The organism is Flagellimonas hadalis (genome assembly GCF_007785775.2).
GTDB classification, from domain to species: domain Bacteria; phylum Bacteroidota; class Bacteroidia; order Flavobacteriales; family Flavobacteriaceae; genus Flagellimonas; species Flagellimonas hadalis.
Genome location: NZ_VNIK02000014.1, coordinates 1 through 89,517, shown reverse-complemented (window position 1 = coordinate 89,517; position 89,517 = coordinate 1). Strand labels below are relative to the sequence as shown.

Here is an 89,517-nt window from a genome sequence, read left to right as displayed (position 1 = left end):
GTTGCTACCGGAAACCCCATACAAATGCCCATAGGCGAGGCGGTATATGGAAGGCTTTTCAACGTAATCGGTGATGCCATCGATGGTTTGGAAGAATTGCCAAAAACTGGAGACAATGGACTTCCCATTCACAGGGAGGCCCCAAAATTTGAAGACCTTTCCACTTCAACAGAGGTCCTTTTCACAGGGATCAAGGTCATCGACCTTATCGAGCCTTATGCAAAAGGAGGTAAAATTGGATTGTTCGGTGGTGCCGGAGTAGGTAAGACCGTATTGATCCAGGAGTTGATCAACAACATCGCCAAGGGACACGGAGGTCTATCCGTATTTGCCGGTGTTGGGGAACGTACCCGTGAAGGAAACGATTTGCTTCGCGAGATGTTGGAGTCCGGAATTATAAAATATGGTGATGAATTCTTGCACTCCATGGAAGAAGGAGGATGGGATTTGTCCAAAGTAGATAAGAAAGTGATGAAGGAGTCCAAGGCGACCTTCGTGTTCGGACAGATGAACGAACCTCCAGGTGCCCGTGCCCGAGTGGCATTGTCCGGATTGACCATTGCCGAGTATTTCCGTGATGGAGCAGGGGACGGACAAGGAAAGGATGTACTTTTCTTCGTGGACAACATTTTCCGTTTCACCCAAGCAGGTTCCGAGGTATCCGCACTATTGGGACGTATGCCTTCCGCGGTAGGTTACCAGCCAACCTTGGCCACTGAAATGGGAGCCATGCAGGAACGGATCACATCAACAAAAAGAGGTTCCATTACCTCTGTACAGGCGGTTTACGTACCTGCGGATGACTTGACGGATCCAGCGCCGGCGACTACGTTTGCCCACTTGGATGCCACCACCGTACTTTCCCGTAAAATTGCCGAGTTGGGTATCTACCCCGCCGTTGACCCACTGGATTCCACGTCAAGGATCTTGACCCCGGACATTTTGGGCAAAGAGCACTACGGTTGCGCACAACGTGTAAAAGAGTTGTTGCAACGATATAAAGAGCTACAGGACATCATCGCCATCTTGGGTATGGAAGAACTTTCCGAAGAAGATAAGTTGGCCGTAGGTAGGGCAAGACGTGTGCAACGTTTCTTGTCGCAACCATTCCACGTAGCGGAGCAGTTTACCGGTATCCCAGGGGTTTTGGTGGATATCAAGGACACCATCAAAGGATTCAACATGATCATGGATGGTGAATTGGACCACTTGCCAGAATCTGCTTTCAACCTTAAGGGGACCATTGAGGAAGCCATTGAGGCCGGGGAGAAAATGTTGGCAGAAGCATAAAATAGTTATGAGTTAAGAGTTATGAGTTAAGAGTTTTCACTCTCACTTCTAACTTTAAACTTTGTACTTCTAACGTATAAAAGATGTATTTAGAAATCGTATCACCTGAAGCCACATTGTTCGCTGGAGAAGTGACCTCGGTCACCGTTCCAGGAGTAAATGGTGAGTTCCAGATGTTGGAAAACCACGCACCCATTGTCTCCCTGTTGCAAGAAGGCAAGGTGAAGGTGAAAGGCAACATTGTCGTTGACGAAACTTTTCAGGACAAATTTTCCAAAGGAAGCAACGGAGAAACTGTTTTGCACATCACCAGCGGAACGGTTGAAATGAAGGACAACAAAGTGATTGTACTTGCAGATTAACTAGTGCAACCATGTACATAAAAAAAGGCCGTCTATTTGGACGGCCTTTTTTATTTTAAACCGATCAAATACCATTCCCTTCCGCCCGACCAATACACTTTCAAAGTCTCAAAACCTATGGCCGAGTGTGCGGCCAGCGACCTTTTGTTCTGTCCATCCACCTCGGTGATGATGGTGTCAAAACCTGTCGGCAGTTTTTCTTTCATGGTAAGGTACAGGTTTCGGAACAGTCCCTTTCCACGATGGCTTTTGGCCACACAGATCTGTCCCATGGCCATGTAATCCATCCGGTTTCCCCGGATTTTTTCGATTTCGGTGAACATGGGTCGCAACACCTCGACGGTATCACCAAATTTAGGGTGCATGCACAGTGCATAAGCGACAACGGTATCATTTTCCACGGCAATGATATGGCCACATTCATCGTTCATGGCCTTTAGCTGTTCCAAGGTATGTTCCACAGTGACAAAACCCTCTTTTGCACTTTCCTCAGTGGAAATGTTTTTGGGCAGATTTTCTTGCTGGAGGGCCAGGATCTGTTCCAACTCCTCCAAGGTCGAGGCCTGTTTATAGAAAACCATCACTCCACCTTAAGCCAATCCTTTCGTTGTTTCAGCATCTTGGGAGATGGGGATTGCTCCTTGTCCTCCATCAAACTGAACGAATAATCTGGACTGGGGGACAATGTCATGGTCGTGGTCCTAGGCTCCCCAAATCTCGTGTAGTTCACTTGGAGGGTTGTCCCCATTTGGAATTGCTTCAGGTAGTCCTCAAACTTTTGTCCCTCGGAAAAAGGAACGTCATTGATGTTCAGGATAATGTCACCATTGTCCAGACCCGCTGTGTAGGTGGGGCTTCCCATTTGGGTATTCCTCAATAGGCTTGCCCCCAGACCGTCGGCATTCATGGACACATAGGTGCCCAAATAGGGTGTATCCTTAGGCTGCTCCAACAAAACGCCCACAGATGTCAACAAGGAAGCATAATCGGGCATTTTGCTTTGATAGATGTACTGATTAAAAAAGGAATCCCCAAAGTCCTTTCCTGCATAGTCATTTAAGGCATTATGAAGGTTTTCAATGGTATAGGGCACTTCGGGTTTGCCATAGGTTTCCCATACCGATTTCATAAAATCATCCAGATTCAACCCTTTTTCCCTTAGGGAAAGGTCCAATGCCAGACCCAGGACACTGCCGTAGGAATAATAGGAAATAAAGGTGTTTTCACGGTTCACGGGCTCCACCGAGGTAGCAGCGTCCACAAACGGGGCCTGATAGCTCATTTCAATCGGATTGAAAAATTGCAGCGCAGGGGAATTCCAAACATAATTGAAGGTGCCCGCCAAGCCCTCCACATATTCTTTTGGAGAGATCAATCCTGCACGGCAGAGGATGAGATTGGTATAATAACTGGTAAATCCTTCGGCGAACCAAAGTTCCCCACTCATATCCGCTGCCTCAAAATCAAAAGGTTCCAAAGATTTAGGGCGGATGCGCTCCACGTTCCAAGCGTGGAAAAACTCATGGGAAATGGTACCGATGTTTCGCTCCATGCCCCCATTGCCCAAACTACGGGTGCTGGTCACAATGGTCGAATTTCTGTGCTCCATTCCGTCCCCGGATGCATTCGGGATGTAACAGGCCAGAAAAGTATAGGAGCCATAGTCAAAATCGGGGAGTTCCCCATAAACTTCTTTTTCGGCGAGGACCACCTTTTTGACCTTTTCAAAATAGGTGTCTGCTTCGGCTTCCGTGCCGTTATGGTGCAGGGCTAGGTTGATGGTCTGTCCATCCACCTCAAAAGAGCGTAGCATAAAATTGCTGATCTCTGTGGGACTGTCCATAAAATAATACAGATTGGGTGCGGAATAGGTAGTGCCAGAGACCAAGGACAATTGGGTGGCCACCTTCCAATTGAGGTCTTCCCTCGCATCAAAGGTCACCTCTATCTTGCGCTCGCTCAGTTCCGAAGAGAACATAAAGGTAGCGGGAATGTTCAGGTGGGCATGGGTCTCATCGACTTGGGAGTAGGTCCCATCTCCCCTATTGGCAAACAGTATATATTCGATTTTTATGGTGCCGTCATGTCCGGATACTTCCCATTCATAAGGATTGGGACGGTGCACCTTCAACAGTTTTCCCTTGCTGTCCATGGCCTTGAATCCGTACACGTTCTTGGCAAACTCGTGCAGGGCATATCTCCCCGGCGAGGTCCTGCTCATCCGAAAATAAACCTTGTCCGTCTTCAGTTCGGGAAAAGTGGCCTGTACCACAGCTTCGTGGTGTGCTGCATTCTCAAAGGAAATGGTGTACGAATTGGTCTGTGCCATCCCTAAAAAACAGGAAAACAGCACCAAAAAATAAAAGGAAATCTTCATTCTCAAAAAGGTTTATGAAGGACTAAGATACTGTTTAAAAACAGGAAGTACTACATTTGCCCCATGGAGAAATTGCCCAAAAAATTGCAGTCCAAACTTTCGGCACGTAAGGAAAATGGTTCCTTGCGCCATTTGCCATGGCAGGGCAACTCCATTGACTTTTCATCAAATGATTATCTGGGACTGGCCAAGAGTGAAAAAATTGCCCAAATGGCCCTTGATTTTTTGAGAGAGGGTCCCCAAAAGAACGGTTCCTCAGGGTCCCGATTGCTCTCGGGCAACCATCAGCTTTATGTAAGATTGGAAGATTTTTTGGCCAGCCATCACAACTCTGGGGCCGCTTTGGTGTTCAACTCGGGCTATGATGCCAATATTGGCTTTTTTTCATCCGTTCCGCAACGGGGCGATATGGTCTTGTATGATGAATTGGTCCATGCCAGTATCCGGGACGGAATCCAGATGGGAAATGCCAAAAGCTACAAATTTGCCCATAATGATATTGATGATTTGGCCCGTCATGTTGAACGCAGTCGAAATAGGGACAGCTTGGCAGAAATCTATATCGTGACCGAATCCGTTTTTTCCATGGACGGGGATTCCCCAGATCTAAAGAGATTGGCGAATTTTAGTAGGGATGACGGCTGTTTTTTGGTGGTGGATGAGGCGCATGCCACGGGAATGTATGGAAATGGCCGGGATCTGGTTGCGGAACAGGGATTGGAACAGGAAGTATTTGCCCGTATCATCACTTTTGGTAAGGCCCTGGGCTGCCATGGCGCGGCCATCCTTGGAAGCGAATCCTTGAAGGAATATCTGGTGAATTTTTCGCGGAGTTTTATCTACACCACGGCACTTCCACCACATACCGTGGCCACCATTTTGGCAGCGTATCAATATCTTGGGGACGAAGGAAAAGCTGTTTCGGGACAACTTCGTGCCAACATCGGGCATTTCAAGCAGGAAATGGAACGACTGCAAATGACGGATAGGTTCATCAAAAGCGATTCGGCCATACAGTGTGCCCTGGTTCCCGGAAATGACAAGGTAAAGGCCATTGCCAAACAACTGCAGACAGCAGGATTTGACGTAAAACCCATTCTTTCCCCTACGGTGAAGGAAGGAGAGGAACGCCTGCGATTTTGCTTGCACGCATTCAATACAAAAGAAGAAATAACGAAAGTTTTGGTATTGTTGAACAATCTCATCAACCCATGAAAACGGAATTCTACACTTTGGGAACCTTTGAGTTCCCAGCCGATGCGGTCATCATCAAAGGAAAACTGGAAGCAGAGGGCATTGCTGTTTTCTTGAAAGATGAGAACACCATAAATTCTTATTCAATGGTCAGTAATGCAATGGGCGGTGTCAGGCTTCAGGTGTATTCTAGAGATATGGAGAGAGCCAAACAGATTTTTGATGAGATCAGAAACTATGCCACTGATGATCAGGGCAACCCTATCGTCTGCCCCAATTGCAAGGCCGCCAAATCTGAAATTTATTATTCGCGAAGAAATCTTTTTTTTAAGCTGTTCCCATTTTTTGAATCAAAAAAATACAGGTGCATGCAGTGCAATTTTGTTACAAGACCTGCCAAATGAAGCTATTTATAACCGGAATTTCGACCGAAGTGGGAAAAACTGTTGCATCTGCCATTGTGGTGGAAGCTCTACAGGCCGATTACTGGAAACCCATTCAGGCGGGGGACTTGGACAACTCGGACAGCCATAAAGTGGAATCGCTTATTTCCAATGACAAGACTGTTATCCACCCCAACAGTTATGCCCTTAACACCCCGATGAGTCCACATGCCGCTGCGGAAATAGATGGTGTCACCATAGATTTGGATGCCATTGTACCGCCTATCACCGAAAATCATTTGGTGATTGAGGGGGCGGGTGGTTTGTTGGTGCCCTTGAACGATTCAGATACTATTTTTGACCTGATCCAGCCCGATCACAAAGTAATCGTGGTGTCCCGACACTACTTGGGCAGCATCAACCATACCCTGCTGACCATCGAAAAATTGCAGCAAAAAGAAGTTCAGATTGGAATCATTTTCAGTGGGGACGAGCATCCCACCACCGAAGCGATCATCTTGAAGAAAACAGGGGCCGTTTTTTTGGGGCGGATCAACGAGGAAACAAAATTTGATCAAAAGACAGTGAAAAAATACGCGGATAAGTTCCGTGCGGTCCTGCTATCATTCTAGGCGTTGGTAAATAAGCCCTCGCCCAACGGTCGCCGTGAGTCGGTAATGTTCCTCAAGGTAGGCATCGATATAGGTGTTGTAGCTCACCAGCTTTTTATCGAAGATGGTCTTTCCCTTTCGGGCCACTACGATGTTGGGCCGAATCGTTTCCATGATATACCGGAGTTCTTCCATGCCACTGTTCCTCGGATTGTCCAGATCGGAGAAAAGTTCGTCCCGGGTAATGTTGCTCGGATGGATGGACACTTTTGTCGGGGGTGTTTCACCCAGCACCCAATAGCCGATATGGTACTCGGTAAAAAAGATGTTCTTCGTGTCCAATTGGTGCTTTAAAATATAGTTGGGGACATCAATCCCCTCACCATTGTATAAGGATCCTTTTTTTATTTTGTTGGAAACGATGTTCACATACTCCAGATACGATTCCATCGGGATCAGGAAGAGCAGTGCAATGACCAAGGGGCGGTACGATTTTTTCAATTTTGGAAGTTTGCCAAAGGCCACGCCCAAAGGGATAAGGATAAACGGATAGAGCTGGATGAGGTAATGGCCGTTTACCTTTCCCGTTTGCATGAAGGAAAGCAGGATCCCGATGATCACCACCGTCAGCAATTGGGCTTCCCGCGTCTTAAAATCAATGATTTTATATGCAAACCCGGTGATCAATAGTCCAAGCACAATGAACACGAACGGCAGTGTTTTCACGGGGGAATGGTATTTTCCGCCCGAATAGGCCAAAGGAGCCTCAAAAATGGACTCCCACCAAACATACAGGTTGTCCTGTAGGTAATAGGGCAGGGCAGTGATGGATACCATAAGCATGACCCCGATTCCCATAAAGAATAAATTTCGGATACTACGGGACAAGGTGTTCTTGGCAAACCCTTCGGACAAGAAATAGATGCCCAAGGTGAGTACGGGATAGGCCATGTTCAATTTGGACATAATGGCGCACCCAAAAAGAAGCCCGGCCAACAAATACCAGCCCCATTGCCTCTTGTACACAACCAGATATATGCCGATCACAAAGAAAAAAGTGCAGATATGTTCGGACATCACGCCCTGCAGGCTCCCGAACAGGCTTTGAAAAAGCACACAGAAAACCGCTACCCAAAAAGCAATTTTTTTGGAGGCGATCTTTCGGGTGATGCCATAAGTGAACAGGGCGGTCACGGCGACCATGATGGTCCCAAAAAAACGAATGGCGAAGAAACTCTTCCCAAATAGCTTGATGATGATGGCAAAATACAGAAAAGTGATCGGGGGTTTTAGGTCCCAAAGTTGGGTGTAGGGCAGATGCCCATCGACCCAAGATTGCCCCATAAGGATGAACGTGCTCTCGTCCCGATCCACATAGTCCCTAAAGAAAAAGGGAAAACGGATAAAAAGGGCCACTATGATCAATAGGGTCAGGACCTTCTTCCAATCGAGGTCGTTGTAGTCACGAAGCTGGAATGTATTAAGCACGGTCGGCGTCGGGTTTATTGGCTATTAATTATCATCTTTGCAATATAGATAAATTGAATGTTTTGAGAGATCCTGTAGCACTGGAAAAATTATCGGACAGGGACAAAAAACACCTGTGGCACCCCCTCACCCAGCACAAGGTAAGTCCTGACGTGTTGGCCATATCCAGGGCAAGTGGCGCACTGCTCTATGATGAGGACGGCAAGGAGTATGTGGACGGCATCGCTTCGTGGTACACCTGTATGTATGGGCATTGCAACCCCTTTATTTTGGACAAGGTCATGGATCAGATGCAGCGTCTGGACCAAGTGGTCTTTAGTGGGTTCACCCACGAACCTGCGGTACGGTTGTCCGAAGAACTCGTCAAAATATTGCCCGAAGGCCAACAAAAGCTTTTTTTTTCGGACAATGGCTCCACGGCGACGGAGATCGGGATCAAAATGGCGTTGCAATACCATTTCAACCAAGGGCAAAAACGTAATGTGCTTTTGGCTTTTGAAGAAGGCTTTCATGGCGACACCTTCGGGGCCATGTCGGTCTCCGGGCTCTCGGTTTACAACGGGCCTTTTGAAGACTTCTTCATTGAGGTGGAACGAATCCCTGTACCCACCAAAGAAAATATCGGTTCCGTTTTAACACAATTGGAACACCGGTTGAAAAACAACAATCTTGCAGGGTTTATCTACGAACCTTTGGTTCAAGGGGCGGCGGCCATGAAGATGCACGATGCCGAAGGTCTGGACAAGATCCTTGCTCTTTTGAAAGAATGTGGAGTTCTATTGATTGCGGATGAGGTGATGACGGGTTTTGGCAAAACGGGACTACCATTTGCTTCGGATTACCTACAAACCAAGCCAGATATTGTTTGCCTGTCCAAGGCATTGACGGCTGGCTTGATACCGATGGGACTGACCACTTGTACCGAAGAGGTGTATATGGCCTTTTATAGCGATGATATTGCCAAAGGGCTCTTCCATGGGCACACTTATTCGGCGAATCCTTTGGCCTGCACAACGGCCTTGGCCGCTTTGGAACTTCTCCAGAGCGAGGAAATCCAACAATCCATCAAGGCCATTTCGCAATGGCACCAACAGTTTGGCGAAGAGATCAAGGACCATCCCAAAGTGGGAAGTATTCGTCAGCTCGGTGTCATCTTTGCCCTCGACCTGAACGTGAAAATGGAGCGTTATGGCAATTTGCGCAATAAGCTCTTCACCCATTTTATGGACCAAGGGGTGTTTTTAAGACCCTTGGGAAGCACCATCTATATCTTGGCCCCCTACGTGACCACAAAAGACCAAATGGAGCGGATCTATTCCGCCATCCGGTCGGCTCTTGAATTGGTATAAGCTATTGCTATGTTAAAGGAACCCATTTCCATAACGGCCCTATCCTCCATTTCTGCCTTGGGGGAATCCCTTGCAGAGGTTTGGCAATCCTATAATCAAAACGACCATTTTCTCTCCGAGGCACTTATTGGGGAGGAAAAGGTGTGGGTATCGCAATTGCCAGAAACCATCAAACTAAAGATTAAGGATCTACGCCATTCCGATGCCAAGTACAAGCATTTGGACGATTCTGTGCTGTTTGCCATCCATGCAGCCCGAAAGGCCATAGAAAGTGCTGGATGGGAGAAAGGGGCCAATTTTGGGATCAACATAGGGTCTTCACGTGGGGCCACTTCCCTTTTTGAAAAATACCACGAAGAATTTTTGAGGGACGGCAAATCTGCAACCCTATCCTCGCCTACGACCACGTTGGGGAACATTTCCTCTTGGGTGGCCCACGACCTCAAAAGCAAAGGCCCGGAAATTTCACATTCCATCACCTGTTCCACCGCCTTGCATGCGGTGTTGAATGCCGTAGCTTGGATCCAGAGTGGAATGACGGACCAATTTTTGGTTGGGGGGAGCGAAGCGCCATTGACCCCATTTACCATTGCACAGATGCAGGCCCTCAAAGTCTATTCCAGAGAAAAAGGTAATTATCCTTGTTTGGCCATGGATTTGGACAAGAACCAGAACACCATGGTGTTGGGTGAAGCGGCAGGACTCGCCTGTTTGGAAAAAGGGGTCAAGAAAAATGCCTTGGCGTTGATTGAAGGCATTGGATACGCCACCGAACCCTTGGAACATAGCGTTTCCATCAGCACGGATGCCCAATGTTTTCAAGACTCTATGAAAATGGCCTTGGGGAATTTGGAACCATCCGAGGTGGATGCTGTGGTGATGCATGCTCCGGGCACCATCAAAGGGGACCAGACCGAGTTCAATGCCATCCAAAAAGTGTTTGGGCATACAGTACCTTTTTTGACGACGAATAAATGGAAATTGGGGCACACCTTTGGTGCTTCAGGATTGTTGAGTTTGGAAATGGCAGTGCTCATGATGCAAAACCAGGAGTATATAGCCAGTCCATTTTATGGCAATGAAAAACAATCAAGACCAATAAAAAAAGTATTGGTGAATGCCGTTGGTTTTGGTGGCAACGCCGTCAGTATTTTACTGAAGCGACCCGATGATCAATAAACAGGCTAGTCCTAAAAACACAGACTTTGGCAGTTCTTTTTGGAAGAATGACTTATTTTTGAACTAGACATCCTAGAAATATGACTACAAGACACGATTGGACCAAGGAAGAAATCCTCAAAATATATAACAAGCCTTTTATGGAACTGCTGTATGAAGCGGCAACCGTTCATAGGCAATACCACGACCCAAACACTGTACAGGTCTCTACCCTGCTTTCCATCAAAACTGGCGGGTGCCCGGAAGATTGTGGCTACTGTCCACAGGCGGCCCGTTACCACACCAATGTGGAGGGCAACGATCTCATGTCCGTACATCAAGTAAAGGCACAGGCATTGCGTGCGAAGGCTTCAGGTAGTTCCCGTGTCTGTATGGGCGCCGCATGGCGAAACGTAAAAGACGGTCCCGAATTTGACCAAGTGTTGGAGATGGTCCGCACCATCAACAAGTTGGACATGGAAGTCTGTTGTACCTTGGGCATGGTGACCGAAAACCAGGCCAAACGCTTGGCAGAGGCAGGGCTGTATGCCTACAACCACAACCTCGATACTTCGGAGGAATATTATAAGGAAGTCATTTCCACACGTGGGTATGAAGATCGTTTGCAGACTATAGAAAATGTACGCAAGACGAACGTTACGGTCTGTAGTGGCGGAATCATAGGCATGGGGGAATCCATAGAGGACAGGGCCGGTATGTTGGTGGCCCTATCCACCTTGAACCCACAACCCGAATCTGTTCCCATCAATGCTCTGGTGGCCGTGGATGGCACCCCGATGGAAGACCAAAAACCTGTGGAGATATGGGAAATGGTCCGTATGGTGGCCACTACCCGAATCGTGATGCCACAGACGCAGGTCAGGTTGTCCGCAGGAAGAACGGGAATGAGCCGTGAAGGACAGGCCATGTGCTTTTTCGCCGGGGCCAATTCCATTTTCGCGGGGGACAAGTTGCTCACCACGCCCAACCCCGATGTGAACGAGGATATGGAAATGTTCAGGCAATTGGGACTGAACCCCCAGAAAGCCTTTGTAAAAGCTCCCCAACCGCAGACCGTGGAAGCCATGGATTCTGAATATGTGGCCATGGGGGAAAAGCCAAAATGGTCCAGACCTGGCCATAAGATTGAGCGGAACGAAGCTGCCAAACACAAAGGAAGTTTGGTTTCCGAAGATTAAGGTTTGGTAACTATTTAAAAACGTTTTAGTAATTTAGTGGTTTCAAACTCCTTGAAATCTTGAAGCTGAACCTTGAACAAATTCCTAGGGAAACAACTCTTTCCAAGAGGGAGTTTATCCAAAACTATTTCAAGCCCCAAAAGCCAGTAGTGATCGAACGCTTTATTGAGGATTGGCCCGCACATTCCAAGTGGAGCTTGGATTATATGAAACAAGTGGCAGGGGAAAAGGAAGTGCCCCTCTATGACGATCGCCCTGTAAAACACGATGAAGGTTTCAACCAGCCGCATGCCAAGATGAAGATGTCGGAATATGTAGATCTGTTGAAAAGCGGTCCTACCAAATACCGTATTTTCCTTTGGAATATTTTGAAAGAAGTTCCCGAGTTGCAAAAGGATTTCACCTATCCCGATTTTGGATTGAAATTGATGAAAGGCCTGCCCATGCTGTTCTTTGGAGGGGAAGATTCCTATACCTTCATGCATTATGATATCGATTTGGCCAACATTTTCCATTTCCATTTTGAAGGGAAAAAGCAGTGCATTCTTTACCCACAATCGGAGACCAAGTTCCTGTACAAGGTCCCACATTCCCTGATTACCCGTGAAGATATCGATTTTGACAATCCTGATTTCGAAAAGTGGCCGGCCCTTGAACATGCCAAGGGACATATCGCCAATTTGGAACATGGAAATGTGCTCTACATTCCTGAAGGATATTGGCACTACATGAAATACGTGACCCCAGGTTTTTCCATGAGTTTACGGTCCATTGCCAAAAAACCCAAAAATTTGAGCCGGGCGGTGTACAACATTTTCGTAATGCGTCATTTTGACAACCTGATGCGCAAGTGGAAAGGGCAAGGTTGGATCGATTGGAAAAACGAGCAGGCGGTGGTGCGCACCCAACGATTGATAGTCCAAAAGTAACCGGCACTATTTGATCAGGTCATTGATTTTATCAAAGACCAAATGGCTTTCCCAGCCTCGGTACAATAGGTAATCGGCCAATTTTTTCTTCCGTTTTTGGATGTTGGTTTCCTTGATTTGTTCCAACCGTTTCTGAGCCAGTTCGTCCAAAGTGTCCAAGTAATCCACTTCTTGGATTTCTTTTAGGGCACTTTTGATGTTGAAAGCAGAGATCTGTCGTAATTGAAGTTCCCGTACAATCCGGTTCCTGCCCCATTTTTTGATGTTGAATTTGCCCCTGGCATAGCTTTTGGCAAATCGCTCCTCGTTCAGATAATTTTCCTGGATGAGGTGCCCCACAATTTGGTCAATGGCTTCGGGGATCATGTTCATCCCTTTGAGTTTTTCCACCACTTCATAATGGCAACGCTCTTGGTAGGCGCAATAATGCTCCATTTTTTTGGTGGCCTCCGTGACCGAGACGAACGATTTTTTGGGAAATGGGTTGGACATTCCTATCGGTTTTTCGTTATCACAAGTGATGTGCCTTTGCCTGTAATCGCGGTGCTTTTTCCTGAAGAGGTAACTTGGGCTTCGCCTTCCATGATTTGATAATCGCCTTGGGGCAAATCGACCACGATGGACCAATCGGATTTGGATTGCTGTACCTTGATTTGAAGTTCCCCATCCTTGTCTTCATACCAAATGGAGATTTCATTGTCCCCGATTTTTACATTTTCCAAAGAAGCATGGTCCCACGAACTTGGCATTTGTGGTCTGATCAAGACCGTCTTTTTGTGTGCCATGGGCTGAATCCCGAAAAATTGCCGAACAATAGGGAAAGCATACGCATAAATGTTCCAGGCTTGGGTTACCATGCCATAATCCGGTGAGACTTCGTAAATGCTCCCGGGCAGTGCATAGCTGAAGGTACGGGTCATCCGCTTCAGATAATCCAAAGCCTCGTCGGGGCGTCCGTAATTGTTCTCGGCCACTGCTTGGACCCCAGTTGGCAACGTCATCACGGCCCCTGTGTACGAAAAGACCTTGCTCCCCTTGAAGGAACCCATATCCTTTCCTGCGGATTCATCCCTATCGATTCCCGTAACGAACATCCCAAAGGGATTTGTAAATTTCTTGGCGTTGTCCAACGCGGTAATCGCTTTTGTTGAATCGGCGATGCCCATTTCCATAGGCGTGTTTACCACCCAGTTGTGATAAAGGACAAAGGGTCTCGGTTGGCTTGATGGATGGTCAAGAATCTGTTGTTTGGTTGTTTTCAGTTCTTCCACGGCCCAAGGTTTGTTCAGGGTATCTGCACGAACAATGGCATCTTCGATCAAATGGATGGCCTGTTCGTCTGTTCCAATAAAATCCGCATAGGAGCCAAATTGTGCTGACCAAAATTGCTCATTGATTTTGTGTTTTAAGGTATCGGCCAGTGCTTGGTATTTTGTAGCCAATTCTGGTTGTTCCAATTCAATTGCCATTAACGCAGCATCTGCAAAGGCTTTTTGGGTATAAGAAGCTACATCGATCATTTCGCTATCAAGGCCATGGATTTCCATCATCCCGAATCCATCAGGAAAAAGATTTTTGTTGCCATCATTTTCGGCCAACAACCAATCCAGTCCTTTTTGAACCGTAGGAAAATATTTTTTCAAAAACGCTTTATCACCATTCCAGTTGTAGATTTCCCAAATCAAAGAGGCAAATTGGGGAGTCTCGTTGATGTTTCCTTCATTGAACACAGCTCCATTGGTGGACATCTCATGAAGGATCCTGCCGTTCCCATTCAGGGACATGGAAACACTGTCCAAAAGGTGGATGGTCTTTTCCACAATAACTTCCTGTCCAATGGCCATATAGCCTTTCAGCGCATATTCGCTATCCACACCAAACCACCAAGGATAATCGGGAAGTCCGGCGCCTATGCCCGTTCCGATTTCGGGCACCGTTCGCACCAACCAATCGCAATTGTACTTGAGCCATCTAAAGGCTTGCTCCAGCTCTTTATCGGGAATGGTAAGTTTGGTTTGGCTTGCTAATTGGATATACCTTTCTTTCTTGGCTTTGGCCAAGGTGTAATGCTGTTCTTGGATGTTATTGTAGTTTTCCAAAGCATCATCCAAAGAAGTGTATGATCCTGCGATGGTAAAATTCAATATGGAACTCGACCCGGCAGGAAGTTCAATATTGTAGGTCAATGTGCTTGATACGCCATGGGTACTTTGTGGATTTTCTGTTGACAAGGTCGATACAGGGGCTTGGTCGGACCCAAAGATGTTGTACCACGAATTGGAGACGTCCTTGACGATCCATTTTTGCCCATCAAAATTGGCTTCATCCCGGCTATCTTCCATTTGGGTGCGTTCGCCTAGCCAAGTGGGTCTAAGGTCGGTATGGCCTATGAATTGGAACTCACCTTTTTTGGTCTCTTTGGAATTATTTTGAATCACAAATTGAACAAAAATGCCCTGTTTGCCATCTGGCACAAACTGATAGCGTTCTACCGTGATCTGTTCTTGTTCGAATTCAAACAGGTGTTTGTTGGCAAAAGGGTAATTGATAAAACCTTTTGCTTTGTTGAGGGGCAAAACCTTTTCGCCCACGATCAGTTCAGCATCAAACCCGTCCATGAGTTTGATGGGGTGGTTCCAGATTCCGCCCATTTCCCCTTTGATGTGCCAGCCCAAAGGTGGGAAACTACCATCTTGGTGGCCGACCATATAAACGCGGTCCCCAGCAGTCACAAAAGGGGATTGCAGATAGGAGGGTTTTCCTTGGATGGAATCGGAATCTATTAATAGACTTGATATGGGCTGTGCCGTTTGTTTGGAGCAAGCTGCAAGAAAGAAAATGGATATCAACAGTAAAATGGGTCTCAACGGTGTGTCTTACATTGGTGAATGCATAAAAGTAGCATTTTGTATTGAAACCCCTAAAAACAAAAAAGCGACCCCATTTCTGGAGTCGCTCTTTGATTATTGTATATTGATTGTTTTGCCATCTTTGTCCTTGAACTGGTATTCAAGGTAGGTATAGGCATCCCTAGGCTGGACCTTTATCCATTTTTTATAGGCTTTGAACCATTTGGAACGGATGGATGGGAATCCTTTGGTAAGGTAGGCCGCAATGAACGGGTGTATGTTGAGTACAATCCCATTGTTCTTTTGGTCACTTTTGATGATTCGCTCCAGATCTGATTGGATCTTATCGATCAATACAATGGGGGCCTCCACCTCGGCACCTGTGCCGTTGGGGTTTTCCTCACTGGTCTTGATGTTCATTTCGGGACGTACCCGTTGTCTGGTAATCTGTACCAGTCCAAACTTACTGGGGGGCAAAATCTTGTGTTTTGCACGATCGTCCTTCATTTCGTTCCTAAGGTGATCAAACAGTTTTCTTCTGTGATCGCCCCGGGTCATATCTATAAAATCCACCACGATGATGCCGCCCATGTCGCGCAAACGCAATTGTCTTGCAATTTCGGATGCGGCCAACATGTTGACTTCCAAAGCGGTGTCTTCTTGGTTTTTGGCCTTGTTGGAGCGGTTCCCGCTGTTCACGTCGATGACGTGGAGTGCTTCGGTATGCTCAATGACAAGGTAAGCGCCCCTGCTCATGGAAGCAGTTTTGCCAAATGAGGTCTTGATCTGACGCTCAATCCCAAATTTCTCAAAAATGGGGGCTGGGCCTGAATATAGCTTTACAATGGATTCTTTTTCGGGTGCAATTTCATGCACGTAGTCCTTGATCTGATTGTAAAGCGTTTCATCATCAACATGGATTCCGGAAAAGGAATCGTTGAAAACATCCCGAAGGATGGACGAGGCCCTGTTGAGTTCCACCAATACTTTGGATGGATGGGAGGCTCTCTGCAATTTCTTGCTCATGGCTATCCATTTGGATAGCAGGTTCTGAAGATCTTTGTCAAGTTCTGCAACTTTTTTGCCTTCTGCAACGGTACGGATAATGACTCCAAATCCTTTGGGCTTGATGCTCTTCACAAGTCTGATGAGCCTGTCCTTTTCCTCCTTGCTCGCTATCTTTTGGGATACCGAGACCCGATCGGAAAACGGGACCATGACCAAGTAGCGTCCGGCAATGGAAAGCTCGGAGCTGATCCTTGGGCCCTTGGTGGAGATGGGTTCTTTTACAATTTGTACCAATAATGACTGATTGGCTTTGATCACATCGGCGATGCTGCCATTCTTGTCAATGTCTTTTTCAAATGGAAAATCCTTCAGGGTATAGTCTTTCAACTTCCCTGTTCTAGCTTTTTTGATGAATTTAAGCATGGAGGACAATTGCGGACCAAGGTCATGGTAATGCAGGAACGCATCTTTTTCATAACCGACGTTCACAAAGGCCGCATTTAGGCCTGTAACGGGTTTTCTGATCTTGGCCAGGAAGACATCCCCTACGGAAAAGTTGTTGTTGTCCTCCTCTTTGTGTAATTCGATGAGTTTTCCATCCTTTAACAAGGCAAAATCGACTGCTTCGGGACTAGATCTAACGATTAATTCTCTATTCACCTGAATCGATTTATATTCATCCCAAAGAATAGGTTTTGGGACAAATGATTAAACAATATATGGAATCGGTCATTTTTCGAACCGATTGAAATTCGCTTCTTGAATCTCTATGTCAAAGAACGTATATGTGTAAAATGAAAAAGTAGTCTCTACAACTACTTCTTCTTGTGTCGGTTAGCTCTTCTGCGCTTTTTACGCTTGTGGGTGGCTACCTTATGTCTTTTTCTTTTCTTTCCACTCGGCATATGGCTCTTCCTTTAAGTGTTGTTAATTATATTATTTTACTTGTACGTTGCTCTTTACGCCTTCCACGAATACTTTGGCGGGCTTGAAGGCAGGGATATTGTGTGCGGGGATTTTGATGGTAGTGTTCTTTGAAATGTTCCTACCTGTCTTTTCGGCACGGGTCTTTATGATAAAGCTCCCAAAACCTCTTAAATAAACATTATCTCCATTTTCCAAGGAAGATTTTACCTCTTCCATAAAAGATTCTACTGTTGCTTGTACGTCACCTTTCTCAATTCCTAGCTTTTCTGAGATTTTAGTTACAATATCTGCTTTCGTCATTTCTCTTGATTATTTTTCTTATTTTTTTAGGCTTGCAAATATAAACATTAAAATTAATCTTTCGTTTAAAGCCTTTAATTTTAAGTATATAAACTGATACATTTGGCCCATAGTATTTTTGAGCATGTCTTTTTCCCATAAAATTCTGGCCTGGTATGGCGAGCACCAGCGTGACCTTCCTTGGAGGAAAACACGTGATCCCTATAAAGTTTGGTTGTCCGAGATCATGCTCCAGCAAACCCGCGTGGCGCAGGGGATGCCCTATTACCACAGGTTCTTGGAAGCTTTCCCGACGGTTCGTGACCTCGCCGCGGCGCCCGAGGAAAAGGTGCTGAAGCTCTGGCAAGGCCTGGGATATTATTCCCGTGCGCGCAACCTTCATGCGACGGCAAAAATGGTGGTCAGCGACCATGACGGCAAATTTCCCCGGACCTACGAGGGGCTCAAATCATTGAAAGGAGTGGGCGATTACACTGCCAGTGCCATAGCCTCTTTCTGTTTTGATGTCCCTGAACCCGTAGTGGATGGCAATGTGTACCGGGTGCTGGCCAGGTATTTTGGTGTGGACCTACCTATAAATAGTACCGAAGGCATCAAATATTTCAAGGAATTGGCCCGTGAGGTCATGGACGCTCCCAATATCAGGGATTATAATCAGGGAATTATGGAATTCGGGGCCATACAATGCGCACCAAAGAAGCCCTATTGTTTGTTATGCCCGCTAAATGAAAGCTGTGTTGCCCTCAAAGAGGACAAAGTGGCCCACCTGCCCGTCAAACTGAACAAGACCAAGATCAAGGAACGCCATTTCAATTATTTGGTGTTCTTGGATGATGAAGGCCATACGTTGATGGAACAACGACAGGGAAAGGGAATTTGGCAGAACCTCTATCAATTTCCCTTGGTGGAATCCAACCAAGAGTTGGACCAACAATCCCTTCAACAACAACTGGAGGACAAAAATGGGATTCCCGAAGTGGAGTCCCTTACCTTATATAATTTGGATGGCCCCATAGTCCACAAACTGTCCCATCAACACTTGTACACCAAATTTTGGATGGCAAAAACACAGGACATGCTGGAAGATGGTATCCATTGGGACGAGATAACGGCCTTTCCTGTCCCTGTTTTGATCGCGGATTTCATCAAGACATTTAAAATTTAGTACTTTTGATTAATTAAAGAGTTATGAGCGGAACATTGAACAAAGTAATGCTGATCGGGCATTTGGGAGACGAAGTGAAAATCCACTATTTTGAAGGTGGAAATTGCGTTGCCCGATTCCCCTTGGCCACCAATGAGACCTATACCAACAGGCAAACGGGTGAGAAGGTGACCAACACGGATTGGCACAACATCGTAGTGAGGAACAAGGCCGCCGAAGTCTGTGAAAAATACCTCAGCAAAGGGGACAAGGTGTATGTGGAAGGCAGGTTGAAGAACAGACAGTGGCAAGGTGAGGACGGCAATATGCGGTACACCACCGAAGTGCATGTCCAGGATTTCACCTTTTTGACCACCAAGAACGAAAGTATGGCCAACGCACAGACAACAGCGGCCCCAGAACAAAGAGAACCTATTAGCAACCAAGGTCCGACCGCGCCGATGGACGACACCGAAGAAGATGACGACCTGCCATTTTAAAACCAAAGTCTAAAGCAATACCATTTGGATCCCGAGCCCCATTGTTTGGTCTTTTTCTTTACAGCTTTTAGTGGCATTTTCACTATCAAGGTGATTGTTCTCATATTGCTCTTGGTCTGTTCTGCATTGATCTCTGGAGCGGAAGTGGCGTTGTTCGGGCTTTCACAGACAGAACTGAACGAGATGGAGGAAAGTGGGACCTCCCGTGAAAAATTGATCGTAAAATTGCTGGAAAAGCCCAAAAAGCTATTGGCCACCATCCTCATCACCAACAATGCCATCAATATAGGTATCGTATTGCTGTTCAGTTCCATTGGAGATACCCTTTTTTCAGGTATCGATGGAACCCTTCGCTTTTTATCGGAAGTGGTCGTGGCCACTTTTCTGATCTTGATGTTCGGGGAAATCCTTCCCAAGATATATGCCAACCGAAACCGTGTGCAGTTTTCCAATTTTATGGCCCTGCCGGTCAATGGCCTCAGCTTTCTGTTCACACCACTGAGTTCACCAATGAGGTCGGCCACTCTGTTTTTGGAGGACAAACTGGGGAAACGAAAGTCAAACCTGAGCGTGGACCACTTGTCCCAGGCATTGGAATTGGCTTCAGAAGGCGATACCACAAAGGAAGAACAAAAGATATTGGAAGGCATCGTTACCTTTGGTAACACCGATACCAAACAGGTGATGCGGCCCCGCATCGATATTTTTGCGGTCAACGAGAAAATGAAATTTCCCGAAGTGCTGCAGGAGATCAAAAAGAATGGATATTCCAGGATTCCCGTGTTTTCAGAGAATATGGACAATGTGTTGGGAGTGCTCTATGTGAAGGACCTGTTGCCTTATATAGATAGGAAGACCTTCAATTGGATGTCCCTCATCCGGGAGCCCTATTTTGTGCCGGAAAACAAGAAATTGGATGATCTGTTGCTGGAGTTTCAGGACAAGAAGAACCACTTGGCCGTTGTGGTGGACGAATATGGCGGTACCTCGGGCATCGTGACCCTGGAGGACATCATTGAGGAAATTGTCGGTGACATCAGCGATGAGTTCGACGATGAGGACTTGGTCTTTTCCAAATTGGACGACCACAATTATGTCTTTGATGGCAAAACCACATTAAAGGATTTCTATCGGGTCGTGAAAATTGAGAACGAAGAGGAATTTGAATCCAAGAAAGGGGAATCGGAGACCATAGCCGGGTTTGTGCTGGAAATTTCGGGCAGTTTCCCCAAACAGGGAGAGAAAGTATTGTTCAAGGAATACCAGTTCATTGTGGAAAGCATGGACAAAAAAAGGTTGAAACGCATAAAAGTTACGTTGCCACATGAAGCATAGCAGATTGATTTTCGTATCCATTTCCCTATCGCTTTTGATGATGGGCTGCAAGGAAGATGTGCTGCCCAAGCCCAAGGCCATGTTGCGGTTGGATTATCCTGCCGCCGAATATGTGGAGACCGATGTGGACTGTGCCTATACTTTTGACCGTAACATATCATCCAACATCACGGAAAACAAAGAGTGTTCCCTTGTTTTGGACTATCCCCAAATGAAGGGAGCCATTTTCCTTACGTATAAAAAGGTGGACGGCAATATCAGGGAGTTGATGATCGATGCGGAAAAACTGACCTATGAGCATGTGGTGAAAGCCGACCAGATTGCCCCAGTGGAATACAAGCATCCGGAAGAAAAAGTATATGGAAAGTTTTTTGAGGTGACCGGAAATGCGGCCTCACAGTCGCAGTTCTATGTCACGGACAGTACCGATCATTTTGTGACAGGTTCCCTATATTTCTACGCAAAACCCAATTACGACTCCATTCTGCCGGCGGCGATGTATCTGCAGAACGACATTCGCAATATCATGGAAAGCTTAAAGTGGAAAAAATAATTAGTGCAGGGTGTCTTTTGCAAGAAGCGCTTCGGCCCTTTCAATGCTCCCGTTGATTTCCTCTTTAAGGGCCTTTACCTTTGCCTCTTCCTCATCCAACCATAGTTGTTTTTGTTCGCTGAGTTCCTTCCCGTTCAGGATTTCATCGGAATCAAATCTGTCGCCAAAATCCTTCATCCAGTCCATCATGGACTTGTGGGCCGACTGAAGGTCCCTCATGGCCGATTCATACTCTTGTCCCACGGCGGTAGTGTCCACTTTGGTTTTGAGTTGGCCGACCAGTTTTCCCAGTTCCCCCATCTTGGGCATCACTTCGTCATGGATGGCCATCACCTGCTCCATTTGGGTAGGCCCTTCAGGAGCTTTTTTCGCTTCCTTGCACGAAAAACAGAAGATCAATAGGGTACAGGCAAATGTTGAAAGGATTTTTCTCATGGTAAAGTTTTTTCAAAAATAACACATTGTTTCAAAGCAAATGCAATTTGGTTCGAAGAAGAAATGGAGCAAAAGAAAAAGGGCACTTGGAAAGTGCCCTTTTATATGTGGATTATTTTTGTTCTTATTTGAAATCAGCGGCATCGACCCCTTCGTTCACCTTGAGTTCCTTTACCAAAAACTCAAAACTTTGCGGTCCCATGCTCTGGGTGATCTTGAACGGGAACTTGATGCCGGAAACTTCCTGATAGTCACCAAAGCCCACAGTGTTCGTCATTTGCTGTCCTTGCATCTCTTCCGTGCTCACCTCTTGGACCTTGAGGCCAGTCTCCATGTCGTAAAAAGCGGTTTTCTTTTCACTGATCTTGAGTTTGTAGGCCTTCTTGCCATCAACAGGTTCAATGCCCTCCAAAGTAATGCCGCCCGCGGCCAAATAGTTCAGTTCTGGAAAGGCAGCGGATTCTTCCTTGATCTTATCGATCTCTTCGGGCGATAGGTCCTTGCGCTGTCCTTGGACGACCATATAACCGGAATCACCATCCAATACCTGTTTTTGCATGGAGTTGCCCATTACCTTCACATCCTGTAGAAACTGGTCCTTGGTGGTTTTTTTCATTTCAAGTTCCAGTTTCATGCCCTGCATTTCTGCCTCGGCTACCATGGAATAGGATTCCACGCCTTCCAGTTTGCTTTTTCCGCCCAAGGCCTCGATATATTTTTCCAATACGGTGTTCGCAGTAACGCCTGAAGGAATTTCAGCGGTGTAGTTGGGCTTTTCTGTTTTGGTGGCATATTTGTCGTAGAAAAGGACGGGTACGGTTTTCCCTTTGAAGGAGACTTTTTCCAAGTTTTCCAGTACATCGCTTCCCTTTCCGGTGACCACCACCCTGGCGTTTGAAGTGGAAAAGTGTTTTTGGGCCGCTTTTTGTACATCTGCCACGGTCACTGCATCCAGACGTTCCAAATAAGTTTTATAAAAATCCTTGGGAAGGTCCTCGGTTTCAATGTTCAGGGCATAATTGGCCACAGTCTCCGGTCTTTCCAAGGCCATGACGAAGCTACCGGCATATTTGGCCTTGGCATTGGCCAACTCCTCTTGGGAAACCGGCTCCGAGGTAATCTTGTCTATCTCCTGAAGGATTTGGACCACGGAGCTGTCGGTAACGGCATTTCGTACTTGGGCGTATGCGCTAAAGCGCATGGGGCTGTATTTGTTGTCCAAAATATTGGAATACGAACCGTAGGTATAACCCTTGTCCTCCCTTAGGTTCTTGAACAAACGGGCTTGGGACCCACCGCCTAAGATACGGTTGGCCAAGAGCGCATCCAGATAATCATCATCCTTCATTTTCAGGTTGGTGATGTTCTGAACGGCCACCTCGGATTGTACGGCATTGGGCACATCCACAAAATTGATCTGGGTGTATTGTGCATCCGTGGGATCGGAATAGGCAAAGGATGGTGGCACGGCCTTGGTCCAAGGGGTGAAATATTGGGTCACCAATTCTTTTACATTGTCAAAATCCACATCGCCAATGACCACCAAATAGGCATTGGCCGGTACAAAATAAGATCTGTAGAATTGCTCCACATCTGCCAAGGTCACGTTGTTCACGGTCTCTTCTGATGTGATCTCACCAAAAGGATGGTCTTTTCCGTAGGCCAGTGCCAACTGTACCCTATCGGCAATGGCGGAAACATCTTTTTCTTCGGACTTTAGGCCGGTTAGGAGTTTTTCCTTTTCCTTTTCAAACTCCTCTTGGGTAAAGTTGGGGTTGAGGGATGCGTCGGCCAACAACTCCAAGATCCTGGGGAAGTATTTGGAAAGGGAGCTAGCAAAGGCGCTTTGGTCGCCCACATAGACACTGGCCCCCAAAAAGTCCACTTCCTCGTAAAAATCGTCCTTTGAAATGTTCTTTGATCCCTTGCCGAGCATGCTCGACGTAAGGTCTGAGACCCCTGCTTTGTTCCCTTGCAGAATGGGGGGATTGTCAATGGACAATTGCATGCGTACCCTTGGCAGTTTATGGTTTTCCACCACCAACACCTTAAGGCCATTGTTCAGCTCAAAGCGGGCAGGTTCCTTTAAATTTATCTCTGGAGCGGGCCCCGGTTTGGGTTGTTTGCTCCTGTCTATCTGTGCGTAGGATGCTGTCATCAAAAGGGACAGCACGGTCAATACAATATATCTTTTCATCTTAATTGGCTGCTTTTTGTTCAGGTAGATATTCCAGTTCCACACGTTGGTTCACTTTCAGATATTTTTTGGCCACTTCCATGATCTCTTCACGGGTTATGGAACGATAAATATCGATTTCTGTGTTGATGAGGTTCGTATCGTCCTTCAGCATATAGTTTTCGGCCAGGGAATTGGCAATGCCCTGAACACTACTGTTGGCGTTCACAAATTGGTTCTCGAACTTGTTCTGGAGTTTTTGGTAATCCTTTTCGGAAATCAGTTCCATCTGTAGTTTCAGGATTTCCTCATCGATTTCCTTTTTGATCTCTTGGATGGAGTTTTCGCCTACGGGAAGTCCGCCCACAATGTAGGAACTGTAATCTTCCGCGTCGATGGGCACGGAAAGGATCTGAAGGGCCATTTTCTTCTCGTCGACCAGTTTTTTATAGAGCTTGGAACTTTCCCCGTCGCTCAGATAAGTGGAAATCATATTGATCACATAGGCATCCCGTTGTCCTTGTCCAGGTGTACGGTAGGCCAAAAGAATTGCTGGGATCTGGATGTTCGGATCATGGTATTTGGCATATATGGTCTGGGTAATGGGATCTTCCTTGATGTCCGGTCTTTGGATTTCCGCTCCTCGTGGAATGGGGCCAAAGTAATCGTCGACCATTTTTTTGGTCTTGGCAGAATCAAAATCACCTGCGATCACCAAAACAGCATTATTGGGCACATAATAGGTTTTGTTGAATTTTTTGAAATCATCCAGAGTGGCACTGGCCAAATGGTCCAAGGAACCGATAACGCCCCAACGGTATGGATGCTTGGAGTAAAGGTTTTTGAGGAGCTCTTCAAAAAATGCACCGTAGGGCGAGTTGTCCACTCGCAACCTGCGTTCTTCCTGGACCACCTCTTTTTGGGTATCCACCCCTACCTGTCCGATGATGGGGTGCATCAATCTTTCGGACTCCAGCCATAGACCCACTTCCAAACTGTTGGATGGAAAGGTCTCATAATAATAGGTGCGGTCCAGGAAAGTGTTGGCATTGCCGCTGCCACCATTGGCAGAAACGATCTTGTCCCATTCCCCCCGTTCTATATTTTTGGTGCCCTCGAAGAGCAGGTGTTCAAAGAAATGTGCAAAGCCCGTTTTTTGGGGATCTTCGTCCTTGGACCCCACATGGTACATGACCGAAGTGGTGACCACGGGCGCCGAATTGTCCCGGTGCAGGATCACATGGAGTCCATTGTCCAGGTCATACTCTTCAAAAACCACTTCCTGTGCGAAAAGAAGGGAGCTTGCAAAGAGCATGGAAAATGCTGAGAGCAAATGTTTTTTCATAAAGGTTCAAATTTTATAGTGAAAGATTAGTACTTAGGTTGGTATTGATTTTCTGATGGATGTTACACTAAAATAGCATAAAATTTGGAAGATGGGCAGGAAGCGGTCAAGTCTTTTGGGATAAATAGTGGTATAATTCACAAACATTCTGTAATTTAAACATCACATTCAAAAAAAGCCAAGTGATGAAAAAAATGACCCTCCCCATTCGTTTTGGAATAGTTACCAGTGCTGTATTGATTGCCTATTTCCTTATACTTTCACTCATAGGCAAGCACACCAATGTGTTCTACAGTCTTTTTAACGGGGTCATCACAGGTTTTGGGATCTATGAGACCATAAAATATACCAAGCTCCGACAGGGTAAGGGTTTCAACTATGGGAATGGGTTTACCGCGGGGGTTACCACTGGCTTCATTGCCACACTGTTGTTCACCATTTTTTTTGCACTCTATACCACGGAACTGGACAGTGGTTTTCTGGATGAACTTTCCACGGTATGGTCCAAGGACTATAAAAATTTTGAAGGAATCGTTTTCTTTACCGTGGCCATTATGGGATTTGCCACTTCCCTAGTGCTCACCCTTTCCTTTATGCAGTTGTTCAAAACCTCCAACAACTCCAAAAAATAATGGGCAAATAGGGAAACAATACTTGTGGATTAAGGATTTAGCAGTATATTTGCACCCGCTTATTTTGATAAAGCGAAGTAATTTTAATCTAATCAACGTATTATGTACGCAATTGTAGAGATGGCAGGGCAGCAATTCAAAGTTGCAAAAGACCAGAAAGTGTACGTTCACCGTTTGCAGGAAGAAGAAGGCAAAAAAGTCACTTTTGACAAAGTCCTTCTTTTGGAAGACGGAGGTGACGTGACCATTGGCGCCCCAGTCATAGAAGGAGCGGCCGTAGAGGCCAAAATCGTTAAGCACCTTAAAGGTGACAAGGTAATCGTCTTCAAGAAGAAAAGACGTAAAGGTTACCAAAAGAAAAACGGTCACAGACAATATTTGACCGAAATCGTAGTTGAAGGAATCGTGGCCAAAGGCGCTAAGAAAGCGGCTCCTGCCAAGGCCAAGGCTGATGAAAAACCAGCTGAAGCTCCAAAAGCAGCTGAGAAAAAAGCTGAGGCCCCAAAGAAGGAAGCTCCAAAGGCAACCGAGGACCTAAACTCCAAAACGGTGGCCGAATTGAGGGACATGGCCAAGGCCAAGGACATTACCGGTTACTCTTCCATGAAGAAAGCCGAGTTGATCGAAGCATTAAGCAAATAAGAAAAGAACTAAAATTTATATATCATGGCTCACAAGAAAGGTGTAGGTAGTTCAAAAAACGGTAGGGAATCAGAATCGAAACGCTTGGGCGTCAAGATTTTTGGTGGCCAGGCAGCTGTTGCCGGTAACATCATTGTTAGACAACGTGGTACCAAGCACAATCCTGGAGACAACGTATACGCAGGTAAAGACCACACTTTGCACGCCAAGGTGGACGGTATCGTTAAGTTTGAGAAAAAGGCAAGTGGAAAATCTTTTGTTTCCATTGAGCCATTCCAAGCATAAGGAAAAAAGCCCTATAATTGAAAAGGCCCTCTGCATATGTAGAGGGCCTTTTTTTATGGATATTTTTTTAATGGTTTCATAACCTAAAGATGATGTTCTGGTGAGGATCATTGGCGTTCTTGATAGCTTGTATCAAAACCAGCCAATGAAAAAGGCACTTCGGATTGTTTATGTGGTGGTGCTCGGATGTATTGTGGGTCATTCGGTGGGTCTTGCCCAGCAAACAGATCGTACAGTTTCCAATATGGGGAGGCCTGATTCCACTTTTCATGCCCTTCAGAAGCGATTGGAAGAATCCAAATCTCCTATAAAAATAGCAGAGGCCCATCTGCAATTGGGCGAGTATTATCATTCCTTCGGATTGTATTCAGAAGCGATGGAGGAATACAACCAGGCGTTGGAACAATTGGGAACCGAACTTGACGACCCACTTTTCTTCCTTCTGAACACCCATATTGGCAAGGTGTATCTCTCGCTCAACAATTTTGAATTGGCCGAACAGCATTTTGAAGAAACCCGAAAATCATCGATACAGTTAAAGGATGATAGAGGACTTGCCATCTCCTTGGGACTGCTCGGCGCAAGCCATGAAAAACAAGGGGAGTATGAGGAGGCCTTGAAAGATCAAGAAGTAAGCCTTTCCTTGTTCGAAAAGTTGAGGGATCCACATGGCGTGGCCATGACGAACGAGAACATTGGGAGCATTTATGAGGATTTGGAGCAGTTTGAGCTGGCTTACCAATTTTTCCGTAGGGCCCATGACTACTTGAAAGGTTCCAGATCTGTTGAGGAGGTGAATGTGCTCAACAATTTGGGAGACACATATAGAAAAACAGGCAAATATGTGCCTGCATTGGAGGAAACCTCCAAAGCCTTGAACATTGCCGAGGCGCTGAACGATCTTCATCAAATGGAAAGTGCCCACAAAGACCTATCCAAGACCTACGCTCTCATGGGTGACTATGAAAAGGCACATGCCCATCTCCTTCAGGCGGAGGAATTCAACAGTGCCATGCTCCGATCACAGAACACGGACCAGCTCAATGTGCTGCAGACCATATACGAGACCAATAAAAAAGAAGCGGAGATCCAACTGCTCAAGGAGCAGAACAAGGTCAGTGTCGCCAACCAAAACCTCTTGTGGGTGGCCCTGTTCGCCATTGTGGCCATCCTTACCATTGGGTACAACTATTTGGGAAGAAAAAGAAAGGCCAAGCTGAAGATCCAAGAATATAAACAGCGAATGTTGAAGGCGGAATTGGAGAAAAAGGCCATTGAGGAGAAGAATTTGCAAGATGAGGTCCAGTTGAAAGCTGCCTCCCTGTCCCGATACAGCCTTCACTTGTCCCAGAAGAACAAGATCTTACTAGATCTTGCGAATACCCTCAGGAACATTGCTGCCCGAAAAAACATGGATACCTCGCGCAAGATGAAGGAACTGGTGAAGGAAATCGATTTTAACCTACAGCAGGAACAGGAATGGGACGAGTTTATGGTCTTTTTCAAAGAGATCCATCCAGAGTTCATCAAAAAACTATCCTCCTTATCCGAAAACAGTCTGTCGCCCGCAGAGCTCCGTTTGGGCATGTTGTTGCGGTTGAACCTGTCCTCCAAGGAAATTGCCTCCATTTTGAGGGTCACGCCGGACAGTGTTCGTGTGGCGCGTCACCGGTTGAGAAAAAAGTTGCCCATCGACCAAAAAGAGGAGTTGGTAAATTTTATGATCGATCTCTGACCTGATTTTCCGCCTCTCATTTGGAAAAGGTTAGCCCAATGTAAACTAACTGTAATTGTTGCCCTGTTGTTTCTGCCCTTTTTCACTTTTGTTTCCTTTTTGTTTCCCTTTAATTTAAATCATAATCGACTGATATACATAGTTTTGGAATGCATTCTAATACGAACCAAAATGAAACTGATGAACCTTAAGAAACTAGTTTTTGTAACGCTTATTTTAGTGTTTGGCCTCGCTAATGCACAGGCCCAAACAGGAAATATACAAGGGACCATTACCGATGAAAACGGTATATATGTCCCAGGGGCAAATGTGTATATCAAGTCCATCTCCAAAGGAGGGATTACGGATTTTGACGGACGGTTTACCTTGGTGGGCATTCCTGCTGGGGACCATCACCTGACCATCACCTATATGGGTTATGCGGATGTGGAGCAACAAGTTTCCGTTACGGCCGGACAGACTGCTTCTGTGGGCATCGTGCTCAACCCGACCAATGTGGAGCTCGATGAGGTACAAGTAAGTGCCTATGGGCTCAGTGGCCAGGCAAAGGCACTCAACACACAAAGAACAAACCTGAACATTACCAATGTGGTGTCAACGGACCAAATCGGAAAATTTCCCGATGCGAACATTGGAGATGCCGTCAAGCGTATTCCCGGCATCACCATGCAGGTGGATCAAGGAGAGGCCAGGAACATCATTGTCAGGGGTCTTTCCCCGCAATTGAACTCCGTGACCCTGAACGGGAGCAGGATCCCATCTGCGGAAGCGGACAACAGGAACATCCAGATGGATTTGATCCCTTCGGACATGATCCAGACCATAGAGGTGAACAAAGCCGTTACCCCTGATATGGATGCAGACGCCTTGGGGGGATCTGTGAACTTGGTCACCCGGACTGCACCGCAAGGGTTCAGGCTTTCGGCTACCGCTGGTTCAGGGGTCAACTTTATTACCGATAAAGGTATTTGGAACGGGTCACTCTTGGTAGGAGATCGTACCAACGATGGCAAATTTGGATGGATGGTTTCGGCCACCATCAACGATAATGATTTTGGATCGCACAACATCGAGGCCGAATGGACCGATGAATTTGAATACAACACAGGTGTGGAGGACGAAGAGGGTGAGCCTATTTTGGAAGAAGTGGATGTGGATCCCTATACCAATGTCACCGATCAACGCACCTATTTGGTGCAACGGGTAAGACGTAGCTTTGCGGCCAATTTTGATTACCAGATCAATGCGGACAACAACATTTTCCTCAAGACCATGTACAACTGGAGAGACGACCGTGAAAACCGGTTTGCCTTTACCCAGGAGATATTGGACGGAGAAGATATCGAAGCTGGAGACTTTACCATTGCCAATGGGGTGCCCACGAGGTTTCCGGCCGAGGTGGTCCGGGAAACCAAGGGAGGTATCGCCGGGGGGCGCAACCAAAACCGTAGGTTGGAAGATCAGCGTATGCAGAACTATACCCTTGGCGGTAACCACTTGTTCGGTAGCCTAAAGTTTGATTGGATGGGGTCCTATGCCAAGGCATCCGAGGAGCGTTTGAACGAAAGATATGCGGTCTATGCCACCGAATATATTGTCAACAACGACAACAGCAACCCAAGATACCCGATCATGACTGCTGCCAATGCCAGTGATTTCAACGATTTGGGGGCATTTGAATTTGACGAACTGACCAACGAGAACCAGTACACCGAAGAAGAGGACATGAACTTCTTTGCCAATTTTGAATTGCCAGCAGACCTATTGGGCAATGGAGGTACGATAAAGTTCGGTGCCAGGGGGCGCTTTAAGACCAAGGAAAGAAACAACGATTTCTTCGAATACGATTTTGAGGACCTGTACCCCACCTTGGCCGATTTGCCGGTCAAGGACTACACCAACCCAGATTTCTTGGCAGGGGAAAAGTACCGCGCCGGGACCTTCGCCAGTGAAGAATGGTTGGGTTCTTTGGACCTGAACAGTAGCAATGGGGAGGCCGTTCCGGACGAATACCTGCCCGGTAATTTTGAGGTGAAGGAAAACGTGTGGGCCGCCTATGCCATGATCAACCAAAAAGTAACCGATAAGTTGAGCGTGTTGGCAGGTCTTCGAATGGAAAACACCAAATTGGAGACAGAGGGCAACAGAGTGACCTATATTGAAGAGGACGAAGATGCTGGAATAGAGGAAGGGATTGAAGTGGAACAGGTTTCGGATGAGAACTCCTATACCAATCTATTGCCTGGCATCCATTTTAAGTATGATTTGGATAATAGTACCGTTTTGAGGCTGGCATGGACCAATACCTTGGCTCGTCCCAATTATGTGGACTTGATTCCAAGGGCAGAAATTGTGAATGAGGATAGTGAAGTCATTGTGGGCAACCCAGAGCTTGACCCTACCACTTCCATGAACTTTGACTTCAATGCCGAACACTATTTTGAAAGTGTGGGCATCATCTCCGGCGGTGTTTTTTACAAAAGGATAAACGACTTCATCTACACCTACATCACAGAGGCAGAAGACGACACCTTTGGTGTCGGTACCACGGGATATGATGTGTTCCAACCCTTGAATGGCGACGCTGCTTCCATTTTTGGTGCTGAGGTCTCCTTCCAGCGACAATTGGATTTCTTGCCCGGTTTTGCCAGAAACTTTAGTATCTACCTGAATTACACCTATTTGAGCTCAAGTGCCGATGGTATCCGCAACGAGGATGGTGACGAACGTACCGATCTGGACCTGCCCAACACCGCACCCAATATGTTCAACGGGTCTTTGGGTTATGCCGATAAAAGGTTCAGCGCAAGGTTGTCTGCCAACTTCTCCGATTCCTATATCGATGAAATCGGGGGCAACGCCTTTGAGGACAGGTACTACGACACCCAGTTCTTCCTGGACTTCAATGCAAGCTACGCTATCAACAAGAACCTGAGGCTCTATGCCGATGTCAACAACATCACCAATCAGCCATTGCGTTATTTCCAAGGGGTAAAGGAAAGGACCCAACAGGCCGAGTTCTACGATATCCGCTTTACTTTTGGATTGAAGTATGACCTTTTCAAAAAATAGGAAGGCGCACGCCTAAAATTAAAAAACAAACAAAGTCACATCGGGCAGCGTCAGGAATTCACAAGGGTAAAACCAAAAAGTTCCTGATGCTGATCGAGCTGACAAAAAGCAAATGAATTCATTATGATCAAAAGATATATCCCATTTTGTATGCTATTGGCCATGGTTTCCTGTAAGCAGCAGGGAAGCAAGCTGCCGGCCATCGCCCCGGACATCATTACCGAAAAAACACTCAACGATACCGATGACCCTGCCATTTGGATCCATCCCGAAGATGCCTCAAAGAGTATCATTTTCGGAACAGATAAGGAAACCAACGGTGGGGTCTATGCCTACGACCTGAACGGAAAGATCATCAGGGAAAAATCAATAACGGGTATCCAACGGCCCAACAATGTGGATGTGGAATATGGCTTCCAGTTGAACGATTCCGTTGCGGTGGATGTGATTGCTTTCACGGAACGCGAGAAACAGCAGATCCGATTGTTCTCCGTTCCTGATATGAAACCACTGGACGGTGGCGGTTTCCCTGTTTTTGAAGATGAAGCGGATATGGAACAGCGTCTGGCCATGGGAATCAGCCTGTACAAATCGCCCAAAGATTCATCAATCTATGCCATAGTGGGCCGAAAGATTGGTCCCAGCGGGTCTTACCTCTACCAATATAAATTGGAATCCGACAGCACAGGGGTTTCTACCCGTTTGGTGCGGAAATTCGGAAGCTTTACCGGAGGAAAGGAAATCGAGGCCATTGCCGTGGACAACGAGCTTGGCTTTGTGTACTATTCCGACGAAGGGGAATGTGTGAAAAAGTATTATGCGGAACCCGACATGGGCAACGAAGAACTGGCCTGTTTTGGCGGCGAGTTGTTTTTGGAGGACATTGAAGGGATCGCCATCGCCAAATATCCGGATGGGGAGGGCTATATCATTGTTTCCGATCAGCAAAGGGGGCAATTCAACATTTTTTCCCGAAAGGACAACAGCTTTATCAAAGCGGTGAACCTATCCACGACCGAGACCGATGGTTGCGATGTAGTCACGGTGCCTTTGAACGATACCTTCCCGAACGGTCTCTTTGCCGCTATGAACGACGCAAAGGACTTTTATTTTTATGATTTGGGAAAGGTGTTGGATTTGGATTGACGCCTAAAAACGAAGTTTCCGTTTTCGGGCCGTGATTTCCCAAGTATCGAATTTCCTTCCGTTTTGGATCACCGATACTTCATCATGAAGATTGATGGTGGGGCAAATGTGGTAGGGAACACCGTAGAGCACGTCCCCGACCTTCCATTTGTCCCAGTCCTGAACCTTGATCACCCCGTGTTCTTCACTTTGTGAAACCAGTTCATAGGAGTCAAGGTTCAGGAATTTTATGCGTTTGTCAACAGGGTTTTCGGAAGCCACGGATTTATGGCCCATGTCCACGGTAATGATGCCCTCGGTGGGTTTGGATATGATTCGTGTCACTAAAAGGGCAGCATATTTAAACTCCTGTTCCGTCAATTTTTCGCCATACCCCCAATCCCAGAGCACGCAGGTACCCGGACTGGTGATCCTGTTTTCCTGCAATACATGTGAGGTGAAAGAAGGTGTTCCCCCACAGACGAGCTGGGCTTGTGGATAATCTATTCGGAGGGTCTCAAAGTAGGTTTGCACATCCCTGACACCCGATTCTATCTTTTCCTTCCGGACCGAAAAATCACTGTCCCTCAAATGGCCATCGTAGGCATGTAAACCCCTGAACGATAGATTTTTGCAAATTTTCAAATAATCCAGCAATACATCCAGTTCCGTCCTGATCTTGATTCCGGAACGGTCCATACCATTGTTGATGTCGATATGGATATTGACGATGAGTTCCTGTTCCAAGGCTTTTTGGTTCAACAATTCGGCACTGTCAATATTGTCGATCAAGGTCGAAAATTGCGTATCGGGAAAGTTCTGGACCAATTGGATGAACCTATCCACTTTGGGTCCCACCAATTGATGTGCGATCAGAATGGATGTCGCACCGGCCTCGGCGGCCATTTCCGCTTCGGCTATGGTCGAGGCCTTGAAACTGGTAATGCCCGACTCCACTAAAAATTGCATCACTTTGGGCATTTTGTTGGTCTTGATATGGGGCATCAACCTTTTGGTGTCCCCATCCGCCAAAGAGATCATCTTTTGTATGTTGTAGGCTAAGTGGTCCAGATAGAGCACCACGGAGGGGGAGTCCACAGTTTCCAAATTCTGAATGGGGTACCAGTTGTTTTCCATGCCTTATGCTTTATGGGTAAAGGTAATGATCAATATAGAATCGAAAGGAACTTTTTCAGCACTATGATCGGAAAAGTTATGAATGAGGGATTCAATACGGAATCGTTCCAAAAAGATCTTTTGGCAGATGAATTACAGTGGATCACTTAAAAGGCCATGGTTCTTTCCATGGCTTTTTTTGCCACAAACCTTCAGAATAGTATAGAACTGGTAGTCTTTGCCCAGTAAAAAATGTCTTTATATGTAACAAATCAACTATTTCAGTATCCTATTGTTGTTGAAAATATTTTAATCATATATTAGTCGGCAATATCAAAAAACATTCGGTAAATCATGATAAAAAAAGTAACCTTATATGCATTGGTGCTCGCAACAGTTTTTTCTTGCGGTGTCAAAAATCAAGTCAATGATTTAGCTTCCGATAATCCTATAAGGGCACAATTGGATTTGGTCAATATTCAAGATGACAAAGTGAGTGTGGTCATAGACCCAGGGAGGTTTGTCCAGGATACGGTTACTTACAGATTGCCAAGAGTGGTCCAAGGAACTTATGCCGTATCTGATTTTGGCAAGTATATAGAGAATGTTTCAGCTATTGATTATCAAGGAAATGCGATTCAGGCCACTCAGGTTGACACCAACACTTGGATGTTTGTCAACGCCAAGAATTTGGATAAAATAACGTATGCGGTAAACGATACCTTTGATCAGGAAGTGAATGGAGGAATTGGCGAGGAAGTTCCCTTTTCGCCTTCAGGGACCAATATAGAGCCTAAGCAGGTGATGCTGAACCTGCACGGATTTGTGGGTTATTTTGATTCCCTAAAACGGAATGCTTACCAAATTGACATCAAATCCCCTACAAAATTCAAGTATACCTCTCCCCTTACAGAAATACAATCCACATTGAGTGCGGATGGTGCCATTAAGAATTCAGTGTTCCTTGCCAATCGATATTTTGAGGTAACGGATAATCCCATGATGTATGGGGAGACTGAGGTTGAAGAGTTCATGGTCGGAAACATCAAGATTGTGTTGAGTGTTTTTTCACCCAATGGAGTGCACAAGGCTGCTGAGATCAAAGAAACCATGGCGGAGATGATGCAGGCCCAAAAAAGGTATCTGGGAGATTTGAACAGTACACCCCGATATGACATCCTACTTTATTTGTCCGACACCAAAAAACCAGATTCCCCAAAAGGTTTTGGAGCTTTGGAACACCATACATCCACTGTGGTGGTCTTGCCGGAACAAATGGATGCAGAAGCGTTGAAAGAGTCTATGATCGATGTGGTTGCGCATGAATTCTTTCATATTGTTACTCCGCTTTCAGTACATTCCGAAGATGTACATTATTTTGATTACAACAATCCAACGTTCAGCAAACACCTTTGGCTTTATGAAGGGGTCACCGAATATTTTGCACAGCATTTTCAAGTTTATGAAGGTTTGATCGACCCAGCGGAGTACTACGCTAGAACAACTCAAAAGATAAATACCTCAAGGTCTAATTACGATGATGCCATGAGTTTTACCCAAATGAGTGAGAATATCTTGGAGGACCCTTATAAGAACAACTATGCAAACGTGTATATGAAAGGAGCGTTGATAGGTATGTGCCTCGATATTTTAATGAGGGAAAACAGTGATGGCCAACGTAGCCTGCGTTCGTTGTTGGGAGAGTTGTCCGTAAAATATGGTAAGGACAAACCTTTTGAAGATGATGCCCTTATTGCTGAAATTACGGCTATGACCTATCCCGCTGTTGGAGAATTTTTAAATACCCATGTAGTTGGAAATACACCTATAGATTATGACCAAATACTGGATAAGGTAGGACTTTATTTCACAGAAGCTGAAGTGGAGACCAATTACATCCAGAATGCCGGCGAACTAATCTTATCCGCCGACCCGGAGAGGGGAGGAATCAAGTTCAATGATCTTGTGGCAAATAACAGTTTTTGGAACGATAATGGGGTTAAACCCAATGATTTTATAAAATCCATTAACGGAACAGAAGTCACCTTGGCCAACGCCAATCAAATTTTAGCAGAGGTGTATGCATGGAACCCTGGCAAAGCCATTCAGGTAGCGTTATTACGGGGAGATGAGGAGGTCCTCATTGATACCACTACCACGCCCACATACACCAAAGCCAATACCCTAGTGGAAAAACCAGAGGCCACCGTAGCCCAAAAGGAATTGCGAAAGGCTTGGCTAAAAGGCTAGGTAGATTTTGCAATAAAAAAAGGCCCTGATTGAAATCAGGGCCTTTTTTTATGGTTTGTTCCAGAAGATTAATATCTATAATAATCCGGTTTGAAAGGTCCATCAACGGTCACGCCGATGTATTCGGCCTGATCTTCCTTGAGTTCGGTAAGCTCGGCACCCAAACGGGCCAAATGCAGTTTGGCCACCTTTTCGTCCAAGTGCTTTGGAAGCATGTACACTTCGTTTTCGTACTTGTCGCTGTGGTTCCAAAGCTCTATCTGTGCCAAGGTCTGGTTGGTGAACGAGTTGCTCATCACAAAACTGGGGTGCCCTGTGGCACAGCCCAAGTTGACCAATCGGCCCTCGGCCAAAACAATGATGTCCTTGCCCTCAATGGTATATTTGTCCACCTGTGGTTTTATCTCATCCTTGGTATCGCCATAGGCGCCGTTCAACCAAGCCATGTCGATCTCATTGTCAAAATGTCCAATGTTGCAGACAATGGCCTTATCCTTCATGGCCCTAAAGTGCTCTTCGCGGATAATGTCCTTGTTTCCAGTCGTGGTAATTACGATATCGGCATTGGCGACCACGGTTTCCAATTTTTTCACCTCATAGCCGTCCATGCAGGCCTGTAGGGCACAGATGGGGTCAATTTCGGTAACGGTCACAATGGATCCCGCTCCTCGGAAGGAGGCTGCAGTACCTTTACCCACATCACCATAACCGGCAACCACTATGCGCTTTCCTGCGAGCATGGTATCCGTGGCCCTGCGGATGGCATCCACAGCACTTTCACGGCAACCATATTTGTTGTCGAACTTGGATTTGGTCACGGAGTCGTTCACGTTGATGGCGGGCATGGGCAAAGTGCCCTTCTTCATTCGTTCGTACAAACGGTGCACGCCTGTGGTGGTCTCCTCGGATAGTCCTTTGACGCCGGGGGCCAATTCGGGATATTTGTCCAAGACCATGTTGGTAAGGTCACCACCATCGTCCAAGATCATGTTCAGGGGTTTTCTGTCCTCTCCAAAGAAAAGGGTCTGCTCAATGCACCAATCAAATTCCTGGGCGTTCATTCCTTTCCAGGCATACACGGGAACGCCTGCTGCGGCAATGGCGGCGGCGGCATGGTCCTGTGTGGAGAAGATGTTGCAGGAGCTCCAGGTCACTTCTGCGCCAAGGGCCACCAAGGTCTCAATGAGGACTGCTGTTTGGATGGTCATGTGCAGGCAACCGGCTATTCGGGCACCCTTCAAGGGCTGCTGGTTCCCGTATTCCTCACGTAACGCCATAAGTCCTGGCATTTCCGCTTCGGCAAGCTCAATCTCTTTTCTTCCCCAACTTGCAAGGGAGATATCCTTTACCTTATAGGGTATGTACGGAATTGTCTTTGTGCTCATACTTTATGTATATTTACTTTTGTAGCTTCGCTTTATTAGTGCGACAAAGATACAAATTCGCTTAACTTTTGGTCATGCCCATTTACAAAACCATAACAGTTTCACCCACAACCAAGGTATATATCTGGAAGGTCACCGAACCTGAGTCCCAGCTATCTAGGAATGTGGAGCTCACTTCGCATTGCCAGAACCGGATGGACGGCATGAAATCCGAGGCGCACCGCAGGGCATTTCTGAGCATAAGGCACCTTATGGCAGAGGCCGGATACAAGGACAGCGACCTTTACTACGATGATTTTGGCAAGCCCCATCTCAAAGATGGAAGCTACATTTCGATTACCCATTCCCACAATTTCACGGGGATCATCGTAAGCGAGACCGATGAGGTGGGCATCGACATAGAGATGCAGCGGGACAAGATCCTGAACATTGCCCACAAGTTCACGCCCATTGAAGAGTACAAGACCTTGGCCAATGCAGAGGCGATCATTCGTAAACTGACCATAGTTTGGGGGGCGAAGGAATCCCTCTATAAAATATATGCACAGCAAGGTCTTAGCTTTTTAAGGCACATCAATGTCATGGATTTTACATTTGATGATTCACGCACAGTGGCCGAAATCCTATACAAGGGCAAAAAATCGCAGTATGATGTCGAGTTTTTTGAATTTGAGGGCTTCACCTGCGTATATGCACTCAAAATGATGGGCGGGTGACCATTTCTTTTTAGTAGTTTTGCGCCTGAAAAATGTTCGCCTGAAAATGGTAAAATCCGACAGAAGCGGTTATGAGCCCCATTTTTGATTTTTTCCTAGGGCCGTATGAGGATAGGGAGTTTTCACTCATTATTCTGGAGGCCACAGCTTTTTTCTTCGGGATTGCCAGTGTGGTCTATGCCAAGAAAGAAGACATCATGGTGTATCCCACGGGTTTGGTGGGCACGGCCATCACCACCTATATCTTTTTTGTGGACAGACTTTTTGGAGATATGATGCTGAACTTCTATTTCTCCATTATGAGCATTTATGGCTGGTGGAACTGGGCCCGAAGAAAGGAGAACAGGGACCCCGTGGTGCACATTACCAGGACAAATACCAAGGAAAAATGGGTGGGCCTCGGCCTTTTTGTCCTCACTATGCTGGTCACCTATGGGGTATATGTCGCATTTGGGGCAGAGATAAAAACGAGCAATTACGTGGATATCGTCACCTCGGGAATCTTTTTTACGGCAATGTGGTACATGGCCAATAAAAAACTGGAAAGCTGGACCCTATGGATCATAGGGGATTTAATAACCGTACCTTTGTACGCTCATAGAGGATGGGGCATGTTCTCATTGCAGTACCTCATCTTTACCGTATTGTCCATACAGGGATATCTAACATGGAAGAAACACTTGGGCAAGAGCCCTCAAACCTCATCAAAGTAGTCCTTTTTGGACCCGAATCCACAGGAAAGACCACATTGGCCGAACAACTGGCCGAACATTACCGCACCGAATGGGTGCCCGAATATGCCCGGGAATACCTTCAGGAAAAATGGGACAGGGAACAAAAGACCTGTGAGCCCAAGGACCTATTGCCGATTGCGTATGGACAGATGCGATTGGAAAACCAATTGGCCAAGTCTGCCAACAGGGTGCTGATCTGTGATACCGACCTTTTGGAGACCAAGGTTTATTCCGAGACCTACTACACGGGAACTTGTGACCCCCTTTTGGAAGAATACGCGCTCAAGAACACCTACGACCTTTATTTGTTGACCTACATTGACACCCCTTGGGTGGCCGACGACCTTCGGGATAAACCGGACGAGCGCGAACGAATGTTTTTATATTTCAAGGAAGCATTGGAAAAATATGACCGAAATTTTATTATCTTAAGAGGAGGTAAAGCAACTCGGCTTTCAACGGCCATAGAACACATTGATAAACTTCTCCGAACATGATAGCATTAAGTCAGAAAGACTTGGAACAATTTGATTCCAAAGGAATTTCAAAAGAAAAGGTCATCCGTCAGATCCAAACTTTTGCAGAAGGAATCCCCTTTGTACAACTCAAAAAAGCTGCTGTAGTGGGCCATGGGATCTTGAGGTTTTCTGAAAAGGAGCAAAAAGAACTCATCCAGTATTTTGAAGACCATAGGGGCCATCTGGACCTTTTGAAGTTTGTTCCGGCCTCGGGTGCCGCATCCCGGATGTTCAAGGCCATGTTCAATTTTTTGGAGGCCTACGACCCTTCCAAGGAAAGCCTTTCGGACTATATTGATAGAGCAAAGGACGAGGACGTGCAGGTTTTTGCCGTACAAATGAGCAAGTTTCCTTTCTATGACAAGATCATGGAAAGGATAAAGGGAAATGCAGGCAACAAGGATGAAGAGGTCTATTTTTTTGCCAAGGAAATGCTGGTGGAGGAAGGGCTCAACTACGGATTTTATCCCAAGGGACTTTTGCCTTTCCACAGCTATGCATCCGGTAGCGCCACCCCTTTTGAGGAACACCTGAAGGAAGCGGCCCTTTATGCGAAAACCGATGGAAAGGCCCATCTCCATTTTACGGTCTCGGAACAGCATGACGAAATGTTCAAGGAGGAAGAGGCCAAAGTGGTCCCAAAAATCTCGAAAAGCACGGACACCCATTTTGAAATTTCATACTCCAATCAAAAACCATCAACGGATACCATTGCGGTGGACAAGGAGAACAGGCCCTTCAAAAATGGGGACGGATCTATACTCTTCAGACCAGGGGGACATGGCGCCCTCATCGAGAACCTGAACGACCAGGACGCGGACATCATCTTCATCAAGAACATCGACAATGTGGTGATCGACAAGAATTTGGAGGAGGTGGCCAACAGCAAAAAAATGTTGGCCGGGGCACTCAAAAAGGTCCAGGACAAGGCATTTGCATATGCGGAACTGTTGGACAAGGGAAATGTTCCCATGGAAAAAGCGGACGAAATAAAGGTTTTTCTAGAGAAGAGCCTCAATGTGCGCATGCCCAACAATTATGAGGAACTGGATGTGGATGAGCAGCAAGCGGTACTGAAGGACAGGATAAACAGGCCCATTCGAATATGTGGTATGGTAAAGAATGAAGGGGAACCGGGCGGTGGTCCATTTTGGATACAGGACTCCCAAGGGAACATATCGCTTCAGATCATAGAATCTGCCCAAATAGACCTCGACGACCCCGAACAGGCAGGAATCCTCAAAAACTCGACCCATTTCAATCCTGTGGACCTCGTGTGCGGGGTGCGAAATTACAAAGGGGAAAAATACGACCTTTTGGATTTTGTGGATGAGAAGCAAGGTTTCATCACGGGCAAGACCATGGAAGGAAAAGAACTCAAGGCCTTGGAACTGCCTGGACTTTGGAATGGCGGCATGGCATTCTGGAACACCATCTTCGTTGAGGTGCCGTTGGTGACCTTCAACCCTGTGAAGACCGTGAACGATCTTTTGAAGCCCACGCACCAAGCCTAAGCAACACATAAACAGAACAGTATGTCCGCCATCACTAGTGATGGCGGATTTTTTTTTCCATTCGTGTGACCTGTACTGATAAAAGGTGTCAAAATAAGTGTAAGACCTATTGGGATGACAGTATCCTTATCAAGGTAAAATGATTCTCTGTCCTTTTGGATTGTAAGGATTTAGGTTGGTTGATTTGGTTAGAGGGCCGTGCATTCTGTACGGCTTTCTTTTAACCTTGGTACGGAAACTGTAAATGTGAATGAAAAAAGATGTTTTTAAAAATAGTACTGTTCCTCAACTTGGTATCGCTCGGGATTGCCATGTACATTATATATTCCTATGTGAAGAGCAGAAAAAGGAACAATGAGGAAAAGAACCAGGATGATGCTATGTAAACACTAACCATGTATTGTCCATTTCAGCCAATCTCATTCATAGTCTTTTTCCTTGGGATTATGATTTTGGCGCAATGGAAAGGCTGCTTCGGCAGCCTTTCTTGTGTAAAAACTATACATCTTGCCCCACCTGTTACACAGTTTTACACAATACTTCAAAAATAGCACAAAACATAACTACCTAATAAACAGAAACATAGTTCAAATTCAAGATAACTTCAAGAATTGGCACCAGTTTTTCATATAGATAAGCAAGTTTAATTAATAACATTAAAATCTTATACCATGAAAAAATTAATTTTTGCAACCGCACTATCATTTGTAGGACTTACAGCTATGGCCAATGTTGAAACCCCAGAATTGAATATGGACGAAACAACCGTTGTTGTAGCGCAAGACTTTGAAGAAATCAGTGTTTCTGATGTCCCTGAAGCAGTAACAGCAGCTGTGGCAAAGGATTACCCCACTGCCAAAGTCGCCAAGGCATATAAAAACGACCAGGACCAATACAAGTTGGACCTTACCCTTGAAGATGGTACTTCTGGATCAGTATATGCCGATGCTGAAGGGAATTGGATTGAGATGTAGATCATAGTTTTCGAAACCACGTTAGGTTAGTTGGTTTGATTAGTGAGGGGCCGCGAGAGCGGTCCCTTCTTTTTTGTGATAAATTTATAGGTAGTCCAGCATGTGATCAAACGGTGGTATTGTATCTTAGACAACTGAGATATGCCCAAAATCTTGATCATTGAGGACGACACGGCTTTCTGTCAAATGCTGCAAAAGTTTTTGACAAAGCACGGTTTTGCCGTTTTCATAAGCTACTCCATCAAGGAAGCGGAAGAACAACTCAGCACCTCCACTTTCGATATTATTTTATCGGACGTACGACTTCCCAAAGGGAACGGGGTCACGTTGCTCCCCCAGGTCAAAAAGGAATCGCCTACCACCCAGGTCATTTTGATGACGGGATATGCAGAGGTAAAGACCGCGGTCAATGCCATGAAAAAGGGTGCTTTCGACTATATTTCAAAACCTTTTACCCCTGAGGAAATCCTATCGGTGATCAACAACGCCCTGAATGTGGCGCATACCAAGGAAGAAACCCTTAAGAAACCGGCACCCAGTCCCAAAAAGCAGGAGCAAGGCAGCTTCTTGGTCGGGGAAAGCGAAAGGTCAAAAAAACTCCAACAATACATAGATTTGGTGGCACCCACCAATATGTCGGTCCTGTTGACAGGGGAAAGTGGTACGGGCAAGGAAGTCACAGCCAATGCCATCCATAATGCCAGTAAAAGAAAAGGGCAGCCCTTTGTGGCGGTGGACTGCGGAGCCATTCCAAAGGAAATTGCCACCAGTGAGTTTTTTGGCCACGTCAAGGGAAGTTTCACAGGGGCGATCGAAGACAAAAAAGGGCACTTTGAAGCGGCCAATGGCGGCACCTTGTTTTTGGATGAAGTGGGCAACCTGTCCTACGAACACCAAGTGCAGCTGCTTAGGGCCATTCAGGAACGCAAGATAAAACGGGTGGGCAGTACCAAAGAGATCCAGTTGGATCTTCGGATTATTGCCGCTACCAACGAAAACCTGCTGGAAGCCGTTGAGGAAGGCAGTTTTAGGGAAGACCTTTACCATCGGCTGAACGAATTCTCCATCGAAGTTCCGTCATTGCGCGATAGAAGGGAAGACATTCTTTTGTTCGCCAATTATTTTTTGGATAGGGCCAATGCCGATTTGGAGAAAGAAGTGTTGGAATTTTCAGAGGAAGCCAAACAGCTCTTGATGGACTATCCTTGGCCAGGAAACCTCAGGGAGATGAAGAACATGATCAAGCGGGCCGTTCTGTTTACCGGGGGCAATACCGTGCTGTCCAGTTCCCTTGCAGAAGAGATCGTCAATGGGACCAAGAGCAGCAACACTCCTGTCTTCTCCAAGTCCGAATATGAAAAGGAAAGGATTTTGGACGCTTTGAAACAGACCAATTTCAACAAGAGCAAAGCGGCAAAACTACTTCAGATAACCCGGAAGACACTATACAACAAGATCAATCAATATCAGTTGGAAGTTTGAACAGATAATCCTTGATGGCAACGTTCAGTTGATGGATTATTTTTTGAAGCTCTGTCAATATCCCGAAAACTTTTTTTCCTTTGGCATCATCGGAAAGATGTTCCAGTTCCTCCAATAAAGGGATGGCCTTGCGAACCTCCAACTGCCTGAACATGGGCAACATTTTATGCGAGATGGCTCGGATCTCTGAAAAATCATGGCTGCCAATGTGTGAAAAGAGCAGTTCCATGTTCTTTTCCGTGTTTTCCAAAAACACTTCCAACACTTCCAGCACGGCCTGAGGGCTGTCCAGAAATGGAGCTATATTGTTGACGCTGAAATGTGTCGATTGTGAACCAGGAATGGAAGTGGTAGTTGCCCCTGTCCCGTTGATTGAATGGCCCACCTTGCCCAAAATATCCAAGAACGAGGTATTGGAAAAGGGCTTTTGAAGCACATCGGTAAAGCCTGCCCCAGTGTAGACGGATTTGTCCGTGATTTGTTGTCCCGTCATCGCGATCACCGGATTTTCATAGCCCAACTCCCGCAGTCTTTTCAGGACGGAAAAGCCATCGATTCCGGGCATCTGTATATCGGTCAGTACAACATCACATGAAATGCTCTCCACTTCTTCAATTTCCTTGAAATTGGTATAGGTCTTTATATCGATGGCATGGACCTGACAGATGTCTTCCAAGAGTTTCAGCATATTGGTATCATCGTCGATTGCACAGAGGGTAAGGAATCCCTCAAGTGTTTTTTCTTGCGGGAGGTCTTCCGCAATGGGCATTTCGCCAAACGCCACAGGAATCCGAACTGTAAATATACTTCCTTCATTTTCAACACTTTCCAAATATAGTCTTCCGTTGAGGAGCTCGGTCAGCTTTTTTGAAATGGTCAGTCCCAGCCCATAGCCGCCATATTTTTTTTCGGTGGATTCGTTGGCTTGGGCAAATTCTTGGAATATGAGCTGTTGCTTTTCAGGTTTTATGCCAATACCGGTATCCTTCACCCTGATCCTGACCCATTGTTCATCTCTTTTATCCTCCAATACGGCGCTTATTTTCACATGGCCTTTTTGGGTGAATTTAAAAGCATTGCCCACAAGGTTGGTCAATATCTGCCGTATGCGGAACGGGTCGCTCACAATCGGTTTTTCCAGATTTTCGTCAATCTCCAATTGGAGTTCCACTTCCTTTTTGGAATTCACTTCCCTAAAATGCAACGACGTTTCCCTGATGAGGTTGGAAAGGATGAAAGGCACCCGTTCGAGGTTCACTCTCCCCGCTTCCAATTTTGAATAGTCCAAAAGATCGTTCACCAAGTTTTCTACATACCCCGAAGCGGACCTGACATTTTTCAGATAGTTCAGTTGCTTGCCGCTCAATCCGCTGTGTTCCATCAGCTCGGAATAACCGCTTATGGTGTTCAAAGGGGTTCTCAGATCGTGGCTTACTGTGGAAATCAGTTGCTCCCTGCTCTTCAGAAGAAATTCGGAATATTTTTTCTCTTCCTCCAGTTGCTCCCGATAACGTTGCACCTTCCAATAATCCTTGGAAATCATGAAAGTGAAGAAAATGACGATCAAAAGCCCCAACAATAAGGCCCCACCTGCCAAACGGGTGGTTCTTTGCATGGCAAGCCTTTGGTTGGCATTGTCCAGTTGAACCTTTTGGGCCATCTCACGTTCAAACCCGGCTATAATGCTCCGCATCTTTTGCGAAAGTTCAAGGTCCGTCCTATAGATCTGGAATTCTTTTTGGATCAAGGAACGCTCGTTGGCCGCAGCTTCGGTTATGGCCTTGTTCAAGATGGATCGGGACACCTGCAGGATGGAGTCGATGTTGTTTGCATCCACATTGCCTTTGGCACTTGGAATGTTTTTGTTGAGAAGGGCCACATATTCCCGGATGGATTTTTGGGTCGATGGGGGCAATTGTTGAAAATTGGGGACAAAGCTTTCAGGGGTGATCCGTCCCATCTCCACCTCCATCCGGTGGAAAGCTTCCAACACAGCATCGAAGGAAGTACTGTTCTCGTTCTCCACCATCAATTTACGCAGCTCCGCACTGTTGAACACCTTCTGTTGCAACAATGCCTGAACACTGTCCAGTTGGGGAATCAGGAAATTGGGATTTTTGACAAGCGGTTTAAGGGAATCGATAATAGTGTTGATGGAATCCACTTTTACCGCATAGGCTTTCAGGTCATCCGGTTTTTTGGTCTTGAGTGCCAATTTGGAAAGGTTTTCCGCTTCATACAGATTGGAGAGCAATCTGTTGGTATGTAACAATTTGGCACTATCGCCCTCGCTGTTTTTGCCAGAAACAAAGGTCTTGAACTCATTATAGATAAAAAATGCGGCAAGCACGGCCAAAATACCAAGGGCCACGTAACTGGAAATGATCTTGAATGTAAACCTCTTTTTAGATCTAGGGTACATATCTCTATATACGCTGGGACATAAGGGTCACGGTTGTTAGAAAAAGTTAAATTTTCCTGATGGATTTCTATGAAAAGTGATACCCACGTCCTACATTTGCCCTATCTCAAAGGGGTGCTTTTGCAAAAAGGCTGAGATTATACCCAATGAACCTGGGCGGGTAATGCCGCCAAGGGATTGCGCAAGGCGCATCTTGGAATTTCTATGTTTCTTTTGAAACAAAAATCATTTATCAACAAGAATAATGACCCCTTTTATTCGTAACATTTTTTACGAATGAAACTGCTTTATTCAAACAGTAAGCCCATGACCGCTGGGTTCGCATGCGGTCCGATGCGACCGAAAAAGAACCACGGGAGCAACATCAAAACCTTATTTGCAACATTGGCCCTTTCCGTACTGGCGTCCACCATGAGCGCACAGGAACAGGAAACCGATTCCCTCGAAGGGAAAAAGGTCGTACTGGATGAGGTCTTGGTACAGGCCATTAGGGTGACCAAGGAATTTCCCATCACCTTTACCAACTTGGACCAAGAGGAAATGGCCTCCAGGAACTTGGGGCAGGATGTGCCCATCCTGATGAATTTTATGCCTGCGGTAGTGACCACTTCCGATGCAGGGGCCGGGGTGGGATACACCAGCATCCGCGTTCGGGGTAGTGATGCCACGCGGGTAAACGTGACCATCAACGGGGTGCCTTACAATGATGCCGAATCGCAGGGTACATTTTGGGTGAACATGCCCGATTTTGCCTCTTCCACCCAAAGCCTTCAATTGCAACGAGGTGTGGGGACATCAACCAACGGGGCAGGTGCCTTTGGGGCAAGCCTTAACGTGCTCACCGATGCTTTTTCCGAGGAAGCCTATGCCAAAGTTTCATCTTCGGTGGGAAGTTTCAGCACGCTGCGGAACAATGTGAAGTTCAGCACCGGGCTCCTGAACGATCATTTTGAATTTTCGGGAAGGTTGTCCCGCATCACTTCCGATGGGTACGTGGACAGAGCCGCTTCGGAACTGGATGCCTATTTCCTGCAAGGGGTCTATAAGGACGATAATACCCTGGTAAAAGCTTTGCTCTTTGGAGGGCACGAGATCACTTATCAAGCTTGGGACGGGATCACCGCCCAGCAGTTGGAAGAAGACCGAACGTTCAATCCTGTTGGTGAGTACACCGATGCCAATGGGCAGACGCAGTTCCATGACAACGAAGAGGATAATTACAAGCAGGACCATTTTCAGTTGCATTGGAGCGAGGCTTTGAGTCCTGAGTGGAGCACCAATCTGGCCTTCCACTATACACGTGGGCGAGGTTTTTTTGAACAGTACCGCGATGAGGACGATTTTGCCGATTATGGATTGGAGCCCATCACTGTGGATGGGGAAGAGGTCAACACCACAGATTTGATCCGTAGGCGTTGGTTGGAAAATGATTTTTACGGGACCGTCTTCTCGGCCACTTATACCAAGAATGACCTCCGATTGATTTTGGGAGGAGGATATAATGAGTATAAAGGAGATCATTTCGGGGAGATCATTTGGGCACGCTTTGCCAGCAACAGTGATATTCGGGACCGATATTATGACGACAACTCCACCAAGACCGATCTTAATGTGTATGCCAAGGCTAACTATCAGCTCAACAGCAAATGGTCTGTTTTTGGCGATGTGCAATACCGAGGGGTCGGTTATGAGGCCAATGGGGACGATACCGGACTGGTCGATGATACCTTTGACTTTTTCAATCCCAAGGCCGGGGTCACTTTTGACCTGGACCGGAATAACAATTTCTATCTTTCCTATGCCAGGGCCAGCAGGGAACCCAACCGTAACGATTACGAAAGTGGAAGTCCAAAACCGGAGCACTTGAACGATTTTGAGTTGGGATGGCGCTATGTTTCCCCCAATTTCCAGTTGAACACCAACGTGTACTACATGCGGTACAAGGACCAATTGGTGCTTACCGGGGAGCTCAACGATGTGGGTGCGCCGCTTAGATCCAATGTGGGGGACAGTTATCGCCTGGGTCTGGAAATGGATGCCAATATCAAACTGGGACAAAAGTTCATGCTCAGGCCCAACATCGCCCTTAGCGACAATCGCAACCTCGACTTTTATTTCCAAAGGGATGGCGAACTACAGGACTTGGGGAATACGAATATCGCCTATTCCCCCAAGATTGTGGCAGGCAATATTTTGACTTTCCAGCCCAATCAAAACCTACAGTTGTCCCTGCTGTCCAAGTTTGTGGGCAAGCAGTATATGGGCAACATCGATTCGGAAAATTCCACTTTGGACAGTTATACCCAGACAGATTTCAATGTGCAATATGTCATCAATGCCAATTCCTTTTTTAAGAGTATTGTGCTGTCTGGCCTGGTGAACAACATCTTTGATGCCGACATTGTTTCCAACGGATATTTTTACACCTACGATGATGATTTTTCCAATCCGGGAACCGTCACCACCATCGAGGAAGCCAGATATTATCCGCAGGCAGGAATCAACTTTTTGTTGGGGGCCACCATTGTTTTTTAAACGGTAATGAATGGGATTCTGTACTTTTATAATATGGCAGAGTCCCATTTTCTTTTTCCTGAAAACAGACCCCTTCGCTGGGGAATCATTGGTTGTGGCAGTGTGGCCGAAAAAAAGAGCGTTCCTGCGTATATCAACACTCCTTGTTTTGAAGTACGAATGGTCATGCGCCGCAATGCAGGGAAGGCAAAGGATTATGCTGAAAGGCATAAAATAGCCCAATGGACCACCAATGCAGATGAGGTGATAGACCATCCGGAGATAGATGCCATATACATAGCCACACCACCAGACTCCCATAAATTTTATGCCCTAAAAGTGGCCGCTGCCGGGAAACCATGCTGTGTCGAAAAGCCCATGGCGCCCAATTATGCGGACAGTCTTGCTATTTATGAAGCGTTCCGTGCAAAGGGCATTCCACTATTTGTGGCCTATTACCGCCGTTCCCTACCCAGATTTCTTAAGGTGAAAGAATGGCTGAAGGAAGGCCTGATCGGACAGGTACGTCACATCCATTGGCAAAAGACGAAGCCACCCAGTGACATAGATCTGAGCGGGGAATACAATTGGCGAACGGATAGCAAAGTAGCACCTGGAGGCTATTTTGATGATCTGGCGAGTCACGGACTTGATCTGTTCACTTTTCTTTTGGGGGACATCCAAAGCGTTCACGGGATTGCATTGAACCAACAAGGACTGTACCCTGCCCACGATACGGTTTCTGGAACTTGGTTGCACGAAGGAGGTGTGACAGGCACAGGATTGTGGAATTTTGGCAATTATTTTCGAGAGGACAAAGTCGATATCCTGGGTTCCAAAGGAAAAATCAGTTTTGCTGTTTTGGACGAGACTCCTTTGGTATTGGAAAATGAATCGGGACTACAGCTCATGGAAATCCCCCACCCCGATCACGTGCAGCAATTTCATGTGGAAAACATCAGGGAACACCTTTTGGGAAGAACAATGCACCCATCCACTGGAAAAACAGGGTTGCACACCAGTTGGGTCATGGACCGTATTTTGGGGAATAATTGATCAGTTGGAGATGGTCACCACATTCCCGCTCTGGGTTGCCCTGTAATACAATAGGTCATGGTATCTTTTTCCATCGTTGGGCCTGTCCAATTGCTGCCCTGTAAATAGGCTATACGTGTATCCTTCGCAGCTGCAGACCACATTCTGCCCATCTATGGTCATGGTGGAGCAATCATTAGGGGCATGGTTGGGGCAGCTGGCCTCAAAGGCATAATAGCCCGAACCGATATTCATGACAAAAGCACCTCGGGTGCCCACACCGCTGTTCCCCACATATACGGGATTCCCAACGTTTTTCAGGTTACTGTACAAAGGCAGGTTCAGGTTCAGGTCAAACCGGAAACTCACTTCTTGCAAATAGGGGTTTCTGTTGGTACTGTCTGAACTACAGGCGAATAAGGTCAAAAGAAGGCAAAGGCCCCAGAAATGTTTCATAGCGTATTTTCAATGAGCTGCTTCGGCAAAGTTGAACAAAAATTACCTATATTTGCGTTAAATCCTCGCAAAAACCATGCAGGTCATGGGAATCGTTGAGGATTTTTTGTATTTGTAAAGAAAGAGACCATTGGGGAAATTTTTTTGATTTTCTTCGATGTTCCTTTGCATTAAAACAGCACGATATGAGCAAGATATCTTATTATACAGCGGAAGGATTAAAGAAGTTGAGGGACGAACTGAACCAGCTAAAGGACGTGGAGCGTCCAAAGGCATCCCAGGCCATTGCAGAGGCCAGGGACAAAGGGGATCTGTCTGAGAATGCCGAATATGATGCAGCAAAGGAAGCGCAGGGCCTTTTGGAAATGAAGATCTCCAAGATGGAAGAAACCTTGGCCAATGCCCGATTGATAGATGAATCACAACTGGACAACTCAAAAATTCTGGTGCTGTCGACCGTAAAATTGAAAAACCAGGCCAACGGGATGGTCATGAAATATACCTTGGTGGCCGAAAGCGAGGCCAATCTGAAGACTGGAAAAATATCCGTTACTTCCCCGATAGGAAAAGGCCTGTTGGGAAAATCAGTAGGGGATATGGCAGAGATCAAGGTACCCAATGGAACCCTGAAATTGGAAGTTTTGGAAATCACCAGGGAGTAACAGCGATTAAAATCTGTATATTTAATCCCGTCCCACGACGGGATTTTTAGTTAAAAAGCAACTCAAGATGGCCAGTATTTTTACCAAGATCATGAATGGGGAAATTCCCTGCCATAAAATAGCCGAGGACGAGGACAACTTTGCCTTTTTGGACATCAATCCAAATGCCAAAGGACATACCTTATGTGTCCCCAAAAAGGAAGTGGACAAAATATGGGATTTGGACGAGGAGTCATATAGTAAACTCATGTCGTTTTCACGAAAAGTGGCCATTGCACTGGAAAAAGCCGTTCCCTGCAAGCGGGTCGGCATGACGGTCATCGGTTTGGAAGTGCCCCATGTACACGTGCACCTCATTCCCTTGCAGAGCATGGCGAACGCCACCTTTCAACACAAGGAAAAACTGTCTACAGAAGAGTTTGAGACCGTTGCCGCGGCCATTCGGTCCCACCTCAAATAGCACCTTGCAGGAAAAAATAAATCGCTGCCGCCACCAAGCACAACATCAACGCCAAAATGATAAAGGATAGCATGGTGAATCGGACCGATGCCCTGTCAGGCGCCACCAGCTTGTTGTAATAGTCATAGACCCTTTCGATATCGGGCGTCCAGTTTACCGGATAAATGATGGAATTGCACTTTTTGCACTTGATCTCGTGGGTCACCTCATTGGTCGTTCTGTGGTAGAATGCACCATAGGTGTGTTTTTGGTAGAAGGTAAGCTTCAGTTCCTGGTTGTAGCATTCGGGGCAGTTGTTGGTAATATCAGCTTCCTTTATTACAAGTTTTTTTTCCTTTGCCATGGCTCATTTCATTTTTCATTTGCTCTTAGGGAAATTTGCATGATTGTTCCTTCCTTACTTGACGAAAATACTTTAATTTTTCCTTTATGGTACTCTTCCACGATTCTTTTTACCAGCGAAAGTCCTAATCCCCAGCCTCTTTTCTTGGTGGTCACCCCTGGATTAAAAATGTTCTGGAAGTCACTTTTTGCGATTCCGTGGCCGGTGTCCGATACCAAAATGTTGACCGTTTGTCCTTTTTTCTCGATCTGTATGGCGATGTTCCCTTTGCCCTTCATCGCATCGATCCCGTTTTTAACCAAGTTTTCAATGCTCCAGTTGTACAATGGGGGGTTCAGCAGGACCAAGGCTTCTTCCACATTGCTGCTGAACGAAAAGTGGACCAGTTTGGAGCTCCGTTGTTTCAGATAGTCGTAGGCCTTTTTGGTTTCCTCCACAATATCATGGACGTGCAGTTCCGGGATGGAGCCAATTTTGGAAAAACGCTCCGTAATGGTCTGCAGGCGATCGATGTCCTTCGCAATTTCCTTGGTCACATCCGGATTGATGTCCTCGGTTTTCAACAGTTCGTTCCAGCCCATGAGCGATGTAAGCGGTGTGCCGATCTGGTGGGCGGTCTCCTTGGCCATGCCCGCCCAGAGCTTGTTCTGTTCCGAAGCCTTGTTGGTCTTGAAGAAAAAGAAAATGACCGTCCCGAACAGGCATATGATGAGCAGTAGCGCAAGGGGGTAATACTTCAACTTGTTGAGGACCTCGGAATTTCCGTAGTAGAGCGTTTCCAGCAACTCATCTTCCTGGATGATTTGTATAGGTTCGTTCTCATTTTTGAACTGCTCTATCTTTTGTCGGATATAGGTGCTATCGGCAATCTTGTCCTTGGGAATATTGTGGGTTTTGTAGGACCCTTCCTCATTCACCAAGATCATGGGAGTGGACGTATTGTTGGCCATCACCTTTAAGGTGAGGTTGCCCAGTTCTTGGTCCACCGGGGATTGGATGAGCTCCAACTGGGCCGTGGCCCATATTTCCATTTTCAAACGCTCCTCTTCCTTGAACTTCCTGAAAAAACTGTTGGTGTTCCACAAGATCAAGCTCACAATGATGAATGCAGATATCAACAAGGTAATATTGGAAGCTTTCCTTTGGGGGCTGAAGTTCATTGTTGGTCGGATTGTGTTTTAAAGATAGCGGAAAATGGAAAACATGTTGATAGTTAGTTAGCATAACGGGTTTTCAATAGGATTCATTTTATGTACTTTTGAAATTCAACAAAAATTAACATAATGGAAGTTCAGGGAAAAATCAAAATGATCGATGATACCAAAACCTTCGGAAACAATGGTTTTAGGAAAAGGGAGGTCGTAGTGACCACGGAAGAACAATATCCCCAGCATATTTTGGTGGAATTTGTGCAGGACAAGTGTGATTTGTTGGACAACTATAAAGTGGGCCAGGCCGTGAAGATAAGCATCAACCTAAGAGGCAGGGAATGGGTGAACCCCCAGGGAGAGACCAAATATTTCAACTCCATCCAAGGATGGCGCATAGAGAACCTACAGGCTGAGGCCGGCAACGGCAACATGCCCCCTGTTCCCCCGATGGAGGCTTTTGAGCCCGCCGATGACCTCAATGAGGAGGATCACGACGACCTTCCGTTCTAAAAAGCCAACCATCTTTCCTTTGGGAAAGAAAAATTTATAGGAAAGGCTGTACAAAAAGAAGCTGTTTTCTGTCAGGTTGAGCGCAGTCGAAACCTATTGACTGTAATAATCATCACATTCTCGACTCCGCTCAACCTGACAGAAAACAGCTTCTTTTTGGGCAGCCTATTCAGTTTTGTTCCACATTGCTTATTTTTAGGATAAAACAGCATTTTGGAAAACTACGGGAACAAATTTCCACTCTATTTTTTAGGAAAGCGGTTGGAATTTCCCCCAGTGGAGATGGCCAACGATGACGGTCTTCTTGCTGTGGGCGGTGACCTATCGCCAGAAAGACTTCTTTTGGCCTATAAGAACGGTATTTTCCCTTGGTTCAATGACGATGCCCTGATCCTCTGGTGGAGCCCGGACCCCAGAATGGTGCTTTTTCCCGATAAAGTAAAGATATCCAAGAGCATGCGGAAGGAGTTGCGGAGCGACAAGTTCAGGCTCACCCAAGATACCTGTTTTGAGAAAGTGATGGAACACTGTGCCAAAGTGGAACGGAGTGGACAACAAGGTACATGGATCACCCCGGAGATGAAGATGGCCTACACGGACCTTCATCACAAGAAAATCGCACGCTCCTACGAGGTTTGGGAAGAAGGGCAATTGGTGGGCGGACTTTATGGCGTGGACCTCGGCCATGTGTTCTGCGGGGAAAGCATGTTCAGCTTAAGGCCCAATGCCTCCAAATACGCTTTTATAAAAATGGTGCAGGAACTCCAACAAAAAAGATATCGGCTCATCGATTGCCAAGTCCATACCGATCATTTGGAAAGCCTGGGTGCCGAATTGATCCCCAGAAACAGGTTTATGGAAATTTTACAGGGACAACTGGGCACTGGTGAGTAAGAACACCACATTTTGTGGCAGCCCCGAAGTGTATTCTTCGATACGGTATTCCACCCCTACCTGAATTTTGAGTCCATGCTCCAGTTGCCACCCGACCTGTCCGTTGAGCCTGGTGTCGAATTGGGGCGAGTTGCCTTTGGCAACACTGAGCAGGTTTTCGAAACTACCCACAAAATAAGGTTCCCCCATGTCCAGTTTTTCGCCCTTCAATGGAAAATCCACCGCAAAACGGTAGCGGAACCTGTGCGTGGTCAGTGGTTGGGTGATGCGCTGCTCCGCTCGAAACCGATGCCCGTAGCGCACCGAAAAAGGTTTGCTGGTCACGTTGTACTGTTGTGTGAGCCTAAGTTCGTTCTCCCCGTCATCAAAATTGTTCCTGAACCGATACTGCACCCCAAGGGCAATGCTCTGATTGTCCTTGATGTCCAGTTTTGAAAAATGGACCAGGTCGATCTGTCTCGTTTTCAACAAAACCTCACTGTCCTTGATGATGTAATTTCGATTGGTCACCGAAAAATTGTGCGAATAGGCTTTGTTGACATCATAATTTATGGCGAATTCCGGCTGCCAATAACCGGTAAGGTTGTCTTGGGCATGGAGGTTGCCAAAAAAGAGAAAAATCAAAAGAAAAAAGGGCCATTTATGGGTATAGGACATGGTCGTAACTAAGGGGGGATGATTTACGGATGTTGATCAAAGTGCCTTCTGAATTGAAAAGAGCCTCATAGGTTTGGAACCCCTTGTCCTTTTTGGCGGAAAAGACGAGTTCGTAATTGATATAGGGCAAAATCAGGTTTTGAAAAGCTTCGTGCAGTGTTTTTTTTGGCTCTCGGTCGGCCAAGGGATATTGCTGTTGGATTTTTTTAATGCGAAATTTTGGATAATTTTCTTGGAGGTGCTCTAGTATGGCATTCCAAGAATCTTCGGGAATGTCCCTTTCCTTGATGATGAATTCCACATCTTCCAGTTTTCCAGTCTCGTTGAACTCCACGCTATAGTGGAGCCTACCTTTTTTGAACTTGGCCTCATAACTTTTTTTGGTACTGTCCAGTTCTTGGTAGAATCGTATTCTTTTGGCATCGCCCAAATATTGCTCGATTTGTTCCAGGGCCGCATCGGGAAACTGGCTCTTTTTTATTCGGAACTCCTGTTCATGTTTTTCCTGAGACATACCAAAAAAAGGCATGAAGAGGAGTGCTATGGCAAAAATCTTATACTTCATGGTATCTAAAACAGTGGATTTCGTGATCGTTCACCATGCCAGTGGCCTGCATGTGGGCATAGATCACGGTGCTGCCCACAAACTTGAAGCCCCGCTTTTTCAGGTCCTTGCTGATGGCATCCGAAATAGGGGTGGTTGCAGGGGCGTGCTTGTAGTTTTCCAATTGATTTTTGATCGGACTGCCATTGACGAACCCCCAGATATAGTCACTGAAACTACCAAATTCCTTCTGGATGTCCATGAAAGCGATCGCATTGGAGACGGTGGCGTGTACTTTCAATTTGTTCCGGATGATGCCTGGATCTTCCAACAACGAATCGATCTTATCCTGATCGTAGGCGGCAATTTTTTTATAATCGAATTGATCAAACGCCCTTCGGAAATTATCACGCTTTCGCAATACGGTGATCCAACTCAGCCCCGCCTGAAAGGTTTCCAGGATCAAAAATTCGAAGAGGGTATCATCATCCTTGACGGGAACTCCCCATTCCGTGTCATGATAAGCTTCATACAAGGGGTCACCGATACACCATCCACACCTATGTTTTTCCATATGTTGCAATTTTTTTCAAAAATACGGGAAAATCAGCAATAGTTAATTGAAAGTTAAAGTATCATAATATGATAGTAAAGCTATTATTTTTGCGATTCATAATTTCAAATTGGCCAGCGATGGAACTATTGATGCAGTCCCTTAAAATGGGAATCAATTCAGAGCTCTATATTAAAGACCCGGAATCTTCGGATTTGGGCAAAAAAATTGTGGAGCATAGCATTTCAATGATCGACGAGATGGGTTTTGAGCGGTTTACGTTCAAAAAGCTTGGGCTTCGGATCAAGTCGAACGAAAGCTCCATTTACCGCTATTTTGAAAACAAACACAAGCTATTATTGTACTTGGCCTCTTGGTACTGGGGCTGGCTGGAATATAGGATGGTCTTTGCCACCAATGGTATTTCGGACCCCAGGGAAAAGCTCAAAAAGGCCATTGAGGTATTGACCCAAAATGTTCAGGAGGACTCATCAGTCTCACACATCAATGAGGTAGTGTTGAACAGGATAATCATTGATGAATATTCCAAATCCTTGTTGGTCAAGGAAGTGGGGAAGGAGAAAAAGGATGGTTATTTCATTGTTTACAAAAGATTGGTGGGCAGATTGGGCAAAATGGTGGAGGAGGTCGATAAAGATTATCGCTATCCCAATTCCTTGGCAAGTACGGTTTTGGAAGGGGCGCTCTACCAATATTTTTTAAGGGAACATTTTTCCACGCTTACGGATTGTGATGAAAACATCACCCCGACAGAATATTTCACGGACTTGGTCTTCAGTATCCTAAAAAAGGCATAATGACAAAAAACATTCTTACTGCTTGGCAACGTTTGATGGGGTTATTGGCCCTGGACAAAAAAGATGTCTTTCAAGTTTTTTATTACGCCATTTTTGCTGGACTGGTCAATCTGTCCTTGCCTTTGGGCATACAGGCCATCATCAATTTGATACAAGGGGCAAGGGTAAGTACTTCTTGGGTGGTTTTGGTCGTTCTGGTTACCCTTGGGGTAGCTTTTGTCGGCGCCCTTCAGTTGATGCAGATACGGATCATTGAAAACCTCCAACAGAAAATTTTTACCCGCTCCTCCTTTGAGTTCACCTATCGGTTTCCCAAAATAAAGATGAGCGAACTACGTAATTACTATCCGCCGGAACTGGCCAATCGTTTCTTTGACACCATTACCGTTCAAAAATCACTGTCCAAGATACTCATCGACTTTCCCTCGGCATTGTTGCAAATTATCTTCGGACTGTTGCTCCTGTCCTTTTACCATCCCTTTTTCATTATCTATGGCATAATGTTGCTATTGTTGATCTACTTCGTGTTCAAGTTTACTGCGCAAAAGGGACTGGAAACAAGTTTGGAAGAATCCAATAGCAAATACAAAGTCGCCCATTGGATCCAAGAAATAGCCCGATCCATCATAAGTTTCAAGCTCTCGGGCCGCACCTCGCATGCCATGGACAAGAACGATGCCCTGGTGGCCGAATATCTGGATGCAAGGGAAGGACACTTTCGGATCTTGGTGCTCCAGTTCGTCCAAATGGTCGGGTTCAAGGTATTGGTCACCGCAGGGCTCTTGCTGATCGGAGGGCTTCTCGTGTTGGACCAACAGATGAACATAGGCCAGTTTGTGGCCGCAGAGATCATCATTCTATTGGTGATCAATTCTGTCGAAAAAATGATCTTGGGCCTAGAAGTATTCTACGATCTGCTCACTTCATTGGAAAAACTGGGACAGGTAGTAGATAAGGAACTTGAACCCCTTGAGGGGGAAACACCTTTCGAAGGGAAGCAAGGGCTTGTGGTAGAACTTCAGAACTTGGTGTATAAAGTACCGGGAAGGGACAAAAAGATCATTGACGATGTGTCCTTCACCATAGAGCCTCAAAGCAGGATATTGATCCAAGGTTCCAATGGGTCAGGAAGATCTACCCTGCTCCGGATGATTGCCGGGATCTTGGAACCCAACAAGGGTAAAATCTATGTGAACAATGTATCGCTCCAAGGAATCAACCTTAGGGAATATCGTTCCCAGTTGGGACATTCCCTTACGGAGGAATACCCTTTTGAAGGGACCATTCTGGACAATATCACCTTTGGGAACAAAAAAATCCCCATGGATGACATTTATTGGGCCTTGGAAAAAGTAGGTCTGACGCAGTTCGTCAAGGAACAGCCAAAAGGGCTAAAGACCATACTCTACCCCGAAGGAAAGAAGATACCGGACTTTATCTCCAAAAAGATCGTTCTGGCCCGGAGCATAGTGACCAGACCCAAACTGCTACTGCTCAAGGATCCCTTGGAACTGTTTGGGGAAAGTGAGTCGGAACAGATCATGGACTTTCTTGGCGATCCTTCCAATGGATGGGCCCTGATAGTGGTCAGTGAGAATCCAAGATGGGCCAATCGCTGCAATAGGATAATTACTATGGAAAACGGACGGTTGATCAATGAAAAATTAAGATAATGCTGAATATTTCCTCACATAGCAAGTTGAATGAAAAGGTGGACATTTCCCAGTTTGGTGCTGGAAAGAAAGTATTCCACAAGAGACACTATAAACAGTTTAACCGCTTTTTGGCAGCATTCTCCATCATCGTCTTTTTTATTCTTTTGCTCCCATGGACACAGACCATATCCGGAAGGGGGTACTTGACCACCCTTACGCCGGACCAAAGGCCACAGACCATCCAATCACCCATTCCGGGCCGTATTGAAAAATGGTATGTCCGTGAAGGCGATTATGTGGAAAAGGGGGACACCATCCTGCACATTTCCGAAGTGAAGAGCGAATATTTTGACCCCGATCTTGTACAACGTACAGGTAAACAGATAGAGGCAAAATCCATGGCGGTAACCTCGTACAAAGGCAAAGTGAAGGCCTTGGACCAGCAAATCGATGCTTTGACCAGGGAGCAGGGATTGAAGTTGGAACAGGCCAAAAACAAACTGATCCAATCAAAATTGAAAGTCCAAAGTGACAGTATCGACCTGGAAGCGGCAAAGACCAATATTACCATTGCACAACGCCAATACGACCGTGTAGTGCAGTTGCAGGAAGAAGGGCTGAAGGCAGTCACCGACGTGGAAGAAAAGCGGCTCAAGCTCCAAGAAACCCAGGCAAAACTCATCGGTCAGGAAAACAAACTCCTGGCCAGTAAAAATGAGGTGATCAATGCCCAAGTGGAAATCAATCGGGTGCAGGCAGAGTACACCGATAAAATCTCAAAGGCGCAGAGCGACCTGTACACGGCCCAGTCCAACCAATTTGATTCCGAGGCACAAGTCACCAAATTGGAAAACGAATATACCAACTATGAGATCAGGAACAGCCTGTTGTACATAAAGGCCCCGCAAAGTGGGTTCATCAACAAGGCCATTCAGTCAGGAATAGGGGAAACCTTCAAAGAAGGAGCGCAATTGGTCGGAATCATGCCGTCAGATTACGACATGGCAGTGGAGACTTATGTGGATCCCATAGATTTGCCTCTGGTCCATATCGGGGAAAAAGTACGGATACAGTTTGATGGTTGGCCAGCGATTGTCTTTAGCGGTTGGCCCAACGTGTCCTATGGCACTTTTGGGGGCAAAATAGTCGCCATTGAGACATTTATCAGCCCAAACGGCAAATATCGTTTGCTGTTGGCTCCCGATCCAGACGATGTTCCTTGGCCCAAGGACATACGAGTGGGCTCCGGGGCCAGTACCTTGGCCCTTTTGGAGGATGTTCCCATTTGGTTCGAACTGTGGAGGCAGCTCAATGGATTTCCTCCGGATTATTATCAACCCCAAAACACGAGTGCAGATGCCACCAAAAAATAGGATGCGATCATTTCTTTGGGTGATTGTTTTCTTTGCAACCGGGCAAGTGTATACCCAACAGGATTCATTAGTGCTGGGGTTCAAGGAATATTTGGGCTATGTGAAGAAACACCATCCCGTGGCCAAGCAGGCCCAGTTGAACATACCCGCAGGGCAGGCCAACCTGATGAAGGCCAGGGGCGGTTTTGACCCCAAGGTAGAAGTTGACTATCAGCGGAAAGAGTTCAAGGGCACCGAATATTGGGACCGCTTGAACACCACGTTCAAAATCCCTACGTGGTTCGGGATAGAGCTCAAAGGGAATTTTCAGCAGAGCGAGGGATACTACATCAACCCGGATGAAACCCTGCCAGAGGATGGACTGTATAGCGCGGGGGTCTCCATGTCGTTGGCACAGGGTTTTTGGATCAACGAACGGATGGCCACCTTGCGCAGGGCCAAACTCTTTCGGGAACAGTCCAAGGCGGAGCAAGACCTTCAGGTAAACGAAGTGCTGTATAAGGCATCCTTGGCCTATTTTGATTGGTTAAGGGCATTTCGGGATGCCGAAGTGTACAAAGACTTTTTGGACAATGCCGAAATAAGGTTTGGCGGGGTCCGGGAGAGCGCTCTGGCAGGTGATATCGCCATGATCGATACCGTCGAGGCCAAAATTGCCGTGCGCAACCGGGCACTTGGTTATGAACAGGCCAAGGTGAAGTTGATGAAAACATCTTTGGAACTGTCCAATTTTTTGTGGATAGATGATGTGCCCGTCGAACTGCAACCTGGGGTGAAGCCTGATCTGGGGACGGATATCGCCATTGATTCCACCTTGGAGATCGAAGGGGTGCCTTTGGATAGTTTCAATCTGGACAACCATCCGAAACTGATGTCCCTGGAATATAAAATTGAAGGTCTTGAAGTGGATAAACGGTTAAAGGCCAACAAATTGCTTCCGAAGTTGGACGTGGAATACAATTTTGTCACGGAAACCCCAGAACTGATGAATTCCTTTGTCACTGAAAACTACAAAGGCGGATTTTCCTTTCAACTGCCCTTGTTCCTCCGCAAAGAGCGGGGCGACCTGAAATTGGCCAAATTCAAACTGCGGGATGCCGAGTTTGAGCGGGACAATGCCCAAGTGGAAATACAGAACAAGGTCATCGCCATTTATAATGAGTTGGACTCCTACATACAGCAAAACCAACTCATCCAAGATATTGTAAAGGATTATTCCACCCTCTTGTCCGCGGAAGAACGCAAGTTTAGTTTTGGTGAAAGCTCCCTCTTTTTGATCAATACCAGGGAAAGTAAGCTCATAGATGCCTATCTCAAACAAAATGAAATGGAGAACAAATTCTTCCACACCAAGGCCATGTTGTTCAAGAGTTTGGCCATCAACCCCAAAATGCTCTAAAACATCTCAAGGAATGTAAGTACTTGGATATTCTGCGACAACCTATGACAAAAGTCACCAATTAGGCCATTGTGCCATGGTATTTTTGAAAAAATAAATGAGGTATGGAAGTCATCGAGAAAGATAGGTCGGCATTAGTGGTGGAAGCCCTTTCCAAAGGAAAGGAATACCAAGAGTACCGGGAAATGGTACACCGATTGGCCGAGGAGGGCAAGACCACAGGATTGGACCAATCAGAGGTCCGAATCAATTTTACCCAGCTCAACGACCGCCGCATGCACCGATGGGAGAAAACCTTCAAACTGCCGGAAAATGCAAGGGAACAACTTTCCAAATTGGATTCAAAACTGGTTTTTTTAGTGCTGACCGAGAGTTGGTGCGGGGATGCCGCTGCCAGCTTGCCCATTATGGACAAAATAGCCAAGGAAGCAAAAAGCATTGACCTCAAAATCGTTCTCAGGGATGAAAACTTGGAACTCATGGATGCTTTTTTGACCAATGGGAGCCGTTCCATCCCCAAACTCATTGTTTTGAACAAGAAGAAAGGTCAAATTGTAGGTGAATGGGGTCCAAGGCCCAGTGTCGCCACTGAAATGGTAGAAACATTCAAAAAGGAACATGGCAAACTGACCGATGGGTTCAAACAGGAACTTCAGGTTTGGTACAACAAGGACAAGGGCCAAAATATCCTGGGCGATATGCTACAACTACTTGCTCTGGAATAGATAGGTAATGGTCCCGATCTGTGAATTTTTGGAGTCGGGGCTGAAACGCGCCTTTAGGGCATAGTTTATGGCATTGTCCACCAAGCAGCCATTGCTGGTCGTGGAACTTTTATCGTTAAAACTGGCCTCTGTCACATATCCATTGGAATCCACATTGATGTTGATGACCACCTTTCCACCTTCAATACAGGTATAGATGGGCGGCGGCAAAGAGTAAGCGTTCCTCTCCACCAAGGAGTAGGAAATGGAGGTGCGTTTATCTTTCAAATAGTTGGTGAATTCCTGCTTTTGGGCATCACGTTCGCCCAATTTTTGTTTTTTTTCGTCCCGTTGTTCCCTTAACTGCTTCAACTGGCTTGAAAAGTTGTCGTCCCCGGAATATTCGCCGGTCTCACTGCTCAGGGCCCTTTCTTCCATAAGTTCCTCAAGGGTTTTCAAGGGCTCAGGGCTTCCTACGCTAGGTTTTGCGGTTTCGTTGAATGCCATGTGGCTTTTGATGGGGTCGCTGTTGGCAGCCAATTCCTCCAATCTTTTGTCTTCCTCTTCGAGCAATTTCTCGATGTCCTCATCCGCCAAGCTCATTTCAATGACATATTCATCTTCTTTCATCCCGCCCAAGTGAATGTTGAACAACAACAAAACCACTATGGCCATGGAAAAGAAGGTGATCAAGAGCGATAATTGGCTTCTGTTCAGGTTCATGGTCATACTATAACCGCATTTTTCGAAAAATATTTTACTCCAGACTTTCTTTGAAAACCAAAGGGCTGGTAGCATTATTTACGTTGAAATCCCCTATTTTGGTTCTTCTGAGCGCTGAAAGATGGGCTCCAGAGCCCAGTGCTTTGCCAAAATCGTGGGCCAGGGAGCGGATATAGGTCCCTTTGCTGCACACCACCCTGAAATCGACCTCAGGAAGGGTGACTCGTGTGATTTCAAATTCAAGTATTTCTACTTTTCGGGATTTTATGTCCACTTCTTTTCCTTCCCGTGCGAGCTCATAGAGGCGTTTGCCATCTTTTTTCAATGCGGAGAACACAGGGGGAACTTGATCTATTTCCCCCAAAAATTGTTTTGCCGCCTCTTTTATGGCTGTTTCAGAAATGTGGTCTATGGGAAAAGTTTGGTGCACCTCGGTTTCCAGATCGTATGATGGCGTAGTCGCCCCCAGGGTGAACGTGCCGGTATATTCCTTCACCTGACCTTGTAGCTCTGGGATCTTTTTGGTGAACTTGCCCGTACAGATGACCAACAGGCCAGTGGCCAATGGATCCAGCGTTCCGGCATGGCCAATTTTAATTTTCTTGAGGTTAAATTTTTTACGAATGGCCCACTTTAAGGCATTTACGGCCTGGAACGAACTCCATTCCAAGGGCTTGTCGATCAGAAGGATCTCACCGTTCAAAAAATCTTCTTTGGTCTTCAAAAGCTAAGCTTTGGGTTTTGGACAAAGGTACTGATCTATCCCCAAACGCTCCAAGCCACGGCAATAAGTCCAACAATGAAACAGTAGATGGCAAAATAGGTGAGCTTGCTCTGCCGTACCAACTTGATCATCCACGTGCAGGCGGCCAACCCGGCAATGAAGGCAGCGATGAACCCTGCACCCATGGCCACGGCCTGGTCCCCATGAAAATTGATGTCGCCCCCCATAAGGTCTTTGGCTACTTTGCCCAAGATCAACGGAACTACCATCAAAAATGAAAAACGGGCTGATTTGGTCTTGTCCACACCCAATAGCACGGCTGCGGAAATCGTGGCCCCACTTCGGGAAATACCGGGCAGGATGGCTACGGCCTGAGCCATACCAATCACAAAGGCACTTCGGAAAGAAACGCCCTTATCCGTGGTTTTGGCCATATCCGCCAAATAGAGCAAAATGGCAGTGATGATGAGCATGATGCCTACAATGATGATGGCCCCATCAAAAAACACTTCGATAAAATCATTTAAAAAGAGACCGACCAGTGCCGCGGGGATCATCGAAATAATGATCTTGAGGGAAAATTGGGTCTGTTCGTTCCATTTGAATTGGAGAAGGCCCTTAAAAATTTCGAGAATGTCCTTTCGAAACACCACAATGGTGCTCAATGCGGTGGCAAAGTGCAGTATGACCGTGAACAAAAGGCTTTCTTCGGGAAGGGCATTTGCTCCCAATATGGCTTTTCCCAATTCCAAATGACCGCTGGAAGACACGGGCAGGAATTCTGTCAACCCTTGGATGATCCCAAGGATGATCGCGTCTATCAACTCCAAATCAGTCCTTATTTTTATTGGGGTTCAACAAAATGGCATATATCTGGATGCCGAGGCCGATCAACACCAAGGTGGGGGCCAAACGAATCCTTCTAAAATTGTAGATCTCCGGGTTGAAGACATTAGGGTCGTCGGTCCCGCCGCCACTCATCAAAATAAAACCCAAGGCAATGAAAGCAATGCCTATAAAGAGAAAGAGATAATTTTTCCTTTGGAAAACAAACTCCTTGTTGGGTTTTTGATCGTTGTTTTTCTTGCTCATGGCACAAATTTAATCAAAACTTTCCCAGGTTTGATGGATTATATATGTCGTCCTATGTCTAAAAGCGCAGCGGTCCAGAGTCTTTTGTCTAATAATAAAGATGATCCGTCCTCAAATTGAGGAAACGTTGGGTGGCAAAATGGGTGCTGGCCCATGAGATGACCACTCCCAGACCGAACACGCCCACAAAAAGCAGGATGAGCACCGGATAATCGTCAAAAAGGTTCAGTTCGGGGAAGTTTTTGTTGATGTAGTACAGTAAAATACCCAAGGAAACCAGAGCCACCAAAGCCCCGACCATGCCCAGTTTGATATTGGTCCAGATGAACGGCCTTCGGATGAATTTTTTGGTCGCCCCTACCATTTGCATTGTCTTGATAATGAATCGTTTGGAGTAAATGGACAAGCGAATGGAACTGTTGATGAGCAATACGGCTATGACGGTGAAAATGGCACTGGCCACCAAGATCCAAAGCCCTATTTTTCGGGCGTTGTCATTCAGGAGTTCTATCAAGGGCTTGTCGTAGCTCACTTCGTCCACATAGGTTTTTTCCGCTATTCCTTCGGCAATCTCGGTGATCTGTTCCGGGGACACAAAATCCGCTTTCAAGTGCACATCAATGGAATTTTTAAGGGGATTGTACCCCAAAAACTCCACGAAATTCTCCCCAATGTCCTCGCTGTATTGCTCTGCGGCATCCTCTTTGGAAATATATTCGGCGGATTTGGTGTATTCGGCCAAAGCAAGGCTTTTTTGCAACTGATCGATCTCTACGGGCTTGGCACTATCCTTCAGGAAAACGGAAATGGTGATCTGCTCCTTGAAATGGTCGCCCAGTTTCTTGGTGTTCAGCACCAAAAGACCCAGCGCCCCGAGCAGGAACAACACAAGTCCAATGCTCAGTACCACGGAAAAATAGGAGGAGATCAGTTTTCTTCGCTGATATCTTTCAATATATTGGCTCATATAGTGGAATCAATACGTAAAAATAGAAAAGTAAATTGTATTTAGGGGATTAAACCTATTTTTGCAACTCGAAAATGAAAGCGAATAGCATGAATTACGATTTCCGAAAAATTGAGGCCAAATGGCAGGAATATTGGGCCAAGAACAAAACCTTCAAGGCATCCAACAATTCTGACAAACCCAAATTTTATGCACTTTCCATGTTTCCCTATCCGTCTGGAGCCGGACTGCATGTGGGGCACCCGTTGGGCTACATCGCTACGGACATCTATTCGCGCTACAAAAGACATAAGGGGTTCAATGTATTGCATCCCATGGGGTACGATTCCTTCGGCTTGCCCGCGGAGCAATATGCAATCCAAACCGGGCAGCATCCGGCCATCACCACGGAGAATAACATCAATAGGTATCGCGAGCAGTTAGATCGATTGGGTTTTTCCTTCGATTGGGACCGCGAAGTGCGCACTTCTGACCCAAAATATTACAAATGGACACAATGGATCTTTATCCAACTGTTCAACTCGTGGTACAATAAAAAATCGGACAAGGCGGAGGATATAGAAACCTTGATTTCCACTTTTGAGAAAGAAGGCAATGCGAATGTCGAAGCGGCTTGTGATGATGACACGCCAAGTTTCAGTGCCACAGATTGGAACAATTTTTCAGCAAAGACAAAACAAGAGCTCCTTTTAAAATACAGATTGACCTATTTGGCGGATACCGAAGTGAACTGGTGTCCTGCTTTGGGCACTGTGTTGGCCAATGATGAGATTGTGAACGGTGTTTCAGAGCGCGGGGGATATCCCGTGATCCGTAAAAAAATGACACAATGGAGCATGCGCATCACCGCCTATGCCCAACGGTTGTTGGACGGTCTGGACCACATCGACTGGCCACAACCGCTCAAGGATTCCCAGACCAACTGGATCGGTCGCTCCGAAGGGGCGTCGGTAAAGTTCAGAGTGATGAGTGAAAAGTTAAGAGTTGATAACTCGGAACTCAAAACCCAGAACCCATCACTGGAAATAGAAGTCTTCACCACCCGCCCCGACACCATTTTTGGGGTGAGTTTTATGACTTTGGCACCCGAACATGATTTGGTGGCCAAAATCACCACACCCGAACAAAAAGCTGCCGTGGAAGCCTATGTGGAAGCCACCGCCAAGCGTTCCGAACGGGACCGTATGGCCGATGTGAAAACCGTTTCAGGGGTTTTTACGGGAGCCTATGCCGAGCATCCGTTCACCAAGGAACCCATTCCGATCTGGATCGGGGACTACGTGTTGGCCAGCTATGGAACAGGGGCCGTGATGGCCGTTCCCTGTGGGGACCAGCGCGATTATGATTTTGCGAAACATTACAACATAGACATCCCCAATATTTTTGAGGGCGTGGATATTTCCGAAGAGGCTTTTGCCGACAAGGCCACGACCATTATCGCCAATTCAGACTTTTTGAATGGACTTTCCTATAAGGAAGCCACCAAAAAAGCGATTGCCGAACTGGAAAAAATAGGTCAGGGCAAGGGCAAGGTGAACTATCGCCTTCGGGATGCGGTGTTCAGCCGTCAGCGGTACTGGGGGGAGCCATTCCCTGTGTATTATGTGGACGGGATGCCACAGATGATCGATGTGGAACATTTGCCACTGGAACTCCCCGAAGTGGAAAAATACCTCCCCACCGAAACTGGCGAACCGCCCTTGGGCAACGCTACCCATTGGGCTTGGGATGCGAAGAACAAAAAAGTAGTTTCCAATGACCTTGTCACCCTGAGCGCCCGCCTGCCGGACGGGCAGGCAGTCGAAGGGTCGGACAAGGGGGATGGGATGCTGAATCAAGTTCAGCATGACGGTATCTATCCTTTGGAATTGAACACCATGCCGGGTTGGGCAGGAAGCTCCCAATACTTTAATCGATATATGGATCCCCGAAACAACGAGGCCATTTTCTCCAAGGAAGCGATTGACTATTGGCAAGATGTGGATCTCTATATAGGAGGCAGTGAGCACGCCACGGGTCACTTGTTGTATTCCCGTTTCTGGCAGCACTTTATGTTTGATAGGGGCTATGTGCCCAAAGCGGAGTATGCCCAAAAGTTGATCAACCAAGGGATGATTACGGGAGAAAGTGCTTTTGTCAATAGGATAGGATTCAATATAACTTTCGAAGGCGATGATGTGATTTTTAAAAATAATATACCAGTTACAAGTGGTTTTGGTGCCTTGTCTTTTTTGTCGGAGGATGAAAAACAATCTTTAAGATTGCTTCAAGAAAAGTACAAATTCATAAAAAAACACTTCCTTTCAGAAGGTGTGATTCATCATTTTAAGAAGTCGAATGACGAAAATGAGGTTAGTCTAGAAATCCGTGAGAAGCTTACCAATTTCTTTACGAAGGATTTAGGAAAAGAAATTGAAGAGTTAGGTTTAAAAAATAAGGTTAGGCCGGTATTTGTTCGAATTGGGAATAAGTACAGTTTTTATAAGACTCATGCTCTTGTTGATTTTGTGAATTTGAAGAATGAACTAGATGTTGATGCATTTAAAAATTGGCAGACAGAATATAAGGATGCTGAATTCATCGGTGAAGATGATGGAACATTTAAGGTTTCAAGAGAAATCGAAAAAATGTCCAAATCCAAATACAATGTCGTCAACCCAGATGCCATTTGTGAGGAGTACGGGGCAGATTCCCTTCGTCTGTACGAAATGTTCCTCGGGCCGTTGGAGCAATCCAAGCCTTGGAATACCGCGGGCATCACCGGTGTGTTCTCCTTCCTCAAAAAACTATGGAAGCTCTATGCCCCTTATGTGGACGGGTCGCTGAGCGGAGTCGAAGCGGAACCCACCGCCGAAAACCTAAAAACCCTGCACAAGACCATCAAAAAGGTGGAGGAGGATATCGAGAACTTCTCCTTCAACACTTCGGTGTCCACTTTTATGATCTGTGTGAACGAGCTCACGGCACAGAAATGTACCAGCAAATCCATTTTGGAACCCTTGGCCGTCTTGGTGTCGCCCTATGCGCCGCACATTGCCGAAGAGCTTTGGGAGCGATTGGGCCACTCGGGCTCCATTGCCGAGGTGCCTTTCCCCAAGTTCGAAGGAAAGTACTTGGTGGAGAGCAGTAAGGAATATCCCATTTCCTTTAATGGTAAAATGCGGTTCAAACTGGAATTCCCGACGGACATGGACAGCAAGGCCATTGAAGCTGCCGTGTTGGCCCATGAAAAGACCCAGGAACAGTTGCAGGGTCGAGCTCCCAAAAAGGTGATCGTGGTTCCTGGAAAGATCGTGAATATTGTGGGATAATTTTTGAATTTATGGGCTGAGGCCGATTTTCATTGAAAAATATTTATCAGAAATTAAAAATGCACGCCTTTTGGCGTGCATTTTTGTTTTATGTTCGTTTGACCTATAAAAAACATAGGGTGATGTAATATAAAAACATTAAAAATTATAATTATCCCTATTATAAATAGGGTATAAAGTTAAAAAAACATCATTTTTAAATGTTGACCCCTACTTTTTGTCGATTTTGTTTCTTGGATTCTGTTTTTTGTATCACCTTTGGGGCATTAACTACAAAACATATCAAAATGATAGTAGGGGTACCAAAGGAAATCAAGAACAACGAAAGCCGGGTTGGGATGACACCAGCCGGGGTTTTTGAATTGGTAAAGAACAACCACACCGTATATGTGCAGTCCGGAGCGGGCGAAGGGAGTGGTTTTTTCAATCACGATTACCAGCGGGCCGGGGCCACTATTTTGGATACCATCGGTCAGGTGTATGCCATGAGCGACATGATCGTAAAGGTCAAGGAGCCCATTGCCGAGGAATATGGACTCATCCAAAAGGGCCAGATCGTGTTCACCTACTTTCATTTTGCATCCAGCGAGGCATTGACCAAGGCCATGATCGAGAGCAAATCCATTTGTATTGCCTACGAAACGGTGGAGGATGAGGACGGGACCCTTCCCCTGCTCACCCCCATGTCCGAAGTTGCCGGAAGGATGGCCATTCAGCAAGGGGCCAAATACCTGGAAAAACCTGTAAAGGGGCGCGGCGTGCTCTTGGGCGGTGTGCCCGGTGTGGCACCAGGGCGTGTTTTGGTGCTTGGGGCAGGCGTAGTGGGCATTCAGGCTGCTAAAATGGCAGCGGGACTTGGCGCCCATGTGACCATATTGGATGTCAATATGAAACGCCTCCGCCATGTGAACGACATTATGCCACCGCATGTGGTGACCGAATTTTCGAATGAATTCAATATCAGAAAACATATAAAAACCCACGATCTGATCATAGGCGGGGTCCTCCTGAAAGGGGCCAAAGCACCCAACCTGATCACCAGGGATATGCTCAAGGACATGCGTCCGGGCACGGTGATCGTTGATGTTGCCGTGGACCAAGGGGGTTGCGTGGAGACCACCAGACCCACTACCCACGAGAGCCCTACCTATATCGTTGACGATGTGGTCCATTACTGTGTAGCCAATATGCCAGGGGCAGTGCCTTATACTTCTACAGTTGCCTTGACGAATGTAACACTGCCCTATGTGCTAAAACTGGCCAATACAGGATGGCGAACTGCCTGCAAACTGGACAAGTCCCTGGGCAAGGGATTGAACATTGTGGAGGGCGACATCGTTTACAAAGAGATAGCCAAGGCGTTCCAATTTGAGCCGGTCTTGGCCTGAAAACGTACATTTTGTCAGATAAACGACCCCGTCAAATATTGGCGGGGTTTTTGCTTTATTGTACTATATTTATGATACCAAAATAGAAAAGTTATGATGACATATTATATATTGATAGGTGCCATCGCACTGGTCAGCTGGTTGGTCAGCAATCAATTGAAGAGCAAGTTCAAGAAATATTCCCAAGTGCACCTGCGCAATGGGATGAGCGGTGCTGAAATTGCCCAAAAAATGTTGGACGACCATGGAATCAGTGATGTCAAGGTCATTTCCACTCCAGGAATGTTGACGGACCATTACAACCCAAAGAACAAAACGGTCAACCTGAGCGAAGGGGTCTATAATCAACGAAATGCAGCAGCAGCAGCGGTGGCCGCCCACGAATGCGGACACGCCGTACAGCATGCCCAAGCGTATGAGTGGCTGACCATGCGTTCCAAATTGGTGCCCGTGGTGAGTGTGACCTCCGGGATGTCCACTTGGGTGGTGTTCGGGGGTATTGCCCTGATGGCCGCGACCGGAGTGGCAGGCGGTATTGGATTTTACATTGCCGTGGCCGGATTGATCATGATGGGATTCGCCACATTGTTCAGTTTCATTACCCTTCCCGTGGAGTACGATGCCAGTAAAAGGGCATTGGTGTGGCTGAAGCAGAAGAACATGGTGAGCCAGCAGGAATATGCTGGAGCCGAAGATGCCTTGAAATGGGCGGCACGGACATATTTGGTAGCCGCAATCGGTGCATTGGCTTCCTTGCTGTATTGGGCCCTTCAGGTCTTTGGTGGCAGGGATTAAAAAAAGTATAACAACAAAAAAAGGGGCCTTTAGGCCCCTTTTTTATTTTATAGTTGGATGAAAAATTAATCGATCCATTTGGCAACTTGGTTGTCGATCATTTGAAGACCTACACCTTCCGTGCCTGTGATTTCGATCATATCCAAAATGTCCCTGATAGTGTTTTCTTCTTCGACCTGCTCCATAACGAACCAATCCAAGAACCGCTCCGTGGCAATGTCACCTATCTCCCTCGCTTTTTTCACGATGTTGTGGATGGACTTGGTCACGGCCACCTCATGTTCCAGCGTGCTTTCGAACACATCCACAATGGAGGAATAATCGTGGTTGATGTCCGTCACTTCTGGGGAAACAGGGCTGCCTCCAGTGTCCACCAAAAAGTTGAATATCTTCATCATGTGCGCACGTTCTTCCTCTGTTTGTTTGAAGAAAAACTTGGCACTGGTAAAAAATCCGTTTTGTTCGCACCAAGATGCCATCGCCAAATAGGTGGCGGAGGCATGGGCTTCCATTTTTATCTGGGCATTGAGCATATCCATGGATTCCACTTTGATGCTCATGCTTTGTCTAGCTATATCTTTCATAATTGATTTTTTGAAGTTGTGTATAGTGTAAAAATACTGAATTTTCACGGCATACGAAGGCTAAGTATTTAATTTTAAGCCAATTTAAGACTGAATAAAAATAAGGAAAAAAGGTCGGATCAGGCGCTGACAAGCTCGCCTTCCGCGGATAGGCCCATGGCCACAAAACCCTGCTCTACCATTTTTTTAAGGTCCAAGATCTCAAAAGTGTTCAGGATAAAAAGATGTTCCTTGTTGCAGAGCATCAGTACTTCAAACCCGTGCTTGTTCAGGTCGCTATCGAAATGGCTCTCAATGGAAATGGACATGACCTTCTGCCGGAGCGATAACAACTGGCAAAGGGACATACGGACCATTTTCTGGCCAAAATCGACAAAGAAGCACCGTTGCTGGGTGTCTTGGTATAGGGTGTAATATGTGGATTGAACTATTACATTCATGGTCCAAATGTAATATTTATTTAGATTGAATACAAATATCAGATCTGTATTTGTCGATCAATTTGTTGGTTCAGGGAAATGAAGGTTTCGGTACGGGACACTCCTTCAATTTGTTGGATTTTTTTGTTGAGTACCTGCATAAGGTGTTCGTTGTCCCGGCAAAGCACTTTGATGAGGATGGACCAGTTACCCGTGGTATAATGGCATTCCAGGACTTCAGGAATCTTTTCCAGTTCTTTCACGGCCATGGGGTTGGACATGGCCTTGTCCAGAAAGATGCCGATGTAGGCCATGGTGGTGTAGCCTAAAACCCGTGGATTTATGATGAATTTGGAGCCTGTGAGGAGTCCTGCGCTTTCCAATTTGCGCAATCTTTGGTGTATGGCCGCCCCAGAAATGCCTATGCTGCGGGCTATTTCAAGGATGGGTCTGCGGGCATCCTCCATCAAAAATCTTAAGATTTTCTTGTCTATACCATCAATTTTCACCGAATTGTTATTGTTTTTCACATCAACAGTTTGAAATTGTAGCTAAAGATATTCAAAATCCATCAAAATTTAACTTGCCACCGAATCGGGATTATAGCCCAAATAGGGCACTTCATATTCCTTAAAATGTATCCCATGCGACTTCAACTCTGAAAGTATCGGGGCATATACTTCCTTTTTGATGGGAATCTGTACGCCCGGTGTGTTAATCTTTCCATTCAGGATCTGGAGCGTGGCCATGGCCACAGGTAGCCCCACCGTCTTGGACATGGCCGTGTAGGTGCGGTTCTCCCCAATGACGACCATATTGGCATCAATCTGTTTTTTTTCGCCATTCAGTTCGTAGCCAAATTTGTGGTACATCACGATCATGTCCTTTTCATGCTCCTTCAAGGTCCAATTATCCTCGAGGATGTATTGCAGCACCTGCGCGGGGGAAGCACTTTTCAGGGGAATTTTTTTATGACGATCAAAAAGGTTCAGCTCCAGCAATTTTCCCCACATGATATCGTCCTGGTCTATTTTGAGGTAGTGCCTCAGTTTCAGCTCCACGGAATCGGTGGGCGAATAGGGCAGGAACAGGTTCACAAATTCGCGATAGGACATGCCCTCCGAATTTTCAATGGTGTAGCTGTCATCCGTCATGCCAAGGATCACGAACATTTGCCAAGCCTTCGAAAACCCGACCCTCCGCATGGTACCTCGATAAAGTGTCAGCACATCTTGCAGACCGTAGGCTTCCCGATATTTCAAGGAATCCCGATTGGCGTAGGCCTCAAAGGTGCCATAACCTTCAATGTTCATGAATTCCGTCCTTCTAAAAAGTTTTTGGTAGGGGATATATTTATAGGTGCCCTCCTGAATGAACTTGGCCACTCCGCCCTGCCCGGCCAGGACCACGTTGCGGGGGTTCCACGTAAACTTATAGTTCCAGAGGTTGGAATCGCTCTCCGGCGCCACCAGTCCCCCGGTAAAGGACTCGAAAAGAAGCATTTTACCGCCTTTGTCGCGAATACGGTCTATCACCTCCATGGCACTCATGTGATCTATGCCCGGGTCCAAACCAATTTCGTTCATAAAGACCAGCCCATTTTTCTTGGCCTCGCCATCAAGGGCTTCCAGTTCCTTGCTCACATAGGAGGCCGTGATCAAATGCTTTTTGTACTGGATACAATCCTCTGCGACCTTGATGTGCAGACTGGCGGGCAGCATCGAAATCACAATGGATGCTTCGGAGACCGCCTTTTTGCGTTCCCCATCATTGAAGATATCCAATGTAAATGCAGTGCAATTGGGATGTGAGGTGAATTCTTTGGGAATATGTTCTGGATGAAGATCGCCAATTTTCAGATGAAGGTTTTCTTCTTTGGATTTCTTCAAGATATAATCCAAAAGGTATGAGGTTGACTTTCCAGCGCCAATGACCAAAATAGTACGGACCATAGGTTTTGCTTACTTTTGTTAGAAGGATACTAAGGTATCAAATTGTTATATTTTTAAAAAAAATAGCATATAAAGTTATGAACAGAACAATTGTGTTGATTGGTATCCTATTGGGAGCTTTGGCCATTATTTTGGGTGCTTTTGGGGCACATGGACTGGAGAAGTTGGTGGATGCGTCCTCCATTGAGACCTTTGAGGTGGGCGTCCGCTACCAGATGTACCATGCCCTTTTTCTTCTTTTTTTGGGAATTTGGCCAAACTTGGCAGAGGCCCATAAAAAAAGGGTCTTTACCTTGATTGTTGTGGGAGTGCTGCTGTTCTCGTTCTCCATCTATCTATTGGCCCTGAACAGTTTGACCTCGTTCGACTTTAAAAGCATAGGATTTTTGACACCGATCGGGGGAGTTTTCCTCATTTTGGGATGGGTGTTTTTGGGATATTTTGTGTTGAAAGCGAAAGGAATGAAAGAGGTTGAATAAAAAGGGTCAATTTCTTTTTTTGGAAGTATGATGGCCAAAAACCCAACCTACCTTTCCATTAAAATTGATTTTATACCAACGATCAGTGTTACCGTTGACTTCTTCCAAAGAAGAGCTTTGTTCAATGATGTCACAGATGTCCCCTTTTTCGACTTGAAATAGGACTTCTTCAGAACTTGTGCTAGGCTCATCCACGACGTTAACAGTTTTGGAAGTGATGCCCAGTTTATTGGAAGGTAGATTTTGGAACTGATCCAACTCATCAATATAGAAAGCTTCTTCTGAACCCGGATTCCCATACAATGCCTTACTCACCTCTTCAATGAGCTTGGACTTTTTAAAGTTGGGATTGTCCATGATATTTTCAAGCAGTTCATATTTCTTGTCACCTCCTTCTTCCATGGCACGCCAATATAGTATCCCCAACTTCACATCAAGTTCATTTTGGATGATGTTCGCTTGTCCCTGTATCCAACCTTTTTTCTCTTTCTTTAAACTCACGACTTCATTCCATCCGTCCTGTTCTCCGTCAAAAATGACCACCATGTCCATAGGCTCCAACTTTTCGCCCACGTAGGTCATGATATCCGGCCTTTTATACAATTCCCTTTGCCCGTTCACAATACCCAACTTTCCACCAATGGCAAATAAGTGCTTATAGACCCAGCCTTCGTTTCCATCGGACAGCTTCACTTTTATATATTCCTTGTCATCGTCGGCAATTTGTTTTTCGTCAAGGAACTCTACTTTTTCCCCAAAATAAATGGTAGTGATGTACTTCGCATCTTTTCTGCCTGGGTTGTCACGTAAACCAACCTTTGGCCATAGGCAAGTAGCATATGGCTCCGCGCCGGTTTCTTCCGATGTTTTTGAATCGTCGGACCAAGTTGCTTCTGAATTCAGTTCAGTGTTCTTGTTGGGCGTGGAATTGCAGCCGTACCCCAGTACAAGCAGAAAATAGATGATACATGTTTTTTTTGATGTTTTCATAGATAAAGTTTTAGGGGCAAAATATAGGGATAGCACCGAAATGGCACCGCTGTAAATTGACGGATGATGTGTTTGGGTTGACGGATGGGCAAGATTGGGTCAATAATCGCCTATTGATCAACATCTACAGTTTTGATGGAAAAAATAATTTAACGGTATTTCATCTTAAAGTATTGGAAATACAAAGACAAATAGAAGGTCGAAAAAGTATTATTTTCTAGCTTTGCACTAACATTAAAACAAACAGATGAAGGATTCTGCTTCAACATCGAAAACGATTTCGTTAAGGTCCTACGGAATCAAGCATGACAATTTCCAGTATCAACTTTCACCGGATGAGCTCCACGACATCACCTTGGAAAAAGGGATGGGGAAAGAGGCTTCCTCGGGTGCCTTGGCCGTGAACACGGGAGAGTTTACAGGACGGTCCCCCAAGGATCGTTTTATCGTGAAAGATGCCATTACGGAAGATAAAGTTTGGTGGGGGGATATCAATATTCCTTTTGACAGTGAAAAGTTTGACAGACTCTATGACAAAGTCATCCAGTACCTGAACGAAAAGGAACTGTTCGTCAGGGATTCGTATGCCTGTGCAGACCCAGATTACAAGTTGAACATCAGGGTCATCAACGAATACCCTTGGTCCAATATGTTTGCGTACAACATGTTCTTGCGGCCCACAGAAGCGGAACTGGAAGATTTTGAACCGGAATGGACCGTGGTGAACGCACCGGGATTCAAGGCCGTTCCAGAAGTGGACGGAACACGCCAGCACAACTTTGCCATTCTCAATTTTACGCGAAAAATTGCCCTGATCGGGGGTACTGGATACACAGGGGAGATCAAAAAAGGGATTTTCTCGGCATTGAACTTCATCCTGCCCGTTTATAAGAACACCTTGCCCATGCACTGTTCCGCCAATGTGGGCGAAGAAGGTGACACGGCCATCTTTTTTGGCCTTTCCGGTACAGGGAAGACCACGCTTTCCACCGATCCGGACAGAAAACTGATCGGCGACGACGAGCACGGATGGACCGCGGCAAATACCGTTTTTAATTTTGAGGGAGGCTGCTATGCCAAGGTCATTGACCTTTCCGAAGAAAATGAGCCTGAGATCTACGGAGCTATCAAGAGAGGGGCCATTCTGGAAAATGTGATTATGGACGGAAACGGTGTGGTGGATTTTGCAAATACCTCCATTACCCAGAACACCAGGGTGAGCTATCCTATAGAGCATATTGAAAACATACAGGAGCCCTCCATAGGCAAGAACGTGAAGAACATCTTTTTCCTTACTGCCGATGCCTTTGGGGTACTGCCCCCGATATCAAAATTGACCCCTGCCCAAGCGGCCTATCACTTTATTTCGGGCTATACGGCCAAAGTGGCCGGCACCGAAGCGGGCGTGGTGGAGCCACAACCCTCCTTCTCTGCTTGTTTTGGAGCGCCTTTTATGCCGTTGCATCCTGCCAAGTATGCAGAAATGTTGAGTAAGAAGATGAAGGAATCGGGTGTGGACGTATGGTTGATCAATACCGGGTGGACCGGCGGACCTTATGGGGTCGGGACCCGTATGAAACTAAAATATACCCGTGCCATGATCAGTGCGGCACTTCGGGGGGATCTTGGACTTTACAGCTATGACAGATACCATATCCATTCCGTTTTTGGCGTGGCACAGCCCAGGGAATGTCCGGGCGTTCCGACCGAGGTGTTGAGCCCAAGGGCCACATGGAACAATGATGAGGCCTACTATACCACGGCTTTCAAGTTGACGAATGCCTTCAGGGAAAACTTTAAAAAGTTTGAAGCCTTCGCCAGCGAGGAAATCAGGCGAGGCGGCCCCCAACGGTATGCCTTCTAGAAACAAAAAACGCCCCCAAACGGGGGCGTTGCTTTTTTCCAGTAAGTTTTTTTACTTGTTTACGCTGGTAATGTACTTCTGAAGTGCCATGGTCATGGAGGGAGTCTCCGGCGTGGGCGCTTGGATGTCTATCCTGAGCCCTGCATCTGTGGCTGCTTTTACGGTACTGTTACCAAATACGGCGATACGGGTATTGTTCTGTTCAAAATCAGGGAAGTTCTTCAAAAGGGACTCGATCCCGGAAGGACTGAAGAATACCAGAATGTCGTAGTAAACATCTCTAAGGTCGGACAGGTCACTGATCACTGTCTTGTAGAAAATACCTCGTTTCCAATCTACGCCAAGCTCGTTCAAAGCTTCGGGAACGGAAGGTTTCAGTTGGTCCGATGATGGGAGAAGGAATTTTTCATCCTTGTACTTTTTCATCAATGGGATCAATTCATTGAAAGTCCTTTTGCCCACATAGATCTTACGTTTTCTGTACACTACGTACTTTTGCAGGTAGTAGGCCACTGCCTCCGACTGGCAAAAGTATTTCATGGTGTCCGGAACCTTAAAGCGCATCTCCTCGGCAATCCTGAAAAAATGGTCCACAGAATTTCTGCTGGTCAGGATGATTGCCGTAAAATTGTTCAGATCGATCTTCTGCTGCCTAACATTTTTGGCTTCAACCCCCTCCACGTGTATGAAAGGCCTAAAATCCACTTTAATTTTTTCTTTCTCGATCAAACGGGAGTAGGGGGAATTTTCGACTTTGGGTTCTGGTTGGGAAACCAAAATTGTTTTTACTTTCATAAGTTTTCAACCTTTTAGATAGCTTCCAATTAACACCAAGGGCGCAATTTCGAGTGCGCAAAGGTACAAAATAAAATACATAAAATACGGAAACATAGCTTTTTGATAGTTCTTCAACAGCTTTATGGCACCGATGCCATTTATAAGGAGAATTAAGATAAAAGCACTATAAATTACGGTTTTGGAGTCCTTTAGGATATAGGTCAAAATCACATTGGCAACGAACAGAATGATGCTGCTGTAATTGAGATAGGAGGTTTTGCTGAAAATGAGTCCCACAATGAGTTCCTGGGCATTGAAAACAAATCCCGTGAAGGACTGGAGACCCAATTTGACCAATTGAAAAAGGACCAAGCCGCCCAGTACCATTAAAAAGACCCATAAGGGATCTTCACCGGGCAGTACCCCAAAAGCTTTTAGCACGAAGAAGACGAACAGCGAAAGGTTCACTACTTGGAACAGGGTCAAAAGGATGTGGAACCAGTTCAGGAGTTGCCCTTTTTTGTTGTGGAGCAGTACATATTTGTCATTGAACGGCAAGATGATAAAGTTGAGGAACCTTGAATGGTACATGTACTTTCCCAATGCCATCACCACGAGGCTGGCGAACAGCACAATGGTCATCCAATCCAGGGAGGGCGCAACTTTTTCTATCGGGTTCATTCGTGGATTTTGATAGGTTTCCCGTTGAGGCCCGGGGGCAGGCCGTTCTCCGAAATCCCAATCCTAAAGTACGTCGGATTTTCCATTTTCGGCAACGGTAGCTCAAAAGAATAATACACCGTGTCCTTGGAGTTCAATGTCCTTTGGATGGGGTCCATGTCCACCTTCAATGGGAGCATCTGCTGCACCTGTTTGTGCTCGTTGGAGTAGGAAATGGTATATTTCAAACCTTCCAAGGGAACATCAAAGGGATACGGATTATAGACCTTCAACGCATGCCGGGTACCGGTCTGTGGCTTTTCCACAATGCACTGTAGCGATCGGTACGACTGGAAATCGTCCATAAAAATGCCATAAAAGAGCGTGCTGTCCAAGTGCATATAGTTGATGTCCCCGCTTTTTCGGTATTGGGAAATGTAGAGTACCCTTTTTCCGCGAACCCGTTCCTCGGAGCCATCAATGGAATATTGGTTTTTTCGGTACATGAAATTATTCAGTGAAATGGCGGGCATTCCCGAATAGAACTCGTACATGGGCGCACGCCGGTACGAATTTTCAAAAATGATGGGCACGTCTCCTGCCTTGGAGTGGAGGTCGCTTACCCACTCCTTGTTGCCATGGGTCTCATAGACTTTAGGGAAAAGGGGATAATACACCAACCAGGCTCTCGCATAGAAGAGCAGTACCAAGCTCACGATGCCGATACGGTACATCCATTTCCTGCTCTTGGCGTTTTCCAAAAGATGGTTGAAAGCGATGACAATCAACGGAATGGAGATCACAATGGCCCATTGCGCCTGCACCCTTCTGTTGAAACTGGAAACAAAAAAGAAGATAAGTACACCGTACACCAAATACACCAGTGCCTTGGAGAATTGGTCAGTGGCCCTGAACTTGAAGAGCGAGGCATAGACCCAATAGAACAAAAGCCCGATGATCACAATAAGGTTCAGGAAGTAGCCCAAGGTAAAGCCCTCAAAAGAATAGGCTTGGTTGGGCCTTTCATACAAATGGAAAGTGATGGACACAAAATCATTCTGGTAGAGCCACACAAAGTGTGGAAGATAGCAGACCAATGCGATGGCCACGGCCAGCCAAGCTTTTTTGTTCATGATGAGCTTCACGTTCGAGAGAAAGACAAACAGGATCACCAAGACCGCGTGGTACTTGCTGTACATAAGACAGGCCATCACAATGCCCATAAGCACGGTAGTCCAAGCGGATGGGGCCTTCAAAAAATGTTTGTAGAGCCATAGGAACAGGGCCGTAAAGAACAACAAAGGCGTATCGGGAAGCGTCAAAAAACCATAGGCGTTCATCAACGTAAAGGAGAACACCAACAGAAAAAAGTGCACCACGTAGTCCTTTTTCTTGGGGTTTTCGATGAGCAGCCACAACAGGACATAGGTGCCCGCAGAAAGGACACAGCTCATGAACCTGACCCCCAGTTCCCCATCGAACAGAAAACTACTCAACTTGATAAGAAAGGCCACCATGGGCGGATGGTCAAAATACCCCCACGCCATATTTTGGGCATAGTACCAATAATAGGCCTCATCATAGATGAGCTCCGTGATCGAGGCCTGCACGAGGTTCAGCACAAAAAGAACGGCCAGCAATACAATAAAAAGTCTGGGAAACTTTTGAGACATCAAATAGATTTTAGATGGCGCAAAGGTACAAATATTGGCAAACAGGGTCCACGTAAAGCTCAGGACAACTTGCACAGGCAAGACAGAAAACCGTATTTTTGACACATTCTAATCCAATATGAATGGCGGACGGCTTGGTGATCATACCCACTTTCAATGAAATCGAGAACATCGAGGCCATTGTGAAAACGGTCTTCGACCTGAAGAAGGATTTTCACGTGCTGGTAGTGGATGACAATTCGCCCGATGGAACAGCGGCCTGCGTACAGGAGCTGCAGAAAACATTTCCCGAACAGTTGTTTCTCGAGGTGCGAAAGGAGAAATCAGGATTGGGCACGGCCTACATCCATGGGTTTAAGTGGGCCTTGGCACATGGTTACGAGTACATTTTTGAAATGGATGCCGATTTTTCACATCGCCCTGCCGATCTTTCCCGACTGCACAGGGCCTGTGTGAACGGGGCCGATATGGCCGTGGGATCACGGTACAAAAAAGGGGTGAACGTGGTCAACTGGCCCCTCGCCCGGATCTTGCTTTCCTACGGTGCGTCATTTTATGTGAAGATCATCACCGGGATGAAGGTACACGACCCCACTGCCGGTTTTGTGTGTTACCGCAGAAAGGTGCTGGAAACCATCAATCTGGACAACGTTAGGTTTATTGGCTATGCCTTCCAGATAGAAATGAAATACAGGGCCTATCTGAAAAAATTCAAGATCGAGGAAGTCTCCATCATATTCACGGATAGGGTCAATGGAAAGTCCAAAATGAATTCCGCCATCATCCGAGAAGCCATTTTTGGCGTCATCGCCATGAAATTCAGGAGCATATTCTTTAAAAAGAACTTTTAGTTATGTCGAAAATACTGTTGAAGAATGCCAAAGTTGTCAATGAGAACAGCGTTTTTGAAACGGATGTGCTGCTCGATGGGGATTTCATTGCCCGCATCGACCCCGATATTTCCGATGCCCATGCCAAGGTCATTGACCTTAAAGGGGACCTTTTGTTGCCCGGGGTAATCGATGACCAGGTTCACTTTCGGGAGCCAGGGCTCACCCACAAGGGAAACATTGCCACGGAGAGCCGGGCAGCCATTGCCGGGGGGATCACCACCTATATGGAGCAGCCCAATACCAACCCGCAGACCACAACCATAGAAAAGCTGGAAGAAAAAATGGCCATTGCGGCCAAGGATTCCTTTGCCAACTATTCCTTTCTTTTTGGGGGGACCAACGACAATCTGGAAGAACTGAAACGTTTGGACAAAAATGCCTGTTCCGGGGTGAAACTGTTCCTGGGCTCGTCCACAGGAAATATGCTGGTGGATGACGAAGCGGTACTTGAAAAGATTTTTAGCAATACGGAAATGGTGATTTCGGCACATTGTGAGGACGAAGGCACCATCAGGGCCAACATGGCGAAATATGAAGCCATGTACGGGGAGGACATTCCCATAGGCATGCATCCCATCATCCGGAGCGCGGAGGCCTGCTACCTGTCCTCTTCCAAAGCCATTGCCTTGGCCAAAAGGACCGGGGCCCGCTTGCACGTGTTCCATGTTTCCACGGGAGTGGAGACGGACCTTTTCACCAATGCCATTCCACTGGAGCAGAAAAAAATCACGGCAGAAGTCTGCATCCACCATTTGTGGTTTTCGGATGAGGACTATGCCGAAAAGGGAACGTTCATCAAATGGAACCCGGCCGTGAAGACCAAAACGGATAGGGCGAAACTCTGGGAGGCCCTTTTGGACGATCGCATCGATGTGGTGGCCACGGACCATGCACCCCACACCCTTGAAGAGAAAAACAATCCGTACACCAAGGCACCGTCCGGGGGACCGTTGGTGCAACATGCGCTATTGGCCATGCTCCAAAAGGAATCGGAGGGAATCATTTCCTTGGAAAGAATCGTGGAGAAAATGAGCCACAACCCCGCCAAGCTTTTCGATATTGATCGTCGCGGCTTTGTCCGGGAAGGATATTATGCAGACTTGGTGCAAGTGGACCGCAATTCCCAAAACGAGGTTAAAAGATCTAATATTCTCTACAAATGTGGTTGGTCTCCCTTTGAAGGTGTTACTTTTGGCTCCAAAGTGGTGCGTACTTTTGTGAATGGCCTCCTGGCGTATGACGATGGTGTTTTTGCTGGGGAGAAAAATGCGAAAAGGCTCACCTTTAATCGATAGGAAATGAAAAAGCTGTTGTTCCTTCTTGTTTTTTTGATGGTGGTTTCCTGTGCCGAAAAGGTGGTGGAAGAGCCGGAGAACCTTATCCCGAAGGAAAAAATGGTCGACATTCTCCACGACCTGGCCATCTTGAACGCCACCAAGACCACGATAGGTGCCAAATTGGACGAAACGGGCATTGATATCATGGAGTTTCTCTACAAAAAGTACCAGATTGACAGTACCCAATTTTCGGAGAGCGATCTGTATTACGCATCCCTGCCCTTGGAATACCAAGCCATTTATACCGAGGTCGAGACCAGACTGGACATGCGGCAAAAGGCGATGGAAGAAGCAACCGAGAAAAAAAATGACAGTATACGCAAGGCCAATGAGAAGCGTAGCGATTCGATAAGGTCAGCAAAAACCCCCAAAGACAGCATTATCCCCGAGCCTTAAATTTGGAGCAGCAAAAAAGGATGGCCTGGTCCAGATCGCCAAATGAAAAGTTGAGGGTGTTCTTGATTTTTTCGCTACTGTAATGTTCCTGATGGTACAGCCCTTTCGCAACGGCCTTGGGAAGTTTTCTCCTTTTTCCCAACAGCTTGCTCCGTAACCAATCCAATCGCCAGAACCACTCCAATGCAAAGAAAGATACTTTTTGGGAGGGAGGTGCCACATCCAATCCTTTTGCAATTTTTTGGAAGAGCGCACCGTAGGTCAAATTTTCACCCACAAGGATAAACTGTTCGCCCTTGATATCCGATTCCATTAATTGTACCATGGCATTCACCACATCGTCCACGGTGACAAAACCGGTTCCACCAGGGATAAAGTGTTTTTTTCCTTTTGCGGCATAGGAGAAAAAAGAACCGCTGCCCGACCTCCAGAAACCGGGCCCAATGACCACTCCCGGATTGACTATGGCAATGGAAAGACCTTCTTGCGACCCTCGCCAGACCTCGAGCTCGGCATCACGCTTGGTAAGTCCGTAGACAGATACGTGGGTGTCCGACCATTCGTTCTCCTCTGTGCTTTCCTTTCCCTTGGTAGCTGGGCCGATAGCGGCAATGGAACTGATATAACAGAGTTTTTGGATGCCATGTTTTAGGCAGAGATTGACCACATTGGCTGTTCCTTCGACATTGATTTTTTCCAAGGTCTTGTAATCCTTTGGGTCGAAAGAGATCAATGCCGCGCAGTGGTACACTTTTTTGATGCCCTCAAACTGCCGCTCCATCTGGCCGATATCGGTGATGTCGGCCTGTACCCACTCGATTTTTTCCATCAATTCGGAAGGGTTTTCAGCATAATAGCCAAAGACCTTGGCAACTTTGTCCAAGGATTCCTTTGTTCTGTAACTGGCCCTTGCCCGCTCCCCATTTTTCGCCAAATGAAAAAGTAGGTGCGAACCAATCAACCCTGTGCCTCCGGTAACCAATATCATGCGGTAAAAATACCTATTTGTAACCGATTTATTCAGAGAACTGGGAACATCATTTTATATTTGCACCTATTCAAAAAACAACCATGACGAAGAATTTTGTTCAAGAACTACAGTGGAGGGGAATGGTGCATGATGTCATGCCCGGCGCCGAGGAACATCTTATGGAAGGAATGCGGGCCGCCTATGTGGGTATCGACCCCACGGCAGATTCCCTGCACATCGGCCATTTGGTGAGCGTGATGATGTTGAGGCATTTTCAATTGGCCGGTCACAAACCCTATGCACTCGTTGGTGGTGCCACGGGAATGATCGGAGATCCTTCCGGAAAATCTGCGGAGCGCAATCTTTTGGATGAAGCGACCCTTCGGCACAATCAAGAGGCGATCAAGGGGCAGTTGGCCCGTTTTCTTGATTTTGAGAGCAAGGCACCCAATTCTGCCGTTTTGGTGAACAATTACGATTGGATGAAGGACTTTTCGTTCCTTGGATTTATCAGGGATGTTGGGAAGCACATCACGGTGAACTATATGATGGCCAAGGATTCCGTGAAGAAACGACTTTCTTCGGATGCGAAGGAAGGAATGTCCTTTACCGAATTCACCTATCAATTGGTCCAGGGGTATGATTTTCTCTACCTGTTCCAAAATCATGACTGTACCCTTCAAATGGGGGGAAGCGACCAATGGGGCAACATCACCACGGGAACGGAACTGATCCGCAGAATTGGTGGAGGAAAGGGGTTTGCACTGACCTGTCCATTGATCACCAAGGCGGATGGGACCAAATTTGGTAAGACCGAAGGCGGCAATGTTTGGTTGGATGCAGAAAGGACATCGCCGTACAAATTCTACCAATATTGGCTGAACACTTCGGATGAGGATGCTGAAAAATATATCAAGATATTCACCTTTTTGGATCAAAAGGAAATAGAGGACTTGGTAACGGCCCACACGGAAGCTCCCCATTTGAGGACGCTTCAAAAGAAACTGGCCGAAGAGATCACGACCATGGTGCACTCCAAAGAGGAGCTGGAAAATGCCATCAAGGCAAGTGATATCCTTTTTGGGAAGTCGACCTCCGAAGATTTGAAAAAATTGAACGAGAAGACCTTTTTGGATGTCTTTGAAGGCGTACCCCAGGCACAGATTTCCAAAAGTGAACTTGAGCCTGGGCTGGACATGATCGGTGCCTTGGCCGCCAAGACCAACTTTTTGGGGTCAAACGGGGAGGCCCGAAGGGAACTGAAACAGAAATCCATTTCGGTGAACAAGGAGAAGGTAGATGAGGAATACGTGATCACCCAAGATGACCTGATCAACAATAAGTTTGTGTTGCTCCAACGGGGCAAGAAAAATTATTTTGTACTGGTAGTCGAATAACCAAAAAGCCATCTTTTAGATGGCTTTTTGGTTATTATGCTTGTACCACTTCTTCCTTAATTGCTGTCTCGTGAATGTTCGTGAAGGTATTCTTTACCCTTTCCGAAACCAGAAAATAAGGGATCCATATGGCCGCACTTATAAAGCTTCTCACAATCTGGGTATAAGTTTCTTGGTCATCTGCAGCATCCATCAACTCTTTTGGGAATAGGACGTTGTAGAGGACGAGGTCCAAAATAGGAAAAAGAAAACTTGAGGCATACATGATGATGATCAATTTGGGGAAGCTGGTACGTTTTTTAAAATAAAGGACGATGAGCAAGACGGCAAATACGAATAAAGCGATATTCATGGTCAGTTCAAAACCCAGGAACAATGTCAAGACATTGGCATTCTCGTATCCTGCATTTTTGAAGAGGGACCACACTCCTTTATCAAAATAACCTTGCGAACCAATTTGGAAAAGCAGAAGGAAAGGGGATAGCACCAAACCAATTCCTGGTAGGACAAGCCAGCCGCCAATGTTCAGGTTTTGGTCCGATTGGGGTTTGGGGTTGTAGTTGTCATGGATCTTCTTTGCGCCAAAAATAAAGAGTGCCAGTAGTACAAGCGTTATGACAATAGATGTTGTGCTCAATCCAGATTCATCTGCTAAAGCACCTCCCATGTGCGACAATTGGTATGCAATCTGATCGTTTATTTTTTCATGGTCCTTCAAAAAGGTGGTCACAAGTGAAGGGTCTATGAAATTTTGTTTAAGGTCGTAGTTGTGTTTTACAACAATGGTCCTTCCCACCGCGCGTACATTTTTTGAATAACTATAGCTTTCCTTTTCACTGTAAAATTCACTGTCCAAAATGTTCCAATAATCGGGAAGGGCAATCGAAGTTTCCTGTTCAAATTCGTAGGGTTCACCCAAGTAATAAGGCATGGTCCTCTGTGGTGAATTTGTATAGTTTATAAGATTTTGGAGCACCAAAGGGTGGGTTTCACACGTGAACAGGCCAGTATCTTCATCCTTTATCCAAAAATCGGGAATGTTGTAATACTCCTCGATCACGACCTCATTATGATTGCTGCGGTCATCATCTGAAAAAACTATGGGTTGGGCCGATTGAATGCTTGGGTAAATACTACTATAATAGTTTACAAATTCATTGTTTATGCTTTCTTGGGTATTCGATTTGAAATAGTCCCGCATGTAATCGGCCTTACTACCGGTGTAAGTGGTCTTCACCAAAAAAAGCGCACCGCCCCCGATGGAATCCGTGGTGATGGTCTCCTCCACCTTTACCCTTGGGACAATTGGGTTTTTGGGAATCCTTGTCAGGGCATTGCTATTGGGTTTCAATAGTAAACCTTCACCATATTGTGGCAAAGCCAGGTTGTCAAGGTCCCCTCCTTGGTTGGTCATGGTTGGGTCCACGAAGTATGATTTGTTCCCATGCTCAAAATAGACAATGCAATGATTGAATAGGTTGAGGCCAGGTAGAAGATCACCCAATAATTCACCGGATTCTGTATTTACCAAAAATGGATACGAAGTAACGCCTGCATTCTGCAATAGGTTCACCAACAGGAGGGATTTGTCCTTGCAATCCCCATAGCGTTGTTGCAACACCTTCGATGGTTTATGTGGTTTGTAGGCCCCTATTCCCGATTCAAAACCGAGATACCTTACATCGTCCTGTACAAAGCGTATCAAATCCAAAATGGTCTCTTCTTCGTTGGATCCCTTTTCCCAAGGTCCGGTCAGCTTTTCGGAACTTGTTGTGTAAAGTGGTTGGATCAACTCGGTAAGGGTTTCCCAGTCCTTAAAGGTGGATATGGATGCCCGTTTTTGGTAGTTGGCCCAGTAGGGTACATTGATGTCATATTGGAAATAATCCGTTCCATCCGTATCCCAGACATGAGCTGAATGGGTTGCCGATTCACTTATGGTAGGAGCAGGGGCATTGTTCAACAACTTATAATATATCGGGGTTTTCTTGGGAGATATGACCCGATTGTATATCCTATCTACCGGAGAAGTATATTGTTGGTAAAAAACCGTGGAAAAATTGCCTTGGTTGATAGGGTTGAAGCCCTTGATGGTATAGGAATATTCAATGATGTCATTTTTTCGGACATCGGTTAGGTTGACCACTGCGGTAATGGACCCATCGTATAAAGAGCGCTCCAAGTTGGTTTCTCTCTGGAAGGTATTGATGTTGCTTTCTGTAAGTTTGTCTATTTTTTGTCCATTCCTCACTACATTGATGGAGTTAAAGACCAAGGATTGGTATGTGGGGTCATATGAAATACTGATGTCCGAGAACTCTTGTATTCCTTCACTGTTGAAAACCTGTATGGCATAGTGGTCGAAGGCTTCTTCCGTTTCAATGTTGTATTGGAAATCCAGAAGCAAATACTTAAAGGCTCCATTTTCCGATTTGTTGTCGTGGTTTTCAATCAGTATAGGTTCCACCCATTTAGGAGGTTCCAGCTTTTCAATCTTTTGGGAATATACTTGGGAGAGAATCAAAAAAAAGGCCAGAAGGCATCCGTAATTCTTGGTCATAGGTAGGCTGGTTTTTTATATAAAAATAAATATAGCATAATATTTGGTATTGATCAGAGGACCATCAAATTACAGCCCCGGATATCGGAGCTGTCAAAGCGGCCCAAAATCTCAAAAGAGCCATCAGGGTATGTTTTTCCAAGGTCTTGTGTAGCAATGAAAGAGCAGGAGTAGGCATTGGCAAGATCGATGACATTGATGCCGCCGGTTTTTCCAGTGGGCTGCATGCTCAAGGGATCTTCGGTATCACGTGCCAGTACTTTCATCCATGGGGGTGTGCGGAACAGTCCGTCACCATCGGAATAGGCCTGGGACAAGAGTTCCGTCATCCCATATTCGGAATGTATCTTGGGGACGTCAAAGGCTTTTTTCAAGATGGCGTGCAGCTCTTCCCGGATCAGTTCCTTTCTCCGTCCTTTCATCCCCCCGGTTTCCATGAAGATGGTATGTTTTAACGGTAGAGGATATTGTTCGGCCAGGTCCAAGAGGGCAAAGGAAACCCCGATGAGCAAGGTTTTGGTCCCTTTCTGTTCCAGTTCCGTGAGTTTTTGGTGGAGTTCTTCCAAATTGTTGAGGTAGAACCCGCTATGCGGATGGCCCGAACGCAAAATAAGTTCGTTCACCATATGGATGAGCGATGAGCCTTCCCGTTCCAGATAGGCGGGCAACAAGGCCAAGATGCAGTATTCCTCTGGATTGCCATAGAACGTGGAAAAGCCTTTCAAAAAACTCTGTTCATACATGGTGAGATGAGGTACATAATGTTTGCTGGTCGTACTCTGGGTGGTTCCGCTGCTCTCAAAAATGGTCTCTGGTGCTTTTTTGGTGGACACTACGCGGTGTGTCTTGAAAAAAGAAATGGGCAAAAAGGGAATTTCCGAAAGGCTGGACACAGTTGTGGGGGATTTTCCCAGATGGTCGCAATACTTTCCATAGACCTTATTATTGGCATATTGAAAGCTAAAGATATCCAATGCCATATCTTCAAACCCAGTGGTGTTTGAAATGGAAAAAACCTGCTGAAAATTATTGGTGTCCATGGGCCACAAAAGTACCCAAAAATAAAAAGCCCCTTTTGGAAGAGGCTTCGAAAGAAAGTGTTTTTTATTTGATGACCAATTTTCGGGTCATGGTTTTCTTTTCTTCGGTTACTTGGAGCACGTATACACCGGGAACGAGCCGTGAGATGTCCAAAGTGTTGGTGGTGATCCTGTCGGTGAGCACAACCTCTCCAAAAACATCATAGACCTTGATTTGCTTGGTACCGTTGGATTCCGTGGTAATATACACTTCATCCCCGTACGCTGGGTTGGGATACATTTTAAATCCCTTGAGTTCCTGCACCGGCTCAGTATTTACACTGACCAGTTCTTGACCGTAAGTGAGTAAGGGTAAGGCCATAAGAAAGACAAAGTAGATTTTCTTCATAAATGCTGATTTGGGGTATATGCGCAGGGTAAAAGTAGATAAACACCTATAAAAGGACTACAAAATGTTGTGAAAGCAATAATTGTGTAGGTAAAAGGGTAAAAACTGTGGTCTGGCTGCTGTTAAAGCCGTTCAAATAGGGGTAAACTACTTGACAATGAGCTTTCTGGTGGCTACTTTGTTGTTCTCGAAAACCCTAAGGATATACACCCCTTTGTCCAAATTGGAAAGGTTGAGTTCCTTGCCCAAAAGTGTGGTCTCAATGACCTGGGTGCCCAAAACGTCAAAGACGAGGATTTTTTTTGGGGAATTCAGTTTGGTCTCGATATAGACCTTGCCTTGTGTAACAGGGTTGGGATACAGCTTGAAACCTTCAATATCCGCACTTCCTTGGGCATTTTCTTGTGAAAATCCAAGGGCACAGACAAAAAGAAGGGCAACAAGGTAAAAGTGTTTCATATATTCATTTACGGCAAAGGCTGTGCCACAAATATATAAAAAATGCAATGCGGTTGAGTAACCGTTTGATGAATAAGAGGTTACTTTTCGATAAAATGCAAAAAAGAAGCCCCCGAATGACCGGGGGCTTCGCTAACTTATAAACTGTTTTCGTATTAGAAACCTATGGTCCAATCTGCGGCCCAATCAGGTTGGTCGGCACCATTGCCGGCTCCTGTATTGTCACCTTCAGTGTAGAAGCTAAGGTTCAGACCAGCATAATCAGTGGCCAAAAAGCCCATTGCTGGTGCATCGAACTGAATTGGGTTGATGGACAAATCTCCATTTTCGATACGCGCAGCTGCAGCTGTATCGGTATCGGTCACCATTACACCAAGATCAATACCGCTGGTGTAGAAGTTGGTAATGGTAAAGTTTCCTCCACCTTCCTTGAAGAA

Annotated in this window: 84 protein-coding genes and 1 pseudogene; 47 read left to right on the top strand and 38 right to left on the bottom strand. The window is 46.1% G+C overall.

The genetic code is table 11. From position 1 onward, the window contains the following. The coding region (gene atpD, locus FOT42_RS16140) for a F0F1 ATP synthase subunit beta (protein WP_151891548.1) at positions 1-1,290 on the top strand (1,290 nt) is incomplete at its 5' end. 83 nt (positions 1,291-1,373) lie between these two features. Continuing rightward, complete coding sequence (locus FOT42_RS16135; protein WP_151891547.1) at positions 1,374-1,652, top strand: F0F1 ATP synthase subunit delta/epsilon; 279 nt, start codon at positions 1,374-1,376, stop codon at positions 1,650-1,652. Positions 1,653-1,702: 50 nt separating this feature from the next. Here FOT42_RS16135 and FOT42_RS16130 read toward each other — a convergent pair whose 3' ends face one another. Together FOT42_RS16130 and FOT42_RS16125 are read right to left on the bottom strand one after the other, a co-directional pair. Beyond that, the gene (locus FOT42_RS16130) at positions 1,703-2,233 is read right to left on the bottom strand and encodes a GNAT family N-acetyltransferase (protein WP_151891546.1); all 531 of its coding nucleotides are present in this window, start codon (positions 2,231-2,233) and stop codon (positions 1,703-1,705) included. Beyond that, complete coding sequence (locus FOT42_RS16125; RefSeq protein WP_151891545.1) at positions 2,233-4,029, bottom strand: M61 family metallopeptidase; 1,797 nt, start codon at positions 4,027-4,029, stop codon at positions 2,233-2,235. The genes FOT42_RS16130 and FOT42_RS16125 overlap by 1 nt, the downstream gene beginning before the upstream one ends. Before the next feature lie 63 nt (positions 4,030-4,092). On the opposite strand from FOT42_RS16125, the gene FOT42_RS16120 reads away from it, so the two are divergent. The 3 genes from FOT42_RS16120 to bioD are packed head-to-tail and all read left to right on the top strand — an operon-like array spanning position 4,093 to position 6,238. Beyond that, positions 4,093-5,244, top strand: coding sequence for an aminotransferase class I/II-fold pyridoxal phosphate-dependent enzyme (locus FOT42_RS16120; RefSeq protein WP_151891544.1), 1,152 nt, complete (start codon positions 4,093-4,095; stop codon positions 5,242-5,244). Beyond that, positions 5,241-5,627, top strand: a complete 387-nt coding sequence (locus FOT42_RS16115) for a putative signal transducing protein (protein WP_151891543.1) — start codon at positions 5,241-5,243, stop codon at positions 5,625-5,627. Before FOT42_RS16120 ends, FOT42_RS16115 begins: the two co-directional genes overlap by 4 nt. Next, positions 5,624-6,238: a dethiobiotin synthase gene (bioD, locus tag FOT42_RS16110; protein WP_151891542.1), complete on the top strand. Its 615-nt coding sequence runs from the start codon at positions 5,624-5,626 to the stop codon at positions 6,236-6,238. Before FOT42_RS16115 ends, bioD begins: the two co-directional genes overlap by 4 nt. Here the strand turns inward: bioD and FOT42_RS16105 are convergent. Then, on the bottom strand, positions 6,230-7,705 hold the full coding sequence (locus tag FOT42_RS16105) for an ArnT family glycosyltransferase (RefSeq protein ID WP_226789924.1): 1,476 nt from the start codon (positions 7,703-7,705) through the stop codon (positions 6,230-6,232). The two genes, bioD and FOT42_RS16105, sit on opposite strands and share 9 nt — an antisense overlap. 62 nt (positions 7,706-7,767) lie before the next feature. On the opposite strand from FOT42_RS16105, the gene bioA reads away from it, so the two are divergent. The 4 genes from bioA to FOT42_RS16085 all read left to right on the top strand — a co-directional run bounded on the left by bioA (position 7,768) and on the right by FOT42_RS16085 (position 12,340). Next, positions 7,768-9,054 (top strand): adenosylmethionine--8-amino-7-oxononanoate transaminase, encoded by a 1,287-nt coding sequence (bioA, locus tag FOT42_RS16100; RefSeq protein ID WP_226789923.1) that lies wholly within the window; start codon positions 7,768-7,770, stop codon positions 9,052-9,054. Positions 9,055-9,063: 9 nt separating this feature from the next. Then, positions 9,064-10,233: a beta-ketoacyl synthase N-terminal-like domain-containing protein gene (locus FOT42_RS16095; RefSeq protein WP_151891540.1), complete on the top strand. Its 1,170-nt coding sequence runs from the start codon at positions 9,064-9,066 to the stop codon at positions 10,231-10,233. A gap of 80 nt (positions 10,234-10,313) precedes the next feature. Next, positions 10,314-11,411, top strand: a complete 1,098-nt coding sequence (gene bioB / locus FOT42_RS16090; protein ID WP_151891539.1) for a biotin synthase BioB — start codon at positions 10,314-10,316, stop codon at positions 11,409-11,411. Positions 11,412-11,470: 59 nt separating this feature from the next. After that, positions 11,471-12,340, top strand: coding sequence for a cupin-like domain-containing protein (locus FOT42_RS16085; protein WP_151891538.1), 870 nt, complete (start codon positions 11,471-11,473; stop codon positions 12,338-12,340). A 6-nt stretch (positions 12,341-12,346) separates the two neighbouring features. Here the strand turns inward: FOT42_RS16085 and FOT42_RS16080 are convergent, their stop codons facing one another. The 4 genes from FOT42_RS16080 to FOT42_RS16065 form a co-directional block, all read right to left on the bottom strand. Continuing rightward, a complete protein-coding gene (locus tag FOT42_RS16080) occupies positions 12,347-12,832 on the bottom strand; it encodes a regulatory protein RecX (protein ID WP_151891537.1) in 486 nt (161 codons plus the stop codon). A 2-nt stretch (positions 12,833-12,834) separates the two neighbouring features. Further along, the gene (locus FOT42_RS16075; RefSeq protein ID WP_226789922.1) at positions 12,835-15,207 is read right to left on the bottom strand and encodes an alpha-L-rhamnosidase-related protein; all 2,373 of its coding nucleotides are present in this window, start codon (positions 15,205-15,207) and stop codon (positions 12,835-12,837) included. A gap of 96 nt (positions 15,208-15,303) precedes the next feature. Then, complete coding sequence (locus FOT42_RS16070) at positions 15,304-16,857, bottom strand: Rne/Rng family ribonuclease (RefSeq protein WP_151891536.1); 1,554 nt, start codon at positions 16,855-16,857, stop codon at positions 15,304-15,306. Positions 16,858-17,133: 276 nt separating this feature from the next. Then, positions 17,134-17,424 (bottom strand): HU family DNA-binding protein, encoded by a 291-nt coding sequence (locus tag FOT42_RS16065; RefSeq protein WP_072876044.1) that lies wholly within the window; start codon positions 17,422-17,424, stop codon positions 17,134-17,136. Between the two features lie 124 nt (positions 17,425-17,548). Here FOT42_RS16065 and mutY point away from each other — a divergent pair, with 124 nt between their 5' ends. From mutY to gldD, 4 genes are read left to right on the top strand one after another with little or no spacing between them, the layout of a single operon-like run. Continuing rightward, positions 17,549-18,589 carry an A/G-specific adenine glycosylase gene (gene mutY, locus FOT42_RS16060; protein ID WP_151891535.1) on the top strand — a complete coding sequence of 347 codons (1,041 nt, stop codon included), beginning with the start codon at positions 17,549-17,551 and terminating at the stop codon, positions 18,587-18,589. 23 nt (positions 18,590-18,612) lie between these two features. Next, positions 18,613-19,068, top strand: a complete 456-nt coding sequence (locus FOT42_RS16055) for a single-stranded DNA-binding protein (protein ID WP_151891534.1) — start codon at positions 18,613-18,615, stop codon at positions 19,066-19,068. A gap of 24 nt (positions 19,069-19,092) precedes the next feature. Next, positions 19,093-20,403: a gliding motility-associated protein GldE gene (locus tag FOT42_RS16050; RefSeq protein ID WP_151891533.1), complete on the top strand. Its 1,311-nt coding sequence runs from the start codon at positions 19,093-19,095 to the stop codon at positions 20,401-20,403. Further along, entirely contained in the window at positions 20,393-20,956 is a 564-nt protein-coding gene (gene gldD / locus FOT42_RS16045) for a gliding motility lipoprotein GldD (protein WP_151891532.1), read from the top strand. Before FOT42_RS16050 ends, gldD begins: the two co-directional genes overlap by 11 nt. Here the strand turns inward: gldD and FOT42_RS16040 are convergent, their stop codons facing one another. From FOT42_RS16040 to FOT42_RS16030, 3 genes are all read right to left on the bottom strand, one after another. Next, complete coding sequence (locus tag FOT42_RS16040) at positions 20,957-21,391, bottom strand: hypothetical protein (protein ID WP_151891531.1); 435 nt, start codon at positions 21,389-21,391, stop codon at positions 20,957-20,959. Between the two features lie 124 nt (positions 21,392-21,515). Further along, complete coding sequence (locus tag FOT42_RS16035; protein ID WP_151891530.1) at positions 21,516-23,588, bottom strand: M16 family metallopeptidase; 2,073 nt, start codon at positions 23,586-23,588, stop codon at positions 21,516-21,518. Between the two features lies 1 nt (position 23,589). Further along, positions 23,590-24,912, bottom strand: coding sequence for a M16 family metallopeptidase (locus FOT42_RS16030; protein WP_151891529.1), 1,323 nt, complete (start codon positions 24,910-24,912; stop codon positions 23,590-23,592). A 185-nt stretch (positions 24,913-25,097) separates the two neighbouring features. Here FOT42_RS16030 and FOT42_RS16025 point away from each other — a divergent pair, with 185 nt between their 5' ends. The 6 genes from FOT42_RS16025 to FOT42_RS16000 all read left to right on the top strand — a co-directional run bounded on the left by FOT42_RS16025 (position 25,098) and on the right by FOT42_RS16000 (position 32,424). Continuing rightward, positions 25,098-25,544 (top strand): DUF4199 domain-containing protein, encoded by a 447-nt coding sequence (locus FOT42_RS16025; RefSeq protein WP_151891528.1) that lies wholly within the window; start codon positions 25,098-25,100, stop codon positions 25,542-25,544. Between the two features lie 102 nt (positions 25,545-25,646). After that, the gene (rplU, locus tag FOT42_RS16020) at positions 25,647-26,186 is read left to right on the top strand and encodes a 50S ribosomal protein L21 (RefSeq protein WP_151891527.1); all 540 of its coding nucleotides are present in this window, start codon (positions 25,647-25,649) and stop codon (positions 26,184-26,186) included. A 24-nt stretch (positions 26,187-26,210) separates the two neighbouring features. Beyond that, positions 26,211-26,471, top strand: a complete 261-nt coding sequence (gene rpmA, locus FOT42_RS16015) for a 50S ribosomal protein L27 (protein WP_072876023.1) — start codon at positions 26,211-26,213, stop codon at positions 26,469-26,471. Positions 26,472-26,616: 145 nt separating this feature from the next. Beyond that, entirely contained in the window at positions 26,617-28,206 is a 1,590-nt protein-coding gene (locus tag FOT42_RS16010) for a tetratricopeptide repeat protein (protein WP_151891526.1), read from the top strand. A gap of 171 nt (positions 28,207-28,377) precedes the next feature. After that, positions 28,378-31,278: a TonB-dependent receptor gene (locus tag FOT42_RS16005; protein WP_151891525.1), complete on the top strand. Its 2,901-nt coding sequence runs from the start codon at positions 28,378-28,380 to the stop codon at positions 31,276-31,278. Between the two features lie 150 nt (positions 31,279-31,428). After that, on the top strand, positions 31,429-32,424 hold the full coding sequence (locus FOT42_RS16000) for a phytase (protein ID WP_417938476.1): 996 nt from the start codon (positions 31,429-31,431) through the stop codon (positions 32,422-32,424). A gap of 3 nt (positions 32,425-32,427) precedes the next feature. Here the strand turns inward: FOT42_RS16000 and FOT42_RS15995 are convergent, their stop codons facing one another. After that, complete coding sequence (locus FOT42_RS15995; RefSeq protein ID WP_151891523.1) at positions 32,428-33,540, bottom strand: alanine racemase; 1,113 nt, start codon at positions 33,538-33,540, stop codon at positions 32,428-32,430. A 333-nt stretch (positions 33,541-33,873) separates the two neighbouring features. Here FOT42_RS15995 and FOT42_RS15990 point away from each other — a divergent pair, with 333 nt between their 5' ends. Continuing rightward, complete coding sequence (locus FOT42_RS15990) at positions 33,874-35,769, top strand: M61 family metallopeptidase (RefSeq protein WP_151891522.1); 1,896 nt, start codon at positions 33,874-33,876, stop codon at positions 35,767-35,769. A 68-nt stretch (positions 35,770-35,837) separates the two neighbouring features. On the opposite strand, the gene ahcY is transcribed toward FOT42_RS15990, so the two are convergent. Beyond that, positions 35,838-37,154 carry an adenosylhomocysteinase gene (gene ahcY / locus FOT42_RS15985; RefSeq protein WP_151891521.1) on the bottom strand — a complete coding sequence of 439 codons (1,317 nt, stop codon included), beginning with the start codon at positions 37,152-37,154 and terminating at the stop codon, positions 35,838-35,840. A 74-nt stretch (positions 37,155-37,228) separates the two neighbouring features. Here ahcY and FOT42_RS15980 point away from each other — a divergent pair, with 74 nt between their 5' ends. The 7 genes from FOT42_RS15980 to FOT42_RS15955 all read left to right on the top strand — a co-directional run bounded on the left by FOT42_RS15980 (position 37,229) and on the right by FOT42_RS15955 (position 43,092). Then, a complete protein-coding gene (locus FOT42_RS15980) occupies positions 37,229-37,870 on the top strand; it encodes a 4'-phosphopantetheinyl transferase family protein (RefSeq protein WP_151891520.1) in 642 nt (213 codons plus the stop codon). Positions 37,871-37,941: 71 nt separating this feature from the next. Further along, positions 37,942-38,583: a nicotinamide riboside transporter PnuC gene (pnuC, locus tag FOT42_RS15975; protein ID WP_151891519.1), complete on the top strand. Its 642-nt coding sequence runs from the start codon at positions 37,942-37,944 to the stop codon at positions 38,581-38,583. After that, positions 38,538-39,101 carry an AAA family ATPase gene (locus FOT42_RS15970; RefSeq protein WP_151891518.1) on the top strand — a complete coding sequence of 188 codons (564 nt, stop codon included), beginning with the start codon at positions 38,538-38,540 and terminating at the stop codon, positions 39,099-39,101. The genes pnuC and FOT42_RS15970 overlap by 46 nt, the downstream gene beginning before the upstream one ends. Beyond that, positions 39,098-40,636 (top strand): DUF4301 family protein, encoded by a 1,539-nt coding sequence (locus tag FOT42_RS15965; protein ID WP_151891517.1) that lies wholly within the window; start codon positions 39,098-39,100, stop codon positions 40,634-40,636. Before FOT42_RS15970 ends, FOT42_RS15965 begins: the two co-directional genes overlap by 4 nt. Positions 40,637-40,896: 260 nt before the next feature. Continuing rightward, positions 40,897-41,022 (top strand): hypothetical protein, encoded by a 126-nt coding sequence (locus FOT42_RS18435; RefSeq protein ID WP_262884017.1) that lies wholly within the window; start codon positions 40,897-40,899, stop codon positions 41,020-41,022. 285 nt (positions 41,023-41,307) lie between these two features. Beyond that, positions 41,308-41,610, top strand: a complete 303-nt coding sequence (locus FOT42_RS15960; RefSeq protein ID WP_151891516.1) for a hypothetical protein — start codon at positions 41,308-41,310, stop codon at positions 41,608-41,610. Positions 41,611-41,751: 141 nt separating this feature from the next. Further along, positions 41,752-43,092, top strand: a complete 1,341-nt coding sequence (locus tag FOT42_RS15955) for a sigma-54-dependent transcriptional regulator (RefSeq protein WP_151891515.1) — start codon at positions 41,752-41,754, stop codon at positions 43,090-43,092. Here the strand turns inward: FOT42_RS15955 and FOT42_RS15950 are convergent. Further along, complete coding sequence (locus FOT42_RS15950) at positions 43,067-45,514, bottom strand: hybrid sensor histidine kinase/response regulator (RefSeq protein WP_151891514.1); 2,448 nt, start codon at positions 45,512-45,514, stop codon at positions 43,067-43,069. The two genes, FOT42_RS15955 and FOT42_RS15950, sit on opposite strands and share 26 nt — an antisense overlap. Before the next feature lie 411 nt (positions 45,515-45,925). Between FOT42_RS15950 and FOT42_RS15945 the strand changes: the two genes are divergently transcribed. Further along, positions 45,926-48,049: a TonB-dependent receptor gene (locus FOT42_RS15945; RefSeq protein WP_226789925.1), complete on the top strand. Its 2,124-nt coding sequence runs from the start codon at positions 45,926-45,928 to the stop codon at positions 48,047-48,049. A gap of 33 nt (positions 48,050-48,082) precedes the next feature. Next, on the top strand, positions 48,083-49,084 hold the full coding sequence (locus FOT42_RS15940; protein ID WP_151891513.1) for a Gfo/Idh/MocA family protein: 1,002 nt from the start codon (positions 48,083-48,085) through the stop codon (positions 49,082-49,084). On the opposite strand, the gene FOT42_RS15935 is transcribed toward FOT42_RS15940, so the two are convergent. Beyond that, positions 49,085-49,519 (bottom strand): Rieske (2Fe-2S) protein, encoded by a 435-nt coding sequence (locus FOT42_RS15935; protein WP_151891512.1) that lies wholly within the window; start codon positions 49,517-49,519, stop codon positions 49,085-49,087. Between the two features lie 185 nt (positions 49,520-49,704). Between FOT42_RS15935 and greA the strand changes: the two genes are divergently transcribed. Together greA and FOT42_RS15925 are read left to right on the top strand one after the other, a co-directional pair. Further along, entirely contained in the window at positions 49,705-50,181 is a 477-nt protein-coding gene (gene greA / locus FOT42_RS15930) for a transcription elongation factor GreA (RefSeq protein ID WP_151891511.1), read from the top strand. A gap of 67 nt (positions 50,182-50,248) precedes the next feature. Next, positions 50,249-50,641 carry an HIT family protein gene (locus FOT42_RS15925; RefSeq protein WP_151891510.1) on the top strand — a complete coding sequence of 131 codons (393 nt, stop codon included), beginning with the start codon at positions 50,249-50,251 and terminating at the stop codon, positions 50,639-50,641. Here the strand turns inward: FOT42_RS15925 and FOT42_RS15920 are convergent. Further along, positions 50,634-50,984 (bottom strand): hypothetical protein, encoded by a 351-nt coding sequence (locus tag FOT42_RS15920; protein ID WP_151891509.1) that lies wholly within the window; start codon positions 50,982-50,984, stop codon positions 50,634-50,636. The genes FOT42_RS15925 and FOT42_RS15920 overlap by 8 nt on opposite strands. 8 nt (positions 50,985-50,992) lie before the next feature. Continuing rightward, a complete protein-coding gene (locus FOT42_RS15915; RefSeq protein WP_151891508.1) occupies positions 50,993-52,144 on the bottom strand; it encodes a sensor histidine kinase in 1,152 nt (383 codons plus the stop codon). 123 nt (positions 52,145-52,267) lie between these two features. On the opposite strand from FOT42_RS15915, the gene FOT42_RS15910 reads away from it, so the two are divergent. Together FOT42_RS15910 and aat are read left to right on the top strand one after the other, a co-directional pair. Continuing rightward, positions 52,268-52,645: a DUF3127 domain-containing protein gene (locus FOT42_RS15910; protein ID WP_151891507.1), complete on the top strand. Its 378-nt coding sequence runs from the start codon at positions 52,268-52,270 to the stop codon at positions 52,643-52,645. 282 nt (positions 52,646-52,927) lie between these two features. Continuing rightward, positions 52,928-53,539 carry a leucyl/phenylalanyl-tRNA--protein transferase gene (gene aat / locus FOT42_RS15905; RefSeq protein ID WP_151891550.1) on the top strand — a complete coding sequence of 204 codons (612 nt, stop codon included), beginning with the start codon at positions 52,928-52,930 and terminating at the stop codon, positions 53,537-53,539. On the opposite strand, the gene FOT42_RS15900 is transcribed toward aat, so the two are convergent. From FOT42_RS15900 to FOT42_RS15890, 3 genes are read right to left on the bottom strand one after another with little or no spacing between them, the layout of a single operon-like run. Then, entirely contained in the window at positions 53,510-54,163 is a 654-nt protein-coding gene (locus tag FOT42_RS15900) for a DUF2490 domain-containing protein (RefSeq protein WP_226789920.1), read from the bottom strand. The genes aat and FOT42_RS15900 overlap by 30 nt on opposite strands. Positions 54,164-54,179: 16 nt before the next feature. Further along, complete coding sequence (locus FOT42_RS15895; RefSeq protein WP_151891505.1) at positions 54,180-54,761, bottom strand: PepSY-like domain-containing protein; 582 nt, start codon at positions 54,759-54,761, stop codon at positions 54,180-54,182. After that, the gene (locus tag FOT42_RS15890) at positions 54,751-55,314 is read right to left on the bottom strand and encodes a DNA-3-methyladenine glycosylase I (RefSeq protein ID WP_151891503.1); all 564 of its coding nucleotides are present in this window, start codon (positions 55,312-55,314) and stop codon (positions 54,751-54,753) included. Before FOT42_RS15890 ends, FOT42_RS15895 begins: the two co-directional genes overlap by 11 nt. A 119-nt stretch (positions 55,315-55,433) precedes the next feature. Between FOT42_RS15890 and FOT42_RS15885 the strand changes: the two genes are divergently transcribed. The 5 genes from FOT42_RS15885 (at position 55,434) to FOT42_RS15865 (ending at position 61,263) form a co-directional block, all read left to right on the top strand. Further along, positions 55,434-56,111, top strand: a complete 678-nt coding sequence (locus FOT42_RS15885; protein ID WP_151891502.1) for a TetR/AcrR family transcriptional regulator — start codon at positions 55,434-55,436, stop codon at positions 56,109-56,111. Next, complete coding sequence (locus FOT42_RS15880; RefSeq protein ID WP_151891501.1) at positions 56,111-57,784, top strand: peptidase domain-containing ABC transporter; 1,674 nt, start codon at positions 56,111-56,113, stop codon at positions 57,782-57,784. Before FOT42_RS15885 ends, FOT42_RS15880 begins: the two co-directional genes overlap by 1 nt. Beyond that, entirely contained in the window at positions 57,784-59,139 is a 1,356-nt protein-coding gene (locus FOT42_RS15875; protein WP_151891500.1) for an HlyD family secretion protein, read from the top strand. Before FOT42_RS15880 ends, FOT42_RS15875 begins: the two co-directional genes overlap by 1 nt. Before the next feature lies 1 nt (position 59,140). Beyond that, complete coding sequence (locus FOT42_RS15870; protein WP_151891499.1) at positions 59,141-60,538, top strand: TolC family protein; 1,398 nt, start codon at positions 59,141-59,143, stop codon at positions 60,536-60,538. 104 nt (positions 60,539-60,642) lie between these two features. Further along, positions 60,643-61,263, top strand: coding sequence for a thioredoxin family protein (locus tag FOT42_RS15865; protein WP_151891498.1), 621 nt, complete (start codon positions 60,643-60,645; stop codon positions 61,261-61,263). On the opposite strand, the gene FOT42_RS15860 is transcribed toward FOT42_RS15865, so the two are convergent. From FOT42_RS15860 to FOT42_RS15840, 5 genes are all read right to left on the bottom strand, one after another. Next, entirely contained in the window at positions 61,246-61,971 is a 726-nt protein-coding gene (locus tag FOT42_RS15860) for a hypothetical protein (protein ID WP_313788435.1), read from the bottom strand. The genes FOT42_RS15865 and FOT42_RS15860 overlap by 18 nt on opposite strands. 28 nt (positions 61,972-61,999) lie before the next feature. Then, positions 62,000-62,689: a tRNA pseudouridine(55) synthase TruB gene (gene truB / locus FOT42_RS15855; protein ID WP_151891496.1), complete on the bottom strand. Its 690-nt coding sequence runs from the start codon at positions 62,687-62,689 to the stop codon at positions 62,000-62,002. A 35-nt stretch (positions 62,690-62,724) separates the two neighbouring features. Next, positions 62,725-63,519 carry an undecaprenyl-diphosphate phosphatase gene (locus FOT42_RS15850; RefSeq protein WP_151891495.1) on the bottom strand — a complete coding sequence of 265 codons (795 nt, stop codon included), beginning with the start codon at positions 63,517-63,519 and terminating at the stop codon, positions 62,725-62,727. Position 63,520: 1 nt separating this feature from the next. Continuing rightward, a complete protein-coding gene (locus tag FOT42_RS15845) occupies positions 63,521-63,781 on the bottom strand; it encodes a DUF3098 domain-containing protein (protein ID WP_151891494.1) in 261 nt (86 codons plus the stop codon). Between the two features lie 88 nt (positions 63,782-63,869). After that, positions 63,870-64,748 carry a cell division protein FtsX gene (locus FOT42_RS15840; RefSeq protein WP_151891493.1) on the bottom strand — a complete coding sequence of 293 codons (879 nt, stop codon included), beginning with the start codon at positions 64,746-64,748 and terminating at the stop codon, positions 63,870-63,872. 89 nt (positions 64,749-64,837) lie between these two features. Here FOT42_RS15840 and FOT42_RS15835 point away from each other — a divergent pair, with 89 nt between their 5' ends. From FOT42_RS15835 to FOT42_RS15825, 3 genes are all read left to right on the top strand, one after another. Further along, the gene (locus FOT42_RS15835) at positions 64,838-68,059 is read left to right on the top strand and encodes a leucine--tRNA ligase (protein WP_151891492.1); all 3,222 of its coding nucleotides are present in this window, start codon (positions 64,838-64,840) and stop codon (positions 68,057-68,059) included. A 287-nt stretch (positions 68,060-68,346) separates the two neighbouring features. Beyond that, positions 68,347-69,447 (top strand): alanine dehydrogenase, encoded by a 1,101-nt coding sequence (gene ald / locus FOT42_RS15830; RefSeq protein WP_151891491.1) that lies wholly within the window; start codon positions 68,347-68,349, stop codon positions 69,445-69,447. A gap of 93 nt (positions 69,448-69,540) precedes the next feature. Beyond that, positions 69,541-70,242, top strand: a complete 702-nt coding sequence (locus FOT42_RS15825; RefSeq protein WP_151891490.1) for a zinc metallopeptidase — start codon at positions 69,541-69,543, stop codon at positions 70,240-70,242. A gap of 65 nt (positions 70,243-70,307) precedes the next feature. On the opposite strand, the gene FOT42_RS15820 is transcribed toward FOT42_RS15825, so the two are convergent. The 4 genes from FOT42_RS15820 to FOT42_RS15805 all read right to left on the bottom strand — a co-directional run bounded on the left by FOT42_RS15820 (position 70,308) and on the right by FOT42_RS15805 (position 73,197). Beyond that, a complete protein-coding gene (locus tag FOT42_RS15820; RefSeq protein ID WP_119618511.1) occupies positions 70,308-70,826 on the bottom strand; it encodes a ferritin in 519 nt (172 codons plus the stop codon). 119 nt (positions 70,827-70,945) lie between these two features. Further along, positions 70,946-71,266, bottom strand: a complete 321-nt coding sequence (locus FOT42_RS15815) for a hypothetical protein (RefSeq protein WP_119618512.1) — start codon at positions 71,264-71,266, stop codon at positions 70,946-70,948. Between the two features lie 38 nt (positions 71,267-71,304). Beyond that, positions 71,305-71,775, bottom strand: a complete 471-nt coding sequence (locus tag FOT42_RS15810; RefSeq protein ID WP_119618513.1) for an Lrp/AsnC ligand binding domain-containing protein — start codon at positions 71,773-71,775, stop codon at positions 71,305-71,307. A gap of 48 nt (positions 71,776-71,823) precedes the next feature. Then, complete coding sequence (locus FOT42_RS15805) at positions 71,824-73,197, bottom strand: saccharopine dehydrogenase family protein (RefSeq protein WP_151891489.1); 1,374 nt, start codon at positions 73,195-73,197, stop codon at positions 71,824-71,826. Positions 73,198-73,274: 77 nt separating this feature from the next. On the opposite strand from FOT42_RS15805, the gene FOT42_RS15800 reads away from it, so the two are divergent. After that, positions 73,275-73,676, top strand: a complete 402-nt coding sequence (locus FOT42_RS15800; RefSeq protein WP_151891488.1) for a DUF423 domain-containing protein — start codon at positions 73,275-73,277, stop codon at positions 73,674-73,676. A 6-nt stretch (positions 73,677-73,682) separates the two neighbouring features. Here FOT42_RS15800 and FOT42_RS15795 read toward each other — a convergent pair whose 3' ends face one another. Beyond that, entirely contained in the window at positions 73,683-74,666 is a 984-nt protein-coding gene (locus tag FOT42_RS15795) for an SH3 domain-containing protein (RefSeq protein ID WP_151891487.1), read from the bottom strand. A 247-nt stretch (positions 74,667-74,913) separates the two neighbouring features. Between FOT42_RS15795 and pckA the strand changes: the two genes are divergently transcribed. After that, positions 74,914-76,530 (top strand): phosphoenolpyruvate carboxykinase (ATP), encoded by a 1,617-nt coding sequence (pckA, locus tag FOT42_RS15790; protein ID WP_151891486.1) that lies wholly within the window; start codon positions 74,914-74,916, stop codon positions 76,528-76,530. Positions 76,531-76,581: 51 nt separating this feature from the next. Here pckA and FOT42_RS15785 read toward each other — a convergent pair whose 3' ends face one another. From FOT42_RS15785 to FOT42_RS15775, 3 genes are read right to left on the bottom strand one after another with little or no spacing between them, the layout of a single operon-like run. Next, the gene (locus FOT42_RS15785) at positions 76,582-77,325 is read right to left on the bottom strand and encodes a uroporphyrinogen-III synthase (protein WP_108422593.1); all 744 of its coding nucleotides are present in this window, start codon (positions 77,323-77,325) and stop codon (positions 76,582-76,584) included. Positions 77,326-77,331: 6 nt separating this feature from the next. Next, positions 77,332-77,988: a DUF4271 domain-containing protein gene (locus tag FOT42_RS15780; RefSeq protein ID WP_151891485.1), complete on the bottom strand. Its 657-nt coding sequence runs from the start codon at positions 77,986-77,988 to the stop codon at positions 77,332-77,334. After that, positions 77,985-79,640, bottom strand: coding sequence for a glycosyltransferase family 39 protein (locus FOT42_RS15775; RefSeq protein ID WP_151891484.1), 1,656 nt, complete (start codon positions 79,638-79,640; stop codon positions 77,985-77,987). The genes FOT42_RS15780 and FOT42_RS15775 overlap by 4 nt, the downstream gene beginning before the upstream one ends. Before the next feature lie 122 nt (positions 79,641-79,762). Here FOT42_RS15775 and FOT42_RS15770 point away from each other — a divergent pair, with 122 nt between their 5' ends. The 3 genes from FOT42_RS15770 to FOT42_RS15760 are packed head-to-tail and all read left to right on the top strand — an operon-like array spanning position 79,763 to position 82,266. Next, positions 79,763-80,491, top strand: coding sequence for a polyprenol monophosphomannose synthase (locus FOT42_RS15770; protein ID WP_151891483.1), 729 nt, complete (start codon positions 79,763-79,765; stop codon positions 80,489-80,491). A gap of 2 nt (positions 80,492-80,493) precedes the next feature. Then, positions 80,494-81,828, top strand: coding sequence for a dihydroorotase (locus FOT42_RS15765; RefSeq protein ID WP_151891482.1), 1,335 nt, complete (start codon positions 80,494-80,496; stop codon positions 81,826-81,828). A 3-nt stretch (positions 81,829-81,831) separates the two neighbouring features. Then, positions 81,832-82,266, top strand: coding sequence for a DUF4296 domain-containing protein (locus FOT42_RS15760; protein ID WP_151891481.1), 435 nt, complete (start codon positions 81,832-81,834; stop codon positions 82,264-82,266). Here the strand turns inward: FOT42_RS15760 and FOT42_RS15755 are convergent. Continuing rightward, complete coding sequence (locus tag FOT42_RS15755; RefSeq protein ID WP_151891480.1) at positions 82,250-83,254, bottom strand: NAD-dependent epimerase/dehydratase family protein; 1,005 nt, start codon at positions 83,252-83,254, stop codon at positions 82,250-82,252. The genes FOT42_RS15760 and FOT42_RS15755 overlap by 17 nt on opposite strands. Positions 83,255-83,337: 83 nt before the next feature. Here FOT42_RS15755 and tyrS point away from each other — a divergent pair, with 83 nt between their 5' ends. Then, positions 83,338-84,633, top strand: coding sequence for a tyrosine--tRNA ligase (tyrS, locus tag FOT42_RS15750; RefSeq protein WP_151891479.1), 1,296 nt, complete (start codon positions 83,338-83,340; stop codon positions 84,631-84,633). 34 nt (positions 84,634-84,667) lie between these two features. On the opposite strand, the gene FOT42_RS15745 is transcribed toward tyrS, so the two are convergent. From FOT42_RS15745 to FOT42_RS18135, 5 genes and pseudogenes are all read right to left on the bottom strand, one after another. After that, positions 84,668-87,193, bottom strand: a complete 2,526-nt coding sequence (locus FOT42_RS15745; RefSeq protein WP_151891478.1) for a DUF3857 domain-containing protein — start codon at positions 87,191-87,193, stop codon at positions 84,668-84,670. 53 nt (positions 87,194-87,246) lie between these two features. Continuing rightward, a complete protein-coding gene (locus tag FOT42_RS15740) occupies positions 87,247-88,233 on the bottom strand; it encodes a long-chain-fatty-acid--protein ligase (RefSeq protein WP_151891477.1) in 987 nt (328 codons plus the stop codon). A gap of 64 nt (positions 88,234-88,297) precedes the next feature. Continuing rightward, positions 88,298-88,621 carry a T9SS type A sorting domain-containing protein gene (locus FOT42_RS15735; protein ID WP_151891476.1) on the bottom strand — a complete coding sequence of 108 codons (324 nt, stop codon included), beginning with the start codon at positions 88,619-88,621 and terminating at the stop codon, positions 88,298-88,300. Positions 88,622-88,768: 147 nt separating this feature from the next. Continuing rightward, complete coding sequence (locus FOT42_RS15730; RefSeq protein ID WP_151891475.1) at positions 88,769-89,080, bottom strand: T9SS type A sorting domain-containing protein; 312 nt, start codon at positions 89,078-89,080, stop codon at positions 88,769-88,771. A 155-nt stretch (positions 89,081-89,235) separates the two neighbouring features. Further along, positions 89,236-89,517, bottom strand: a pseudogene (locus FOT42_RS18135) (hypothetical protein); the annotation flags it as partial.

Excerpts from the sequence above, each read along its gene's own strand:
- FOT42_RS16135 (WP_151891547.1), top strand. The coding sequence starts at position 1,374 with ATGTATTTAGAAATCGTATCACCTGAAGCCACATTGTTCGCTGGAGAA.
- FOT42_RS16130 (WP_151891546.1), bottom strand. The coding sequence starts at position 2,233 with ATGGTTTTCTATAAACAGGCCTCGACCTTGGAGGAGTTGGAACAGATC.
- FOT42_RS16125 (WP_151891545.1), bottom strand. The coding sequence starts at position 4,029 with ATGAAGATTTCCTTTTATTTTTTGGTGCTGTTTTCCTGTTTTTTAGGG.
- FOT42_RS16120 (WP_151891544.1), top strand. The coding sequence starts at position 4,093 with ATGGAGAAATTGCCCAAAAAATTGCAGTCCAAACTTTCGGCACGTAAG.
- FOT42_RS16115 (WP_151891543.1), top strand. The coding sequence starts at position 5,241 with ATGAAAACGGAATTCTACACTTTGGGAACCTTTGAGTTCCCAGCCGAT.
- bioD (WP_151891542.1), top strand. The coding sequence starts at position 5,624 with ATGAAGCTATTTATAACCGGAATTTCGACCGAAGTGGGAAAAACTGTT.
- FOT42_RS16095 (WP_151891540.1), top strand. The coding sequence starts at position 9,064 with ATGTTAAAGGAACCCATTTCCATAACGGCCCTATCCTCCATTTCTGCC.
- bioB (WP_151891539.1), top strand. The coding sequence starts at position 10,314 with ATGACTACAAGACACGATTGGACCAAGGAAGAAATCCTCAAAATATAT.
- FOT42_RS16080 (WP_151891537.1), bottom strand. The coding sequence starts at position 12,832 with ATGTCCAACCCATTTCCCAAAAAATCGTTCGTCTCGGTCACGGAGGCC.
- FOT42_RS16065 (WP_072876044.1), bottom strand. The coding sequence starts at position 17,424 with ATGACGAAAGCAGATATTGTAACTAAAATCTCAGAAAAGCTAGGAATT.
- mutY (WP_151891535.1), top strand. The coding sequence starts at position 17,549 with ATGTCTTTTTCCCATAAAATTCTGGCCTGGTATGGCGAGCACCAGCGT.
- FOT42_RS16055 (WP_151891534.1), top strand. The coding sequence starts at position 18,613 with ATGAGCGGAACATTGAACAAAGTAATGCTGATCGGGCATTTGGGAGAC.
- gldD (WP_151891532.1), top strand. The coding sequence starts at position 20,393 with ATGAAGCATAGCAGATTGATTTTCGTATCCATTTCCCTATCGCTTTTG.
- FOT42_RS16040 (WP_151891531.1), bottom strand. The coding sequence starts at position 21,391 with ATGAGAAAAATCCTTTCAACATTTGCCTGTACCCTATTGATCTTCTGT.
- FOT42_RS16035 (WP_151891530.1), bottom strand. The coding sequence starts at position 23,588 with ATGAAAAGATATATTGTATTGACCGTGCTGTCCCTTTTGATGACAGCA.
- FOT42_RS16030 (WP_151891529.1), bottom strand. The coding sequence starts at position 24,912 with ATGAAAAAACATTTGCTCTCAGCATTTTCCATGCTCTTTGCAAGCTCC.
- FOT42_RS16025 (WP_151891528.1), top strand. The coding sequence starts at position 25,098 with ATGAAAAAAATGACCCTCCCCATTCGTTTTGGAATAGTTACCAGTGCT.
- rplU (WP_151891527.1), top strand. The coding sequence starts at position 25,647 with ATGTACGCAATTGTAGAGATGGCAGGGCAGCAATTCAAAGTTGCAAAA.
- rpmA (WP_072876023.1), top strand. The coding sequence starts at position 26,211 with ATGGCTCACAAGAAAGGTGTAGGTAGTTCAAAAAACGGTAGGGAATCA.
- FOT42_RS16010 (WP_151891526.1), top strand. The coding sequence starts at position 26,617 with ATGAAAAAGGCACTTCGGATTGTTTATGTGGTGGTGCTCGGATGTATT.
- FOT42_RS16005 (WP_151891525.1), top strand. The coding sequence starts at position 28,378 with ATGAAACTGATGAACCTTAAGAAACTAGTTTTTGTAACGCTTATTTTA.
- FOT42_RS16000 (WP_417938476.1), top strand. The coding sequence starts at position 31,429 with ATGCTATTGGCCATGGTTTCCTGTAAGCAGCAGGGAAGCAAGCTGCCG.
- FOT42_RS15995 (WP_151891523.1), bottom strand. The coding sequence starts at position 33,540 with ATGGAAAACAACTGGTACCCCATTCAGAATTTGGAAACTGTGGACTCC.
- FOT42_RS15990 (WP_151891522.1), top strand. The coding sequence starts at position 33,874 with ATGATAAAAAAAGTAACCTTATATGCATTGGTGCTCGCAACAGTTTTT.
- ahcY (WP_151891521.1), bottom strand. The coding sequence starts at position 37,154 with ATGAGCACAAAGACAATTCCGTACATACCCTATAAGGTAAAGGATATC.
- FOT42_RS15980 (WP_151891520.1), top strand. The coding sequence starts at position 37,229 with ATGCCCATTTACAAAACCATAACAGTTTCACCCACAACCAAGGTATAT.
- pnuC (WP_151891519.1), top strand. The coding sequence starts at position 37,942 with ATGAGCCCCATTTTTGATTTTTTCCTAGGGCCGTATGAGGATAGGGAG.
- FOT42_RS15970 (WP_151891518.1), top strand. The coding sequence starts at position 38,538 with ATGGAAGAAACACTTGGGCAAGAGCCCTCAAACCTCATCAAAGTAGTC.
- FOT42_RS15965 (WP_151891517.1), top strand. The coding sequence starts at position 39,098 with ATGATAGCATTAAGTCAGAAAGACTTGGAACAATTTGATTCCAAAGGA.
- FOT42_RS18435 (WP_262884017.1), top strand. The coding sequence starts at position 40,897 with ATGTTTTTAAAAATAGTACTGTTCCTCAACTTGGTATCGCTCGGGATT.
- FOT42_RS15960 (WP_151891516.1), top strand. The coding sequence starts at position 41,308 with ATGAAAAAATTAATTTTTGCAACCGCACTATCATTTGTAGGACTTACA.
- FOT42_RS15955 (WP_151891515.1), top strand. The coding sequence starts at position 41,752 with ATGCCCAAAATCTTGATCATTGAGGACGACACGGCTTTCTGTCAAATG.
- FOT42_RS15950 (WP_151891514.1), bottom strand. The coding sequence starts at position 45,514 with ATGTACCCTAGATCTAAAAAGAGGTTTACATTCAAGATCATTTCCAGT.
- FOT42_RS15945 (WP_226789925.1), top strand. The coding sequence starts at position 45,926 with ATGAGCGCACAGGAACAGGAAACCGATTCCCTCGAAGGGAAAAAGGTC.
- FOT42_RS15940 (WP_151891513.1), top strand. The coding sequence starts at position 48,083 with ATGGCAGAGTCCCATTTTCTTTTTCCTGAAAACAGACCCCTTCGCTGG.
- FOT42_RS15935 (WP_151891512.1), bottom strand. The coding sequence starts at position 49,519 with ATGAAACATTTCTGGGGCCTTTGCCTTCTTTTGACCTTATTCGCCTGT.
- greA (WP_151891511.1), top strand. The coding sequence starts at position 49,705 with ATGAGCAAGATATCTTATTATACAGCGGAAGGATTAAAGAAGTTGAGG.
- FOT42_RS15925 (WP_151891510.1), top strand. The coding sequence starts at position 50,249 with ATGGCCAGTATTTTTACCAAGATCATGAATGGGGAAATTCCCTGCCAT.
- FOT42_RS15920 (WP_151891509.1), bottom strand. The coding sequence starts at position 50,984 with ATGGCAAAGGAAAAAAAACTTGTAATAAAGGAAGCTGATATTACCAAC.
- FOT42_RS15915 (WP_151891508.1), bottom strand. The coding sequence starts at position 52,144 with ATGAACTTCAGCCCCCAAAGGAAAGCTTCCAATATTACCTTGTTGATA.
- FOT42_RS15910 (WP_151891507.1), top strand. The coding sequence starts at position 52,268 with ATGGAAGTTCAGGGAAAAATCAAAATGATCGATGATACCAAAACCTTC.
- aat (WP_151891550.1), top strand. The coding sequence starts at position 52,928 with ATGGCCAACGATGACGGTCTTCTTGCTGTGGGCGGTGACCTATCGCCA.
- FOT42_RS15895 (WP_151891505.1), bottom strand. The coding sequence starts at position 54,761 with ATGAAGTATAAGATTTTTGCCATAGCACTCCTCTTCATGCCTTTTTTT.
- FOT42_RS15890 (WP_151891503.1), bottom strand. The coding sequence starts at position 55,314 with ATGGAAAAACATAGGTGTGGATGGTGTATCGGTGACCCCTTGTATGAA.
- FOT42_RS15885 (WP_151891502.1), top strand. The coding sequence starts at position 55,434 with ATGGAACTATTGATGCAGTCCCTTAAAATGGGAATCAATTCAGAGCTC.
- FOT42_RS15880 (WP_151891501.1), top strand. The coding sequence starts at position 56,111 with ATGACAAAAAACATTCTTACTGCTTGGCAACGTTTGATGGGGTTATTG.
- FOT42_RS15875 (WP_151891500.1), top strand. The coding sequence starts at position 57,784 with ATGCTGAATATTTCCTCACATAGCAAGTTGAATGAAAAGGTGGACATT.
- FOT42_RS15870 (WP_151891499.1), top strand. The coding sequence starts at position 59,141 with ATGCGATCATTTCTTTGGGTGATTGTTTTCTTTGCAACCGGGCAAGTG.
- FOT42_RS15865 (WP_151891498.1), top strand. The coding sequence starts at position 60,643 with ATGGAAGTCATCGAGAAAGATAGGTCGGCATTAGTGGTGGAAGCCCTT.
- FOT42_RS15860 (WP_313788435.1), bottom strand. The coding sequence starts at position 61,971 with ATGACCATGAACCTGAACAGAAGCCAATTATCGCTCTTGATCACCTTC.
- FOT42_RS15845 (WP_151891494.1), bottom strand. The coding sequence starts at position 63,781 with ATGAGCAAGAAAAACAACGATCAAAAACCCAACAAGGAGTTTGTTTTC.
- FOT42_RS15840 (WP_151891493.1), bottom strand. The coding sequence starts at position 64,748 with ATGAGCCAATATATTGAAAGATATCAGCGAAGAAAACTGATCTCCTCC.
- FOT42_RS15835 (WP_151891492.1), top strand. The coding sequence starts at position 64,838 with ATGAATTACGATTTCCGAAAAATTGAGGCCAAATGGCAGGAATATTGG.
- ald (WP_151891491.1), top strand. The coding sequence starts at position 68,347 with ATGATAGTAGGGGTACCAAAGGAAATCAAGAACAACGAAAGCCGGGTT.
- FOT42_RS15825 (WP_151891490.1), top strand. The coding sequence starts at position 69,541 with ATGATGACATATTATATATTGATAGGTGCCATCGCACTGGTCAGCTGG.
- FOT42_RS15820 (WP_119618511.1), bottom strand. The coding sequence starts at position 70,826 with ATGAAAGATATAGCTAGACAAAGCATGAGCATCAAAGTGGAATCCATG.
- FOT42_RS15815 (WP_119618512.1), bottom strand. The coding sequence starts at position 71,266 with ATGAATGTAATAGTTCAATCCACATATTACACCCTATACCAAGACACC.
- FOT42_RS15805 (WP_151891489.1), bottom strand. The coding sequence starts at position 73,197 with ATGGTCCGTACTATTTTGGTCATTGGCGCTGGAAAGTCAACCTCATAC.
- FOT42_RS15800 (WP_151891488.1), top strand. The coding sequence starts at position 73,275 with ATGAACAGAACAATTGTGTTGATTGGTATCCTATTGGGAGCTTTGGCC.
- FOT42_RS15795 (WP_151891487.1), bottom strand. The coding sequence starts at position 74,666 with ATGAAAACATCAAAAAAAACATGTATCATCTATTTTCTGCTTGTACTG.
- pckA (WP_151891486.1), top strand. The coding sequence starts at position 74,914 with ATGAAGGATTCTGCTTCAACATCGAAAACGATTTCGTTAAGGTCCTAC.
- FOT42_RS15785 (WP_108422593.1), bottom strand. The coding sequence starts at position 77,325 with ATGAAAGTAAAAACAATTTTGGTTTCCCAACCAGAACCCAAAGTCGAA.
- FOT42_RS15780 (WP_151891485.1), bottom strand. The coding sequence starts at position 77,988 with ATGAACCCGATAGAAAAAGTTGCGCCCTCCCTGGATTGGATGACCATT.
- FOT42_RS15775 (WP_151891484.1), bottom strand. The coding sequence starts at position 79,640 with ATGTCTCAAAAGTTTCCCAGACTTTTTATTGTATTGCTGGCCGTTCTT.
- FOT42_RS15770 (WP_151891483.1), top strand. The coding sequence starts at position 79,763 with ATGGCGGACGGCTTGGTGATCATACCCACTTTCAATGAAATCGAGAAC.
- FOT42_RS15765 (WP_151891482.1), top strand. The coding sequence starts at position 80,494 with ATGTCGAAAATACTGTTGAAGAATGCCAAAGTTGTCAATGAGAACAGC.
- FOT42_RS15760 (WP_151891481.1), top strand. The coding sequence starts at position 81,832 with ATGAAAAAGCTGTTGTTCCTTCTTGTTTTTTTGATGGTGGTTTCCTGT.
- FOT42_RS15755 (WP_151891480.1), bottom strand. The coding sequence starts at position 83,254 with ATGATATTGGTTACCGGAGGCACAGGGTTGATTGGTTCGCACCTACTT.
- tyrS (WP_151891479.1), top strand. The coding sequence starts at position 83,338 with ATGACGAAGAATTTTGTTCAAGAACTACAGTGGAGGGGAATGGTGCAT.
- FOT42_RS15745 (WP_151891478.1), bottom strand. The coding sequence starts at position 87,193 with ATGACCAAGAATTACGGATGCCTTCTGGCCTTTTTTTTGATTCTCTCC.
- FOT42_RS15740 (WP_151891477.1), bottom strand. The coding sequence starts at position 88,233 with ATGGACACCAATAATTTTCAGCAGGTTTTTTCCATTTCAAACACCACT.
- FOT42_RS15735 (WP_151891476.1), bottom strand. The coding sequence starts at position 88,621 with ATGAAGAAAATCTACTTTGTCTTTCTTATGGCCTTACCCTTACTCACT.
- FOT42_RS15730 (WP_151891475.1), bottom strand. The coding sequence starts at position 89,080 with ATGAAACACTTTTACCTTGTTGCCCTTCTTTTTGTCTGTGCCCTTGGA.